The organism is Neoroseomonas soli (assembly GCF_018129065.1).
GTDB lineage: Bacteria > Pseudomonadota > Alphaproteobacteria > Acetobacterales > Acetobacteraceae > Neoroseomonas > Neoroseomonas soli.
In genome coordinates this window covers 1-87,666 of the sequence record NZ_JAAEDM010000013.1, presented here as the reverse complement: position 1 = coordinate 87,666, position 87,666 = coordinate 1, and the positions used below count along the sequence as shown (strand labels likewise).

The following is an 87,666-nucleotide window of genomic DNA, read 5'->3' as shown; positions in this document are numbered from 1 at the left end:
AGCGCGCCGATGGCCGCGCCGCGGCCACCGCCGGCGATGCCGCCGATCGCCGCGCCGCTGCCGGCGCCGATCAGCCCGCCCCCCACCGCGCGCTGCGTGGGGTCGTAAGGATTGGTGCAGGCCGCCGCGGACATCGCCAGCAGCCCGACCGTGACGAGTCGTGCGGTTCTCTTCATGACTGCATCCTTAACGGGCGGCGCGCCCATGCAACTGCAATCTGCGGTGGTGCCATGGCGGGGATGTGGCGATGTGTCCACCCCGGCCTCATCGGCGCCATGGCCGCTCGAGGCCCCGCTCGAGGCCCCGCTGCGGCTCCGGCGGGGCGGAGGGCGGGCGCCCGATATAGGTGCCGGGCGGCTGGGGCGGTTCGTAATAGCCCCCGCGGGCCGCCGGCACCGAGACCGGCGGCAGCGGGCGCATGTGCCGCGGCGGATGAATGAACAAGGGCGGGGGGGCCCAGTAGCCCAGCGGCGGCACATAGGCCGGCCCCGATTCGTAGCGGAGGCTGGTCTCGGGCTGGGCGGGCGGCGGAGCGGGGCGCGCCTCGGCCGGGATCTCACGGGGAGGCGCCGGCGAGGAGGGGCCGTAGATGACGCTGGGCGCGGGCGCGCCGTAGACGACGCGCGGCAGTGGCGGCGTGGCGTCGGAACCCTGCGCCCCGGCAGGCGCCCAGGGCAGGGCCGCGAGGAAGACGGGAAGCAGGAGCGCAGACGCGGGTCGCATGGCGGAAGGTCCGTGGCGGCGCAGGGCCGCCAACCCGAAGAATAGCGCAGATTGCGGCGATTCTGCAGCCTTCCCGCGGCGCGATCAGACCGGCCGGTCCCCCTTCTCCACGCGCAGGGTGCGGTTGTCCACGCCGGGCAGCATGCGGGCGGGATCGCGCGTCACGATCACGTCGAGCACCGTGGGCGCGTCGGTGGCGGCCACGCTCTCGCGGATGACGCGGGAGAGGTCGGCGGGGTCCTCCACCCGGATGCCGCGGCAGCCGAAGGCGCGGGCGGCGGCGGCGTAGTCGGTCTCCGCGAGGTCCGAGGACTGGTATTTCCCCGGCCCATAGACCGCGTGCTGCAGCGCCTTCACGTAGCCCGAGGCGCCGTTGTTGAAGACGCAGAGCACGAAGTTCGCGCCGGCTCGGCGGGCGGTCTCGATCTCGCCGATCGTCATGTTGAAGCCGCCGTCGCCGGTCAGGCCGACCACGCGCCGCTTCGGGCCGGCGGCCATCTGCGCGCCCATGGCACCCGGCGCGCCGTAGCCGATGGAGGCGAAGCCACGGTCGGCGATGAAGTGGCGCCCGGACTTCTTGGTGTCGAACAGCAGCCCGCCCCAGTGGCCGGCGAAGCCGCCATCGGCGACCAGGATGTCCTCCTCGCCCATGGCGATGTTCAACTCGTTGATCAGGCGCCCGACATTGATCGGCGTCTCGCTGGATTCCAGCCGGTCGGCGGCGCCGACGCGCCAGGCGGCCATGCGCGGGGCGACGGCGGCGGCGAAGTCGGCGCGGCCATCGGGCAGGGGGCCTTTCGGCAGGGCGGCGAGCAGGTCCTCCAGCGCCAGCCGCGCATCGGCGGCGAGGGCGACATCGGCACGGGTGGTGCGGCCGATCTCCTCCGGCACGATCTCGATGTGGATCAGCGGCACGCCGGCGGGCATCAGGGAGAAGCGCTTGGTCGCGATCTCCCCGAGCTTGCAGCCGACGACGATCAGCAGGTCGGCCTCGGCGATGAAGTCGTTGGCGATGCGGCTGTAGCGCCCGAAGACGCCAAGCGAGAGCGGGTGCGTGCAGGCGATGGCACCCTTGCCCGACATGGTGTGCGCGACGGGGATGCGCCCGGCCTCCGCGAGCGCCAGCAGCGCGTCATGCGCGCCGCTGACATGGATGCCGCCGCCGACCAGCAGCAGCGGGCGCTTCGCCTTGGCCAGCAATGCCGCGGCGCGGTCCAGTTCGCTTCCGTCGGGCCGGGTGCGCCGCGCCTGGGCCTGCAGCGTGCCCGGATCGGCCCAGATCTCGTCGGCGCCGAAGGTATGTTCGCCGTGGCAGACATCCTCGGGCAGGTCGAGCACCACGGGGCCGGGGCGGCCGGAGGTGGCGACGGCGAAGGCGCGGCGGACCATCTCCGGGATGCGCTTCGTGCTCTCGATGCGGATGAGTTCCTTGCAGGCGGGGCGGAGGATCTCCACCTGCCGCGCCTCCTGCGTCATGTTCTTCCAGGCATGGTCGCGGTTGGCGTCGCCGGTGATCGCCACCAGCGGGATACCCGCGTTCAGCGATTCCACCAGGCCGGTGACGAGGTTCGTCGCGCCCGGCCCGAGCGTCGCATCGACCACGCCGGGGCGGTTCGTCACCCGCGCCCAGGCATCGGCGGCGAAGGTGCCGCAGCGTTCGTCGTTGATGAGATAGTGCTTCAGGCCGAGCGCGCGCACCGCCTCGTAGAAGGGCAGCAACTGGAAGCCGCCCATACCGAACATCGGGCCGACGTGGTGGGCCTCGAGCATGCGCGCCAGCGCCTCCCCGCCCGTGATCGTCAGTGTGGTGTTGGAGGCGGGGGCGTCGGTCACGCGCGATGGTCCTTCTCGATCGCTTCGGCAAGCAGGGTGACGGCGTCGCGCACCGTGCCGCCGGGCTTCAGCCCGAGCGACGCGGCGCGCCTGTTCACGGCGGAGACGATGCCGGTGGCCACGGCCGACCGTCCATCCCCGATGCGCGCCGTCCAGGCGGAATAGGTGGCCGCCGCGATGCCACGTGCATCGAGCGCCGGCAGCCGGGTGTAGCCCGCGCCGTCGATGCCGCCATCGGCATCGTTGTAGAGCGCGGCGAAGACGGCGGCGCGCGCGGCGCTTTCCGGTCTGCCGCCGAGCAGCCCGCCATGGCTGCCGGTGACGACGACGGTGCCGTCGTCATCGGGCGTCATCAGCGAATTGGAATCCATCGCGCAGGCGCGGGCGCGGTTCAGGCCCGGCAGGTCGATGGGAAAGCGGGATTCGACGCTGTCGGGGGCGTCCATCGCCGGCACGGGCGCGGCGGCGAGCCGACGCGCGGCTTCCCGGCACCACATGCCGGCTTCGATGCCGAGCGCGGCGGCGGCGCGGTTCACATGGCTGACGATACCGCGCCCGAGCAGGTCGAAGCCGTCCCCGATGCGTGCGCTGCGGTGGGAGCAGCAGGCGGCCGGAATGCCGAGCGGATCGAGATGGTCCAGACCCGCGATGCCCGCACGATCCAGGCCGAGCCCGGCATCGTTCAGCAGCACGCCGGCCACGCGCGCCTTGGCCGACAGGTAGGCCGCATAGATCCCGCCATGCGACCCGCCGACGATGACGCGGCCTTGCGCCTCCGGCCCCAGCCGGGTGACGCTGTCCACGACGATGAGCCGGTCCAGCATGGCGGCGTTCCTTCTCCCTCCTCGGGAGTAGAGCCCAGCGAAGGACGCGGCAAAAGGGGGGAGGGGGTTCGCATGGCGGGCGCGTCCAACGAGACGGCGCGGCGGATCGCGATGCTGCGCGACATGGCGCGCATCCGGGCCTTCGAGCGCGAGGCGGTGGCGGCAATGCGCGCCGGCGAGGCGCCGGGGGTGGTGCATCCCTCGATCGGGCAGGAGGGCGTGGCGGTCGGCGTCTGCGCCAACCTGCGGCGGGCGGACCGCATCACCAGCACCCATCGCGGGCACGGGCACGCGATCGCCAAGGGTGCGGATGCGGGGGCGATGATGCTCGAATTGCACGGCCGCGCCGGCGGCTGCTGCGGCGGCAAGGGCGGGTCCATGCACATCGCGGATTTCACGGTGGGGATGCTCGGGGCCAATGGCGTGGTCGGCGCGGGCATCCCGATCGCCTGCGGCGCGGCGCAGGCGATCCGCCTGAAGCAGGAGGAAGCGATCGTCGCCTGCTTCTTCGGCGACGGTGCGGTGAACCGCGGACCGTTCCTCGAAGGCATGAACTGGGCGGCGCTGTACCGCCTGCCGGTGCTCTTCGTCTGCGAGGACAACGGCTTCGCCGCCTTCACCCGCAACAGCGCGGTCACGGCGGGCGGCGGGCCGGCGGTGCGCGCCGAAGCCTGCGGCGTGCCGGCGACCGTGGTCGATGGGGAAGACGTGCTCGCCGTGGATGGCGCCGCGGCGGACCTCGTCGCGCGCATCCGCGCCGGGGGTGGGCCGCAGTTCCTGCACGCGAAATGCTACCGCTGGGAAGGCCACACCGGCACCGATGCCGCCGCCTATCGACCGGCGGAGGAGGCCGCCGCGGCACGCGACCGCGACTGCATCGGACGCCTTCGCGCCGCGCTGGAGGCGGCCGGCGTCGCGGCCACGGAAATCGCCGCCATCGAGGCGGACGCCGAGGCCGAGATGGCCAGCCACCGCGCTGCCGCCATGGCCGCAGCCTGGCCGGACCTCGGTGCCGCCTTCAGCGACGTGCAGGATTCAGGGGCGCCGGCATGGCCCGCATGACCTTCGCCGAGGCCGCCCGCCGCGCGCTGGCCGAGGAGATGCGCCGCGACCCGCTGGTCTGGGCGCTGGGCGAGGATCTCGTCCAGGGCGGCATCTTCGGCCAGTACAGGGGGCTGGCGCAGGAGTTCGGCGCGGAGCGCATCGTCTCCACCCCGATCAGCGAGAGCACGATCATGGGCGCTGGCCTCGGCGCCGCGCTGTGCGGCACGCGGCCGGTGGTCGAGATGCGCATCGCCGACTTCACCCTCTGCGCGATGGACGAGCTGGTGAGCCAGATCGCCAAGGTCCGCTACATGTTCGGCGGGCAGGGGCGCGCGGCGCTGGTGGTGCGGATGCCGCAGGGCATGTGGCGCAACTCGGCGGCGCAGCACAGCCAATGCCTGGAGGCCTGGCTCACGCACATCCCCGGGCTGGTCGTCGCCGCGCCCGGCACGCCGGCCGATGCCGCGGGTCTGCTCAAGGCCGCGATCCGCAGTGACGATCCGGTGGTGCTGCTCGAACCCAAGAACCTGTGGACCGCCGAGGGCGAGGTGCCCGACGACGTCGCGCCGCTGCCCTTCGGCGTGGCACGCCAGGCGGCGCAGGGTGACGCGGCGACCATCGTCACCTGGTCGGCCTGCGTGCCCGTCGTCGAGCAGGGCGTGCGCGAGAGCGGCATCGCCTGCGACGTCTTCGACCTGCGCAGCCTCTGGCCGTGGGACGAGGGAGCGGTGGTGGCCTCGGCGCGGCGGACCGGTCGGTTGCTGGTGGTGCATGAGGCCGTCACGGTGTCGGGCTTCGGGGCGGAGGTGCTTGCGCGGGTGGTGGAAGCGCTCGGGCCCGCTGGGTTGCGCGCGGCGGAGCGGCTCGGCGCCCCGCGCGCCCCGGTGCCCTTCAGCCCGCCGCTCGAGGATGCGATGCGGATCTCGCCCGCGCGCGTCGCCGACGCGGTCCGTCGCGTCGCCGCGCGCTGAGCGGACGATGTCTTGCTCCCGTATCGGATCGAGGTGCAATCTCCGCCCCCGGCGCGGGCGGCGCATGGCATAGCATGCTTCGGCTTGATGCGCCGTGCCGCGCATGCTCGCCTGCGCGCCACCAACCCCCAGGAGGCACATGCCATGAGCATCGCGATCGGCCAGACCGCACCGGACTTCGAAGCCGAGACCACCCAGGGCCGCATCCGCTTCCACGACTGGATCGGCAATTCGTGGGCCATCCTGTTCAGCCACCCGAAGGACTTCACCCCGGTCTGCACGACCGAGCTCGGCACCATGGCCGGGCTGAAGCCGGAATTCGACAAGCGCAACACCAAGATCATCGGCCTCAGCGTCGATCCGGTGGACAGCCACAAGCGCTGGGAAGGCGACATCGCGGAGGTGACGGGCCACACCGTGACCTACCCGATGATCGGTGATCCTTCCCTCGAAGTGTCCAAGCTCTACGGCATGCTGCCGTCGGATGCGGGGACCACCTCGGAAGGCCGCACGGCGGCGAACAACCAGACGGTGCGCGTCGTCGTCTTCATCGGGCCCGACAAGCAGGTGAAGGCGTATCTCGCCTACCCGATGACGGCCGGGCGCAACTTCGACGAGATCCTGCGCCTGCTCGACAGCCTTCAGCTCACCTCGAAGCACAAGGTGGCGACGCCGGCCAACTGGACGCATGGGCAGGACGTGATCATCGCCGGCTCGGTCAACAACGACGACGCGAAGAAGCTCTTCCCGGCGGGCTGGAAGGAACCGAAGCCCTACATCCGCATCGTGCCGCAGCCGCAGGGCTGAGGCACCGACAGGGGCGGGCGCGATGCCCGCCCCTTCTTCATCCGAGCCCCATCACGCGCGGCAGCCAGAGCGCGATGTCGGGGAAGACCACCACGAGGGACAGCGCGACGAACATCGCGAGGATCATCCACACCACCCATGGGATGGTGGATTCCATGCTGACCCCGGCAATGCGGCAGGAAACCATGAGGTTCACCGCCATGGGCGGGGTGAACTGGCCGATGGCGATCTTCATGGTCAGGATCACGCCGAACCAGGTCAGGTCCCAGTGGAAGTTGTTGGCGATCGGGATCAGCACAGGCAGCAGGATCAGGAAGGTCGAGACGCCGTCCAGGAACATGCCGATGACGATCAGCACCACCATCAGCAGGGCGATCGTCCCGTATTCCCCGAGGCCGAGGCCGACGATCCAGGTTGCGATCGGCTGCACGATGCCCAGCGTCGAGGTGGACCAGGCGAAGACGCTCGCCAGCGCGACCACGATCAGGATCACCGCGGAGAGCTCGCCCGCCTCGACCAGCATCTCGTAGACGTCGCGCAGGGTCAGCGACCGATAGACCACGAAGCCGACGAAGAGGCCATAGAAGACCGCCAGCACCGCCGCCTCGGTCGGCGTGACGAAGCCGGAGCGCATGGCGCCGAGTATGACCACCGGCGCCATCAGGCCCCAGATCGCCTCCTTGAAGGTGGTCCAGACGCGCAGGCGTTCCTCGGTGCGCGCCTTGCCGCCGAAATCCTTGATGATCGAGATGATGACGATGGGCACGATGATGGCGATGCCGGCGAGGATGCCCGGGAACATGCCGGCCATGAAGATCGCCGGCACCGAGACGCCGGGCACCAGCACGGCATAGATGATGAACGCGATGGAAGGCGGGATCAGGATGTCCGTCGCCGCCGCCGCGCCGACCGTGCTGGCGATGAAGGACCGCGGGTAGCCGTCCTTCACCATGCTGCGCGTCACCACCTGACCGACGGCGGCCGAGGTCGCAGGGCCTGAGCCGGATATCCCGCCGATCACCATCGCCACCAGCACCGCGACCGAGGCCAGCGCCCCGCGCCCGGCGCCGACGACGGCGGTGGCGAAGCGCACCAGGCGCAGCGCCACGCCCGTCCGGTCGAAGACGCTGCCGACCAGCACGAACATCGGGATGGCGATGAGCGGATACTTGGCGATGCCGGCATAGACGTTGGTCGGCATGGCGAAGATGGACTGGTCCGCGAGCACGATGGCCGTCGCGCCCGCGAGGCCGAGCGCCACGCCGATCGGCACCCCGCCCAGCAGCATGACGGTGAAGAGCGCGAAGAGCGTGGCGCCGATCATGCCTTCAGCCCTCCGCCCCGCGCAGCACCCGCACCAGCCGGCCGGCGGCGCGGCCGATGACGACGAGCGAGAGCAGCGGCAGCCAGCCCGTGTAGATCCAGTTCGGATGGCCGAGCCCGTTCGACAGCACCTCGAAGCGATACTCGTCGTAGGCGAGGCGCGTGCCGTACCAGGCGAGGATGCCGAAGCAGGCGATCGTCAGCACCATCGCGACCGCCTCGGCCTTGCGCCGGAAGGCCGGGGAGCGTTCGTCGATCAGCACGCCGATGCGGATGTGCCGTCCCGTCGCCGTGGCGAGCGCCGTGCCGAGCAGCGCGACCACCACCATCAGCGCGACCGAGTATTCCTCCGTGAAGGCGAAGGAGACGTTGGTCAGGTAGCGCGTGACGACGTTGGCCGCGGTGATCAGCGCCATCGCGGCCATGGCGGCCGCGATGAGCATTTCCTCGGCGCGGAGCGGGACCCGCGTGCGCGGGTTGACGCGTTCCGCGGTCGGGTCGGGCTCGGCGCTCACCCTCAGGCCGTCGCGGCGCGGATGGCGGCCTCGGCCTTGCGGACCAGGTCGGCGCCGACCGTCTGCGACCACTTTTCGTAGACCGGGCGCGTGGCGCGGGCGAAGGCGGCCTTCTCCTGCGTGGAGAGCACCGTCACCTCGACGCCGCGGTTGCGCAGTTCGCGCATCGAGGAATCGCCGCCGTCGAGGCCGAGGCCGTGCCGGGTCAGCGCGATCTGGTTGCGCCCCGCTTCCTCGGCGCATTCGCGCACGAGTTGCTTGTCGGCGTCGCTGAAGCTGTTCCAGACGGTGCGGGAGAGGGTGAAGATCAGCGGGTCGTTGACGTAGTTCCACACCGTCAGGTGCTTCTGCGCCAGCGTGTCCATGCGGAAGGCGAGGAAGAGGTTGATCGGGTTCTCCTGCCCGTCCACCGCGCCCGTGGACAGCGCCGGCTGAAGGTCCGCGAAGGACATCTGCACCGGGTTGGCGCCGAGGGCGTTGTAGATGTCGTTGAAGATGGCCCCTGCCGCGAAGCGGATCTTCATGCCGCGCAGATCCTCCGGCGTGCGGATGGCGCGCTTGGAGTTAGAGATCTCGCGGAAGCCGTTCTCGCCCCAGGCGAGGGGCACCACCTCGCGCCGTTCCATCACACCGAAGATGTCGCGGCCGACCTCGCCGCGGATCACCGCGTCGAAGGCTCGGTGGTCGGGCATCAGGAAGGGAAGCTGGAAGAGCCCGACCTCGCGCACCTGCGGGGCGATGTTGATGGTGCTGAAGACGGCGAAGTCGATCACGCCCTGGCGCATCGCCACCAGTTCGCGCGTCTGGTCGCCGCCGACGAGCTGGCTGCCGGGATAGACCTTCACGTTGATCCGGCCGCCGGAGCGCTGGGTCACTAGCTCGGCCCACTGGAAGGCGCCCTCGGCGAAGGGGATCGGGCGGTTGCCGACGACCGAGAGCTTGTATTCCGCCCGGTACTGCCCCTGGGCGCGGACGAGGCGGGGCAGGGCAAGCCCGGCCCCGGCCGTGCCCAGCAGGAGGCTGCGGCGGCTGGCGCCGGTGATGGTCCTGGTCATCTGGCGGTGCTCCCTGGATGTTCCTCTGGTGCGCCCGTGCGGGCGCTTGGCGGCAAGACTGGCCCGGCTGGGCCTTGCGCCGCAAGCGGGGTGCGCTTGCCGTGCGCGGTGTGGCGCGGCAGATCAGGTGGCTGGAGGACCGACCGAATGATCCCGACCTCGAACCTGGCGAGCCTGTTGCTCCAGACGGCGCGACGCCTGCCGGACCGGCCGGCGCTCGTCTGGCGCGACCGGGAATGGAACTGGAGCGGGCTCGCGGCGCGGGTCATGGCGGCGGCCGCGGCGCTGCGGGCACGGGGGATCGCCAAGGGCGACCGGGTCCTGGTCCATGCCCGCAACGGCAATGCCATCTTCGAATCCGGCTGGGCCTGCTGGCTGATCGGCGCGGTCTGGGTGCCGACCAATTTCCGGCTGAGCCCGCCGGAGGTCGCCTACCTCGCCGGAAATGCCGGCTGCCGGGCGCATGTCTTCGACACCGGCTTCCCCGAGCACCGCACCGCCGCGCGGGAGGGCAACCCGGCCTGCATGCTGGACGTGGCGATCGGGGAGGGGGCGGGCCTCTCCTGGGACGATCTCGTGGCCGAGGGCAGCGCCGCGCCGGTGATGCGGACGGAATCGGTCGATCGCGACCATCCGGCCTGGCTGTTCTACACGTCCGGCACCACGGGGCGGCCGAAGGGCGGAACGCTGACGCATGGGCAACTCGCCTTCGTGGTGACCAACCACATCGCGGACCTGATGCCGGGGCTGACGCATCGCGATGCCTCGCTGGTGGTGGCGCCGCTCTCCCACGGGGCCGGCATCCATGCCATGGCACAGGTGGCGCGCGGGGCGGTTTCCGTGCTGCTGCCGGGGGAACGGCTCGACGTGCCGGAGGCGTGGCGGCTGGTGGAGAAGCACCGCGTCAGCAACATGTTCACCGTGCCGACGATCCTGAACGCGCTTTGCCGCGACGCGAGCGTCGATGCGTTCGACCATGCCAGCCTGCGCCACGTCATCTACGCCGGCGCGCCGATGTACCGGGAGGACCAGAAGCACGCGCTGCGCAAGCTCGGGCCATGCCTGGTGCAGTATTTCGGGCTCGGCGAGGTGACCGGGAACATCACCGTCCTGCCGCCCGAGTGGCACAGCCTGGAGGATGATCCGGCCTTCCCGATCGGGTCCTGCGGCTATCCGCGGACGGGGATCGAGATCGCCATCCTGGACGGGGCCAACCGGCCGCTGTCGGCCGGCGAGACGGGCGAGATCTGCGTGCGCGGCCCCGCCGTCATGGCAGGCTATTTCGGCAATGAGGAGGCGACGGCGAAGGCCTTCGCGGCCGGGTGGTTCCACACCGGGGATATCGGGCACCTCGATGCGCGCGGCTTCCTGCACATCACCGGGCGGCAGTCGGACATGTACATCTCCGGCGGGTCGAACGTGTACCCGCGGGAAGTGGAGGAGGCGCTGCTGACGCATCCCACGGTCGCCGAGGCCTGCGTCGTCGGCGTGCCGCACGAGAAATGGGGCGAGACGGGGGTTGCGGTGCTCGTTCCCGCGGATGGCGCGACGATCGACCCGGCGGCGGTGATGGCGCATCTCGACGGGCGCCTCGGGCGCTACAAGTGGCCGTCGCGGATCGTGGTGTGGGATGCGCTGCCGCGCTCGGGCTACGGGAAGGTGCCGAAGAACGAGGTGAAGCGACTGCTGGCGGAGCGGGGGGAAGGGTAGAAGGCGGGGGGAGAAGGGAACTTCTCCCCCCGAAACCCCCCTCAACCTTCTTTGGCTCTTGGGAACTGACAGCGGCGGCGGCGCCAAGTGACCAAAGAAGGGAGGGGGATCGGGGGAGGTTCTCCTCCCCCGACCTTCCTCTCAGCCGCGCCCTTCGAACGGCATCTTCGTCGCCTTGATTGTCATGGTGAAGATGTTGGTCTCGAGCGGCAGGTTGGCCATGTGCAGGATCGCCTGGCCGACATGATTCACGTCCATGGTCGGCTCCACCGCGACCGAGCCATCGCCCTGCTTCACGCCCTGCGACATGCGGCGCGTCATCGGCGTCGCGGCGTTGCCGATGTCGATCTGCCCGGCGCAGATGTCGTACTTGCGCCCGTCTAGCATCAGCGACTTGGTCAGGCCCGTGATGGAATGCTTCGTCGCCGTGTAGGGCGCGCTGTCCGGCCGCGGCGTATGCGCGCTGATCGATCCGTTGTTGATGATGCGACCGCCCTGCGGCGACTGGTCCTTCATGATGCGGAAGGCGGCCTGCGCGCAGAGGAAGGAACCCGTCAGGTTCACAGCGACGACGCGCGACCAGTCCTCGTAGGTCAGGTCCTCGAAGGGCGTGCCGGGCACGTTCTGGCCGGCGTTGTTGAACAGCAGGTCGAGCCGGCCGGATTTCTGCTTCACCTGCACGAAGAGCGCGGCGACCGAGGCGGGGTCGGCGACGTCGGTGGCGACGGGGATGGCGCGCCCCGCATCGGGTCCGGCCAGGGTGGCGGTCTCCTGCAATGCCTCCATCCGCCGGCCGGCGAGGAAGACCGTCCAGCCGCCACCCAGCAGCGCGAGCGCGGCGGCGCGGCCGACGCCGGTGCCCGCGCCGGTGACGACGGCGATCTTGCTGGTGCTGCTCATGCGCGTTTCCTCTCCGAAAATCCTGGGATCGGCGGGAGATTGCGCGGGGCGGGCGCCGCTGGCAACGGGCGGTGGCCGCAGGGCGGCTATCCGATCGCGATGATGTGGGTCATGAAATCGAAGGGGAAATAGCGCCGCTCCGGCAGCGCGTTCTGCGTCAGGTCGAGACGCCCGCCCCAGTTCAGCAATTCGCCGCGCCTGTTCACATAGACCCAGTGCTTCAGGTAGCCGTAGTCGTCCGGAGGCTCGTGGCTGCCGACGCCGACGACGCAGTTCCTGCAACTGCCGAGCGCAGCCGTGGACAGCCGGTACGACCCGGGCATCAGCCTCGCGTTCAGCCCGGCGCGCGACAGGAAATCGAGGATGCCATGCGGCGGCATGGCGACGGTGATCCCGTCCCAAACGATGGCGAGCTTCGGCGTTCCGTGCGCGGCCAGCACGTAGATCCCTGATCTTCCGGCAGAGGGCGCCGATGCTGTCCGCATCGCCGCCGAGCTTCCGGCTGAAGGAGATGATCTCGGCGGCGAGGTCCGGCTTCTCCTGCTCGATGATCTTCAGATAGGTGATCACCTCGGCGCCGAGACGCACGTGGATCTCACCGAGGCTGAGTTCACGGCCGAATTCCTCGATCTGGCCGTCTTCATGCAGCGAGTTCAGGACGCTGACGAAGCCGCAGATGCCCCACCTGTCCTGGTCGATGACGCCGCTCATCTGCACCTCCCCGTCGGCATTCGCGCGATTGGCGATCCGGCGGGTGGCGAGGCTAGGCCCGTGGAACCCTGGGCGTCATCCAGATTTCTGCCGGCGGTCAGGGAACGGTTCAGTACACCGCGCGGCCGCCTGAGATGTCGAAGACGCCGCCGGTCGAGAAGGAGCAGTCCTCCGAGGCGAGCCAGCAGGCCATCGCGGCGATCTCCTCGACCTTCACGAAGCGGTCCATCGGGATCTTGGAGCGCATCCAGGCGACCTGCTCAGGTGTCATCTGCCGGAACAGGTCGGTCTCCGCCGCGGCGGGCGTGATGCAGTTGGCGAGCACGCCGGTCTTCGCCAGTTCCTTGCCGAGCGACTTGGTGAAGCCGATCAGCCCGGCCTTCGATGCGCTGTAGTGGGAGGCGTTCGGATTGCCTTCCTTCCCGGCGATCGACGCGATGTTCACGATGCGCCCGTAGCCGGCGGCGATCATGCCCGGCACCACCGCGCGGGTGACGAGGTAGGGGGCGACCAGGTTCACCTCCACCACCCGCTTCCACTCCGCCACCGGCAATTCCCAGGATGGCGCGTTGCCGCCCGTGATGCCGGCGTTGTTGACCAGGATGTCGATCCGGCCATGCGCGGCGAGCGTCGCCGCCAGCCCGGCCCCGATCGCCGCTTCGTCGGTCAGGTCCAGCACATGCGCCGAGGCACGGCCGAGGGAGGCGGCGGCCTCGGCGGCGGCCCTGGCGTCCATGTCCCAGATGGCGACCGTCGCGCCCGAGGTGACGGCACGCTGCGCGATGGCCAGTCCGATGCCGCGCGCTGCACCGGTGACGATCGCCACGCGTCCGGCCAGGTCCAGTCGGTTCATGCTGCTTCCCCCGCAATGCCGCGCGCAGTCTCCGCCAGAGCGCGCCCAGCGGGAAGGGGGAGGTAACCGGACGGTTCCCATGTCCGGCCTTCCACCCCTATAGTTCGCGCACAGCCGGCACCAAGCCGGCGGAACGATGGGGAGTGAGGGTTCATGAAGCGTAGGGACCTGGTGCGCGGCCTCGCGGCTGGCACGGCCCTGCTGGCGGCTCCGCACGTCGCGCGGGCCCAGCAGGGGATCACCTTGAACGGCGCCTCGCAGTTCAACGACGACCATGTCTTTACCCGCGCCCTGGTGCGGTTCGAGGAACTGGTGAAGCAGTACTACACCGCCCAGCCGGTGAACTTCGTGCTGCACAAGAATTCCAGCCTCGGCCTCGAGAAGCAGTATTTCGAATACATGTCGGCCGGCCGCGGCGCGGTGGACTACGGCATCGTCTCGCCGGCCCACATGTCCACCTTCAGCCGGGCCGCGCCCTTCGTGGACGCGCCCTTCCTGTTCCGTGACCTCGCGCACTGGAACACGGTGCTGGACCAGGACCTCTTCGCCCCGGTGGCGCAGGAGATCGAGCGCCGCGCCCGCGTCGCGCTGATCGGCTATGCCGGCGGCGGCGTGCGCAACATCTTCGCCAACAAGCGCATCACCAACATGGCGGAGCTGCGCGGCCTCAAGGTCCGCGTGCAGGGCGCGCCGATCTGGTCGCGCACCTTCCAGGCGGCCGGGATGTCGCCCTCGGTCATCGCCTACAACGAGGTCTACAACGGCATCCAGAACAACGTCATCGAGGCCGGCGAGAACGAGGCCGCGGGCGTCGAGGCGATGCGCTTCTTCGAGGTGGCGCCGAACCTCATCATGACGCAGCACGCCATCACCATCCGGCCGCTGTGCTTCTCGACGCAGTCGCTCGCGCGGCTGCCGGCGCCGCTGCAGGAGGCGATCCGCCGCGCCGGCAAGGAAGCCGGCACCTTCGGCCGCCAGGCCGAAAGCAGCGAGGACGGCCAGAAGATCGAGGCGCTGGAACGCGCCGGCCGCCTGCGCCGCATCGAGTTCACCGAGCGCGACGCGCTGAAGCGCGCGGTGGACCCGGTGATGGCCGCCTATGCCCGCGAAGTGGACGCGGAGAGCATCTTCACCCGCATCAACGCGATCTCCTCGTGACCTTCCGCCGGCCGAGGGAGCACCGACTCCCCCGGTCGTGCCCTTCCGATATCCGGAGCGTTCCATGTCCCAGCCCGGCCTGCGCGGCCTGGTGCGGCGCGCGTCCTGGCTCTATGCCCGGCTGCTCTCCGCGCTGCTTGCGATTTCCGTCCTGATCCTCGTCGTCCCGGTGACGCTGCAGGTTGTCTCGCGCCAGACGCATTACCTGCCGCACTACATCTGGACGGAGGAGATGGCGCGTTTCCTGCTCGTCTGGACCGTCATGATCGGCGCCATGGTCGGCCAGAAGGAAGGCATCCATTTCATCGTCGATCTCTGGCCGCGCCTGACCGGGCGGAGGCGCGCCTTCATGGACATAGTCTCGGGCCTCTTCGTGCTGCTGTTTGGCGCGGTCTTCCTCTGGTACGGGATCGAGTTCGTGGATTTCGCGTGGTTCCGCATCAGCGAACTGGCGGAACTGCCGCTGTGGCTGATCCACCTGGCCTGGCCGATCCTCGGCTTTTCCTGGCTGCTCTTCAGCGGGGAGAAGTTCGTCGACGACCTCTGCGTGCTGGTCCGGGGGGAACGGGCCTGATGGGCGGCAATACGCTGGCCGCGGGGGAGGCGGCCTGGATCCTCTTCGGTGTCTTCTTCACGCTGCTGGCGCTGCGGGTGCCGGTCGCGGTCGCGCTCGGCCTGGCCTGCCTGCCGGTGCTGGCGCTGGAACCGCGGCTCGGGCCGATGGTGCTGATGCAGGAGACGTTCAACGCCTACAACTCCTTCATCCTGCTCGCCGTGCCCTTCTTCCTGCTGACGGCGAACCTGATGAACGTGGGCGGCATCACCGACCGGCTGATGCGGCTGTCGCGCGCCATGGTCGGGCATTTCCCGGGCGGGCTGGCGCAGATCAACGTGGTGCTGTCGATCTTCTTCGCCGGCATCTCGGGATCCTCGACCGCCGATGCGGCCTCGCAGTCCAAGATCTTCATCGATGCCCAGCGGAAGGAGGGCTACGACGACAGCTTCTCCGTCGCCATCACCGCGGTCTCGGCGGTGCTCGCCGTCATCATCCCGCCGTCCATCCTGATGATCGTCTGGGGCGGCGTGCTGACGGTGTCGATCGGCGCGCTGTTCCTCGCCGGCATCATCCCGGGCCTGCTGATCGGGCTGGTGCAGATGGCGACCGTGCATGCCTATGCGAAGGCGCGCGGCTATCCGACCTATCCGCGGTCGGGCTGGGGGGAGTTGCTGCGCGCGACGGCGGTCTCGATCCCGGCGCTGATGACGCCGGCCATCATCATCGGCGGCAAGGTCTTCGGCTGGTTCACCGCGACCGAGAGCGCCTGCATCGCCGTGCTCTACGCCGGCGGGCTGTCGCTGCTCTACTACCGCGAGATGGGGATGAAGGAACTGTGGGAGGCGCTGGGCGAGACCGGCCGCCTCGCCGCGGTGGCGCTGTTCTGCGTGGGCACCGCATCCGCCTTCGGCTGGCTGCTGGCCTATTACGAGATTCCGAAGGCGATCCTCGAGGGCGTCACCGCCTGGGGGATGGGGAAGATCGCGACGGGCTTCTTCATCGCCGCCGTATTCCTGGTGGTGGGCTGCTTCCTCGATGCGATCCCGGCCATCATCATCGTCGGGGCCATCCTGCAGCCGCTCGCGGCCGGTGTCGGCATGGACCCGGTTCATTTCGCCATGGTCGGCATCGTCAGCCTGGCCTTCGGGCTGGTCACGCCGCCCTACGGGCTCTGCCTGATGATCGCCTGCCACGTGGCCGGGATGCGCATGGCCGATGCGATCAAGGACACCATGATCATGCTGCTGCCGATGCTCGGCGTGCTGATGCTGGTGATCCTGTGGCCGGAGGTCGTGCTGTTCCTGCCGCGGCTGGTGTCGCCCGAATTCCTCGACTGACCGGGCGGGGCTGAATGCTTGACCTTGGCCGGACCCCGCCTCAGCCTGTAGGAGCATAGGGCCGCGGGCGGGGCCGGCGAATCCGCCGGGAACGTGCCGTGTCCACCGCGCCCTTGCATGGAACTGCCCATGTCCGCCAAGCGCCAGCCGCGCATCTTCATCGACGGATACAACCTCTCGCTCGAACAGGGCACGGGCGTGGCCACCTATGCCCGCAACCTCTCCTTCTGCCTGCGTGACATCGGGGCCGAGGTCGGCGTGCTCTACGGCACGACCACCTCGACCATCAGCACGAGTTCGCTGATCCGGGAGATCGCCTTCTTCGATCCGCGCGTGGGCAAGCCATCCAAGGCCGCGCAGGTGGCGCATTTCGCGCAGCGCGCCTTCACCACCCCCTTCGGGGAATTCGCCACCCAGGTGCCGATCACGGGGCGCGTGGTGCGCGACACCTTCCGCAGCCGCCTGCCGCACTTCGACCATGTCTGGAACGTGCAGAACCTGTTCGAGGCGCAACGCCAGCACTTCAAGCTCTACCGCACGCGGATGAACGTGCATTTCCGCCACCCGCCGGAAGTGATGCACTGGACCTACCCGCTGGCCCTGCAGATCCGCGGCGCCCGCAACATCTACACCATGCACGACCTCGTGCCGCTGCGGCTGCCCTACACGACGCTGGACAACAAGCGGCAATACTATCGGCTGAGCCGGCTGCTCGCGCGCCGCGCCGACCACATCATCACGGTCAGCGAGGCTTCCCGCCGCGACATCGTCAGCCTGCTCGGCGTGCCGGAGGAGCGTGTCACCAACACATACCAGGCGGTGGACATCCCCTCGCGCTTCACCGACAAGCCGATCGCCGACGTCAGGACCGAGATCGAGGGCACCTTCGGCCTCGGTTTCCAGCGCTATTTCCTGTTCTTCGGCGCGATCGAGCCGAAGAAGAACGTCGGCCGCATGATCGAGGCCTACCTCGCATCCGGCGTGCAGGACCCGCTGGTCATCGTCGGCAAGAAGGCCTGGAAGTCGGAGGAGGAGCTGCGCCTGCTGTTCGAGAACGAGCATGTGCGCTACCTGCTGACGGAGAATGGCCGCACCCGGCGGCACTACCGCGTGCAGCACGTGGACTATGCGTCCTTCCCGCTGCTCGTCAGCCTGATCCGCGGGGCGAAGGCGGTGCTGTTCCCCTCGCTGTATGAGGGCTTCGGCCTGCCGGCACTGGAGGCGATGCTGCTCGGCACGCCCGTGATGACTTCGAACACCTCCTCGATGCCGGAGGTCGTGGGGGATGCCGCGATCAAGGTCGATCCCTACGATGTGCGGGCGATGGTCGACGCGATCCGCGCCCTCGACACCGATGCCGACCTGCGCGGCCGGCTTGCCCAGGCCGGGCCCGGCCAGGCCGCGCTGTACTCCATGGAGCGCTACCGGATGCGGCTCCGCGAGGCCTATGGCAAGATCGGCGTGAACTGGGGCTGACCCCGCGGCCCGGCGACGCCGGGCACCCGCGGCAGGGGATGAGGACCACGCATGGATCGTGACGAGAAGGACGCCGCCCTGGCGTCCGCGGGCGACAGGCTGCGGCAGGCGGATTCGCTCCGCGACCAGCGGCTGTGGGATGCAGCCATCCTCGCCTATCGCGCCCATCTCGAGGAACGGCCGGCGGACTGGCGGGCGCAGATCCAGCTCGGCCACTGCCTCAAGGAATCGGGCGACCCCTCCGACGCGCTCTTGGCCTACCGGGCGGCGGAGGCGCTGGCGCCGAACATCGCCGACGTTCATATCCAGATCGGCCATGCGCTCAAGCTGATGGGCGACACCTCCCAGGCCTGGCGGGCCTATGCCCGCGCGCGGGAGATCGACCCGTCGAACGAGGAGGCGGCGCGCGAGGCCTCGGCCCTGGCGCGGCTGGCCTCGCCGCTCGTGCGGAGCGCGCCGGTGCCGGGCCAGGCGGTGCAGGTCGTCTTCGACACCTCGGACCTGGTCGCCTTCCTGGCGGACAACCGCACGCCCACCGGCATCCAGCGGGTGCAATTGAACATCACGGCGCGGGCCCTGCTCGATCCGATGGACGGCGTGGCGACCGCCGCCGTGGCCTTCGATGCCGTCGGCGGCGCATGGCGCGAGATCGGGCGGGAGCTCTTCCTGCGGCTCTGGCGCCTGTCGCGCAGCGGTGGCGACCCGCGGGCGGCGGACTGGCTCGAGGCGCTGGCGGACCTCAAGGCGGCGCTGCTCTCGGGCCCGGACTTCGTCTTCGCGCCGGGGGCGAGCCTCGTGAACCTCGGCACCTCCTGGTGGATCAAGGACTACTTCCTGCATGTGCGGCATGTCGCGCGGCAGTATGGCGTCCGCTACGTGCCGATGATCCACGACTGCATCCCGCTCGTGACGCCCGAACATTGCCCCCCGCCACTGGTCGAGGAATTCGCCCAGTGGTTCTCCGGCATGGTGGCGCTGGCGGATTCCGCGCTCACCAATTCCGAGTGGTCCGCCTCCGATGCCCGGCGCATCGCCGGGGCCATCCTCCCGGGTGTGGACCTGCCTGTCGCGGTGGTGCGCCTGGATGCGGACCTGAAGAAGGAACTCGGCGCCACCACCGGGCTCACCTGGGCTGAGCGGTCCGACCTGCCGGAGCCGGGCGAGCCCTTCGTGCTCTGCGTCGGCACGATCGAGAGCCGCAAGAACCACCTGATGCTGTTCCACGCCTGGCTGACGCTGGTGCGCAAGCACGGCGCGGAGCGGGTGCCGCGGCTGGTCTGCATCGGCAAGCCGGGCTGGCTCGCCGAGGCTGCGATGACGCTGTGGCGCAACTCCCCGGTGCTGCAGGACCGCGTCACCATCGCGCACGGGGTGCCGGACGTGACGCTCGCGGCGCTCTACGGGGCGGCGCTGTTCACCGTCACCAACAGCCACTACGAGGGCTGGGGCCTGCCGGTCACCGAGAGCCTGTCCTTCGGCCGCGTGCCGCTGGTCGCGCGCAACACCTCGCTCGTCGAGGCCGGGGGCGAGGCCGCCGTCTATTACGAGCCGCGGAACGAGCCGGACCTCGTGGCGAAGCTCGAGGCACTGATCTTCGACACCGAGGAACGCGCCCGCCGCGAGGCCGAGATCCTGGCCACAACGCGCCTGCGCAGCTGGGGCGACATCGCCGACCAGGTCATGCGTGCGGTCGCCGCACGGCGTGACGCGCCGGCGGTCGAAGCCGGGGCGCGGCTGCCGGTCCTGCCCGGCGTGACTTATCCGCTGCACCTCCTCGGCGGCGGCCAGGTGGACCGCGCCAGGGCGGTGGCCGACATCGTGCGGGAAGGGCTGAACTGGTATCCGCTCGACCGCTGGGGCGTCTGGACGCGCCCGGGCCTCGCGCGCATGCGCCTGTCGCTGCCGGCCGGCGCGGCCGAGGGGCCGTTGCGCCTCTATCTGGGCTGCGTCCCGCCGGGCAAGGAGACCAGCGTGCGCCTGCGGGCCTTCGGCGCGGGCGCCACGCCGCCGCGCTTCACGACCGTCACGGCGCAGGGCGACAGCCGCTTCACCTGCGTCGTGGAGGTCGAGGCGTCATCGTCGGAGGTGATCGTCGAGATCGACAGCGGCGCAGGCACGCCGCTCGGCACGGAGGCAAAGCCGGATCCGCGGCGCGTCGGCCTCGGCCTCACTTCCTTCATGATCTGCGCGGCGGACGACCTCGCCGGCCGGCTGGATTTCCTGGAGCGCCACGCCTTCCGCATGCTGCGCGGCGATTGAGGCGGGTGCGCGGCTGCGGCGCATCGCTCGTTGACGTCGCGCCGCGCCCCCCTTTGACCGATCCGCCGCGCCGGTCGATGCTGGCGGCTCCGGAGGAGACCGCCGCATGGCCAATTACCCTTTCACCGCCGCCGACCTCGAGGCGCTGCGCCAGTGGGACACCCCCACGATCTGCAACGCACTCGAACTCGTCGCGCCGCACCGTCGCGGACATGGATTCACTGTGCGTCCGATGACGGCGGTGGACCCGAAGCTGCCGCCGATCTGCGGCTTGGCGCGCACCGGCACGCAGCGCGCGGCCTTCCCCTCCGGCCGCAGCAAGGAAGCGGACCGGGCCATGCGCGTCGCCTGGTACGAATACGTCGCCGATGCGGCCCTGCCGACCGTGGTCTGCCTGCAGGACCTCGATGACACACCCGGCGTCGGCGCCTTCTGGGGCGAGGTGAACAGCGCCGTGCACCAGGGCCTCGGTGCGCAGGGCGTGGTGACCAACGGATCGGTGCGCGACCTCGACATGTTCGCGCCGGGCTTCCAGGGTATCGCCGGCGTGGTGAACCCGTCCCATGCCTATGTTCACATCGTGGCGCTGAACCTCGACGTCACCATTCACGGCATGTCAGTGCGGCACGACGATGTCGTGCACGCGGACCGCCACGGCGCCGTGGTCATTCCGCATGACGTCGTCACCAAGATCCCGGCCGCGATCGAACTCGGCGCTCGGCGGGAGAAGGTGATCCTCGACATGGTGAAGACGCCCGGCTTCAACGTGGCGAAGCTCAGGGATGCGCTCTCGAAGGCGGACGACATCCACTGAAGCCGATGCGCGCGCCGCTCTGTCACGTGAAGCCCGAGTGGGTGGACCACTACGGGCACATGAACCTCGCCTTCTACCTGGTGGCCTTCGATATCGCGACGGACGCGCTGTGGCCGTCGCTGGGGCTGGGGCCGGAATTCCGCGACAGGGGCCTCGGCACCTTCGCCGCGGAATCCTGGCAGGCCTACACGCGCGAGGTGACGGAGGGCGCGCCGCTCGCCTTCGACAGCGAGGTGCTGGCCTTCGATTCGAAGCGCCTGCTCTGCCGCCACGTGATGTTCCACGCGGCGGAAGGGTGGCAGGCGGCGGAGAACGAGGTGCTGTATCTCTGCATCGACCTGGGCGCGCGCCGCGTCGGCTCCTGGCCGGAGGACGTGCTCGCACGCTTCGCCGCGCACGCGACCGGCGGCGCGGCGAAGCGGCTGGCGCTGAAGCGCTAGCGCAGATCCCGATCAGGTGGAATCACCTGATCGGGTGAAGATGCTCGCGAATGTAAACGCCGAGCCGGCGCGAACCGGGCAGCGCTAGTTCAGCCGCTCGCGGATGCGGGCGATGCCGGCCTCGGCGCACTGGTCGTCGAGATGCCCGCCCGGCGCGCCGCCCACGCCGATCGCGCCCACGACCTCGTCCCCCGCGCGGATCGGCAGCCCGCCGCCGAGGACGAGGAAGCCCTCGATGTCCGGCAACCGCGCCGCGCCGGGATTGGTGCGGACCGTCTCGAGGATCTGGCTGGTGTTGGTCCGCATGCTGGCGGCCGTATAGGCCTTGGCCTGTGCGGAGGAGACGGTGTGCGGCCCGGCGCCGTCGGCGCGCAGCAGGGCGCGCAGCACGCCCGCGCGATCGACCACTGCGGCCGCCACCCGGTAGCCGCGGCCGGCGCAGGCCTCGACCGCCGCGGCGACGGCCTCGGCCGCCAGGGTCGCGCCGATGTTGCGCTCGACCACCAGGTTCTGCGCGGCGGCCGGCAGGGGGGCGAGCATGAGGGCGGCGAACAGGGCGATGGGGCGCATGGCGCTACCTCGGGCGGGATTCGGCGAGGCGCCAGAGTCTCACAGCCGCGCGGCGGCCGGAAGGGGGGACTCCGGAATCCGACGCGGCCGGACTACGCGTGGAACCGCTCCATCCCGCCCACCACCGTCGCTATCACGCCGGTGCCACGGATCGCGGACGGATCACAGGTGAGAATGTCGGTGTCGAGCACAGCGAGGTCCGCCAGCTTGCCGACTTCGAGCGAGCCCTTGTCTGCTTCTTCCCGCTGCGCCCAGGCGCCGAGGGTGGTGTAGGCGGCCAGGGCCTGCGCGGGCGTCACGGCCTCGGCGGCGTCGAGGTCGGCGCCGGTCTGGCTGCGCCGCGTGACCATGGCGCCGATGGCGGTGAATGGGTTCACCCGGCAGACGGCGAAGTCGGAATGGCCCGGGGCAGGGATGCCCGCGGCGATCAGGCTGCGGTGCGGCCACATGTGACGCATCGCAGAATGGCCGCGATTGGCGACATAGGCCTCGCCGAGTTCGTCCATGAAGCCGGTGGCCGAGGAATCGACGAAGCCGCCGCGCTTCAGCCGCGCGAGGATGGGCGGCGTGACGTAGCAGCAGTGTTCCACCCGCATGCGGTGGTCCGCCACCGGATGCGCGGCGAGGGCGGCTTCCATGACATCGAGGGCGAAGTCGATGCCGCGGTCGCCGACGCCTTCGATCATCACCTGCAGCCCGGCCTTGTGCGCCGCGGTGGCGCGTTCGGTCAGGTCGTCCTTCTCGTAGAGCAGCATGCCGGTATTGGGCACCGGCTCGCCCGGCACCGGCGTGCCGAGGTAGGGTTCCCAGTAGGCGGCGGTTCGGCCGGAGGTCGAGCAATCCGGGCACCACTCCACGCCGATCAACCGCAGCCAGTCGTCGCCGAAGCCCGAGCGGATGCCGGCGCCGATCAGGTGCGGGATCAGGGGCTCGTCGCGCCCGGACGCGATGATGCCCATGCGCATCCGCCAGCGGCCCTCGCGGCGCATCGTCTGGTAGGCCCGGATGGCCTTGGCAGGCGTCAGGGAATTGGCGACCGAGGTGATGCCGTGGCGCAGGCATTCGTCCTGCACCGTCTCCATGCCCTCGGCGATGTCGGATTCGCTGTCCGAGCCGTGGACGGCGTTGAGGAAGATGTGCGCCGCCGTCTCCCGCACCAGGCCTGTGAAGGCGCCGGTGCGCGGATCCCGGTCGAAGGCGCCGAAGGGCGGGTCCTGCACCGCCGGCCCGATGGCGCAGGCGGCGAAGGCGGCGCGGTTCGCGAGGCCGAGATGCCCGTCCGTGCGCAGGATGAAGACGGGGCGCCCGCCGCTCGCCGCATCGAGCTCGTCGAGCGTCGGATAGCCGCCGGAGGCGCGCTCGTTCAGCCGGTAGAAGGCGCCCCAGCGGCCGGGCGGGAGGCTTTCGCACACGCGCCGGATGGTGCCGAGCAGCCCGTCGCGCGTCGTCACGCGGTCGGGCGAGACCAGCGTCCAGGTGCGCAGCCGCACCGCATAGGCATCCGGGTGCGCGTGGCTGTCCACGATACCGGGGATGACGCGGCGGCCTTCGGCATCCAGCACGCGCGTGCCGGGACCGATGTGGCCGCGGACGGCGTCGTCCGGGCCGATGGCGACGATGCGGCCGCCATGAGCGGCGAGCGCCTGCGCCTCGCTGCCCGCCGCATCCATGGTGGCGATGCGGCCGTTCAGCAGGACGAAGTCGGCGTTCACGCCGCCACCCGGTCGATATGGTCGCGCAGCCGATACCAGCCGCCGATGATGGGCATGAACCAGTTCGGGTTGCCGGTGTAGAAGGGCAATGTCGGGAAGGTGAGGCCGTCCAGCGCGAAGGGCGCGTTCTCCGCCCCCGCGATCTTCAGCGCCGCCTTGTGGCCGAGCCAGGTCGCCATCGCCACGCCGGAACCCTGGCAGCCCGCCGCGTAGTGGACGCCGTCCTGCACGCCGATATGGGGCAGGAAGTCGAAGGTGAAGGCGACGTTGCCGGTCCAGGCATGGGTGATCTGCACGGTCTTCAGTTCGGGGAAGACCTCCGTCATGAAGCGGTGCAGCACCGGGGCGGCGGTGGCGGGATCGGTCGGCCCGAAGCTGGCGCGCCCGCCCCAGAGGATGCGGTTCCCGTAGGGGGAGGGGCGGAAGTAGTTCAGCACCCGCTTGGTGTCGCTGATCATCCGCCGCCCGGGAAACAGGTGGTCGATCGCGTAGTGCGGCAGTTCCTCGGTGGCGATGATGTAGGAGCCGACCGGGACCATGCGCCGCGCCAGCCAGGGCATGGCCGAACGGCCGTGGCTGTCGCGCGAATAGCCGTTGGTCGCGACCAGCACCGCGTCGGCGCGCATCTGGCCGCGGTCGGTGGCCAGGCGAAAGCCCTCGCCATCCCGCTGGATGCCCGCGACGCGCACGGCGTCGACCAGGTGTGCGCCGGCCTTCTCCGCTGCCTGGGAAAGGCCGCGGGCGTATTTGCCCGGGTGGAGGCTGCCCGAGGCGTCGGCGATCATGCCGCCATGGTAGTGGTCGCTGCCCAGTGCCTCCCGCTGCTGCTCGCGCGGGACCATGCGGGTCGGCAGGCCGGTCACGTCCGCGATGAAATCCGCCTTGGCGGCGAGGGCGTCGTAGTGCTTGCGCGTCCAGGCCGGGACGAAGCGACCGCAGCGGACGTAGTCGCAGTCGATGCCCTCGCGCGCGATGGTTTCCTCGATGAAGGGGAAGGAGGCCGCGGCGGACTCGGCGATGGCGCGCGCCTTCTCCTTGCCATGCGCCTGTTCGAGCGCACCCGAGGCGACCTTCAGCCCGCCCGAGACCATGCCGCCATTGCGGGAGGAAGCACCCCAGCCGATGCGTTCCGCATCCAGCACCGCGACGTCGTGGCCGAGCCGGCGCAGCGTGAGCGCCGCGGAGAGCCCCGCATAGCCGCCGCCGACGACCGCGACCCCGGCGTGGTCGGGCAGCACGCTGTCGCGCTTGGGCGGTTCGGCGGCTTCCCACCACCAGGGGCTCGTCTTGAAGCCCGGTGCGAAGAGGGGGTTCGCGAGGGTCATTGCCGGATGCACTCGCCCATGGTGAAGTTTCGACGGGAGAGTTCACGCCAGCACTTCGGCAACCGCAAGTGGCAACGCACGGCCACGAGTGATCGGGGACACGCGTCCGCGACATCCGGGCCAGGTGAGGAGAGACGGCGATGCAGAGCTTCCAGCAGGATTGCGTGGCCCTGGCCTTGCGCCGCTATCGGCGCGGGGAGGTCAGCCGGAGGACGCTTCTGGCCGGCCTTGCCGCACTCGGCGTCGCACCCTTCGCGACCGATGAAGCCCGTGCCCAGGCGGCGCGGCAACTCGTGATGGTCAACTGGGGCGGCATCGCCAACCAGGGCTTCGGGCGCTTCTACGGCGAGCCCTTCATGGCGGCGAACACCGGCTGGACGGTGGTCCAGGACAGCACCGGACCGTCCGCGGGGCGCATCCGGTCGATGGTCGAGAGCGGCCGCGTCACCTGGGACATGTGCGATTCCTCGGCTTCGTCCTCGAACCTGCTCGGGCGGCAGAACCTGGTGACGAAGATCGACTATTCGATCGTCAACCGGGAGAACGTGATCGGCCCGGGCTTCGCGCTGGAATACGGCGCCGCGCCCTATTCCTTCAGCAGCGTGCTCGCCTACGACAGCGCGAAGTTCCCGCAGGGCGGGCCGACCTCCTGGGCGGATTTCTGGGACCTGCGGAAGTTCCCGGGCACGCGCCTGCTGCGGCGGGATGCGATCGGCGCCCTGGATGCGGCGCAGATGGCGCTCGGCAAGGATCCGGCCAATCTCTACCCGCTCGATCTGCGGGCCTGCCTGCGCAAGGTGGCGGAACTGCGCCGCAACGCCGTCTACTGGAACAGCGGCAGCGAGAGCGAGCAGTTCATGCGCACAGGCGAGGCGGTGATGGGCCAGATCTGGCACACGCGCGCCACCGTGCTGGAAGCCGAGACCAATGGCCGCATCAAGTTCATCTGGCCGCAGGCGCTGCTGCAGGCGGGCATCTTCGTCATCCCGCGCGGCAACCCGGGCGGCGAGATGGCGCAGCGGCTGATGGCCTCGATGCTGGCCAATGTCGAACCGCAGGTCGGCCTGCTGCAACTGCTTGGCAACGGCCCGACCAACCCGCGCGCGGCGGCGCTGGTGCCGCAGGAACTCCGCCGCAAGAACCCGACGGATCCGGAGAACGCACGTGTGCAGGTTGTTTTGGACGGCAACTGGTGGGGGGAGAACTACCAGCAGGCCAATGCCGACTTCATCGACACCATCACGGGCTGACCGCGGGCCGTGATCCTGGTTGTAAAGTCGGGAGGCGAGGCAGCCCTCCCGGAATGGCAGGACTGCTTCGCGAAGGCCGCGCCGGGCCTCGAATTGCGCTGGTGGGACGATCCGTCGCTCGACCCGGCGCGGGTGGGGTACGCGCTGGTGTGGGACCCCGAGCCCGGGCGGCTCGCTCGCATGACCGGGCTGCGGGCGATCTTCGGGTCCGGCGCCGGCGTGGACCTGATCACCGCCGACCCGTTGCTGCCGCGGCACCTGCCGCTGGTGCGCTGCGTGCCGCCCGAGGCGACGCAACGCATGGGCGAGTTCGTCTGCTGGGCGGTGCTGTCGCTGGCCAAGGATGCGCGCCGGATGGCGATGGCACAGGCGCGCCGCGAGTGGGACTATTTCGAGGCGCCCTTCGCCGCCTCGGCCCGCACGGTCGGCGTGATGGGCCTCGGCGCCATGGGGATGCGCTCGGTCGAGATGCTGCGCGGCCTCAGTATTCCCGTGGTCGGGTGGTCACGTACACCGAAGGCGTTGCCCGGCGTCGAGACCTTCGCCGGCGCGGACGGGCTGCCGGCCTTCCTCGCGCGCAGCGAGGTGCTGGTCTGCCTGCTGCCGGCGACGCCGGAGACGAAGGGCATCGTCGCCGCGCCGCTGCTCTCCCGCCTGCCGCGCGGGGCGGGGCTGGTGCAGGTCGGCCGCGGCGTGCAGCAGGTGCTGCCCGACATCATCGCGGCGCTGGACGAGGGACGATTGTCCGCCGCGGTGATCGACGTGTTCGAACCCGAACCGCTCTCGCCCGACAGCCCCGCCTGGACGCATCCGCGCCTGACCGTGACGCCGCATGTCGCAAGCCTGCCCAGCCGCATGGAGCGTGCGCGCTACGTCGCCGGCTGCATCGCCCGCCTCGAGCGCGGCGAGGCGCTTCCCAACCTCTACGATCACGCACGAGGGTACTGATGTCGCTGCCGCCCCCGCCGGCGAAGCCGGACCCGAACCAGGTGCCGACCGAACAGGCGGTGCGCGAGGATCTCGCCGCCGCCTATCGGCTGATCGCGATCTTCGGCATGACCGACCTGGTCTTCACCCATCTCTCGGCGCGCCTGCCGGGGGAGGGGCATCGTTTCCTGGTGAACCCCTACGGGTTGCTGTTCGAGGAGATCACGGCCTCAAGCCTGGTCGTCGTCGATGCGGATGGCGAGCCGATGCAGGACACCTCCTGGCCGGTGAACCCTGCGGGCTTCGTCATCCATTCCGCGGTGCACCGCGCGCGGGCCGACGCGATGTGCGTGATGCACACGCATACGCTGGCCGGCATGGCGGTGGCGGCGCAATCGGGCGGGCTGCTGCCTCTGAACCAGATGAGCATGGAGTTCGACGGCCGCGTCGCACTGCACGACTACGAGGGCATCGCGGCCGACGACAACCTCTCGGAGCGGGACCGGCTGGTCCGCGACCTCGGCGACATGCCGTGCATGATCCTGCGGCACCACGGGCTGCTGACGGTGGGGCACACCGTCGCCGAGGCCTTCTACTGGATGTATTACCTGGAACAGGCTTGCCGCATCCAACTGGCGGCGCAGTCATCGGGCGCGCCGCTGGCGGTGCCACCGGCCCCGGTGGTGGGCCGCGCGCGCGACCAGTTCGGCACGGGGCCGACCAAGGGCTGGCTGCCCTGGCAGGCGCTGAAGCGGAAGCTCGATCGAGAGCAGCCGGATTACCGCGCGTGAACGAGGCCAAGGGCCATGCCCTCTCGCTGCGCGGGCTGAGCAAGAAATATGGCGAGTTCGTCGCGGTGAGCGACGTCTCGCTGGAGGTCGGGCGGGGGGAGTTCCTGACGCTCCTTGGCCCCAGCGGGTCGGGCAAGACGACGATCCTGATGGCGGTGGCAGGCTTCGTGGCGCCTTCGGCCGGCGCGATCCTGCTGGACGGGCGCGACATCACGCCGCTGCCGCCGGAAAAGCGCGACTTCGGCATGGTCTTCCAGGGCTATGCGCTGTTCCCGCACATGACAGTGGCGGAGAACGTCACCTTTCCGCTGCGGGTGCGTGGGATGTCGCGTGCCGAGCGCGATGCGAAGGTGCGCGGCGCGCTGGACCTGGTGCAGCTCGGCGCCTTCGCGGACAGGTTGCCGAAGCAACTCTCCGGCGGGCAGCAGCAGCGCGTGGCGCTGGCCCGCGCCCTGGTCTTCGACCCCGCGCTGCTGCTGCTGGACGAGCCGCTCTCGGCACTCGACAAGAAGCTGCGCGCCGAGTTGCAGGAGGAACTGAAGGCGCTGCACCAGCGGGTCGGCCGCACCTTCGTGAACGTCACGCATGACCAGGAGGAGGCGCTGTCGCTCTCCGACCGCATCGCCATCCTGAACCACGGACGGCTCGTGCAGGCGGGAGCGCCGGGGGAACTCTACGAAAGGCCGCGCACCCGCTTCGTGGCGGACTTCCTGGGCAAGTCGAACTTCCTGGACGGCATGGTGCACGGCGCGACGGCGTCCGGCTTCGCGCTGGAAGCGGGCGCGGTTCGTGTCGCGGTGCGGTTGCCGGATGGCGCCGCGGCACCGCCGGAGGGTGCGCGCACCCTGCTCTCGCTGCGCCCGGAGAAGGTGGCGCTGCTTGCGGAGGACGAGGGGGCGGAGAACATCGCCGAAGGCCGCATCCTGTCCTTCGCGTATCTTGGCGCGGGCTTCTCGCTGCGCGTCGCGACGGAACATCTCGGCGAGATCCGCGCCGTGCTGCCCGCCTGGAAGGCACCCATCGCGCCGGCCGAGGGGCTTCCCGTGCGCCTGGGCTGGGCGGCGGACGCCGCCGTGCCGGTGCTGGAGGATGCGGCATGAGCGCCGCGGGGCGGCCCGGTGTCGGCTGGTGGCTGCTGATCCTGCCGGCCTTCCTGCTGCTGGTCGCCTTCTACATCGCGCCCATCGTGCAGGTGCTGGCCATCAGCGTGACCGAGCCGGAACCCGGCTTCGGCAACTACGAGCGCATCCTGACATCGTCCGCCGTGCAGCGCGTGATCTTCACCACGCTGCGCATCTGCATCATCACCACGGCGCTGGCGCTGCTCCTGGGCTATGCCATCGCCTATGCCATCACGCTCGCCAGGCCCGTCGCGCGCGGCTGGTGGATCCTCGCGGTGCTGGTGCCGCTGTGGATCTCCGTGCTGGTGCGCGCCTTCGCCTGGGTCACGCTGCTGCGCCGGCAGGGGCTGGTGAACAACGCGCTGATCGGCGCCGGCCTGATCGAGGAACCGCTGCCGCTGGTCTGGAACGAGTTCGGCATCGTCGTCGGCATGGTGCATTACATGGTGCCCTTCGCCGTGCTGCCGATGCTGGCGAGCATGCGGGAGATCGACCCGCGGCTGCTCGCCGCCGCGCGCGGCCTCGGCGCCTCGCGCGGGGAGGTCTTCCGCCGCGTCTTCCTGCCGCTGTCGATGCCGGGCGTTATCGCCTCGGGCGTGCTGGTCTTCATCTTCTCGCTCGGCTTCTACATCACGCCGGCCATCCTGGGCGGCGGCAAGACGCTGATGGTGGCGGAGTGGATCAGCCTGCAGATCCTGGATCTGATCCGCTGGGGGCTCGGCACGATGATGGCGACGATGCTCGTCGTGGCGATCCTGGTCACGCTCGCGATCTTCTCGCGCGTCGTGGACCTGCGGCGCATCTTCGGGGCGGGGGCCTGACCGCATGGACGGCGCCTACCGGACGGGCCCCTTCGGCCGGAGCCTCGCCTGGGTCACCGCGCTCTACCTGGTGCTGCCGATCCTGATCGTGGTGCCGGTGGCGCTGACCGACCAGCGTTTCCTGTCGCTGCCGCAGGAGGGGATCTCCTTCCGGCATTTCGGCACGGTGCTCGGTTCCGCGGAGTGGCTGGGTTCGATCTGGCAGTCCTTCACCATTGCGGTTGCCGCGACGGTGCTTTCGGTGACGGCGGGGACGCTCTGCGCCATCGGCTGCTGGCGCATCTCCCGCCGCGCGACCGAGCTGGTGCGCGTGCTGATGCTGCTGCCGCTGATCATCCCGTCGATCGTCTATGCGATCGGGCTCTATCGCTACTTCGGCCCGCTCGGACTGTTGGACCGTTTCCTCGGCGTGGCGATCGCACATGGCGTCACCGGCATTCCCTATGTGGTGATCACCGTCTCGACGGCGCTTGCGGCCTTCGACCCGCGGCTCGAGCAGGCGGCGCGCGGCATGGGGGCCTCGCTCTCACAGACGCTGCGCTGGGTGATCCTGCCGCGCATCGCGCCGGGCATCTTCTCCGGTGCGATCTTCGCCTTCATCCATTCCTGGGACGAGCTGGTGATGGTGCTGTTCATCGCCTCCCGCCAGGTCTTCACCCTGCCGCGGCGCATCTGGGACGGGATCAACGAGAACCTCGATCCCGCCATGGCCGCCGTCGCGGTGCTGCTGATCCTGTTCACGCTGCTGCTGTTGATGGCCGACCGCGCATTGCGGCGGCGTTCCGAGGGAGGCTGACGCCCATGGCCCAGGCAATGAGCGAGTTCGACCATCGCTACAACATGCTGATCGAGCGCTTCGCCAGCGAGGCGGAGCCGCCTTTCAACAGCGCCTCCGAACAGGAATTCGGCTGGGGCCGCCGCTGGGGCTGCAATTCCGACATAGGACGCCTGCGCGTGGTGCTGATGCACCGCCCCGGCGAGGAGATGAAGGTCCTCGACGGCCTGCCGCTGATCACGGAACTTGGCGCCTTTGGCGACCCGAAGACCGGAGCCTATTGGCGCGGGGAATTCATCCCGCCGCTCGCCGAACAGCAGGCGCAGCATGACGCGCTGGCCGCCGCGCTGCGCGAGGAGGGCGTCGAGGTGGTGATGCTGACGCGCGTTGCCGCCGGCCGCCACAAATCGATCTACACGCGCGATTCCTGCATCGCGATCGACGGCGGCGCGGTCGTCACCCGCATGGGCCCACGCATCCGGCGTGGCGAGGAACGCCCGGTGACGGAAACGCTCGCCACCATCGGCATGCCCATCCTGCGCACCATCGCCGGCAACGGGCTGATGGAAGGCGGTTCCTTCGCCTATGTCCGGCCGGATGTGGCCGTGATCGGCGTTTCCTCCCGCGTCAACGAGGAAGGCGCGCGGCAGATGGAGGAAGTGCTGGCGCTCCAGGGCACGCGCCTCGTCCGCGTGCAGATCCCCGGCTACCGCCTGCACATCGATGGCGCCTTCGTGATGCTGGATCACGATGTCGCGCTGGTGAACCCGGTGATCCTGCCCTTCGTCTTCATGGAGGAACTGAAGCGCCTCGGCATCCGCATGATCCCGCTGAATCACGAGGACCCGTCCTGGGCGATCAACTGCCTCGCCGTCGCGCCCGGCCGCGTGCTGATGAGCGACCAGGTCGGCCCCCGCACGCAGGAAGCGCTGGACAAGGCCGGCATCAGCGTGCGGCTGGTGGCGTACGACAAGGTTTATCTCGGCGGCGGGGGGATCCACTGCTCCACCTCGCCGCTGGTGCGGGACCCGATCTAATGTCCTGATTCCGAAATCCTGCGGACTTCGTTCTCAGGCCATTGGCCCTTGTTTTCAGTGGCCTGCTTGTCCGCTTCGTTCGCTGGAAATCCAGCGAACTTCGCGGGCAGGACACTAGCGGGGAAGCATGCGCTCCATCGCAATGCCGCGGCAGTCCATCTCGTAGTCCAGGCCCTCGACCGGCGGGCGGCAATCCTGCCAGGTGAGGCCGTGCCGCGCCGCGCCTCGGGCGACGATCTCCGCGGTCAGCGTCGGCGGCAGCGAATGCACGGTGTAAGCCTGCACGCCGGTCGTGCCCGCCCAGCCATGGCCGAGCAGGCCCATCCGCCGTTCCATCTCCCCGAGCACCCAGAGGCCCTTCTTCAGCATCCCCCCGGGCGAGGTATCCCCGTAGGCGACGGTATTGTCGCGATAGGTCCCCTTGCCCTCGACCGACTCCCCGCTGCCCGCGACGGCGAAGGACGGCTCGGCACCATCCTCCGGCACCGTGTAGCAGAAGGCGTGGAAGCAGGGCTCGGCGGGCGGCGCGTGGCGCGGGCAGACATTGCTGCGCGCAACCGGGTTGCGCCCGTCCCGCAGCACGCCCCATTCGGCGAGCACGCCGGCATAGGCCTTGTTGAAGGTCGCGAATCCGTCCTCGGTGAAGGGTGCCGGGGAGCGCAACTCGCAGGCGGCGAAGGCGATGCGGGGGCGGCCGATGGCATCCAGGAACGCCGCGATGCGCCGCCAGCCTTCGGCCAGCGGCACGGGATCGGCGAAACGCGCGCGTTCGAGCCGGAAGCCGGGCAGGGCGGCGACGCCGCCCGAATACTGCATCACCGCAGGGATGAAGCGGTATCCGGCCTCCGGGATCGCGATGGTGGTCACCGCTTGCTCACGCCCCAGAAGACCGGGATCGTGGTCGGGCGGAGGCCTTCGACATTGGCGCGATAGGCCGCGAGCACGCGGAACTGCCCACCGTTGATGTAGGGCAGCACCTCATAGGCGCGGGCGTGCACGCGCTCAAGGATCTCGCGCCGCTTCGCGGGGTCCGATTCCTCCCACCAGGAGGCGCGCAGGCGCTCGAGTTCCGCATCGCAGGGCCAACCCGCCGGCGCGGTCTCGCAGGGCGCGCCGAGGTAGAGGTTTACCAGCGGGTTCTGTGCATCGAGCACGTTCGCGATCGTGACGAAGAGGTTCCAGCCGCCCTGTTCCACCGGCTCGCGCCGGTTCCGCCGCTGGGTCAGCGTCGCCCAGTCCATCGCGACGACATCCATGTTGAGCCCGGCGCGCCGCATGTTCTCCGCCATGGTCAGCGTCACGGCGTTGTTGATGGGCGTATCCGTCGCGTTCAGGAACACCACGCGCTGGCCGTTGTAGCCGGCCTCCCGCAGCAGGGCGCGGGCGCGCTCGACGTTGATCTCCCGCAGCCCTTCCGCGCCGGCCGCGCTCTCGAGCGGCGTGCCGCAGAGGAAGTAAGCCGGGCAATAGGGCACCTGCTCCGACGGCGCGATGCCGATCGCCTGCAGGTTCTCGTGCTGGTTCACCAGGTACAGCAGCGCCCGCCGCGCGCGCGGGTCGTTGAAGGGCGGGACGGCATGGTTCGGCCGCAGCCAGACCACCGAGCCCACCGGGTTCAGCGCGAAGGTGCGGATGTTGCGGTTGCGCGCGAGCGTCGGCAGCACGTCCGGCGAGGGCTGCTCGATGAAGTCGATCTCGCCCGATTGCAGCGCTGCCGCCGCCGTGGCGGGGTCGGAGATGCCGAGCCATTCGACGCGCTCGACCTGCACCACCTTGCCGCCGGCGAGCCCGTCCGCGGGCTCCGGCCGCGGGCGATACGCGGGATTGCGGACATAGACGGCGCGCTCACCGGGCAGGAATTCCTGCGCGCGGAAGATGAAGGGACCGGAACCCGTGGCATCGGTGAAGGCGACATTGGCCGGCGTGTTCGCGATCCGCTCGGGCATCACGAAAAGCGCGCTCGCCGTCGAACGCGCCAGCGCCTCGGTCACCAGGCCGAAGGGGCGGGAGAGGCGCAGGGTGAAGGTGCGGTCGTCCACCACCTCCAGCGCGGCCGTCGCGGCCAGCAGCGCGCGGCCGGCGATGTCCCGCTGGCCCCAGCGGCGGATCGAGGCGACCGCATCGGCCGCGCGCACCGGCTGGCCGTCATGGAAGGCGAGGCCTTCGCGCAGCGTGAAGCGGTAGGTCATGCCGTCGGCCGAGACTTCGTGCCGTTCGACCATCTGCGGCCGCGCCTCGCCCCGGCTGTCGAGGCCAAAGAGCTGATCGTAGACGAAGAAGCCGTGGTTCCGGACGAATGCCGCGGTGGAGATGACGGGATCGACGCTCGCCAGCGGGTTGACGAGCACGACCCGCAAGGTGCCCGAGGGTGCAGGCGCCTGTTGCGCGGGGGCGGGGCTGGCAATTCCCGATACGGCAAGCGCGACAGCCGCCGCGAAGGTGGTGAAACTGCGCCGAATCATGGCTGCCTCCGGAACGTCTGATGGAGCCATCATGGCAGGGCTTGGGGGCTTGTCCATCGAGCGTTGCGGGGCCTTGAATGCGGCTCCATCGCCGAAGGGGCCGGCATGACCTTCTCGCTTCTCGGGCGCTGCGCACGGACAGGGCAGTTCGGTGCGGCGGTGACGACGTCGTCGATCGCGGTCGGCACGCGGGTGCCGTTCCTCGCGGCGGGGCTAGGGGGCGTGCTGACGCAGCACCGCACCGATCCGCGGCTGGGGCCGCGCGGGCTCGACCTGCTGCGGTCCGGATGCACGGCGGATCAGGCGGTCGCGGCGCTCGTGGCCTCGACCCCGGATCACCGCTGGCGCCAGATCGCGGTGATGGACCGCGAGGGGCGCACCGCGCATTTCCACGGCGAGCGCGTGAAGCCCGCCTTCGGCGTCAGCCATGGGCAGGACGTGGTCGCGATCGGCAATATCCTCGCCAATGACCGCGTGCCGGCGGCGATGGCCGAGGCGTTCCTCGCCGCTGCCGGCCAGCCGCTCGCGGAACGCCTGGTCCGCGCGCTTGAGGCCGGCGAAGCGGCGGGCGGAGAGCATGGCGAGGTCACGTCGGCCAGCCTGCTCGTCGTGCATCGGGAGTGCTTTCCTTATGTCGATCTGCGCGTGGACAAGGCGGTGGGACCGATCCCGGCGCTGCGCGCGCTGTGGGAGGAATACGCGCCGCTTGCCGATGGCTTCGTCGCGCGCGCCGTCGCGCCCGAAGACGCACCGATCATCTGAGGCCCTCACGTGACCCTGGCACCGCTCTTCGATCCCGCCGATTTCCGCATCCCGCCCGGCATCGCGCATGTCTGCGCGGCGGGGGAGACGCCCTTCCTGCGCCGGCATGACGCCGCCTTTTCTGCCTATGCGGATGACAAGTCGGCCGGTTCCCCGGGGCGCACGCGGCAGGAAGCGCGGTTGGCCGCCGCGCGCGCCGGCGCGGCGCGGCTGTTCGGCGTCGAAGCGGGCGACATCGGCTTCGTCTCCAGCGTCGCCGAGGGTGTCTCCATGGTGGTGGAAAGCCTCGACTGGCGTCCCGGCGACAACGTCGTGGTGGACCCGGACGAGTATCCTTCCGTCGTCGCCCCGATCACCTTGCAGAGCCGACCGGAGGTGACGCTGCGCTTCGCGCGCATGGCCGAACCGGCCGCCGTTGCCGCGGCAGTGGACGAGCGCACGCGCATGATCGCGGTCAGCGCAGTGTCCTTCCTGACTGCCGCGCGGCACGATCTCACGGCGCTGCGGGCGACTGCCGATCGCGCCGGCGCGCTGCTGGTGGTGGACTTCACCCAGGCCGCCGGATGGATGCCGATCCGGGCCGATGTCGCCGATTTCGCCTTCTCCTCCTGCTACAAATGGGTGCTGGGCTGCACCGGCGTCGCCATCGGATACTGGAACCGCGAGCGCCAGGCGGGCTGGGCGCCGAGCACGGCGGGCTGGCATTCCATCGCGTCGATGGCGCGGCCGGACTGGTCTCAGCGCCCGGCGCTGCTGCCCGACGCGGCGCGCTTCACGCGGGGGAATCCTGCGCATCTCGGGCTCTACATCCTGGATGGGGCGCTCGATTACCTCGCGGGTCACGGCATCGAGGCGATCCAGCGCCACGTGCAGACGCTGACGGTCGCGATGCTGGAGCGGCTGCGCGAGGCCGACATCCCATCCACCACGCCGCCTGACCCACGACACCACGGCGCGAGCGTCTGCGTGCAGAGCCCGCACGCCTCGGCCATCGTCGCCGGAATGGAGCGGCGCGGTGTCTTCGCCTGGAACGGCCGGGGGCGTGTCCGCGTCTCCTTCCACGGCTACAACGGCGCCGAGGACATGAACCGCGCGACGGATGCGCTCATCGCCGAATGGCGTGCTGCATCCACCCAGGAGGAAACGACGACATGCGCATGAAGGCCGCCATCCTCTTCGAGCAGGGGCTTCCCCGACCCTATGCGAAGTCCCGCCCGATGGTGGTGGAGGAAGTGGAGATCGACCCGCCCGGCCCCGGCGAGATCATGATCGAGGTCGCGGCTGCCGGGCTTTGTCACTCCGATCTCTCGACCATCGAGAACCAGCGGCCGCGCCCGCTGCCGATCGTCATCGGGCATGAGGGCGCGGGCATCGTGCGGGAGGTCGGGCCCGGGATCACGGACCTGAAGCCGGACGACCACGTCATCACGGTGTTCGCGTCGTCCTGCGGCAATTGCCGCTACTGCGTGCGCGGGCGGCCGAACATCTGTCCCTCGGGGAATTCCGCGCGGGCGGCCGGCACGCTGGTGACGGGAACGAAGAAGTTGCGGCGGCTCGACGGCACGCCGATCAACCACAACAGCGGGCTTTCGCTCTACGCGCAGTATGCGGTGGTCGCGCGGCGCTCGGCAGTGAAGATCGGGCAGGACATTCCGCTCGACGACGCGGCGATCTTCGGCTGCGCGGTGATGACCGGGGCGGGCGCGGTCCTGAATACGGCGCGGCTGGAAGCGGGTGAGGCCATCGCCGTGGTTGGTCTTGGCGGCGTCGGGATGAATGCGCTGTTCGCCGCCGTCGCGGCCGGCGCCGAACGCATCATCGCGATCGACACCAATCCGAAGAAGCTCGAGCTCGCGAAGCAGTGGGGTGCGACCGACGTCTTCCTCGCCGGCAACGAGGATTGCGCCGCGCAGGTGCGCGAGGCGACCGACGGCGGGCTCGACACCGTGATCGAGACGGCCGGGTCGGTGCCGGCGATGCAACTCGCCATCGCCATCACGGCGCGCGGGGGCAGCACGATCAGCGCGGGCCTGCCCAACATCAACGCGCAGGTTTCCTACCTGCACGCGAACATGGTCAGCGAGGAACGCAGCATCCGCGGGTCCTACATGGGGTCCTGCGTGCCGGAACGCGACCTGCCGCGGCTGCTTGGGCTCTATCGGCGCGGCAAGCTGCCGGTGGACAAGCTGAAGACCAGCCACATCACCTTCGACCAGATCAACGAGGGCTTCGACCTGCTCTCGGACGGCGCGGTGCTGCGACAGATGCTGCGGCCGAACGCCTGACGCGTGGAATGCCTGCGGCGCGGGCGATGCGTGCCCGCGTCGTGGGCAAGGCGGGCGCGCTTGCAACATCGCGGGCGCGTGGCAGGGTGAGGCGATGCCGCGCCGCGCCGACGCCCCGCCGACCCACCAGCGTTCGCGCGGCGGTGCGGCCTTGCGCTTCGCGCTCGCGCGCGGCGAGACGCGGCTTGCGGACCTGCACCAGGCCTCGCCGATGCGCATCCTGTTTCCCACGCCGGAACCCGGGGAGCCGCCGCTCGCGGCGCTGGTGAACACGGCGGGCGGCCTCGCCGGCGGGGATGAGGTGGCCGTGTCGATCGAGGCGGGACCCGGCACCCACGCCGTCATCAGCACGCCGGCGGCGGAGAAGGTCTATCGCAGCCTCGGCGCCGAGACGCGCATCGAGGCGCGGCTCCAGGTCGGCGCGGGCGCGATGCTCGAATGGTTGCCGCAGGAGACGATCCTCTTCGACGGCGCGCGCCTGGCGCGACGGCTGGAGGTCGATCTCGCGCCTGGCGCGACGTTGCTACTGGCCGAGATGCTCGTCTTCGGCCGCCACGCGCGGGGGGAGGTCCTGCGGGAGGGCAGTCTGCTCGACACCTGGCGCGTCCGCCGGGGCGGGGCGCTGCTCTGGGCGGATGGGCTGGCCTTGGGTGAGGGGATGCGGGAGCGCCTCGACGACCCCTTCGGCTTCGCCGGCGCCGAGGCCTGCGCGACGCTGCTGGCGGCCAGCGAGACGCCGCTCCAGGCCGCCCGCGACGCGGCGCGGGGAGCCGGCGCCGCCGCGACCCTGCCGAGGCCCGGGCTATTGCTGCTGCGCTGGCTGGGTGCGGCGGCTGCCGTGCGGGAGGGCCTCGGCGCGACGATCCGGTTGCTGCGCGGGCAGGTGCTCGGCTCCGCGCCCGTCCTGCCGCGCCTGTGGACGTGCTGAGGCGCGGATGGCCATGATGGCGCGCGGCTTGCTGCGCGGCGCGGGGAATGTGCCGGAACGGCGGAGGAGCGGTGGCGGATGAACCTGACGCCTCGTGAGAAGGACAAGCTGCTGGTGGCGATGGCGGCCATCGTGGCGCGCCGCCGGCTGGATCGCGGATTGCGGCTGAACTACCCCGAGGCGGTGGCGCTGATCACCGACTTCGTGGTGGAAGGCGCGCGCGACGGCCGCAGCGTCGCAGACCTGATGCGTGACGGGGCGAAGGTGCTGACGCGCGACCAGGTGATGGACGGCATCGCCGAGATGATCCACGAGATCCAGGTCGAGGCGACCTTCCCCGATGGCACCAAGCTGGTGACGGTGCACCAGCCGATCCGCGATGCGGACGCCGCCGACAGGCTGACGAAGGCGCAGGCCAGGTCGCAGACCAAGAAGCCCGCGAAGCCCACGGCCAAACCGAAGGCCAAGCGCATTTCGACGAAGCCCGGCGCAAAGCCGAAGGCCAGGGCCGCGGCGAAGCGCAAGCCCGCCGGCAAGCCGAAGGGAGCGCGCCGATGATTCCGGGTGAGATCCTGATCGCCGCCGGCGAGATCGAACTCAATGCCGGCCGCGACGCCATCGAGATCGAGGTGGCGAACAGCGGCGACCGCCCGGTGCAGGTCGGCAGCCACTACCACTTCGCCGAGACCAACCCGCAGCTTCGCTTCGATCGTAGCGCCGCACGCGGCAAGCGGTTGGACATCGCGGCGGGAACCGCCGTGCGCTTCGAACCTGGCCAGACCCGCAAGGTCCGGCTGATCTCCTTCGCCGGTGCGCGCATCGTGCACGGCTTCCGCGGCGAGACGGAAGGAGCGCTCTGAGCATGGCGACCAGGATCTCCCGCGCCGCCTATACCGGCATGTATGGGCCCACGGTCGGCGACCGCGTGCGCCTTGCGGACACCGACATCGTCATCGAAGTCGAGAAGGACTTCACCACCTATGGCGAGGAGGTGAAGTTCGGCGGCGGCAAGGTCATCCGCGATGGCATGGGACAGTCGCAGGCGACGCGCGCGCAGGGCGCGATGGACACCGTCATCACCAATGCGCTGATCCTCGATGCGGTGACGGGCATCGTGAAAGCCGATGTCGGGCTGAAGGACGGGCGCATCGCCGCCATCGGCAAGGCGGGCAATCCGGATACGCAGCCCGGCGTGACGATCGTCATCGGCCCGGGGACCGAGATCATCGCCGGCGAGGGCCGCATCCTGACCGCCGGCGGCATCGACCCGCACATCCACTTCATCTGCCCACAGCAGATCGAGGAGGCGCTCGCTGCCGGCGTGACATCGATGTTCGGCGGCGGCACCGGGCCGGCGCATGGCACCTTGGCCACCACCTGCACGCCGGGACCGTGGCACATGGCGCGGATGCTGCAGGCGGCCGAAGCTTTCCCGATGAATCTTGGCTTTCTCGGCAAGGGGAACGCCGCGCTGCCGGCGGCGCTGGAGGAACAAGTCCGCGCCGGCGCCTGCGGGCTGAAGCTGCACGAGGATTGGGGCACCACACCCAAGGCGATCGACACCTGCCTGTCCGTCGCCGATGCGATGGACATCCAGGTCGCGATCCACTCCGACACGCTGAATGAATCCGGCTTCGTCGAGGAGACGATCAAGGCCATCCGCGGCCGCACCATCCAGGCCTTCCACACGGAAGGCGCGGGCGGCGGCCATGCGCCGGATATCCTGCGGCTGGTGGGGGAGGCGGGCGTGCTGCCGTCCTCGACCAACCCGACCATGCCCTACACGGTGAACACGGTGGACGAGCATCTCGACATGCTCATGGTGTGCCATCACCTCGACCCGCGCATCGCCGAGGACGTCGCCTTCGCCGAATCCCGCATCCGCAAGGAGACGATCGCGGCGGAGGACATCCTGCATGACATCGGCGCGATCAGCATGATGTCCTCGGACAGCCAGGCCATGGGCCGCGTCGGTGAGGTCATCATCCGCACCTGGCAGACCGCACATAAGATGAAGGTCCAGCGCGGCCGTCTGCCGGAGGAGCGCGGCGACAACGACAACCGCCGCGCGCTGCGCTACATCGCCAAGTACACGATCAACCCCGCGATCTCACAGGGCGTCGCGGAGCATGTCGGCAGCATCGAGGTCGGCAAGCTCGCGGATCTCGTGCTCTGGAGCCCGGCCTTCTTCGGCGTGAAGCCAGAGATGGTGCTGAAGGGCGGCGCCATCGCCATGTCGCTGATGGGCGACCCGAATGCCTCCATCCCGACGCCGCAGCCGGTGCATTACCGCCCTATGTTCGGCGCGTTCGGGGGCGCGCGGCTGGCCACCTCGCTGACCTTCGTGTCCCAGGCGGCGATGGAGGGGGACATCGCCGGGAGCCTCGGTCTGACTCGCCCGCTGGCCGCGGTGCGAAACTGTCGCGGCGGGATCGGCAAGCGCTCCATGCTGCACAACGACGCGCTGCCGCGCATCGAGGTGGATGCCGAAACCTACGAGGTGCACGCGGATGGTGTGCTGCTCGTTTGCGAACCCGCGAAGGTGCTGCCCTTGGCGCAACGATATTTCCTGTTCTGAGGCTCCGGATGGACGACGAAAGCATTCCCCGCGCGACCGAGGTGAAGCGCGCGGGCACTTGGCCGGACGCCGAGGCGCGCGACACCGTGCTGGTGGATTTCGACGACCGCTATCGGCGCCGGCGGCTCTACACGGGGGAGGCGGGGCTTGCCTTCCTGCTCGACCTGCCGGAAGCGACGGTGCTGCGCGACGGCGATGGGCTCGCGCTCCCCGGCGGCGGCTTCGTGCGCGTGAAGGCGGCGCCGGAACCGCTGGTCGAGATCACCGCGTCGTCGCGCGAGCATCTCGCGCGCCTCGCCTGGCATCTCGGGAACCGGCACCTGCCAACGCAGATTGAGGGTGACCGCCTGCTGATCCGCGACGATCATGTCATCGTCGCCATGCTGGAGGGCCTTGGTGCGTCGCTGCGCAAGGTGGACGCACCCTTCGATCCCGAGGGCGGCGCCTATGGCGAGCACAACCACAGCCCGACGCAACACCACCACCACGATCACGGCGATCACCACCATCACCACGACCACTGCGACCACGAGCACTGAGGCGCTCTACCGGCTGCTCACCTGGCTTTCGCCGGCCTACCCGGTCGGGGCCTACACCTACAGCCATGGGCTCGAGGCAGCGGTGGAGGCAGGCGCGGTGGCGAACCGGAAGGACCTCATTCGCTATGTGACGACGGCCTTGCGTGACGGCACCGGGCGCGTGGACGGCGCGCTGCTCGCCGCGGCGCATCGCGCCATGGTCGTGGGCGATGACGCGGCGCTGGATACCGTGGCGGAACTCGGCGCCGCATGGCGTGGGACGGCAGAGACAGCGCTGGAGGCGGAGGGGCAGGGCACTGCGTTCCTCTCCGTCACCCTGGCGGCGTGGCACGACGAACGTCTTGCCGGCTTCGCCGCGCGGCATCCTCGGCGGATCGTGCATGCGGTCGCCTTCGGGGCCGCCGCTGCGGCGCAAGGCCTGCCGCTGCGCGATGCGGCCTTTGGCTATCTCTCTGCCTTCGCGGCGAACCTGGTGTCGGTGGGCGTGCGGCTTGTGCCGCTCGGCCAGACCGACGGGCAGGTCGCGACCGCCGCGCTGCTGCCGGTCGTCACTGCCGCGGCGGAGGCGGCGCTGGTTGCCGACCTCGACCGCCTCGGCACGGCCAGCCCGGCGCTCGACCTCTTTTCCATCCGCCACGAGACGCAGTACACGAGGCTCTTCAGATCATGAGAAACGGCCCTTTCCGCGTCGGCATCGGCGGCCCTGTGGGTTCCGGCAAGACGGCGCTGACCGAACGGCTCTGCAAGCACCTGCGCGACCGCCACGACATCGCGGTCATCACCAACGACATCTACACCAAGGAAGATGCCGAGTTCCTCACCCGCGCCGGCGCGCTGGAGCCCGAGCGCATCGCCGGCGTCGAGACCGGGGGCTGCCCGCATACCGCGATCCGCGAGGATGCCTCGATCAACCTCGCCGCCGTGCACGACATGGTGGAGAAGTTCCCCTCGCTGGAAGTGCTGTTCATCGAGAGCGGCGGCGACAACCTGGCCGCGACCTTCAGCCCGGAACTGGCGGACCTGACGATCTACGTCATCGACGTTTCGGCCGGCGACAAGATCCCGCGCAAGGGCGGGCCGGGCATCACGCGATCCGACCTGCTGGTGATCAACAAGATCGACCTCGCGCCGCTGGTCGGCGCGGACCTTTCCGTGATGGACCGCGACGCGCGCAGGATGCGCGGCGCGCGGCCGTTCTTCTTCACCAATCTCAAGGACAACAAGGGCGTGGCAGAGATCGCCGACTTCATCCTGCGCGCCGGGGGGATAGCGAGACCATGACCGATACGCCACGCCGCCATGCCGTGATCCTGGGCATGGGGCTGATGGGGTGTGACATCGCCGCGATCTTCCTCGCTGGCGGATGGCGCGTGACGGCGGTGGAGACCGCGCAAGCGCGCTGGCCGGAGGCGACGGCGCGGGTGCGGTCCTCGATCGGGCAACTCGACGGGAACCCGGACAGCGCGGCACACCTGACGCTTGTCGCGAGCATGGAGGAACCCGACTACGCCTCCGCGGAGATCGTGGTGGAAGCAGTGCCGGAACGCCTCGCGCTGAAGCAGGAGGTGTTCGGGCGGCTCGACACCCTGGTGCCGCCAGGCATCCCGGTCGTATCCAATGCATCGGGCTATCGCATCACCGACATCGCCGGGCACATCGCCACGCGGGCGCGCTGCGCCAACCTGCACTTCTTCCTGCCCGCGCATCTCGTGCCCGGCGTCGAAGTGGTGCGCGGCGAGCACACCGATCCCGCGATCTGCGATGCCGTCGCCGCGATCATGGCGGGCCTCGGCCGCAAGGTGATCCGGGTGGCGAAGGACGTGCCGGGGTTCCTCGCCAACCGCATCCAGCATGCGCTGATGCGGGAAGCCTTCGCGGTGATCGACCAAGGCCTCGCGACGGCCGAGGACGTGGACAACGCCGTCCGCTACTGCTTCGGCTTCCGCTACGTCGCCGCGGGTCCGATCACGCAGAAGGAACTCGCGGGGCTGGAGACGCAGCTCGAAGCCGGGCGGACCATCTATCCCTCGCTCTGCAACAGTCCGGACCCCAGCCCGACCCTGGCCCGGCTGGTCGCCGAGAACCGCCTCGGCCCCAAGACCGGCCGCGGCTTCCGCGACTGGCCGGCGGACGTCACCGCGAAGGAGCGGGCGCGCTACGAGAAGGCGCTGCTCGCCGCCGTCCGCATCCTGCGCGAGGAAGACTGACGCCGCGCTTGACGGCCGGGCCTGCCGCCATCAACGCTCCGCCTCCGACGAGGGAGGCAAGGACATGGCAGACCCGGTCCCGTATCGGCCGATCGCGGAAGGTTCGCAGCCGCCGCTCGACCTGCCCTCCTACGGCAGCACCCATGCGCGCCACCCCAAGGCGGCGCCGGTGCGCATCCCGCACACGCTCACCGAGGTCTCGGCGCCGCGCTTCGATCCCGCCTGGTATGCACCGCACGAGGATATCTCGACCGTCGACGGCAAGGCGGCGCTGGGCGAGCGCATCATCGTCGCCGGCCGTGTGCTGGACGAGAACGGCCGCCCCGTCCCCAACGCCATGGTCGAGATCTGGCAGGCCAATGCCTCCGGCCGCTACCATCATCCGCGCGACCAGCACGACGCGCCGCTGGACCCGAACTTCCTCGGCCGCGGGCGTGTCTTCACGGATGCCGAGGGCAATTACGGCTTCACCAGCGTGAAGCCCGGCGCCTATCCGTGGCGCAACCACTGGAACGCCTGGCGGCCGATCCACATCCATTTCGGCCTGCATGGCGCCGGCTTCGCCCAGCGCCTCGTCACGCAGATGTACTTTCCGGGCGATCCCTTGCTCGAGCTCGATCCGATCTTCCAGGGCAGCGGGGATGCTGCAGCGCGGGAGAGGCTGGTCGCGAAGTTCGACCTGCATGTCACGAAGCCCGAATGGGCGCTCGGCTACCGTTTCGACATCGTGCTGCGCGGCCGCGACGCCACGCCCTTCGAGAACGCCTGACATGACCCACGCCACCGCCAGCCAGACCGCCGGCCCCTACTGGCACATGATCGACTTCCCGGAATGGGCCGACCTGCTGCGCGCGGATGGGCCCAATGCGGGCATTGCGGGTGAGCGCGTCGTGCTCACCGGTCGTATCACCGACGGCACCGGCGCGGCCGTCGCGGACGCGATGGTCGAGGTCTGGCAGGCTGACCCCGAGGGCCGTTACGATTCCGACTTCCACGGATTCGGGCGCTGCGCCACGGATGGGGAAGGGCGCTTCCGCTTCGTCACGGTGAAGCCCGGCCCCGTGCCCGGCCCCGGCAACAGCACCCAGGCACCGCACATCGTCGTCTCGATCTTCGCCCGCGGCCTGATGCGTGGCCTGGTGACGCGCGCCTACTTCGCCGGCGATGCGGGCCTTGCCGAGGACCCTGTCCTCGCCCTGGTGCCGGAGGCACGGCGCAGCACGCTCATCGCACAACCTGCGGATGCAGGGGCGTGGCGGCTCGACATACGGTTGCAGGGGGAGGGGGAAACCGTCTTCCTCGACATCTGACCACGCTGCAGCGCAGCACGATTCAGCGCATTGCCGTTGCCCGCGCCTTGGTGCAGCATCCTCCAAGCCGTTGAACGGCGGGGAGTGGACGACCAGGAATGACGACGGCGCTTGTTTGGCGACCGATCCCTGACCACATGGAGCACCTGGCGGAATGATGCCGGGTGCGTGCCTCTCCCTTCGGGAATCATGGTCATGGAGGCCGGGCGCGTGAAGCCGACGGACACATCGTCCACGGAGTATTTCCACAAGGTCGTCGATTGCCAGTGGGCCTGTCCGGCCCATACGCCCGTTCCGGAGTACATCCGGATGATCGCGGCGGGCCGCTACGCCGACGCCTACATGGTCAACTGGCATTCCAACGTCTTCCCGGGGATCCTCGGCCGCACCTGCGACCGGCCCTGCGAGCCCGCCTGCCGGCGTGGCCGCGTCGAGGAAGAGCCGGTCGCCATCTGCCGCCTCAAGCGCGTCGCAGCCGACAACAAGGGCGACGTCTCGGCGCGCATGCCGGAGATCCCGCGCGAGCGGAACGGCAAGCGCATCGCCTGCATCGGCGCGGGACCGGCAAGCCTGACGGTCGCGCGCGACCTTACGCCGCTCGGCTACGAGATCCACGTCTTCGACGGCGAGGCCAAGGCCGGCGGCTTCATCCGCCAGCAGATCCCGCGCTTCCGCCTGCCCGAGGAAGTGATCGACGAGGAATGCGGCTACATCCTCGATCGCGGGGGCGTGGTCAGCCACATGAACCGCCGCGTCGACAGCCTGAAGGGGCTGCTCGCGGAAGGCTATGACGCGGTCTTCGTCGGCTCCGGCGCGCCGCGCGGGCGTGAGCTGGACGTGCCGGGCCGCAAGGAAGCGGCGGCGAACATCCAACTCGGCATCGACTGGCTGGCCTCGGTGTCCTTCGGGCATGTGACGTCGATCGGCAAGCGCGTGATCGTGCTCGGCGGCGGCAACACGGCGATGGATTGCTGCCGTTCCGCCCGCCGCCTGGGTGGCGAGGACGTCAAGGTTGTCGTCCGCTCCGGCTTCGACGAAATGAAGGCGTCCCCCTGGGAGAAGGAGGACGCGATGAACGAGGGCATCCCGATCCTCAACTTCCTGGTGCCGAAGGAAGTGCTGCACGACAACGGCCGCCTGACCGGCATGGTGTTCGAGAAGGTCGCGGCGCAATACGACGACAAGGGCCGCCGTTCGCTGCGGCCGACCGGCGAGCCGGACGTCACCATCGAATGCGACGACGTGCTGGTCGCTATCGGCCAGGAGAACGCCTTCCCCTGGATCGAGCGCGATGCCGGCATCGAGTTCGACCGCTGGGGCCTGCCGAAGCTCGACGCGGACACGCTACAGTCCACCGAGCCGCGCGTCTTCTTCGGCGGCGATGCCGCCTTCGGCCCGAAGAACATCATCTGGGCCGTGGCCCATGGGCATGAGGCGGCGGTCTCGATCGACCTCTTCTGCAAGGGGGAGGACGTGAAGGCGCGGCCCGCGCCGGATGTCCGCATCGCCAGCCAGAAGATGGGCATCCACGAATGGGCCTATGACAACGAGGTCTCGCTCGACCTTCGCTACAAGGTGCCGCACATGCCCGCCGAGAAGGCGCTGCGCGACATCACCGCGGAAGTCGAACTCGGCTACGACCGGGAGATGGCCTACCGAGAGACTCAGCGCTGCCTGAACTGCGACGTGCAGACGGTGTTCACGGCGAAGCTCTGCATCGAATGCGATGCCTGCGTGGACATCTGCCCGACCGACTGCATCACCTTCACCGAGAACGGCGAGGAGGAGGAACTCCGCACGCGCCTCAAGGCGCCGGCGGTGAACACCTACCAGGATCTCTACGTCCAGGATGGCCTGAAGACGGGCCGTGTGATGGTCAAGGACGAGGACGTCTGCCTGCACTGCGGCATGTGCGCCGAGCGCTGCCCGACCGGTGCCTGGGACATGCAGAAGTTCCTGCTCGAGACCGCCAAGCCGAAGGCGCACGCATGCCACAGCCGATAACCGCGACGAACGACTTCGTCGTCAAGTTCGCCAACGTCAACGGGTCCGGTTCCGCTTCCGCCAACGGGCTCTTCGCGAAGTCGATCCTGCGGATGGGCGTGCCCATCGCATCGCGCAACATCTTCCCCTCGAACATCCAGGGGCTGCCGACCTGGTTCGAGGTCCGCGTCTGCGAGGCCGGCCACATGGGCCGGCGTGGCGGCGTGGACATGATGGTCGCGATGAACCCGCAGACCTGGGACCGCGACGTCGCCGAGATCGAGCCGGGCGGATACCTGTTCTACGACTCGACGCGGCCCATGCCGAAGTCGAAGTTCCGCGACGACATCACCGTCATCGGCTGCCCGCTGACGGAGATCACGAACAACGCCTATTCGGACCCGCGGCAGCGGCAGCTGTTCAAGAACATCGTCTATCTCGGCGCGCTGTCGGCGCTGCTCGACATGGACGTGGAGGCGGTCAAGGCCTGCATCGCTGCCCAGTTCAAGGGCAAGGAGAAGCTGGTTCCCGCCAACTTCGCCGCGCTGGAGATGGGCCGCGACTGGGCGCAGCAGAACCTGTCCTGTCCGATCGGGCTGCAGCTCAAGCGCGCGGACGCGGTGGGCGACCGCATCTTCGTGGACGGCAACCAGGCTGCGGCGCTCGGCGCGGTCTATGGCGGCGCGACGGTCTGCGCCTGGTATCCGATCACGCCCTCCACCTCGCTCGCCGAGGCCTTCGAGAAGCACTGCGGCCGCCTGCGCAAGGACCCCGGGACGGGGGCGAAGCGCTACGGGATCGTGCAGGCGGAGGACGAACTCGCCTCCATCGGCATGGTGATCGGCGCGGGCTGGAACGGCGCGCGCGCCTTCACCGCGACCTCCGGGCCGGGCGTCTCGCTGATGCAGGAGTTCCTGGGCCTCGCATACTTCGCCGAGATCCCGGCGGTGCTCTTCGACGTGCAGCGCGCCGGGCCGTCCACCGGCATGCCGACGCGCACGCAGCAATCGGACCTGCTCTCCGCGGCCTATGCCAGCCACGGCGACACCAAGCACGTGATGCTGCTGCCCGAGGACCCGGCCGAGTGCTTCACCTTCGGCGCGGATGCCTTCGACCTCGCGGACCGGCTGCAGACGCCGGTCTTCGTCATGCTCGACCTCGACATCGGCATGAACGACTGGCTCTGCGAGCCGTTCAAGTGGGACCCGAACCGGAAGATGGACCGCGGCAAGGTGCTGACCGCGGCGGACCTCGACATGGTGGCGGGCTTCGGACGGTACCGCGACGTGGATGGGGACGGCATTCCCTACCGCACCTGGCCGGGCACGCATCCGGAGAAGGGCGCCTTCTTCACGCGCGGCACCTCGCGCGACAGGGAAGCACGCTACACCGAGGATGGCGGCCCCTACGTCGACAACATGCAGCGCCTGCTGAGGAAGTTCCACACGGCGCGTTCGCTGGTGCCGCGGCCGATCGCCATGCCGGCGAAGGACAAGGCGCGCGACGGGGTGATCTTCTACGGCTCCACCTCCGCCGCGATGCGGGAGGCGCTGGCGGCGCTCGAGGCGCAGGGCATCCACCTCGACGCCATGCGCATCCGTGCCTTCCCCTTCCACGACGATGTCGCCGCCTTCATCGCGGCGCATGACCGCGTCTTCGTGGTGGAGCAGAACCGCGACGCCCAACTTCGCACTCTCCTCGTCAACGAGGAGGAGATCGACCCCGCGAAGCTGGTCCCGGTGCTGCACTACGACGGCACGCCGATCACCGCGCGCTTCATCCAGTCCGCCATCGCCGACCGGGCGGCGGCGGCCAATGTCCTGCCCTTCCGCAAGGCCACGCCATGAGCTACCTGCCGAAGCCGAAGCTCCACCACCCGAAGCTGCCGACCAACGCGATCGGGCTGACGCGGCGCGACTACGAAGGCGCAATCAGCACGCTCTGCGCCGGCTGTGGGCATGATTCGATCAGCGCGGCGATCATCCAGGCCTGCTTCAACCTCGCCATCCCGCCGCATCGCGTGGCGAAGCTGTCGGGCATCGGGTGCTCATCCAAGACGCCGACCTACTTCCTCGGCGCGGCACACGGATTCAATTCCGTGCACGGGCGCATGCCGTCGGTGCTGACGGGTGCCTATCTGGCGAACCGGGAGCTGATCTATCTCGGCGTCTCGGGCGACGGCGACAGCGCCTCGATTGGCTTCGGCCAGTTCGCGCACAGCATCCGCCGCGGCGTGAACATGACCTACATCGTTGAGAACAACGGCGTGTACGGGCTGACCAAGGGGCAGTTCTCCGCGACCTCCGACCTCGGCTCGGTGGCGAAGAAGGGCACGGTCAACACCGACCAGCCGATCGACCTCGCCGCCATCGCGGTGCAGCTCGGCGCCACCTTCGTCGCGCGCTCCTTCTCGGGCGACAAGGATCAGCTCGTGCCGCTGATCGAGGCCGCGCTGCTGCATGAGGGCGCCGCGTTCCTCGATGTCATCAGCCCCTGCGTGGCGTTCAACAACCATCCCGGCAGCACCAAGTCCTACGACTACGTGCGCGAGCACAACGACGCGCTGAACCGGCTCGACATCATGCTGCCGCGGCAGGAGATCACCGCCTCCTACGCGCCGGGCGAGATGACGGAGGTGATGCAGCACGACGGGTCCGTGCTTCGCCTGCGCAAGATGCATGCGGACCATGACCCGACCGACCGCGCTTCCGCCATGCACCAGATCATGGACCGCAAGGCGGCGGGCGAGATCCTGACCGGCCTGATCTTCGTGGACCCCAACCCGACCGCGCTGCACGAGAACCTCGGCACGGTCCCGGCGCCGCTCAATGCGCTGGGCGATGCGGAGCTCTGCCCGGGCGCCGAGGCACTGGAGCGGGTCAACGCCTCATTGCGGTGAGCGCATGGCCAGGCGCTGGGGCGATGCGATGTTCCGCGACCGGCAGGGGGCCGGGGAGCAGCTGGTGCCTCTGCTCCGCGCGCTGGGGCTGGAACAGCCCATCGTCTATGCGTTGCTGCGCGGCGGCGCGGCCGTCGCGGCGCCGATCGCCGCAGCCCTCGGCGCGCCGCTGGAACCCTTCCTGGTCCGCAAGCTCGGCGTGCCCTGGCATGCCGAGCTCGCCTTCGGCGCACTGGCGGAAGGTGCTACGGAGCCGGTGCTGAACCCCGACATCGTCGCCGCCTGCGGCCTGACGCAGACCGACATGGCGCGCGTGCAGGCCGAGCAGGCGCGTGAACTCGCCCGCCGGCAAGCGATCTATCTGCGCGGCCGCGAGCGTCCCGACCCGCGCGGCCGCGCCGCCATCCTGGTGGATGACGGGCTGGCCACGGGCGCTTCGGCCCGCGCGGCGCTGCGCGCGCTGCGGGCACAGGGCGCGACGCCGCTGGTCCTCGCCGTGCCGGTCGCGCCGCGGGAGAGCATCGATGCGATCTCGTCCGAGGCCGACCGCGTCGTCTGCGCCGAGGTCTCCGACATCCCCTTCGGCATCGGCGGCTGCTACGGCGATTTCCACCAGCTCGAGGACGAGGAGGTGCTCGCCCTTCTCGCCGCCGGGGGTAAGGCCGGGCCCTGAAGGCGATCGCCGCCAGGGTCGTCGCCGGCTCCCGTCGGCGCGAATGAAGGCTGCGCTGGCCGCTACAGGAACTTGCCGACGATGTCGGTGGACGACCTCTCGCCGATGGCATCGAAATGCGTGGCGAGGAAGTGCTCCGCTCGCTCCACGCCCAGCGCGCGCAGGTGGCGCAGGAAGCCGCGGCTTGCGTTCAGCTTCGAGGAGGCGTTGAGCGCCGCCAGTTCCACCTCCGCGTCGATGGTGTGGATGAAGCAGCGCAGGTGCTTCTCCTTCGGCAATTGTCCCTGGTCGATCAGGTCGGTCACGAAGCGGATCATGCGCATCTCGCGCATCAGCGAGGAATTGAACGCCAGCGTGTTCATCCGATCGACGATGGAACGGATGTCGCGCGGCACCTCCGGGATGTTGATCGGGTTGAGCTGGACGATGACGATATCCGGCGTGCCGCCCATGTAGATCACCGGGAAGATCGGCGGATTGCCGCAATAGCCGCCGTCCCAGTAGTGCTGGCCTTCCACCTCGACGGCGTGGTGCAGCAGCGGCACGCAGGCGGAGGCCATGACGGCGGCGGCGCTCATCTCGCTCCGCTCGAAGACGCGCAGGCGCCCTGTCAGCACGTTGGTCGCGCAGACGAAAAGCGAAGGACCCGGCGCGCTGCGCAGCCGCGTGAAATCCACCACGCGCCCAATCAGGTCGAGCAGCGGGTTCAGGTTCGTCGGGTTCAGCTCATAGGGCGAGAACTGCCGCTGCAGCACGTCAGCGACGCGCCAGGCCGGCGAGAAATCCATATTGCCCGGGCTGAACATCAGGTCGAACGGCGTCGGCTGCACCGGGGACATGGTGAAGGTGTCCGCCACGCCTTCCCAGAAGGCGTCGAGCATCCGCCGGGCCGCGGCAGGCCCGCCGGCGATCATCCCGTCGGCGACGATCGCCGCATTCATCGCGCCGGCGCTGGTGCCGACGAGCGCCTCGACCTCCAGCCGGTCATCGGCCAGCAGGCGGTCGAGCACCCCCCAGGTGAAGGCCCCGTGCGAGCCGCCGCCCTGCAGCGCGAGCTTGATCTTCCTGCGGTTGCCCTTCGCCATGCGGGTCCTACTTGCTGTCCAGTCGCGTCACGGGGGACCAGCCCGGCGGCGGCCCTTCGGGGAAGCGCGCGAGCCGCGCGGCGTAGGCCGCGACGAGCGAGTCCTTCACGGGGTCGCCGGCCTCGCGCAGCGCCTCCGACGCGCGATCGAACTGCCCGGCGCGGAACAGGCGGATCGCCTCCCGCCAGGCGGGCAGCCGCGCGACCAGCGCCGGGTCGGCCAGCAGCGGCGCATCCTTCGGGTCGGGGGCGATCGCCAGCCCGACCAGTTCGTGCACTTCCAGCGGGTCCTGCGAGCCCTTCGCCAGCACCACGTCCACCGGGCGGAAGACGAAGGCATTGCCGGCGCCGATCCTGGTCTGCTCCGAAACCAGGATCTGCGTGCCGTACATCTTGTTCATGCCCTCGAGCCGCGAGGCGATGTTCACCATCGACCCGATCGCAGTGTACGCCATGCGGTCGGAGGAGCCGACATTGCCGACAACGGCTTCGCCGCTGTGCAGCCCGAAGCGTGTATGCAGCCGCGGCCAGCCGCGCGCGGCGAAGTCTTCCTCCAGCCGCAGTGTCAGGTGGCGCGCGTGCAGCGCGGCGTGGCAGCCATGCATGGCGTGCGTCAGGTCGCGTTTCGGCGCGTTCCAGATCGCCATCACCGCGTCGCCGATATACTTGTCGATGGTCGCGTGGTGCTCGAGCAGATCGTCCGTCAGCGCCTGGAAATAGGTGGAGGTGAGGTGCATCAACTCCTCCGGGTCCATGCGCTCGGCGATGGTGGTGAAGCCCTGCACGTCGCTGAACATCACCGTCAGGCGCCGCCGCTCGCCGCCGAGCTTCGCCTCCGCGCCCTCGGCCATCAGCTTGCGCACCAGGTCGCGCGGCACATAGACGCTGAACAGCCGCAGCGCGCCCTTGGTGCCGCCCAGCGCGTCGCCGAGCGCATGCACTTCCGCCGCACCGCCCACCGCCGGAGGCGGGTGGTCGAGGTCGAGCCGCCGGATTGCCTCCACCTCCCGCGTCAGCGCGCGCAGGCCGCCGGAGAGGCGTTGCGCCACCAGCGCGGCGCCGCCCAGCCCGACGAGCACGCCGAGCACCGCGAGCAGCAGGGCCGTCAGCGGCAGCCCCGCCGGCGAGGCCAGGGCAGTGATTGCCACGGCGCCGAGCAGCAGCGCAGCCGCCACCCCCAGAACCGCGGTGAAGACGAGGAACAGCCCCGGGCCGCGTGCCGATCCACTCACTTGGCCGTCCCTGCCCAGGCGAGCAACGCCTCGGCGTCGCCCGCATCCATGGTGTCGAGCGCCGCGGCACCGGCATCCGGCGTCGGCGGTTCGATCCGCAACCGCGCCGCGGTGGCGCCGTAGGCGGCGATCTGCGCTGCCCGCGCAGCTTCCAGCCCCAGGACGCGCGCCGCCGGTGTCGGCGGCGGCAGCAGCCGCAGCAGCGCGAGCCGTGCAGCGTGGCCGGCCACCGTCTCCGCGGCGGGCTGCCCCGCGGTGGCGAGTTCCAGCGCCAGCAGCCGGCTCAACCGCATGCCAAGGGTGGGCAGGGAACTGCCGAAGAGGTCCGCCTCGCGCGCCAGGCGACAGAGCAGGTCGGGCGCCTCCGACTCGACCCAGGGCCAGGTCGTGGCAAGGATGGTGCGACGCAGCGCCGCGATCATCTCCGGCGCCACGCCGTGTTGCGCGGCGATGGCGGCGGCGGCCTCGGCCGAGCGGCGCTCGAGCAGTCCACGCTCGGCATGCGGCTGCCCGTCATGCAGAAGGTCGTGCGCGGCCATGGCGGCGACGGCGACCTCCGCCTCCTCATGGGAGAGCAGGCCGAGCCTGCGCGCCGCCCCGGCGAGCCAGCCCATGGCGAGAACGGCTTCGGCCTGGTGGTGCCGGTCGTGATAGGCGGGCTCGGCGCCGGGCGGGAAGGCGGCGCCATGGCGCTCGACGATATCCGCGATGGCGAGCGCGGCGCGGGTGACGGGGGAGGGCGCGGGCCGCCCACCCGCGAGATCCTCCAGGGCCTGGATCACGGCAGCCGGCACGCGCGGCGGGCCGCCGCGGCGGGCGATGAGATACCGCTCGGCACTGGCGAGCGCAGCCATGGGTCGGGCCTCGCGGAAGGCGAGGTCCAGCACGTCGTCAGTGATATCGGCCGGAGCGGCCATGGGCCTCGTCGGAGGTGTTCCGGCCGCATCCTAGACCCGGTGGGGGCGCCGCTGGGAAGCCCCGCGTCGCGTCAGGCCACCGCGGCCTTCGGGCCGAGCCCCAGCGCCTGCCGCATGCGCCCGAGCATCTCGCGCGCCTTGTCGCCGAGCTCGTCCTCCGGCCCCGCCACGTGCTCGACCGCGGCGAGCGCCTTGCGGCGCTCCGCCGCGACTGGCAGCAGGCTGGGCAGGGTGGCGAGCGCCTCCTCCCGCAGCAGGGTCACGATGACCGTCTGCTCGCGGATGATGGCCTGGCGCGCGGAAGGGGGCATGCCGACGAAGGGAGCCTCGGTCGTCAGCAGCGCGTTGGAGCGGGCGAGGCGCGAACGCCGCACGCCGCCGCGCGCATCCGCGAGCAGGATCATCATGCGGATGACGGCCTCGGCGTACCCGCCCTCGGCGACCTTCGCGCGCGCATCGGCAAGCTGTGCCGGCTCGGCGGCGATGGAGCGGCGCGCGACCTCGGCCTCGGCCGCCGCGTCGTCGCCGGTCACGCCGACGGCGGCGAGGCCGCCATAGACCGCGTGGAAGGCGGTCTCGATCCAGGCGTCGCGCATGTCGCGCCAGGTGTCGATGCTCTTCTCGACGCCGTCGGCCCAGGCCTTCTCCAGCGCCAGGAAGGGGTTTTCCGCGGCGGCCGGGGCGCGGTGCTGCCGCACCATCCCGGCCATGGCGCGCACCGGCATCATGAAGGGATTGAGGTCGCTGAGCATGTAGCGCCGCGTCCGCATCGGGCTGGCCTGCCGGCGCGCCTCCGCGCTCGCCTCCGTGGCCAACTGGCGCACGACGGGAGACGCCAGCACGTCATAGAGGTGCTGGTTCATCTCCGAGATCTTGGCGACGGCGGGGAAGGCCTCGTTGCTCGCCTCGCCCGAGAGGGTGCGGATGTCGGCGATCTTCCGCTCGACCAGCTCGACCTGCCATTCCTCGTTGCTGCCCGAGCCTTCGTGGCCGGTGATCTTCATCTCGTAGAGGCCGGGCGCGACGGCCTCGATCATCTCGAGCGTCGTCGCGATCTCGGTGTGTTCCTTCTTGGCGACGGCGCCGGAGACGAAGATGCCGAGATGGCCGATCTGGTCGTGCAGCAGGTAGACGATGGTCTGGCCGAGCGACTTGATCTCCTGCTCGTCGCGATACACGTCCGCGATCCAGCGCAGCGCCTGCCCGACCGGCGTGATGTTGTCGCCGGAGGAGGCGAAGACGATGACCGGCGCCTTCACCTCCCGCATGTTGAAGGTCTCGCCGCCGCCCTGGGAGATCTGGCCCGAGGAGAAGCGGTTGCCGATGAAGAGGTTGTCGACGATCCAGCGGATCTCGTCCGTCGTCATCAGGAAGTAGCCGCCCCACCAGCGCTCGAATTCGAGGAAGCGGTCGGCCTCGGTGTCCACGCCGGCATAGAGGTCGAAATACTTGCGGAACCAGGTGTTGCCGGGGGAAAGGCTCTCGAAGTTCGCCACCAGCGAGGCGCCGTCGAACTTGCCGTTGCCGAGGTCCGCCATCAGCGAGGCCGGCCAGCCGCCGCCCGCGAGGCCGCCCAGGTAGCGCATCGGGTTGCGCCCCTTCTCGCCCGCCCAGTAGGAGAGCGGCGCCCCGTTCAGCACCAGCGCGCCGACCGCATCGGGTGCCGCGGCGCCGAGCATCATCGTCGCCCAGCCGCCCTGGCAGTTGCCGATCACGACCGGCTTCGGCGCCTTGGGGTGGTCCAGCGCGATGCGGGTGAGGAAGGTGGCCTCGGCCGCCGTCACGTCGAGGATGGTCTGCCCCTTCTCCGGCTCGCGGTAGAAGACGACGAAATAGACCGGGTGGCCGCGGCGCAGCGCGACGCCCACCTGGCTGTCGGACTTGAAGCCGCCGATGCCGGCGCCGTGGCCGGCGCGCGGGTCGATGATGACGAAGGGGCGCAGCGCCGGGTCGGTCGGCTTGTAGCCCTCGGGTGGGGTGATGCGGACCAGGGCATAGTTGACCGGCCGGGCCAGGTTGCGGCCGTCCACCACCGTCTCGTAGTCGAAGAACAGGACCGGCGGGCAGCCGGCGCGCTCGTGCTCGACGAAGTTGTTCCCCGCCTCGCGCATCACGTCCCAGAAGAGCAGCCAGCGCTGCGCCGCGTCGGTGGCGTAGGCCTGCGCGTCCTGGGCCAGCGCCGCCGGGGTGCGGGCGAAGCGGGCGGCCAGGTCCCTGAGTTCCGGCGCGACCGAGGCCCCCGGCACCGGCGGCAGCAGGGCCGCCCCGTGCCGACCCATCACGTCCGTCAGCGTGCGGACCTGATCCAGCACGCGCGTCGTCGTCTCGGTCGCCTTGTCGAGGAGTTCGCGCGTGGGCAGGTTCGGGATGGCGGTCATGGGTGGGACTCTCCCTGGTTCAGGCGGTTTCTGCGCTGCCGGGCGGGCCGGTTCAAGCGTTTTGGCTGCGCTGCAACAAAGCCAGGACGTGCCGGGCGATCATGCCTTCCTCGTCGGTCGGCCGGACCAGCACCCGCGTCCGCGCCCCGGGAGACGAGATTTCCGGGGCATTGGCGGCGTTTCGCTCCGGGTCCACGGCGATGCCGAGGAAGTCGAGTCCGTCGCAGATCCGCGCCCGGAGGTTGCGGGCGTTCTCCCCGATCCCGGCAGTGAAGACGAGGGCGTCGATTCCGCCCAGGGCGGCGGCCAGCGCGCCGATCTCCCGCCGCACGCGCCAGACGTAGTAGGCGAGGGCGCCGGCCGCGCGCGGCTCGCCGCTGGCCTCCAGGTCCCGCACGTCCTGGCTGATGCCGGACATGCCCTTCAGCCCCGCATTGCCGTAGAGCAGCTTCTGCAGCGCGGCGGCGTCCATGCCCTCGGCCTGCATCAGGTGCAGCAGCACGCCCGGATCGATCTGCCCGCAGCGCGTGCCCATCGGCACACCGTCCAGCGCGGTGAAGCCCATGGTGCTGTCCACGCTGCGCCCGTTGCGGATGGCGCAGAGCGAGGACCCGTTGCCGAGATGCGCCACCACCACGCGCCCGGCCGCCAGGGCAGGCTCCTCCTCGGCAAGGTTCGCGGCGATGTATTCGTAGGACAGGCCGTGGAAGCCGTAGCGCCGGATGCCGCGGTCGTAGAATTCCGGCGGCAGGGCGAAGGTGTCCGCTTCCCAGGCATGGGTGCGGTGGAAGGACGTGTCGAAGCAGGCGACCTGCGGCACGCCGGGCAGTGCCGCGCGCGCGGCGGCGATGCCGGCCAGGTTGTGCGGCTGGTGCAGCGGGGCCAGCGGCGCGAGGGCGCGCAGCCTGTCCATCATCCCGTCGTCCACGATGACGGGGGCGGCGAAATCCGGCCCGCCATGGACCACGCGGTGCCCGACCGCGACGATCCTGTAGCCCTCGACGGCCGGGGCGAGTTCCTGCCCCATCACCCGCAGCGCCGTCGCATGGTCCGCGACATCCGGACCGGCCCAGCGATGGTCAGCCAGAACCTGACGCCGCGCGTCGCGCGCGATCAGGCGGGGCGAGGCGCCGATGCCCTCCATCTGGCCTTCGAGCCGCGATTCGGGATCGTCGCCGTTGACCGAGAAGAGCTCGAACTTGATGGAGGAGGAACCGGCGTTGAGGACGAGGATCGCGTCGGTCATCATGCGCCGAGCTCCGGCACCAGGCACTTCCCGGTGCGCCGCCAGTGCCCGTAGAGCACGGCCAGCGCCGCCGACATCAGCCGCGCATGCTCGTCGTCGGCGCGGCTGGTCAGCATCACCGGCACCTTGGCGCCCGTCACGATCCCGCCCGTATCCGCCTGCGAGAGGAAGACGAGCTGCTTCGCCAGCATGTTCCCCGCTTCCAGGTTCGGCGCCACCAGCACGTCCGCGCGGCCGGCGACCGTCGAATGGATGCCCTTGGTCCGCGCCGCCTCCAGGTCGACCGCGTTGTCCATGGCGAGCGGGCCGTCCACCAGCCCGCCCGTTATCTGCCCCCGCTCGGCCATCTTGGCGAGCGCGGCGGCGTCGATGGTGGAAGGGATGGCCGGATTGATCGTCTCGACCGCCGAGAGGATGCCGACGCGCGGTTCCCGGATGCCGATCGCCCGCGCGAGGTCGATCGCGTTCTGCACGATGTCGGCCTTGGTCGCCAGGTCGGGCAGGATGTTGATCGCCGCGTCGGTGATGATCATCAGCCCTTCGTGCCCGGGGATGTCGAGCACGAAGCAGTGGCTGATGCGCCGCCCCGCGCGCAGGCCGCCGTCGGATTTGGTGACGTGGCGCAGCACCTCGTCCGAGTGGATGTTGCCCTTCATCACCGCCTCGGCCTTGCCTTCGTGGACCAGGCAGACGGCGCGGGCGGGCGCATCGTGGACCTCGGCGACGTTCTCGATCGCGACGCCGGCGAGATCCCAGCCGAGCTTCTCCGCCTCGGCGCGGATCATCGCCTCGGGGCCGACGAGGATGGGCTCGATCAGCCCTTCCTTCGTCGCCTCCCAGGCGCCGCCGAGGGAATTCTCGTCGGTCGGCGCGGCGATGGCGGTCGGCATCGGCGGGATGCCGCGGCAGGCGGCTAGCAGGCGGGAGAACTTGCCGCGCCGGACGAGGGTGAGTTCCGGGATGATGACGCCATCGGTCACGAGGCGCGTCAGCGGCGGGCTGATCTCCGCCGTGCCGGTGCAGACCACGGTGCCGTCCGCCTTCTCCAGCCGGCAGTCCATGATCAGCAGGTTGCCCGGCAGCTTCTCGCGCACCCGCACCGTCGCCACCACCGCGTCCCCGGCCTCGACGCGCGCATGGAAGCGCAGGTCCTGGTAGCGATAGACCGTGCCCGGACCCGGCAGCCTGTTGCCGAACACGGCGGAGAAGAGCGAGCCGCACCACATGGCCGGCGCGACCGGCGCGCGGCCGGTTTCCTGCTCAGCCTCGCCTGGCAGGTGGACGGGGTTCAGGTTGCCCGAGGCATGGGCGAAGACGACCAGGTCGTTCGGCGTGCAGACGCGGGTGATGCTCGCGCTCTCGCCTTCCTTGATGTCGTCCCAGGAGCGCCCGACGAGGGCAGGGGCGGTGATCGTCACGGTTTCGTCTCCGGCGCGGTGTCGGGAATGGTCAGGGTGGTGGCGGTGGCCGCGAGGATCTGCCCGACCGTCGCGCCATCGGGCACGCGTTCGGCTGCCTCGGCCGTGGACAGGGGCTTGCGCATCGCGGTCACGCCACGTTGTGCAGGCCGGCGTCCACGTAGATCGTGTCGCCGGTCATGCCGGAGGAGGCGCCGCCCACCAGGAAGGAGACGACGCGCCCGACCTCCGCGATGTCCACCAGGCGATGCTGCGGCGCGCGTTCCTGCGCCATCTGCACCAGCTCGTCGAACTGGGCGATGCCGCTTGCGGCGCGGGTCCTGAGCGGGCCGGGCGAGACGGCGAAGACGCGGATGCCCTTCTCTCCCAGCTCATCCGCCATGTAGCGCACCGAAGCCTCGAGAGCCGCCTTGACCGGCCCCATGACGTTGTAGTTCCCGACGACCTTGTCCGCGCCATAGTAGGACATGGCTGCCAGCACGCCGCCCTGGGTCATCAGCGGCTCCGCGAGCTTCGCCATGCGCAGGAAGGACCAGCAGGAGACGTGCATGGCCTGGGCGAAGCCCTCGGCCGAGCAGTCCACCACGCGGCCGTGCAGGTCTTCCCGCGGGGCGAAGGCGATGGAGTGGATGAGGAAGTCGAGCCGCCCCCATTCCGTCGCGATGCGCTCGAACAGCGCTTCGATCTGGCCGGGCTGCTGCACGTCGAGCGGGGCGACGATCTGCGCCTGGAGTTGCTCCGCGAGCGGGCGGACGTGCTTTTCCGCCCTCTCGTTCAGGTAGGTCATGGCGAGCTCGGCGCCGAAGGCGCGCAGCTTCACCGCGCAGCCATAGGCGATCGAATCGGCGTTCGCGACGCCGACGACCAAGCCGCGCTTGCCCTTGAGCATGTCGCCGACGCGGCTGTCGGGGTCCCAGACGATGGGCAGCGGGTCACGCGGGCGGGTGTCGGGGGTCAAGCGGCTGCTCCCTGCTTCCATGTCCGCCGCATGGTGCGGATCCTGGAATATGCTTGACCTAGGGCAGATCGCGCGTGTTGCGCCAAGTCAATTCCGTTGCAATGCAGCAAAAAAATCGATCCCTGGACCACCTGCCGGCCCGGTGCTTCGCTCCGAACCAAGGAGGAACGCACATGAAGGGTGTCGTCTTTACCGGGGACCGGAAGCTCGAACTGATGGATTTCCCCGACCCGACGCCGGGTCCGGGGGAGGTGGTGCTGGAGATCCGCGCCTCCGGCATGTGTGGCAGCGACCTCAAGTTCTACCGCGCTCCGGGCGGGCCGGGGCGGACCGCGGCGCTTGGCCTCGGCGCCACCTCCGGGCCGATCATCGCCGGGCACGAGCCCTGCGGCGTGGTCGTCGCCGTCGGGCAGGGCGTCGCGTCCAACCAGGCCTGGATCGGCATGCGGGCGATGCAGCACCACTACCGCGGCTGCGGCGTCTGCCCCCACTGCAACACCGGTTGGATGCAGCTTTGCGTCGAGGGCGTGAAGGAGGTCTATGGCGTCACCGGCCATGGCGGCCATGCCCGCTACCTGAAATGCCCGGCGCGCACGCTGGTGGAACTGCCGGAGGAACTCTCGTTCGAGACCGGCGCGGCGATCTCCTGCGGCACGGGCACGGCCTGGGGCGCGCTGCAACGGCTCGGCCTCACCGGCGACCAGACCATCGCCGTGTTCGGGCAGGGGCCGGTGGGGCTGTCGGCGACGCTGCTCGCGGCGAGGATGGGCGCGAGGGTGATCGCACTGGACACCTCGCCCGAACGCCTGGAGCGCGCGAAGGAATTCGGCGCCGACCTGCTGATCAACCCGGCCGAGACCAATGACGTGCTCGGCGCGATCAAGGCGGCGACGCACGGCCTCGGCGCGCATGCCTCGATCGACGCGTCGTCGAACCCGCTCGCGCGTCGCCAGGCGGTGCAGTGCGTGCGCACCTGGGGCAAGGCCTGCTTCGTGGGGGAGGGTGGCGACGTCACCCTCGACGTCAGCCCCGACCTGTTGCGCCGGCAGGTGACGCTGATCGGGTCCTGGACCTTCTCCACCGTCGGGCAGCTCGAATGCGCGCGCTACGTCGCGGAGCGCAACATCCCGGTGGACAGGCTGTTCACGCATCGCTGGCGGCTCGACCAGGCGGAGGAGGCCTATCGCCTCTTTGACCAGCAGACCACGGGGAAGGGCGTGATCCTGCCCGCCGCCTGACCCCCCGTTGCGCCGTGGCGCCGCACGGCCGAAGGTGCGGCGCCCGCGATTCAAAGGAAACGCCATGTACATCGAACACCGGCAGTACACCTTTCACCCCGGCAAGCTGCCGGTCTGGCTCGAGGCCTACAAGGAACTCGGCGGCCCTGCCTCGGCCCGCACCACAGGGGCGGTTTCGCTCGGCGCTTTCCTCGCCGAGGTCGGCACCATCAACCGCTTCGTCTTCATGCGTGGCTGGGACGACATCGACGCGCGCGAGGCCGGGCTGGCCGCGCGGGAAGCCGATCCGGAATGGCAGGAGTTCCGCAAGCGTTCCGCCGCCTCGGGCGCGCTGGCGAGCCAGGAGGTGAAGTTCCTCAAGCCGACTTCCTTTTCACCCATCACCTCGGCGAAGGGTTTTTCGTTCAAGCGCGAGATCGGCGGCACCGGCATGGTCGTCGATCACCGCACCTATGATTTCCATCCGGGCAAGATGCACCTCTGGCTCAAGGCCTATGAGGAGATCGGCCTGGCGGTGCAGAAGCGGCTGCTCGGCCAGCTGCTGATGTTCGGCGTGACCGAGATCGGGCCGATCAACCAGGTCGTCTTCTGCTGGCTCTACGAGGGCTTCGGCGATCGCGACCGCCGCCGCTCGGCGATGGCGAACGACCCGCAGTGGCAGGACTTCATGAAGACGGTCGGCGGGCTCGGCGCGCTGAAGCAGCAGACCGTCATGGCGCTGAAGCCGGCGCCGTTCTCCGTGGTGAAGTGACGGCGACGGGCACGAACATCCACACGACTCCGCGGGGGAGGGGCGACGCTCTGTCCTTCCCCCCGGGCATCTCTTCCGCAGCCCCATCGTCAGGTCACGGATGAAGGCGGTGGGGCTGCCGCCGGGGCCGTGTCCCGGCCGATGATCGGTCCCGCGGGCCGGAGCACCGGGCGAAGGGCCGCGGGATCTCCCTGTAGCCAGGCCTGGATGCGAAGCACGGTTGGCGCCTGCGGCACGACCCGGCCGTGATCGGACTGCCGGTCGTGATCCGGCCGGCCTGCCCGAGCAGCCGGCACGCCGCTCCTTGCCGAACCGGCGCTTTCGAGGGTGCACCGGCAATGTCCCGGCGGCCTTGCGGAGCATATGTCGAGACGTCCGCGACGGTGCGGCACGCGCCCGACAAGAAGACTTGGACAATCGGGCCGGATTGTTTCGAAATCAGCCGCCGTAGGACGGTTCGGACCCGCGCAATGCGGTTGTGGAAGAGGCGAGGCGATATCGATGTCGGCGCGGAGCGCGGGTATCCGGGAGCGAGGGGATGCGACGCCGTCGGGTGGCCCGCTTGCTTCCGGCATGTCGGCGCGGACGGCCTGGGCGCTTGCCGGCGGGGTATTTCTGCTTGCGCTGCTGATCCGGCTGATCGGCATCTCCTTATTCAGCCTGGATGGTGACGAGGTCTTCAGCGTTCTTGCAGCCAATGACAGCTGGGTGCACCTGATCCGCACCGCCGCCGAGGACAAGTCACATCCGCCGGGATACTATGCGTTGCTGCATGTTTATCTTGGCGTGGCGCCCGAGGACGATATCCACCCCAGGATCATCTCGGCCCTGGCGGGTGCGGCGCTCCCGGCCGTCGCGGTTTTCCTGGGGCGCGCGATCGGCCTCCGGATGGCGGATCTGGGCCTGCTGCTGTTGCTGATCACGGTGAACGACGCGCTGATCTTCCATTCCCAGTATGCGCGGATGTTTTCGCTCTTCCATGTCCTGTCGGCACTGAACACGCTGTTCTTCGTGAGACTCTGCATGGAGCCGGGATCCCGGCGGGAGGCGCTGGCCTACGCGGCTTCGGGCGTGGCGATGGTGCATGTTCATTATTGGGGCTTCCTGGTGCTGGTGACCCAACTCGCAATCCGGACGCTTGGCGGAGCAAGGGGGTTGCGCACCCTGCTCATCGCCCAGGTCGGGATCGGCATCGCGTTCCTCCCTTGGGTCGGGATCGTTGCGGCGGGAATTCTCAAGGATGGTGGTGCGGCAACGACGCAGATCGCCTGGATGGGCACCTCGCCACCTGGCCTGCAGGACTACGCGTGGCTCTTCGCGCGGCTCGATGGCGTGATCGACATCCCGCGTGCGACGACGCTCGGCATCGCACTCTTTCTTCTTGCTCCGGCCGTGGCCGCGCTGCATGCGATCCGGGTCGGGAAGCCCGGGATCGCCAGTCCGGACAGCGTCTTCTTCTGGATGGGCATGGTGGCGGTGCCGCTCGCGCTGACATCGGGGCTCAGCGTCGTCGCGAAGCAGAACCTGTGGGGTGAGCGGCACCTGCTGATGGTCGCGCTTCCCTATTTCGCGCTGGTCGCGCTCTCGCTGTCGCGTCTGGCCGGCTTCGCACCGCCGGTAGCGATTGCAGCATTGCGCCTGGCGATCGCCGGCTGGGCGGTCCTGGCCTACGCCGGCGCAGCGCAGGGCACCGACACCAGGCTGCAATGGCGCGACATCGCAGCCGCGATCCAGGGGGCGGCAGCGGAAGGGGGCGCTGCGCCGGAGGTTGTCGCCCTCGAGCCCTTCATCGCCCTTCCGCTGCAATACTACCTCCGCCGTCAGGACCCGGCCGCGCGCGTGGTCGTCGACCCGGACTTCGCGACCGATCCCCCGCAGCGCGATGCCTGGCTCGTCTACAGGGTCTTCACCCGGCCGGGGCCGACCGCTATTGCCCCGCCGGTCATTCCCGAGGGCATGATGGATCGCCGCGTCGAAACAGCCACGCCGAGCCAGCGCATCATCGCCGTGCTGCTCCGGCAACGAGGTTCCTAGTGCCAGCCTGCCCCACCTCATTCGCGAGCGAGTTCCTGTTGCCGCCAGATCAGACCCCGTGCCATCAGGTGGCACGGCACCGGAGGCGAGGGCCCTGATGAGCCGATCGGAGGCGCGCCCGCCGCTGCCACGGCTTGCCGTGGTCATTCCCTGCTACAACGAGGCCCCGAACGTCGCCCCCATGGTGGCGAAGCTGGATGCGGCGCTCGCCGGCATCCCGTGGGAAGCGATCTTCGTCGATGACGACAGCCCGGACGGCACCGCCGCGAAGGCCAAGGCGATCGCGGCGACCGACCCGCGCATCCGCTGCATCCGCCGCATAGGCCGGCGCGGCCTCGCATCCGCCTGCGTCGAGGGCATCCTTTCCACCGCCGCGCCCTATGTCGCGGTGATCGACGGCGACCTGCAGCACGACGAGACCATCCTGCCGCGCATGCTCGCCGCGCTCGAAAGCGGCGAGGCCGAGGTCGCCATCGGCAGCCGCAACGTCGATGGCGGCGCGATGGGGGAGGGACTCTCGCCCATCCGCCGGATGGTGTCGGATGGCGGCGCGGCGCTCGCCAATGCCGCCCTGCCGGTGAAGGTCGGCGACCCGATGAGCGGCTTCTTCGCCTTGCCGCGCGCGCTGTTCGAGGAACTCGCGCCGCGCCTCACCGCGACCGGTTTCAAGATCCTGCTCGACATCCTGCTCTCGGCCGGGCGGCCGCTGCGCGTCGCCGAGATCCCCTACACCTTCCGCGCGCGGGAGGCGGGCGAGAGCAAGCTCGATGCCGGCGTGCTGCTGGAATTCGGCGGGCTGCTGGCGGACAAGGCGCTGGGCGGCATCGTGCCGCTGCGCTTCATGGCCTTCGCACTGGTGGGCGGCATCGGCGTGCTGGTGCATCTCGTGGTGCTCGGGCTGCTGCACGGCCTCGGGCCGTTGGAATTCGGCCCGGCGCAGTGGACCGCGACGCTGGTCGCCATGACGGCGAACTTCCTGCTCAACAACCGCATCACCTACCGCGACCGCCGGCTGCGCGGTCCACGGCTGCTGAACGGCCTGCTGATCTTCTACGTCGTCTGCGGCATCGGGGCCGTGGCCAATGTCGGCATCGCCGGGCTGCTGCTGCGCGACGGCCTGGTGAACTGGGGAATCGCCGGCGGGGCCGGCGCGCTGCTGACGGTGGTGTGGAACTACGCGGTCTCCTCCACCCTGGTCTGGCGCGCGCGCTGATGCCATGGGTCGCGGCCCTCGCCGCGCTCACGGCGCTGCGCCTCGTCATCGCCGCCGTCGCGCCGCTGGCGCCGGACGAAGCCTATTACTGGGTGTGGTCGCGCGACCTGCAGGGCGGCTATCTCGACCATCCGCCGATGGTCGCGGTGTTCATCCGCGCGGGCACGCTGCTGGTAGGGGAGAACGCGCTCGGCGTGCGGCTGATGGGGCCGCTTGCCCTTGCGCTCGGCTCGGTGCTGCTGGCGCGCGCGGCGGAGGACCTGCTGCCGGGCCGCCGCGCCGGGCCATGGGCTGCGGCGCTGTTCAACGCGACGCTGCTCGCCGGCGTCGGCGCCGTGACCATGACGCCGGACACGCCGCTGCTGGTCTTCTGGACCTGCGCGCTCTGGGCGCTGGCGCGGGTGCAGCGGACGGGGGATGGCCGCTGGTGGCTGGCCGTCGGCCTTTTCGCGGGGCTGGCGCTGGCGAGCAAGTACACTGCCGTGCTGTTCGGCGCCGGCGTGGTCGTCTGGCTGCTGCTGGATTCGTCGGCGCGGCGCTGGTTCGCGCGCTGGCACCTCTGGGCGGGCGGGGCGGTGGCGGTGCTCGCCTTCGCGCCGGTCATCGCCTGGAACGCGGCGCATGGCTGGGCCTCCTTCGCCAAGCAGGGTGGGCGGGCGGGTTCGGGCGATGTGGGGCAGGCGCTGCGCTTCCTGGGCGAGTTGATCGGAGGCCAAGTGGCGCTGGCGACGCCGCTTGTGTTCCTGTTCTGCGCTGCCGGCGCGGCCGCTGCGGCCTGGGCGTGGTGGCGGACCCGCGATGATGGGGCCCTGCTGCTGGCCGCGCTGGTGCTGCCTGGCGCGGCGCTGTTCCTCTGGCAGGCGACTGGCAGCCGGGTGCAGGGGAATTGGCCGGCGGTGCTCTATCCGGCGGCCGCCATCGCCGGTGCGGGCCTGCTGCAGGGGCGGGCCTGGCTGCGGCTGCGCGTGCCGGCGCTGGCGCTGGGGGGGGCGATGACCGCGGCGGTCTATATCCAGGCCATCGCCGCGCCACTGCCGCTGCCGCGGCGCAGCGACCCGACGCTGGCGCGGCTCGGAGGCTGGGATGCCTTCGCCGCCGAGGTCGCCGCGGCGGCCGATCGCAATGGCGCCGCCTTCGTTGCGGCGGAGGAATACGGCCTCGCCTCCGTCCTCGCCTTCCGCATGCCGGCTGGCCGGGTGGTGGTGGCAATGGACCCGCGCTGGCGTCTTTTCACGCTTCCGGCCCCCGCGCCGGGCGTAACCGGCCTGCTGGTCCGCAGCGAAAGGCGAGGGGAGGGACCGCCCCTCTGGCCCGGCGCCGAGCCGCTGACCGGACTGGAAGGGCGCCTCGTCCGCAGCCGGCGCGGGGTGGAGGCGGAGGCCTATCGCCTTCATCGTGTCACCCCCGCACTGGGACAGCCGCCCGCCGTCGTGCTGCCGCGGCCGGGCGCCTGACGCGACGGCTTGAACTCCGCCGCGGAGGGCCGACTTCTCTCGTGGGAACGGAGGACAGGACATGCCGATCCGCATTCCGCGCGGCTGGGAGATTCCCGAAGCGCAGGTGACACCCGAAGCCCTGGTCGCCGGGCGCCGCAAGGCCCTGGGGCTGGGCGCCGGGCTGCTCGCCGCGCCGGGGCTTGCCGCCGCGCAAGGGGCGCCGGTCCTGCCGCCGGCCATGCGCAACACCCGCTACGTGCCGGGCCGCGACATCACGGCCGAGCGCGAGGCGACGACCTTCAACAACTACTACGAATTCGGCAGCCACAAGACGATCAGCCAGGCCGCCCAGCGCCTTCCCCAGCGCCCCTGGACCGTGAAGGTCGAGGGCATGGTCGAGGCGCCCCGCGAATTCGGCATCGACGACCTGCTGCGCACCATGCCGATCGAAGAGCGCGTCTATCGCCTGCGCTGCGTCGAGGCCTGGTCGATGGTGGTGCCCTGGACGGGATTCCCGCTCTCGGCGTTGCTGGAGCAGGTGAAGCCGCTCGCCTCGGCGCGCTTCGTGGTGTTCGAGACGGCGGCGGTCCCTTCCGTCATGCCGGGGCTGCGGCAATCCTGGTATCCCTGGCCCTACATCGAGGGCTGCACCATCGCCGAGGCGGGCAACGACCTCTCGTTCATGGTGGTCGGCGCCTACGGCAAGCCGCTGCCGGCGCAGAACGGCGGCCCGATTCGCATCCACCAGCCGTGGAAATACGGCTTCAAGGGCGGGAAGAGCATCGTCCGCATCACGCTGACGGACCGGCGCCCGGTCTCCTTCTGGGAGCGCATCCAGCCACAGGAATACGGCTTCTGGGCCAATGTGAACCCCGAGGTGCCGCACCCGCGCTGGAGCCAGGCGAGCGAACGCGTGCTCGGCTCGAACGAGCGGATTCCGACCCGACTCTTCAATGGCTACGGCGAATTCGTTGCGGGGCTCTATACTGGTCTCCAGAACGAACGACTCTGGGCATGACATGATCCTGCGCACCATCGCCCTGCTATTCTTCGGCCTTGCCGTGGCGCTCGGCTTCGCGCTGGGCTGGGGCTACGAACTCGGCACGGCGATGTACAAGGTGAACCCGGCGGCGCTGAATTCGCTGCAGGTGGGGGTGCAGCGCTACCTGGCGCCGGTCATCTGGGACGGCCTGTTCGTGCCGTTCCTGACCATGCCCGTGTGGCTGCTGCCGACGCTGTTCGGGCTGGGCTTCATGATCGCCAGCTCGATGAGGCCGGGCCGGGGCTGACGCACCGCGCCGGCCGGGCCGGTGGCGTGCGCGCTCGCCCTCGCCATCCTCCGTCGCGAAGGCCTTGCCGGGGTCGGCCCCTTGTCCCTCCACCGCATGAGCCGCCCGGCCAACCGGATTCTGCCGAACCTTCCCGACGACTTCGCCACGGCGAAGGCGGAGGGGATCGCGCGCAGGATCGACATGGAGGCCGCGCGCGATGGCCGGGCTTTCGTGCCGGACCGGCCCGGAATGGCCGGTCGGCGCGAAGATCAGTCCGGCGTGCCCCAGCGGTTGACGCTCATCGCCTCCGCGCGGTGGCCGGATTCGTCGAAGCGCACCACCTTGAGCCGCGCCGCGAAGGGATTCCCGAGATCCATCCACACGCCGGCGGTGCTGTTGCTGCCGAATGAGAGCGTGAAGTTCGTCACCGTGCTTGCGCCCGCCGTGCCGCCCTTGCCGCGAAAGGCGGCGAGGCCGAACTCGTCGAGGAAGACGTCGCCCTCTTTCCCCTCGCCGAGATTGCAGCCGTAGAACAGCACGCGCGCCTTCGGGCGCAGCAGGTCGTTCGGCAGCAGTCGCAGCAGGTCGAAATCCATCCCGTCCACATGGCCGTGGTCGGCGAGGGAGAGCTTGCCCGGCACGCCATGCGTATCGAAGACGAGGAAGCGCACAAGCGAATAGGACGCCAGCGCCGTGCGCAGGGTGTCGAGGCAGGAGACGGGGTGGATGGCCGTGTCGCCGCCCACATCGTCCTTGAAGGCGCGGGCGCCGGCCTCGAACTGCGGGTCATGGAGGTAGAGGGTGTCGACGGCCGTTTTCATGGCTGCTCCGATAATTCGATGATGGCAGCGGCCTTGCCCCAAGGGCCTCTTGCCGGGATCATCCTGCGTCAAATGCCGTCCGCGCGCGGTGAACCGTTTCGGAGGATCAGGAATGAAGCCACGCATCGCCATCGTGGGGGCCGGCGCCGTCGGCGGCTATGCCGGCGCCTACATGGCCCAGGCCGGGCATGACGTGACCTTCGTCGATCCCTGGCCCGAGCATGTCGAGGCGATGCGCGCGCGCGGCCTGACCATTAGCCACCTCAAGGACGTGCCGGAGTTCACGGTGCCGGTGCGCGCGCTGCACCTCACGGAATTGCAGGGGCTGGCGAAGGAACACCCCATCGACATCGCCTTCGTCTGCATGAAGTCCTACGACACCGCCTGGGCGACGGCGATGATCGCACAGTATCTCTCGCCCGGCGGCTACGTCGTCTCGCTGCAGAACTGCATCAACGAGGAAGTCATCGCCGGCATCGTCGGCTGGGGCCGCGTGCTCGGCGCCATCGCCTCGCTGATCACGGTGGAACTGACCGGCCCCGCGCATGTGAAGCGTGCGGCGGGGAAGTCGGGCGCCTCGCACACCGTCTATCGCGTCGGCGAGCCGCATGGGCGCATCTCCCCGCGCGCGGAGTTCATCACCTCGCTGGTCGCGCTCTCGGACAGCGCGCTGACGACGACGAATCTCTGGGGCGAGCGCTGGTCGAAGCTGGTGGCGAATGTCATGGGCAACGGCATCGCCGCCGCGACCGGGATGCTGGCGAAGGACGCCACCGCCGACGACGCCGTCCGCGCCTTCGCCGCGCGGCTCGGTTCCGAGGCGATCCGCGTCGGCCAGGCGCTCGGCTACGACCTCGAGGAGGTCCTGCACCTGGACCCCGAGGTCATCGCGAGGGCCGGCGAGGGCGACGAGCAAGCGCGCCGCGCCTACGACGCCCAGCGCCTGGCCGACACGCAGAAGCCCGGCGGCGGCGCGCACCGCGCCTCGATGGGCCAGGACATGGTCAAGGGGCGGCGGACGGAGATCGAGTTCCTCAACGGCTTCGTCGTCGCCAGGGGCGCGGAGATCGGCATCGCCGCCCCCGCCAACGCCGCGCTGACCGAGATCGTCAAGCGCGTCGAGCGCGGCGAGGCGAAGCCGTCACCCGACCTGATCCGCGGCCTTCGCCTGAACTGACCTTGCGGCCGGGGGCGCTTGGCGCGACCCTTCGCCCAACAACGGCAGGGGAAGGAAACGCCATGCGCAACCCGATGGAACTGACGGGCCGCACCGTCGTCGTCACCGGCACGGGGCAGGGGATCGGGCGGGCGATCTCCGAGCTCGTGCTCGATCTTGGCGGCAACCTCGTCATGGTCGAGCGCAACCCGGAGACCATCGCCGAGGTCTCGGCGGCGCTCGCCGGCGATCGCACGCTGCCCATCCGCGGCGACGTGACGGACGAGGCCTTCTGCGCCTCCGTCGTCGAGCAGGCGGCGGACCGCTTCGGCGCCGTGCACGGGCTGGTCAACAACGCCGGCATCACCCGCCCGGCGATGATCGAGAAGATGACGCTGCCGCAGTGGCAGGCCGTGATCGACGTGAACCTGACCGCCTGCCACCTGATGCAGCAGGCCGTGGGCCGGCACATGATCGCCCGCGCCAAGGCCGGCGAGGCCTCGCCCGGTGCGATCGTCAACATCTCCTCGACGGCGGGCAAGCGCGGGTCCATCGGGCAGGTGAACTACTCGGCGGCGAAGTCGGGGCTCTACGGCATCACCATGACGGCGGCGCTGGAATGGGCGCGCTACGGCATCCGGGTGAACAGCGTCGGCTTCGGCACGGTGGAAACGCCGATGACCGAGACCATCCGCTCCGACCGCTTCCGCGAGCGGACGCTGGCGCGCATCCCCCTCGGCCGCGTGGCGCTGCCGAGGGAGGTCGCGCCGCTGATCTGCTTCCTGCTGTCGGAGGCCGCCTCCTTCATCACCGGCCAGAACTGGATCGAGGACGGCGGCAGCCACATGCAGCCGTGACCCTGGCCGGTCAGGCCTTCTCGACGTTCCAGTAGAACAGCGCCGGTCCCGGCAGCACGCCGCGCAGGGACCGGCGATAGGCGATGACGCTGCGGTACTGCCCGAGCGGGATCAGTGTCGCCACCTCGACATGCACGCGCTCGAGTTGCTTGAGGATGTTGCGCCGCTTCGTGGGATCGCCCTCGAAGGTCCAGGCGCGCATCAGTTCGGCCACCCGCCGGTCGCAGGGCCAGCCGAACCAGGCTTCCTCGCAATGCCGCGCGAAGGTGTTGAGCAGCGGATTGGCGATGCCGGTCAGCGTCGCATTGGTGACGAAGATGTTCCAGCCGCCCTGGCCTGGCGCGCCGCGATTGGCGCGGCGCTGCACCAGCGTGCTCCAGTCCATCGCCTGAAGGTCGACATTGGCGCCGAGGCGCTGCAGCACGTCCGCCATCAGCAGGGCGGAAGGATGCAGCGTGGCGTTGTCCGCGGGATCCATGACCACCACGGGGCGGCCGTCATAGCCGGACTCGCGCAGCATGCGTTGGGCCGTGGCCAGATCGTAGGTCGGCCAGCCGAGCGCATCGTTCTGCACCCCGTCCTCCAGCGCGCAGCCGAAGATCGCGGCACATTCGCGCCAGGGCGTACGGTCGCCGACCGTGGCCTGCATGAAGTCGGACTGCCGCACCGCGGACATCAGGGCACGCCGCGCCTCCACCTTGTCGAAGGGCGGGTGCAGCTGGTTCATCACGGCAAACATCTGGTAGCCGAGCGGGTCGTTCGGCGTGACGACGATGTCGCGTGCGCGGGACAGGCGCTCCACCAGGTCGGGCGCCGGGCTTTCGAGCAGGTCGAGCTCGCCGGCCAGCAACCCGTTCATCGCCGTCGCCGCATCGGGCGTATAGAGCAGTTCCACCCGGTCCACCTTGGCGACCTTGCCGCCGGCCGCCTGGCTCGGCGGTTCCGCGCGCGGCAGGTAGCGGGCGAATTTCCCGTAGGCGACCTTGGCGCCCGGCACCCATTCCCCGCGCAGGAAGCGGAAGGGGCCGGAGCCGACCATCTCGGTGACCTGCGTGTTCGGGTCGGTCGCCGCCAGCCGCTCCGGCATCATGAAGGGCACGTTGCTGTCGATCTTGCCCAGCGCGTCGAGCACGAAGCCGACGCGCTGCTTCAGCGTCAGGGTGAAGGTGCGATCGTCGCGTGCCGCCATGGCCTCGGTCACCGCGGCGAGCGCGCGGCCCATGCCGTCCTTCGCGCTCCAGCGTCGGATCGAGGCGACGCAGTCGGCCGCCCGGACCGGCGTGTCATCGTGCCAGAGCAATCCCTCGCGCAGCCGGAAGGACCAGGTCAGGCCGTCGCCGCTGGTCTCCCACGCCTCGATCATCTGCGGCCGCGGCGTGTTCTCCGCATCGAGCGCGAAAAGCGTGTCGAAGACCAGGTAGCCGTGGTTGCGCGTGATGTAGGCGGTGGTCCAGATCGGGTCGAGCACGCGCAGGTCCCCGATCGGCACGGCACGGATGACGCGCTGCGCATCCTGCGCCGTCGCGGCCCGCGAACCGCCCCCGAGCAGGGCCGGTGCGCCGAGCCCCGCGGCAAGGAGGCTCCGACGCGATGCAGTCATGGCCCGACCTCCCGTGCTGCAGCGTGAATCCTAGGGTCACGCCGGACGGCACGCCATCGGAATCAGGCCGGTGCCGTGGATCAGGTTGGCCGCGGCACTGCTACCCGACATCCCCGGAAGGTTCGCGCCGGTCGCCTTGCTATCCCGCCGGGAGCATCCGCAGCACGGCCTCCGCCGCCGCCTCGGAGGGCATGCCCTCGGGCGCGCGCAGGTGCGCCAGCGCTTCCGCGAAGCCTGCACGCTGCGCGGCCGCGGCGGCGGGATCCCGCAGGGGCGTCAGCAAGGCCTCGGCCAGGGCCTCGGGCGTGCAATCCTGCTGCAGCCGCTCGGGCACGACTTCGCGCTCGGCGAGCAGGTTCACGAGCGAGGCATGGGGCACCTTGACGAGCCGCCGCACGATCGCCGCCGTCACCGGATTCACGCGATAGGCGACGACGTGCGGGATGCCGGCGACGGCCATCTCCAGCGAGGAGGTGCCGGACTTGATCAGCCCGGCGCCGCCGGACTGCGCGACCGCGGCGAAGGCGTCGTGCTTGGCGTCGTTGCCTTCCACGAGGATGGGCGGCACCGGCCAGTCGGCCGTCGCGCGGCGCACCGCCTCGGCGACGATCGGCGCGACCGGCACGACCGGGCGCAGCCCCGGCATGGCCCCGGCGGCCAGGCGCAGCGCCGCGCCGAAGATCGGCAGCAGGCGGGAGACCTCCGTGCGCCGGCTGCCGGGCATGACGATGACCGGGCGCTCGGCCTCGCCCAGCGCATGGGCCGCGCGGAAGCGCGCCGCGTCGCCGCGGTCGGCCCCGCTCTCGAGCACCGGATGGCCGACGAAGGTCACCGGGATGCCGGCGGCCTCGAAGAAGACGGGCTCGAAGGGCAGCAGGCAGAGGATGCGGTCCACCCGCCGCGCCAGCTTCACCACCCGGCCGGGGCGCCAGGCCCAGACCTGCGGCGCGACGTAGTGCACCACGGGGATGCCCGCCGGCTTCACCCGTTCGGCGAGCCGCAGGGTGAAGCCGGGGCTGTCGATCGTGACCAGCACGGCCGGCCGCCTCGCCAGGACGTCGGCGGTGGCGTCGGCGAGCAGGCGCTTGAGCCGGAAGATGCGCGGCAGCACCTCGAGCAGCCCCATCAGCGCGAGTTCACCGTAGGGGAAGAGGCTCGGCACGCCCTGCTCGGCCATGCGCGGCCCGCCGATGCCGGCGAATTCCAGGTCCGGCCGCCGCGCGCGCAGCGCCGCGATCAGCCGCCCGCCAAGCACGTCGCCCGAGGCCTCGCCGGCGACGACATAGACCAGCGTCATGCGAAGGCCGCCGGCATCGGCCGGGCGAACGGCGCGCGGGGCCAGTCGCGGTGGTTGCGCACCTGGCCGTCCTGCCGGACCTCCGCGATGCGGGCGGGGTCGAGGGTGCAGAAGACCCACTGGTCCGCATCCAGGGCGCCGCGCGCCAGCACGCCGTCCTCGGGGAAGCCGCGATCCACCGGCCCGAACACCGCCGCATGCCCGCGGTTCACGTCGAGCGCCGCCGACCACGGTGCCTGGCCCACGGTCGGCGTGATGGCGACGTAGCACTGGTTCTCCATCGCCCGTGCCGCCGCGCCGATGCGCACGCGATTGAAGCCCGCCACGGTGTCCGTGCAGGAGGGCGCGAGCACCAGCCAGGCCCCTTCCTGCACCTGCACCCGCACATGCTTGGGGAATTCCACGTCGTAGCAGACGGAGATGCCGATCCGCCCCCAGGGCGTGTCGAAGACGCCCGGGTCCGAGCCCTGGCTGACGCCCCACCGTTCCGTCTCGAAGCGCGTCATCGCGCGCTTGTCCTGGAAGGCGAGGCGGCCGTCCGGCGTGATCAGCGGCGCGCGGTTCACCACGCGGCCATCCTCGCAGCGCATGGGCAGGGTGCCAGGCAGCAACCAGACGCGTTGGCTCCGTGCGGCCTCGCGCATCGCGGCGAGGATCTCCGGCGCGGCCGCGACCATGGCGGCGAGCTCGGTCTGCTCATCGGTCACGTCGCCGCCGACGAGGGCCGCGCCGAGTTCGACGCAGGCATATTCGGGCAGCACCAGCAGGTCGGCGCGCGCGCGACCTTCCTCGAGCCGCGCTTCCAGGGCGCGGCCGAATTCCGCGACCGATCCCGGACGGCCCACGCCGTATTGCAGCAGGCCGAGGCGTAGCGGCTTCGCTTCCGGCGCGCTCACAGCGGATCCTTCACCCAGAAGCCGAGGGCATGGGGCGTCTCGCGGTCGTCGCCGACCTCCTGCCAGTCGAAGACCACGGAGATGTCGGCCCGCGGCGTATAGCCGCGCTTGCGCCAGAAGGCGTCGAGCGGGACGTGGCCCTGCGGCCTGCGCGGATCGTTGTCGTTGCGCGTCACCGCGCAGAAGGCCGCCGCCTGCAGGCCGAGGGAGCGCGCATGCGCCTCCCGCATCTCGAAGAAGCGCACGCCGGCGCCCTGGCCGCGGTATTCGGGCAGCAGCACGCTCTCGCCGAAGTAGCACCAGCGCGCGGGGTCCAGGCCGCGGGCGCGGAAGGCGTCCTGCACGCGGGCGGTCGCCTCGGTCATGGGCTGGCAGGTGGCGCAGCCGACGGCGCGTTCCCCGTCGATCGCGACGATCACCGCGGCACCCGGGCTCTCGGCATAGGCTGCGAGGTAGCGTTCCTCATACGCGGCCTCGCCCTCGTAGAGGTAGGGCCAGTCGCGGAACACTGCGATGCGCAGCCCGGCGAGGCGCGGCAGCCAGGCGCGCAATGCCTCGCCGCGCAGGGTTTCGAAGCGGAGGGGGGTGGGAGCCATGCCCGATGCATAGGGGCGGCCCCGCCGGGGGGGAAGGGGGCTAGCGGTCCCGCACCACCCGGATGCCGCCGAAGACGAAGCGGTCCACCGTCGTGCCGCGCACGCGGTTGCCGGCGCGCACGTACCAGGGCAGGTGGCTCCAGGAGCCCCCGCGCATGGAGCGCGTCAGGCAGTCCCCGGTGGTGCGCGCGACACCGTCGGCGCGCTGCCCTTCGAGGTTCGGGTTCAGGCAGTCCGCCGTCCACTGCCAGACATTGCCGAGCATGTCGTAGAGACCGAAGCCGTTCGGCCGGAAGCTGCCCACCGGCGCGGTGAAGACGTAGCGGTCATTGCAGCGGAAGGTGAATTGCGGCCGGCGGTCGAGGTTCAGCGCGCTCGCCAGCGTGAGGTCCGCGACATTGGCGTACTGGCAGGCACTGGCCGTCACGTCCCCCCAGAAGCGGGCGGTGGTGGTGCCGGCCCGCGCCGCATATTCCCATTCCGCCTCGCTCGGCAGGCGATAGGGCTTGCCGGTGCGGTGGGCGAGCCAGGTGGCATAGGCCGTCGCATCCTCCCAGTTCACGCAGACCACCGGATGGTCGTCACCCTGCGGGAAGCCGGGCTCGCGCCAGTTCAACCCCTGGCGCTCGACATATTCGTAGGTCGTGCCGCTGTTGACGAAGGTCCAGCAGCTCTGGCCGGGCTCGAACCCCGTCTCGTTGACGAAGACGGCGAATTGCCGGCGCGTGACCGTGCGCGTCGCCATGGCGAGGCCCGGCGCGATCGTGACGCGCACCGTGGGCACCGAGCGGCCGCGCAGGTTCTCGGGCACGCCCTCGCGCTCTTCTTCGCCGGGCGGGACGCCCATGGTGAACGCGCCGCCCGGCAGCGTGACCATCTCGGGGCAGTCACCGCAGTCGCGGAAGGGCTGCGGCGTGGAGGCCTGGACCTGGGCCTGGCCGCGCTGCGGCGCCTGCGCCTGGGCCGTGGCGCCCGGCAGGACGGCGACGAGGACGCCGAGGATGATCTTGGCTGCTTGCATCGATTGCTCCGGTTCCCCCGAGGGAGGGTAACGCAGCCTGCTGCCGGGGCGGTAGCGCGGAGCGCGCTCAGCCGGTGCCGATCCTCGCCTTTTCCGCCGCGGCGGAGAGGAAAGCGGCCATCCCTTCCTCCACCACCGCGCGAGGCAGGTTGCGGAGCACGAAGGTGATCCTCGACCTGCGGTCGTGGCCCTCGGGCCAGGCTGCAAGCCGGACGGGAGGATGGAAGACGTGCTGCACGCCATGCACGACGACGGGTCGGTCCTCACCCGCGATGTTCAGCAGACCCTTCACGCGCAGCACGCTGTCGCCGCGCGTCAGCGCCAGCATCTCAAGCCAGGTCGCGATGCCGTCCCAGGCGAGTGGCGAATCGAAGACGAGGCCGAAGGCGTGGATGCCGGCATCATGCCGGTTGGGGTCGTGGTGGTGGCCATGATGGTGATGGCCGTGGTGCGCCTCGGCCGCCAGCCAGGCGGCGACCTCGGGGATGCGGCCCGCAGTGTCGAAGCCGCCGGCGCCAAGCAGGGCCGCGGGCGGGATCGCCCCGCCGACGGCGCGCAGCAGCGGCGCGACGGGGTTGAGGGCGCGCAGCCGGGCCGCCAGCGCCTCGGCTTCCTCCGCCGTGGCGAGGTCGGTCTTGGTCAGCACGATCCGGTCGGCCATCGCCGCCTGCTTCACCGCCTCGACCTGCGTGTCGAGCGTGTGCCGCCCGGCGACGGCATCGACCAGCGTCACCACGCCGTCGAGAACATAGGCGGACAGCACCACCGGGTCCGACATCAGCGTCTGCAGGATCGGCGCGGGGTCCGCGAGGCCGGTCGTCTCGACCACGACGCGCCGGATCTCCTGGCCCGCTTCCGCCCGCACCGCGAGGTCGCGCAGCGCGCGCACCAGGTCGCCGCGCACCGTGCAGCAGAGGCACCCGGCGTTGAGCAGCACCGTGTCCTCGTCGAGCCTTTCGACCAGCAGGTGGTCGAGGCCGATCTCGCCGAACTCGTTGATGAGCACGGCGGTGCCGGCCATCTCCGGCGCCTTGAGCAGCCGGTTGAGCAGCGTGGTCTTGCCCGCGCCGAGAAAGCCGGTCAGCACCGTGACCGGGATCTTCGCGCGGCTCATGCGCCGTAGAGTTCCTTGGGATCGACCAGCGGCGCGGCGATGTTCGCCAACTCGCCGTCGCGGATGGCGCGGAAGAAGCAGTTGCGCCGGCCGGTGTGGCAGGCGACGCCGGTCTGGTCCACCAGCGCGAGCAGCGTATCCCCGTCGCAATCGAGCCGCAGGTCCTTCAGCACCTGCTGCTGGCCGGATGTCTCGCCCTTCCGCCACAGCGCATTGCGCGAGCGGGAGAAGTAGCAGACGCGGCCCGTGGTCAGCGTCTCGGCCACGGCCTCGGCGTTCATCCAGGCCATCATCAGCACCTCTCCGGTGTCGTGCTGCTGCGCGATGCAGGGCACGAGGCCGTTGGCATCGAAGCGCACGGCATCGAGGAAGCGGGCGACGGCGTCGCGGGCGGTGCTGGGCATCGCCCGATGATATAGTGTTCCATCCGATTGGCGAGGAGTGGTCATGTTGGAAGCGGCGGCGCGCGAGAAGGCCCTGCATGAGGCCGAGCAGGCCTGTGCCCGGCGTGGCGCGCAGCTGACGCCGCTGCGGCGGCAGGTGCTGGGGCTGGTGCTCGAAGCCGAATCCCCGGTCGGTGCCTATGCGCTGCTCGACCGGCTGAAGGCGGCGCGGCCCGGCGCGGCGCCGCCCACGGTATATCGCGCGCTCGACTTCCTGCTCGAGCACGGGTTGATCCACAAGGTCGAACGGCTGAACGCCTATATCGGCTGCAGCGATGCGGGCCATGGCCATGCGCACGACCACGGCCACCCGCACCAGTTCCTGATCTGCCGGCGCTGCGGCGCGACGGCGGAGATCATCGACCACGCGGTCGCCCATGCGATCGCCGCGGCGGCCGAACGCGCCGGATTCGTCGTGTCCGAGGCAACGGTCGAGATCGAGGGCCTCTGCGCGCGCTGCGCCGCCGCCTGAATTGGCAGGGCGTCCCGCGAACGGGGCGCGCAGTGTTCAATATTGCGGCAGATCATTGTGCCTGTTGTGCTTGATCGCTACCCGGCCTTCATTAACCTCGTAACGTCCGTCGGCCATGACGGGCCCGCAAGGAGGAAGTAGGCCACCATGCTCTCCCGTACCATCACTCGGGCGCTCCGGCGCTCCGGCCTCGCGGTGGCCGTCGCAGGCGCCTTCGCAGCCGCCCCGGCCTTCGCGCAGGGCCAGCCGGCCGCGGGCATGCCCGCCGCCACGGTCCATTTCACCACCGCCGAACTGGCCCGCCTCTGCGGTCCGGCGGCGGACGATGCCAATGCGGTCGCCTCGCGCGGGGCCTGCTACGGCGTGCTCGTCGCGGTCGGCCAGATGCACGCGATGTACACCTCGGGCCGCCAGGCCGCGCGGCCGGTCTTCTGCATGCCGGAGACACCGCCGACCCTCGAGCGCGTCTCGGCGGACTTCGTGTCCTGGGCCGCGGCCAACCAGCAATATGCCGGCGCCCGGGCCGCCGAGGGCGTGCTCCGCTTCGGCGCCGCGACCTATCCCTGCCAGCGGCCGGCCGCCGCCCGCCGGCGCTGATCGGAAGGATCTCGACATGACCATGACCAAGACTCTCCGCCTTGGCGCCGTGCTGGTGGCGGGCCTCGGCCTCGCGGGCTGCGAGGGCATGACGCACACGCAGCGGTCCACGGCGACGGGCGCGGGCATCGGCGCGCTCGGCGGCGCCGCGCTGGGCTCGCTCTCGGGCAATGCGGGCTGGGGCGCGCTGATCGGCGCCGGCGTCGGCGCGGCCGGCGGCTACGCGGTCGGCCGGTCCACCGACAACCGCTGAGACGTCACCGGCCCGGGCCTTGGCGCCCGGGCCGGTTGCTCCGCGCGATCAGCGCGGCAGGGTCGCGAGGCCCTTTTCCAGGTCGGCGATCAGGTCGGCCACATCCTCCAGCCCGATATGGATGCGGGCGGTGAAGCCGCCGAGGTCGGGGCTGGTCGCCGTGCGGGTGATGAAGCCGGTGGTCGGCAGGGCCAGGCTCTCGAAGCCGCCCCAGGAGGCACCGATGCCGAACAGCGCCAGGCTATCGATGAAGCGAAAGATTTCCTCTTCCGTGTAGCGCGGCTGGAAGACCACGCCGAACAGGCTGCAGGAACCCGTGAAGTCGCGCTTGAACAGCGCATGCTGCGGGTGGGACGGCAGGCCGGGATGCAGCACGCGCTGCACCTCGGGGCGGTTCTCGAACCAGCGCGCGACGGTGAGGCCGCTTTCCTCCTGGTGCTTCAGGCGCACCGGCATGGTGCGCGCACCGCGCAGCGCCAGCCAGCAATCATCCGGCGCGGCGAAATGGCCCATCTGCGACGCGGCGGAGCGCACGGTGACGTAGTCCTCCTCCGTGTTCGTCGTGATCGAGCCGAGCAGCACGTCGGAATGACCGCCGACATACTTCGTCAGCGCCTGGATCGAGACGTCCACGCCGTGCTTGAACGGCATGAAGTTGTGGATGCCCCAGGTGTTGTCCATCATCACCTTGCAGCCGCGCGCATGCGCGGCGCGGGCGATGGCCGGGACGTCCTGCAGCTCGAAGGTGTGGGAGCCGGGGCTCTCGGTGTAGACGACCTTGGTGTTCGGCCGGATCAGCGCGGCCATGGCCGCCTCGTCCACGGTCGGGTCGTAGAAAGTGGTCTCGATGCCGTAGTTCGCCAGCAGCCCGTTGGCGATGTTGCGCCCCGGGCCGTAGACGCTGTCCGGCATCAGGCAGTGGTCGCCCGCCTTGAGGTAGGCCATCAGCGGCACGGTCACCGCGGCGAGGCCGGTGCCCACGAGGACGCAATGCGTGCCGCCCTCGATCTCGCAGATCACGTCCTCGAGCGCGTATTGCGTCGGCCCGCCCGCGGTGCCGTAGGTCATCACGCGGTGGAAGCGGTCCTTGGCGAAGGTCCGGCGGCTCTCGCAATCCGGGTGCAGCACGGTGGAACCGCGATGCACCGCCGGGTTGACGAAGCCATGCGCGCGCGTGCCGGCCCGGCCGGCATGGGACATCCGGGTGGCGAAGCCGCGGGCGGCGTGCGGGGAGGGCGTGTTGTGGGCGTCGTCGGGCATGGTCAGGCGGTCTTTTCCTTGGTGGTTTCCGGGCGGGACGCCCATTCGGTCCAGGAGCCGTCATAGACGGCGGGTTCGGGCAGGCCGGCGCGCGCCATGCCGAAGGCGAGCACGCAGGCCGTCACGCCGGACCCGCAGGAGGTCACGACCGGCTTCCCGCCCGTTGCCCCCGCTGCGGCGAAGATGGCCCGCAGCGTCGCCGGGTCCTTCATCCTGCCGCCCGGCCCGGCCATTTCGGTGGCCGGCACGTTGGCCGCGCCCGGCATGTGGCCCGATGGCATGCCCGCGCGCGGTTCGGGCGCCGTGCCATCGAAGCGGCCCTTCGCGCGGGCGTCGATGATCAGCGCCGAACCATCGGCGACGATGCGCTTGATGTCGCCGATCCCCTTCAGGCGGTCGGCGCGGAAATCCGGCACGAAGGTCGCCGGTGCCGGGGCAGGGGCGTCGCCGGTCTCGACCGGGCGGCCTTCCTGCTTCCAAGCCGGCAGCCCGCCGTCCAGCACCGCCACCTTGTCGTGGCCGAACAGGCGCATCATCCACCAGCCGCGCGGCGAGGACCGCAGCCCGTGCTGGTCGTAGAACACCACCCGCGACGCGTTGGAGACGCCGAGCGCGCCGATCATGCGCGCGAACCTCGCCGGCGTCGGCACCATGTGCGGCAGGTCGGTCTCGTCGTCGGCGATGGCGTCGATGTCGAACATCCGCGCGCCGGGGATGTGCGCGGCGCGGAAGCCGTCATGCTTGTTGCCCGGCTCGCCCGGCAGGTAGGTCGAGCAGTCGAAGACGACCAGGTCCGGCTTGCCCAGTTCCGCGGCCAGCCATTCGGTCGAAACCAGCATTTCCATCGGCGTCACTCCCCGGCGAGGACCAGCGTCACGCGCCGGTTCGCCTTGCCCTTGTTCTCGATCTTCGCGACCTCGACGCGGCCGATCTCGCCGGTGCGGCGCACATGCGTGCCGCCGCAGGGCTGCAGGTCCACCGGCGCGTCCTCACCGCCGATGCGCACGAGGCGAATGCGCCCCGACCCGCGCGGCGGCTGCACCGACAGCGTGCGCACCAGGCCGGGATTGGCGTCGAGTTCCTCCTCGCTGATCCAGAGTTCGCCCACCGGATGGTCGGCGGCGACCAGGGCGTTCAGGGCCTCGGTGAGGCTTTCCTTGGTCGGCGGGTCCGGCAGGTCGAAGTCGAGCCGCGACTTGTCCGCGCCGACCTGCCCGCCGGTCACGCCCGCGCCCGGGATCAGGCTGCACAGCAGGTGCATCGAGGTGTGCATCCGCATCAGCCGGTGCCGCCGCGCCCAGTCGAGCGCCGCCGTCACCTCGGCACTGATGGGCGGCAGGGCGGCGCCGGGGGCGGGGACATGCAGCACCGTGTCGTCCGCCCCCTTCAGCGTGTCGGCCACCGCCATCTCGCCGCCCGCCCAGCGCAACACGCCGGCATCGCCCGGCTGCCCGCCGGCGCGTGCGTAGAAATTGGTGCGGTCGAGCACGACGCCCTCCGGCGCTGCGGCGACGACGCGGGCCGTCACCTCCTGCGCGTAGGCATCGTCGCGGAATACGAGTTCGGTCGGCATTCAGGTCGTCCAGTCCGGCAGCAGGGAAGCCCGCCGTCGCGCGAACCAGCCGAGGCTGATCGCGGCGGTGGCATTGTCGATGCGGTTGTCGTCGAGCATGGCGATGGCCTCGGCCGCGTCCATCACCGTCACGCGGATGTCCTCGTGCTCGTGGTCGAGGCCGTGGTTGCCGCCATGACCGGGCTCAGGCAGGCGCGTGCGGCCGAGGAAGAGGGTGATGACCTCGTCGCAGCCACCCTGGGTCAGGATGTAGCGGCCCATCGGCGCGAAGCGGTCGGCGGCCAGGCCGGTCTCCTCGGCGAGTTCCCGCCGCGCCGCATCCTCGGGATCCTCGCCCTGCTCGAGCAGGCCGGCCGGGCATTCGGCCATGACGGGCTCGAGGCCCGCGGCGAGGGCGGGAAGGCGGAATTGCTCGATCAGCGCGACGCGGTCGGTCCAGGGATCCCAGGGCAGCACCGCCACGGCGCCGCCCCGGCGCCAGAGTTCCCAGGTCTGCACCCCGCCCTCGGTGCCGTCGAAGCGGCGGCGGCGGAAACGGATGCGTTGCAGCGGGAAGCGCCCGTCCCAGACCACCTCGTCCGAGAGAACCGTGAGGCCGGGATGGGCGGGGAGCGGTTTCGCCTTTGGCGGTCTGGCGTTCATGGGCGCCCGACCCTAACCTTGGCCGCCGGAACCGTCCATGACCCCTGATCCCATCGCGCCGCCCGACCCGGCTGCCCGGGCGCGCGCCCGGCGGCGGGGCATCATCCTCGTGCTGCTGGCCTCGGCCACCTTCGCGATCGCGGCCGCCTGCGCCAAGGGCGTCGGCCCGGCCATACCGGTCGCGGAAGTGATCCTGTTCCGCAACCTCTTCGCGCTGCCCGCGCTGCTGCCGGTGGTGCTGGCGGCGGGCGGGACAGAGGCGCTCGTCACCCGCAACCCGATGAGCCACGCGGCCCGCACCCTGTTCGGCATGATGGGCATGGTCGGCGCCTTCTACGGCTACGTGCACCTGCCGCTGGCGACGGTCACGGCGCTCGGCTTCACCATGCCGCTCTTTCTCACCGTGCTCTCCGTGCCGCTGCTGGGGGAGACGGTGGGCTGGCGGCGCGGCATCGCGGTCGTGATCGGCTTCCTCGGCGTGCTGATGATGGTCCGCCCGGGTTCGGACGGCATGCAGGGGGAGGGGCTGGCCGTGCTGCTCTGCCTGCTGGGCGCGGTCGGCTGGGCGCTGGCGATGATCACCATCCGGCGCATGGGCGAGGCGGGGGAGAATTCCGTCGCCATCGTCTTCTGGTTCGCCGCCGGCTCGGCCGTGCTGGCCGGGATCGCGGCGGTGCCGGTCTGGGTCTGGCCGAACGGCTGGCAATGGGCGCTGCTGATCGGGATCGGCCTGGTCTCGGCGCTGGCCCAGGTGCTGATGACGGACGCCTATCGCAGCGGGGAGACGACGCTCCTCGCGCCCTTCGAATATGCGGGGATCGTCTGGACCACGGCGCTCGGCGCCTTCGTCTGGGCGGAACTGCCGGATGGGTGGGACTTTGCCGGGATCGCGGTGCTGGTCGGGGCGGGGCTCTACATCTGGTACCGCGAGGTCCGGCTCGGCGTGAAGCGGTGAGGCCGGCCTATTCGGTTTCCGCCGCCGAGACGTGGATCAGCGTCAGCCCGATGAAGGTCAGGAAGATCGCCGCGCTCGCCTGCCCGTTCCACTCCCGCGACTGCCACATGGAAAACCACTCCCCGGCGACGACCAGGAAGCCGAGCCCGTAGAGCAGCGCCCCCGCTGTCAGCCCGAGGATCGCCGGTCCGCGCGCCGCATTCCACGCCGCCGCGGTGCCGCCCCGCGCGCTCCAGAGTCGCATCACGCCGGCCCAGAGCAGCACCGCCGTCGCTGCCTCCCAGGCGATGATCAGAATATAGGCGGCATGATGCAGGGTCGGATCCGTGATGGCCCGCCACATCACGCCCGGCGAACGGAACGTCGTGTCCATCGCCAGCACGTGCTGCACGAAGGCGAAGTTGGTGCCGTAGTCGGTGAGGTTGCCGAAGGCGATCAAGGTGAACAGGAGCGCGACCGACTTGGTCAGCGCGATGCGCGACAGGCGCAGTGCGATCACGGCCGGGCCACCGCCGCTACAGCGCCTTCCTGAACCACACCCGCGCATGCCCCGCCGGCATGCCGTCCAGCCGCCCGAACTCCACATAGCCGTTTCGCTGCCAGAAGCCCGGCGCCTGGAAGGAGAAGGTGTCGGTATAGGCGTTGGTGCAGCCGCGCTCCCGCGCGATCGCCTCGGCGCGCGTCAGCAGTTCGGCGCCGTAGCCCTTGCCGCGCAGTTCCGGGCTCAGCCACAGCCAGTCGATGAACAGCCAGCCCCAGAAGGTCAGGCCGAGCAGGCCGCCGAAGGTGTGCCCGTCGGAATCCTGGACCAGGAGCGTCACCGGCTCGCGGTCGTAGGGGCCGCCCATGGCCTGGTTGAACTCGTGCAGGCCGCGCTGGATCGCGCCCACCGCCTCGAATTCCGGGGCGGCGTCCTCGACGATCTCGAAGCGTTTGATTTCTGCCGCGCTCATCCGCCGAAGCGCCCCCAGGCCGCGATGGCCACCGTCAGCAGGCCCAGCGCCAGGTTGAGCGCGACGCCCTTGCGGATCCTGTCGAGTGCCGCCGCCGCCTTCGCCCGGTCGCCCGCGGCGAGGGCAGCGCGCATCGCGCGGAACGGTCCCAGCGCCACGGCGACGAAGATGCCCGCCATGAGGAGGCCCGTGCCATGCATGACGTGCACATGCCAGATGCTGGCGCCGAAACCCCAATACCAGAAGCCCAGCATCGTCCAGCCGGTCAGCAGGATGATCGGCACGACATGCCAGAGCACCCGGAAGAAGCGACGGAACACGCCCAGCATCAGCGCCAGGCGCTGCGGCGCCTCCAGCGCCTCATGCGCCGCCGGCCGCAGCGCGAAGAGGGCGAAGGCCATGCCCCCCACCCAGAGCACTGCCCCGAGGACGTGCAGCACATAGAGCAACGTAGCCATGTCAGCGTCCCTCGAGCCTGCGGAGCGCCTCGGCGAGGGCTCGCGTCTCCTGCGCCGCCACGCCCTTCGGCGCCGCCTCCACCGCGCCGAGCCCGGCCATGAAGGCCTGGGCGAAGGCGGCGCGGTTGCCGAGCGCCGCAGCGGTGAGCGGCAGCCCGCGTTCCTGGATCGCGGCCTTCACCTGGTCGAGCAACCGGCCCGAGGCGGGCGCGCGGTTCAGCACCAGCGAAACGGGCCGCCCTTCCTTCTTGGCGAGGTCGAGCGTCGCATCCATCGACCACAGGTCGACGGCCGAAGGCTGCAGCGGCACCAGCACGAGGTCGGCGGCGCGGATCGCCGTGCGCGCGTCGCTGTCGTCATGCGGCGCGGTGTCGAGCAGCACGACGTCGGCCTCCTGCCGCAGCCGGTCGAGGATCGACGGCACGCGCCAGCCCGAAGGCGCCTCGAAATGCAGGGGGCGCGCCTTGGGGCTGCGCCCGCGCAACTCGTCCCAGCGGGCGAGGCTGCGCTGCGGGTCCATGTCGAGCAGCGCCACGCGGTCCCCGCTCTCGGCGAAGGCGGCGGCGAGGTTGGCGGCGATGGTGGACTTGCCCGCACCGCCCTTGCGCTGCGCGACAGCGATGACGAAGGCCATGCGCGACTCCGATTGCAAGTGACAGGATAGCAGAGGTTGCGGAATAGGCGGGGGGCGGGGAGAGGGGAACTCCCCGCCGGGCGCCGGCCGGTCAGTCCAGGAAGGGATTGCCGCCGCGCGGGCCGCGCTGCCGCGGTCCGTAATGAGTCGCCAGGTAGTCGACGATGGCCTGCCGGAATTCGCCTTCCAGCGGGTTCATGCCGTGCTTTTCCGCCATCCAGTCCATCAACTCGTCCCATCGGTCGCGGGTGAAGGCGCTGCGGCGGATCAGCGCCGTGTTGTGGCAAACGGTGCAATAGGCGAAGACCTCCGAGCGGCCTTCGCCCTCGGCGAGGACCGTCTCCTCCTCCGCGCGCCCGGCGATCGCCGCCGCTGCCTCGGCCTGGCGCCGGGCGAGGTCGGGGTCCTGCGCCAGCACGGCGGAGGCCGCGAGCAGAACGCCCGCGGCCGCCAGAAGCGCGCCCCGCATCAGCCCACCAGGATCGCCGCGCGGCTGATCGGGTTCGCCCCGTAGCCCTGCGGGTTCCAGTTCGCAGCCACATGTGGCTGCATCCGCCCGTTGCTGTCGGTGGCGCGGTACCACACCTCGAAATACCCGTCGGAGGGCAGGGCGACCCGTCCCGTCCAGCGCTGCCAGGCATGGCGGTTCGGGGGCGGGTTGACCGTCATCGCTTGCCAGGTGGCGCCGAAATCGACCGAGACATGCACGGCGGAAACCGTCAGGTCGCCCGCCCAGGCCTGGCCGCGCAGGTCGAGAGCCCGGGTGCCCGTCGGCAGGCGCGCGCCGTGCGCGTGGCTCGTCAGCACGCAGCGGACCGGCATGCTCTCCAGGTCCGCGAAGTCGGCGCCGTTGTTGCGGCTGCCGGGCACGATCGGCCGCACCGGCACGCGATAGGAGGTGCCGCCCATCCCCCGCCCGCTATGCGGCGAGGCGCGCAACTCGATCCGCGTGAACCACTTCTGGCTGAGCGAACCCGGCCAGCCCGGCACCATCAGCCGCGTCGGCGCGCCGTGCATCTGGGGGATGGGCGCGCCGTTCATGCGGATGGCGATGATCGTGTCCTCGTCCATCGCCTTTTCGATGCGCATGCCGCGACTGATCGCCGGGCCCTGGGCCGAGAGGTGGCTGTCCGCCCCGTGATGGCCGGTGAACTTCGCGCTGTCCTTGGCGCCCGCGGCGCGCAGCACGTCGCGCAAACGCACGCCGGTCCACTCCGCGCAGGAGATGGCACCGTTGCCCCACTGGTTGCCGGCCGCCTGCGGTGAGAAGCCGGAACGGCCATTGCCGCCGCATTCCATCTGCAATCGGCGCGTGACGAGTTCGAAGCGGCGCTCGAGGTCGCCAAGCGTCAGCTCGATCGGCGTATTCACCTCGCCGTCGATGGTGATCTTCCAGGTACGCGGATCGGCGACCGCCTCGGGCACGCTGCCGTTGTTGCGGATGAAGAACTTGTCCGCCGGGGTCACGTCGTCATCGAGCAGATGCTCCGGCGTCTCCGCATTGAGCGGACGCTCGCCCTGCAGGATCAGGCGTGCCTTGCCTTCCATCTCCAGGAATTGCGGCCCGCCCTGGCCCTGGGCGAGCGCCGCCGGCAAAAGCCCTGCCGGCATCTGGCGGGCGAAGGGGATCGTGCCGCCGAGAGCAGTCCCCATGGCGGCGAGCGCCGCGCCCTTCAGAACGCCGCGACGCCCCCAGGCGAGCGCATCGGCACGTTCCGGGTCATCGCGGTAGAGTTCATGGACCGATCGTTCGGGGCCACCCTGCTGGGTCATTTCTGCCTCCCTTGTTTGGTTCTTCGTCCATGGAGTGTTCGGCGACATGAGCCTTGCCGCAAGTCCCCTCGCGCTGCTGACACCGGAGGAGATGGGGCGCGCCGACGCCCTCGCCATCGCCGGGGGCATTCCCGGGGAGAGGCTGATGGAGGCCGCCGGGCGCGCCGTGGCCCGCGCCGCCATGCGCCACTTCCGCCCCTGCCGGACCCTCGTACTGGCCGGGCCGGGGAACAATGGCGGGGATGGTTATGTCGCGGCACGGTTGCTCGAACAGGCGGGATGGCCCGTGGCGGTCGCAGCCCTGGCGCCGCCGCAGGAGGGCAGTGACGCCGCCCTCGCCGCCGCCCGCTGGCGCGGCCCCATGGTCCGCTTCGCGGCGGAGGAGGCGGCGCGCGCCGCCCTGGTCATCGACGCCGTCTTCGGTGCCGGCCTGGCCCGCCCGGTCGAGGGGGTGGTGGCAGGGGCGCTGGCCGCCGCGCGCGGCCCCGTGCTCGCGGTGGATGTCCCTTCCGGCCTCGACGGGGCGACCGGCCAGGTGCGCGGCTTCGCCCCGCGCGCGGCGGTGACCGTGACCTTCTTCCGGCTCAAGCCCGGCCACCTGCTGCTGCCGGGGCGGGAACTCTGCGGCGAGACGATGCTGGCCGAGATCGGCCTTCCAGGCACGGTTCTGGACCAGGTCGCGCCGCGCGCCTGGCGCAATGCCCCCGGCCTGTGGCGGCTGCCGGAACCGGGCATCGCGGCACACAAATATACGCGCGGGCATGTGACCATCCTCGCCGGCGCCGGGATGACCGGGGCGGCACGGCTCGCGGCGGCGGGGGCGCGGCGGGCGGGGGCGGGGCTGGTCACCCTGGC

General features: G+C 70.4%; 88 protein-coding genes and 1 pseudogene. 49 read left to right on the top strand and 40 right to left on the bottom strand.

Annotated elements, in window-relative coordinates:
* Positions 1–264: 264 nt before the first annotated feature.
* The 3 genes from GXW76_RS07610 to GXW76_RS07600 all read right to left on the bottom strand — a co-directional run bounded on the left by GXW76_RS07610 (position 265) and on the right by GXW76_RS07600 (position 3,380).
* Positions 265–723 (bottom strand): hypothetical protein, encoded by a 459-nt coding sequence (locus GXW76_RS07610; protein ID WP_211861400.1) that lies wholly within the window; start codon positions 721–723, stop codon positions 265–267.
* Positions 724–807: 84 nt separating this feature from the next.
* Positions 808–2,556, bottom strand: coding sequence for a thiamine pyrophosphate-binding protein (locus GXW76_RS07605; protein ID WP_211861399.1), 1,749 nt, complete (start codon positions 2,554–2,556; stop codon positions 808–810).
* Complete coding sequence (locus GXW76_RS07600; RefSeq protein ID WP_211861398.1) at positions 2,553–3,380, bottom strand: hypothetical protein; 828 nt, start codon at positions 3,378–3,380, stop codon at positions 2,553–2,555. Before GXW76_RS07600 ends, GXW76_RS07605 begins: the two co-directional genes overlap by 4 nt.
* Positions 3,381–3,452: 72 nt before the next feature.
* Here GXW76_RS07600 and GXW76_RS07595 point away from each other — a divergent pair, with 72 nt between their 5' ends.
* The 3 genes from GXW76_RS07595 (at position 3,453) to GXW76_RS07585 (ending at position 6,202) form a co-directional block, all read left to right on the top strand.
* Positions 3,453–4,442: a thiamine pyrophosphate-dependent dehydrogenase E1 component subunit alpha gene (locus GXW76_RS07595; protein ID WP_211861397.1), complete on the top strand. Its 990-nt coding sequence runs from the start codon at positions 3,453–3,455 to the stop codon at positions 4,440–4,442.
* Positions 4,430–5,395 carry an alpha-ketoacid dehydrogenase subunit beta gene (locus GXW76_RS07590; protein WP_211861396.1) on the top strand — a complete coding sequence of 322 codons (966 nt, stop codon included), beginning with the start codon at positions 4,430–4,432 and terminating at the stop codon, positions 5,393–5,395. Before GXW76_RS07595 ends, GXW76_RS07590 begins: the two co-directional genes overlap by 13 nt.
* A 144-nt stretch (positions 5,396–5,539) precedes the next feature.
* A complete protein-coding gene (locus tag GXW76_RS07585; protein ID WP_211861395.1) occupies positions 5,540–6,202 on the top strand; it encodes a peroxiredoxin in 663 nt (220 codons plus the stop codon).
* A gap of 37 nt (positions 6,203–6,239) precedes the next feature.
* Here GXW76_RS07585 and GXW76_RS07580 read toward each other — a convergent pair whose 3' ends face one another.
* The 3 genes from GXW76_RS07580 to GXW76_RS07570 are packed head-to-tail and all read right to left on the bottom strand — an operon-like array spanning position 6,240 to position 9,095.
* Complete coding sequence (locus tag GXW76_RS07580) at positions 6,240–7,526, bottom strand: TRAP transporter large permease (protein ID WP_211861394.1); 1,287 nt, start codon at positions 7,524–7,526, stop codon at positions 6,240–6,242.
* 4 nt (positions 7,527–7,530) lie between these two features.
* Positions 7,531–8,040: a TRAP transporter small permease gene (locus GXW76_RS07575; RefSeq protein ID WP_338150910.1), complete on the bottom strand. Its 510-nt coding sequence runs from the start codon at positions 8,038–8,040 to the stop codon at positions 7,531–7,533.
* A gap of 2 nt (positions 8,041–8,042) precedes the next feature.
* Entirely contained in the window at positions 8,043–9,095 is a 1,053-nt protein-coding gene (locus GXW76_RS07570) for a DctP family TRAP transporter solute-binding subunit (RefSeq protein WP_211861393.1), read from the bottom strand.
* A gap of 147 nt (positions 9,096–9,242) precedes the next feature.
* Here GXW76_RS07570 and GXW76_RS07565 point away from each other — a divergent pair, with 147 nt between their 5' ends.
* Positions 9,243–10,805: an acyl-CoA synthetase gene (locus GXW76_RS07565; protein ID WP_211861392.1), complete on the top strand. Its 1,563-nt coding sequence runs from the start codon at positions 9,243–9,245 to the stop codon at positions 10,803–10,805.
* 141 nt (positions 10,806–10,946) lie between these two features.
* Here GXW76_RS07565 and GXW76_RS07560 read toward each other — a convergent pair whose 3' ends face one another.
* The 3 genes from GXW76_RS07560 to GXW76_RS07550 all read right to left on the bottom strand — a co-directional run bounded on the left by GXW76_RS07560 (position 10,947) and on the right by GXW76_RS07550 (position 13,269).
* Complete coding sequence (locus GXW76_RS07560; RefSeq protein ID WP_211861391.1) at positions 10,947–11,705, bottom strand: SDR family oxidoreductase; 759 nt, start codon at positions 11,703–11,705, stop codon at positions 10,947–10,949.
* 86 nt (positions 11,706–11,791) lie between these two features.
* The gene (locus GXW76_RS07555) at positions 11,792–12,190 is read right to left on the bottom strand and encodes a hypothetical protein (RefSeq protein WP_211861390.1); all 399 of its coding nucleotides are present in this window, start codon (positions 12,188–12,190) and stop codon (positions 11,792–11,794) included.
* A gap of 335 nt (positions 12,191–12,525) precedes the next feature.
* Positions 12,526–13,269, bottom strand: a complete 744-nt coding sequence (locus GXW76_RS07550; protein WP_211861389.1) for an SDR family NAD(P)-dependent oxidoreductase — start codon at positions 13,267–13,269, stop codon at positions 12,526–12,528.
* A gap of 153 nt (positions 13,270–13,422) precedes the next feature.
* Between GXW76_RS07550 and GXW76_RS07545 the strand changes: the two genes are divergently transcribed.
* From GXW76_RS07545 to GXW76_RS07515, 7 genes are all read left to right on the top strand, one after another.
* A complete protein-coding gene (locus GXW76_RS07545) occupies positions 13,423–14,427 on the top strand; it encodes a TRAP transporter substrate-binding protein (protein ID WP_211861388.1) in 1,005 nt (334 codons plus the stop codon).
* 64 nt (positions 14,428–14,491) lie between these two features.
* Entirely contained in the window at positions 14,492–15,001 is a 510-nt protein-coding gene (locus GXW76_RS07540; RefSeq protein WP_211861387.1) for a TRAP transporter small permease, read from the top strand.
* Positions 15,001–16,320, top strand: a complete 1,320-nt coding sequence (locus GXW76_RS07535) for a TRAP transporter large permease (protein ID WP_211861386.1) — start codon at positions 15,001–15,003, stop codon at positions 16,318–16,320. The genes GXW76_RS07540 and GXW76_RS07535 overlap by 1 nt, the downstream gene beginning before the upstream one ends.
* A gap of 129 nt (positions 16,321–16,449) precedes the next feature.
* The gene (locus GXW76_RS07530; RefSeq protein WP_211861385.1) at positions 16,450–17,796 is read left to right on the top strand and encodes a glycosyltransferase family 4 protein; all 1,347 of its coding nucleotides are present in this window, start codon (positions 16,450–16,452) and stop codon (positions 17,794–17,796) included.
* Positions 17,797–17,847: 51 nt separating this feature from the next.
* A complete protein-coding gene (locus tag GXW76_RS07525; RefSeq protein WP_211861384.1) occupies positions 17,848–20,055 on the top strand; it encodes a glycosyltransferase family 4 protein in 2,208 nt (735 codons plus the stop codon).
* Between the two features lie 106 nt (positions 20,056–20,161).
* Positions 20,162–20,869, top strand: a complete 708-nt coding sequence (locus GXW76_RS07520) for an RraA family protein (protein WP_211861383.1) — start codon at positions 20,162–20,164, stop codon at positions 20,867–20,869.
* Positions 20,870–20,874: 5 nt separating this feature from the next.
* Complete coding sequence (locus GXW76_RS07515) at positions 20,875–21,309, top strand: acyl-CoA thioesterase (RefSeq protein ID WP_211861382.1); 435 nt, start codon at positions 20,875–20,877, stop codon at positions 21,307–21,309.
* An 84-nt stretch (positions 21,310–21,393) separates the two neighbouring features.
* Here the strand turns inward: GXW76_RS07515 and GXW76_RS07510 are convergent, their stop codons facing one another.
* The 3 genes from GXW76_RS07510 to GXW76_RS07500 all read right to left on the bottom strand — a co-directional run bounded on the left by GXW76_RS07510 (position 21,394) and on the right by GXW76_RS07500 (position 24,916).
* On the bottom strand, positions 21,394–21,879 hold the full coding sequence (locus GXW76_RS07510; protein ID WP_211861381.1) for a GlcG/HbpS family heme-binding protein: 486 nt from the start codon (positions 21,877–21,879) through the stop codon (positions 21,394–21,396).
* A 92-nt stretch (positions 21,880–21,971) separates the two neighbouring features.
* Positions 21,972–23,591: an amidohydrolase gene (locus GXW76_RS07505; protein WP_338150909.1), complete on the bottom strand. Its 1,620-nt coding sequence runs from the start codon at positions 23,589–23,591 to the stop codon at positions 21,972–21,974.
* Complete coding sequence (locus tag GXW76_RS07500) at positions 23,588–24,916, bottom strand: NAD(P)/FAD-dependent oxidoreductase (protein ID WP_211861380.1); 1,329 nt, start codon at positions 24,914–24,916, stop codon at positions 23,588–23,590. The genes GXW76_RS07505 and GXW76_RS07500 overlap by 4 nt, the downstream gene beginning before the upstream one ends.
* Positions 24,917–25,056: 140 nt before the next feature.
* Between GXW76_RS07500 and GXW76_RS07495 the strand changes: the two genes are divergently transcribed.
* The 7 genes from GXW76_RS07495 to GXW76_RS07465 are packed head-to-tail and all read left to right on the top strand — an operon-like array spanning position 25,057 to position 31,638.
* The gene (locus GXW76_RS07495; protein ID WP_211861379.1) at positions 25,057–26,166 is read left to right on the top strand and encodes an extracellular solute-binding protein; all 1,110 of its coding nucleotides are present in this window, start codon (positions 25,057–25,059) and stop codon (positions 26,164–26,166) included.
* 9 nt (positions 26,167–26,175) lie between these two features.
* A complete protein-coding gene (locus GXW76_RS07490) occupies positions 26,176–27,114 on the top strand; it encodes a 2-hydroxyacid dehydrogenase (RefSeq protein ID WP_211861378.1) in 939 nt (312 codons plus the stop codon).
* A complete protein-coding gene (locus tag GXW76_RS07485) occupies positions 27,114–27,884 on the top strand; it encodes a class II aldolase/adducin family protein (RefSeq protein WP_211861377.1) in 771 nt (256 codons plus the stop codon). The genes GXW76_RS07490 and GXW76_RS07485 overlap by 1 nt, the downstream gene beginning before the upstream one ends.
* On the top strand, positions 27,881–28,984 hold the full coding sequence (locus GXW76_RS07480; protein ID WP_211861376.1) for an ABC transporter ATP-binding protein: 1,104 nt from the start codon (positions 27,881–27,883) through the stop codon (positions 28,982–28,984). The genes GXW76_RS07485 and GXW76_RS07480 overlap by 4 nt, the downstream gene beginning before the upstream one ends.
* Positions 28,981–29,826 (top strand): ABC transporter permease, encoded by an 846-nt coding sequence (locus GXW76_RS07475; RefSeq protein ID WP_211861375.1) that lies wholly within the window; start codon positions 28,981–28,983, stop codon positions 29,824–29,826. Before GXW76_RS07480 ends, GXW76_RS07475 begins: the two co-directional genes overlap by 4 nt.
* A 4-nt stretch (positions 29,827–29,830) precedes the next feature.
* A complete protein-coding gene (locus GXW76_RS07470; protein WP_211861374.1) occupies positions 29,831–30,622 on the top strand; it encodes an ABC transporter permease in 792 nt (263 codons plus the stop codon).
* Between the two features lie 5 nt (positions 30,623–30,627).
* On the top strand, positions 30,628–31,638 hold the full coding sequence (locus GXW76_RS07465) for a dimethylarginine dimethylaminohydrolase family protein (RefSeq protein ID WP_211861373.1): 1,011 nt from the start codon (positions 30,628–30,630) through the stop codon (positions 31,636–31,638).
* A 114-nt stretch (positions 31,639–31,752) separates the two neighbouring features.
* Here the strand turns inward: GXW76_RS07465 and cnbZ are convergent, their stop codons facing one another.
* Together cnbZ and GXW76_RS07455 are read right to left on the bottom strand one after the other, a co-directional pair.
* Complete coding sequence (cnbZ, locus tag GXW76_RS07460) at positions 31,753–32,505, bottom strand: 2-amino-5-chloromuconate deaminase CnbZ (protein ID WP_338150908.1); 753 nt, start codon at positions 32,503–32,505, stop codon at positions 31,753–31,755.
* Positions 32,502–34,100, bottom strand: coding sequence for an ABC transporter substrate-binding protein (locus GXW76_RS07455; RefSeq protein WP_211861372.1), 1,599 nt, complete (start codon positions 34,098–34,100; stop codon positions 32,502–32,504). The genes cnbZ and GXW76_RS07455 overlap by 4 nt, the downstream gene beginning before the upstream one ends.
* A 105-nt stretch (positions 34,101–34,205) precedes the next feature.
* Between GXW76_RS07455 and GXW76_RS07450 the strand changes: the two genes are divergently transcribed.
* The 17 genes and pseudogenes from GXW76_RS07450 (at position 34,206) to GXW76_RS07370 (ending at position 50,264) form a co-directional block, all read left to right on the top strand.
* Positions 34,206–34,862: a DUF1028 domain-containing protein gene (locus GXW76_RS07450; protein ID WP_211861371.1), complete on the top strand. Its 657-nt coding sequence runs from the start codon at positions 34,206–34,208 to the stop codon at positions 34,860–34,862.
* A gap of 9 nt (positions 34,863–34,871) precedes the next feature.
* The gene (locus GXW76_RS07445; protein ID WP_211861370.1) at positions 34,872–36,023 is read left to right on the top strand and encodes an aminotransferase class V-fold PLP-dependent enzyme; all 1,152 of its coding nucleotides are present in this window, start codon (positions 34,872–34,874) and stop codon (positions 36,021–36,023) included.
* Positions 36,014–37,147, top strand: a complete 1,134-nt coding sequence (locus tag GXW76_RS07440) for a zinc-dependent alcohol dehydrogenase family protein (protein ID WP_211861369.1) — start codon at positions 36,014–36,016, stop codon at positions 37,145–37,147. The genes GXW76_RS07445 and GXW76_RS07440 overlap by 10 nt, the downstream gene beginning before the upstream one ends.
* Before the next feature lie 94 nt (positions 37,148–37,241).
* On the top strand, positions 37,242–38,075 hold the full coding sequence (locus tag GXW76_RS07435) for an urease accessory protein UreD (protein ID WP_211861368.1): 834 nt from the start codon (positions 37,242–37,244) through the stop codon (positions 38,073–38,075).
* A 78-nt stretch (positions 38,076–38,153) separates the two neighbouring features.
* A pseudogene (locus GXW76_RS25665) lies at positions 38,154–38,453 on the top strand (urease subunit gamma); the annotation flags it as partial.
* 176 nt (positions 38,454–38,629) lie between these two features.
* Complete coding sequence (locus GXW76_RS07425) at positions 38,630–38,935, top strand: urease subunit beta (RefSeq protein ID WP_211861366.1); 306 nt, start codon at positions 38,630–38,632, stop codon at positions 38,933–38,935.
* A 2-nt stretch (positions 38,936–38,937) separates the two neighbouring features.
* On the top strand, positions 38,938–40,653 hold the full coding sequence (gene ureC, locus GXW76_RS07420; RefSeq protein WP_211861365.1) for an urease subunit alpha: 1,716 nt from the start codon (positions 38,938–38,940) through the stop codon (positions 40,651–40,653).
* A gap of 8 nt (positions 40,654–40,661) precedes the next feature.
* Entirely contained in the window at positions 40,662–41,192 is a 531-nt protein-coding gene (locus GXW76_RS07415) for an urease accessory protein UreE (RefSeq protein ID WP_211861364.1), read from the top strand.
* Positions 41,101–41,862: an urease accessory protein UreF gene (locus GXW76_RS07410; RefSeq protein WP_211861363.1), complete on the top strand. Its 762-nt coding sequence runs from the start codon at positions 41,101–41,103 to the stop codon at positions 41,860–41,862. The genes GXW76_RS07415 and GXW76_RS07410 overlap by 92 nt, the downstream gene beginning before the upstream one ends.
* Complete coding sequence (ureG, locus tag GXW76_RS07405) at positions 41,859–42,473, top strand: urease accessory protein UreG (RefSeq protein WP_211861362.1); 615 nt, start codon at positions 41,859–41,861, stop codon at positions 42,471–42,473. Before GXW76_RS07410 ends, ureG begins: the two co-directional genes overlap by 4 nt.
* Positions 42,470–43,399, top strand: a complete 930-nt coding sequence (locus GXW76_RS07400; protein WP_211861361.1) for a 3-hydroxyacyl-CoA dehydrogenase NAD-binding domain-containing protein — start codon at positions 42,470–42,472, stop codon at positions 43,397–43,399. The genes ureG and GXW76_RS07400 overlap by 4 nt, the downstream gene beginning before the upstream one ends.
* A 64-nt stretch (positions 43,400–43,463) precedes the next feature.
* Positions 43,464–44,168 carry a protocatechuate 3,4-dioxygenase subunit beta gene (gene pcaH / locus GXW76_RS07395; protein ID WP_211861360.1) on the top strand — a complete coding sequence of 235 codons (705 nt, stop codon included), beginning with the start codon at positions 43,464–43,466 and terminating at the stop codon, positions 44,166–44,168.
* 1 nt (position 44,169) lies between these two features.
* Positions 44,170–44,709, top strand: coding sequence for a protocatechuate 3,4-dioxygenase subunit alpha (gene pcaG / locus GXW76_RS07390; RefSeq protein WP_211861359.1), 540 nt, complete (start codon positions 44,170–44,172; stop codon positions 44,707–44,709).
* Positions 44,710–44,919: 210 nt separating this feature from the next.
* The gene (locus GXW76_RS07385) at positions 44,920–46,713 is read left to right on the top strand and encodes an FAD-dependent oxidoreductase (protein WP_211861358.1); all 1,794 of its coding nucleotides are present in this window, start codon (positions 44,920–44,922) and stop codon (positions 46,711–46,713) included.
* Positions 46,698–48,539 (top strand): 2-oxoacid:acceptor oxidoreductase subunit alpha, encoded by a 1,842-nt coding sequence (locus GXW76_RS07380; RefSeq protein ID WP_211861357.1) that lies wholly within the window; start codon positions 46,698–46,700, stop codon positions 48,537–48,539. The genes GXW76_RS07385 and GXW76_RS07380 overlap by 16 nt, the downstream gene beginning before the upstream one ends.
* Complete coding sequence (locus GXW76_RS07375; protein ID WP_211861356.1) at positions 48,536–49,591, top strand: 2-oxoacid:ferredoxin oxidoreductase subunit beta; 1,056 nt, start codon at positions 48,536–48,538, stop codon at positions 49,589–49,591. Before GXW76_RS07380 ends, GXW76_RS07375 begins: the two co-directional genes overlap by 4 nt.
* Before the next feature lie 4 nt (positions 49,592–49,595).
* Complete coding sequence (locus GXW76_RS07370) at positions 49,596–50,264, top strand: phosphoribosyltransferase (RefSeq protein WP_211861355.1); 669 nt, start codon at positions 49,596–49,598, stop codon at positions 50,262–50,264.
* A 62-nt stretch (positions 50,265–50,326) separates the two neighbouring features.
* Here the strand turns inward: GXW76_RS07370 and GXW76_RS07365 are convergent, their stop codons facing one another.
* From GXW76_RS07365 to fabI, 8 genes are all read right to left on the bottom strand, one after another.
* Positions 50,327–51,349: a patatin-like phospholipase family protein gene (locus GXW76_RS07365; RefSeq protein WP_211861354.1), complete on the bottom strand. Its 1,023-nt coding sequence runs from the start codon at positions 51,347–51,349 to the stop codon at positions 50,327–50,329.
* A gap of 7 nt (positions 51,350–51,356) precedes the next feature.
* Positions 51,357–52,580, bottom strand: coding sequence for an adenylate/guanylate cyclase domain-containing protein (locus tag GXW76_RS26135; protein ID WP_211861353.1), 1,224 nt, complete (start codon positions 52,578–52,580; stop codon positions 51,357–51,359).
* On the bottom strand, positions 52,577–53,497 hold the full coding sequence (locus GXW76_RS07355) for a hypothetical protein (RefSeq protein ID WP_211861352.1): 921 nt from the start codon (positions 53,495–53,497) through the stop codon (positions 52,577–52,579). The genes GXW76_RS26135 and GXW76_RS07355 overlap by 4 nt, the downstream gene beginning before the upstream one ends.
* A gap of 71 nt (positions 53,498–53,568) precedes the next feature.
* Entirely contained in the window at positions 53,569–55,875 is a 2,307-nt protein-coding gene (locus GXW76_RS07350; protein WP_211861351.1) for a DUF3141 domain-containing protein, read from the bottom strand.
* A 52-nt stretch (positions 55,876–55,927) separates the two neighbouring features.
* The gene (locus tag GXW76_RS07345) at positions 55,928–57,124 is read right to left on the bottom strand and encodes an acetate/propionate family kinase (RefSeq protein ID WP_338150907.1); all 1,197 of its coding nucleotides are present in this window, start codon (positions 57,122–57,124) and stop codon (positions 55,928–55,930) included.
* Complete coding sequence (locus GXW76_RS07340; RefSeq protein ID WP_211861350.1) at positions 57,121–58,539, bottom strand: bifunctional enoyl-CoA hydratase/phosphate acetyltransferase; 1,419 nt, start codon at positions 58,537–58,539, stop codon at positions 57,121–57,123. Before GXW76_RS07340 ends, GXW76_RS07345 begins: the two co-directional genes overlap by 4 nt.
* Positions 58,536–58,664 carry a hypothetical protein gene (locus tag GXW76_RS25975; RefSeq protein WP_272876030.1) on the bottom strand — a complete coding sequence of 43 codons (129 nt, stop codon included), beginning with the start codon at positions 58,662–58,664 and terminating at the stop codon, positions 58,536–58,538. Before GXW76_RS25975 ends, GXW76_RS07340 begins: the two co-directional genes overlap by 4 nt.
* Positions 58,665–58,669: 5 nt before the next feature.
* On the bottom strand, positions 58,670–59,497 hold the full coding sequence (gene fabI / locus GXW76_RS07335) for an enoyl-ACP reductase FabI (RefSeq protein WP_456307101.1): 828 nt from the start codon (positions 59,495–59,497) through the stop codon (positions 58,670–58,672).
* Between the two features lie 173 nt (positions 59,498–59,670).
* Here fabI and GXW76_RS07330 point away from each other — a divergent pair, with 173 nt between their 5' ends.
* From GXW76_RS07330 to GXW76_RS07300, 7 genes are all read left to right on the top strand, one after another.
* Positions 59,671–60,735: a zinc-dependent alcohol dehydrogenase family protein gene (locus GXW76_RS07330; protein ID WP_211861349.1), complete on the top strand. Its 1,065-nt coding sequence runs from the start codon at positions 59,671–59,673 to the stop codon at positions 60,733–60,735.
* A gap of 64 nt (positions 60,736–60,799) precedes the next feature.
* Complete coding sequence (locus tag GXW76_RS07325; protein ID WP_211861348.1) at positions 60,800–61,486, top strand: NIPSNAP family protein; 687 nt, start codon at positions 60,800–60,802, stop codon at positions 61,484–61,486.
* Positions 61,487–61,987: 501 nt separating this feature from the next.
* On the top strand, positions 61,988–63,520 hold the full coding sequence (locus GXW76_RS07320; RefSeq protein ID WP_211861347.1) for a glycosyltransferase family 39 protein: 1,533 nt from the start codon (positions 61,988–61,990) through the stop codon (positions 63,518–63,520).
* Between the two features lie 97 nt (positions 63,521–63,617).
* The gene (locus GXW76_RS07315; RefSeq protein ID WP_211861346.1) at positions 63,618–64,733 is read left to right on the top strand and encodes a glycosyltransferase; all 1,116 of its coding nucleotides are present in this window, start codon (positions 63,618–63,620) and stop codon (positions 64,731–64,733) included.
* Positions 64,733–66,187, top strand: coding sequence for a glycosyltransferase family 39 protein (locus GXW76_RS07310; protein WP_211861345.1), 1,455 nt, complete (start codon positions 64,733–64,735; stop codon positions 66,185–66,187). The genes GXW76_RS07315 and GXW76_RS07310 overlap by 1 nt, the downstream gene beginning before the upstream one ends.
* 61 nt (positions 66,188–66,248) lie before the next feature.
* The gene (msrP, locus tag GXW76_RS07305) at positions 66,249–67,187 is read left to right on the top strand and encodes a protein-methionine-sulfoxide reductase catalytic subunit MsrP (protein ID WP_211861344.1); all 939 of its coding nucleotides are present in this window, start codon (positions 66,249–66,251) and stop codon (positions 67,185–67,187) included.
* A 1-nt stretch (position 67,188) separates the two neighbouring features.
* Entirely contained in the window at positions 67,189–67,458 is a 270-nt protein-coding gene (locus tag GXW76_RS07300) for a hypothetical protein (protein WP_211861343.1), read from the top strand.
* Between the two features lie 251 nt (positions 67,459–67,709).
* Here the strand turns inward: GXW76_RS07300 and GXW76_RS07295 are convergent, their stop codons facing one another.
* Positions 67,710–68,261, bottom strand: a complete 552-nt coding sequence (locus GXW76_RS07295) for a hypothetical protein (RefSeq protein WP_211861342.1) — start codon at positions 68,259–68,261, stop codon at positions 67,710–67,712.
* 112 nt (positions 68,262–68,373) lie between these two features.
* Here GXW76_RS07295 and GXW76_RS07290 point away from each other — a divergent pair, with 112 nt between their 5' ends.
* Together GXW76_RS07290 and GXW76_RS07285 are read left to right on the top strand one after the other, a co-directional pair.
* Entirely contained in the window at positions 68,374–69,438 is a 1,065-nt protein-coding gene (locus GXW76_RS07290) for a ketopantoate reductase family protein (protein ID WP_211861341.1), read from the top strand.
* A 62-nt stretch (positions 69,439–69,500) separates the two neighbouring features.
* On the top strand, positions 69,501–70,274 hold the full coding sequence (locus GXW76_RS07285) for an SDR family NAD(P)-dependent oxidoreductase (protein WP_211861340.1): 774 nt from the start codon (positions 69,501–69,503) through the stop codon (positions 70,272–70,274).
* Positions 70,275–70,284: 10 nt separating this feature from the next.
* Here the strand turns inward: GXW76_RS07285 and GXW76_RS07280 are convergent, their stop codons facing one another.
* From GXW76_RS07280 to hisI, 7 genes are all read right to left on the bottom strand, one after another.
* On the bottom strand, positions 70,285–71,874 hold the full coding sequence (locus tag GXW76_RS07280) for an ABC transporter substrate-binding protein (protein ID WP_211861339.1): 1,590 nt from the start codon (positions 71,872–71,874) through the stop codon (positions 70,285–70,287).
* A gap of 139 nt (positions 71,875–72,013) precedes the next feature.
* Positions 72,014–73,171 (bottom strand): lipid-A-disaccharide synthase, encoded by a 1,158-nt coding sequence (gene lpxB, locus GXW76_RS07275; protein ID WP_211861338.1) that lies wholly within the window; start codon positions 73,169–73,171, stop codon positions 72,014–72,016.
* Positions 73,168–74,067: a carbon-nitrogen hydrolase family protein gene (locus GXW76_RS07270; protein WP_211861337.1), complete on the bottom strand. Its 900-nt coding sequence runs from the start codon at positions 74,065–74,067 to the stop codon at positions 73,168–73,170. The genes lpxB and GXW76_RS07270 overlap by 4 nt, the downstream gene beginning before the upstream one ends.
* Complete coding sequence (locus tag GXW76_RS07265; RefSeq protein WP_211861336.1) at positions 74,064–74,663, bottom strand: GNAT family N-acetyltransferase; 600 nt, start codon at positions 74,661–74,663, stop codon at positions 74,064–74,066. The genes GXW76_RS07270 and GXW76_RS07265 overlap by 4 nt, the downstream gene beginning before the upstream one ends.
* Positions 74,664–74,703: 40 nt before the next feature.
* Positions 74,704–75,684, bottom strand: a complete 981-nt coding sequence (locus GXW76_RS07260; RefSeq protein WP_211861335.1) for a formylglycine-generating enzyme family protein — start codon at positions 75,682–75,684, stop codon at positions 74,704–74,706.
* Between the two features lie 67 nt (positions 75,685–75,751).
* The gene (locus GXW76_RS07255; RefSeq protein ID WP_211861334.1) at positions 75,752–76,798 is read right to left on the bottom strand and encodes a CobW family GTP-binding protein; all 1,047 of its coding nucleotides are present in this window, start codon (positions 76,796–76,798) and stop codon (positions 75,752–75,754) included.
* A complete protein-coding gene (gene hisI / locus GXW76_RS07250; protein WP_211861333.1) occupies positions 76,795–77,202 on the bottom strand; it encodes a phosphoribosyl-AMP cyclohydrolase in 408 nt (135 codons plus the stop codon). Before hisI ends, GXW76_RS07255 begins: the two co-directional genes overlap by 4 nt.
* 43 nt (positions 77,203–77,245) lie before the next feature.
* Between hisI and GXW76_RS07245 the strand changes: the two genes are divergently transcribed.
* The 3 genes from GXW76_RS07245 (at position 77,246) to GXW76_RS07235 (ending at position 78,563) form a co-directional block, all read left to right on the top strand.
* A complete protein-coding gene (locus GXW76_RS07245; protein ID WP_211861332.1) occupies positions 77,246–77,713 on the top strand; it encodes a Fur family transcriptional regulator in 468 nt (155 codons plus the stop codon).
* Positions 77,714–77,860: 147 nt separating this feature from the next.
* Positions 77,861–78,310 carry a Rap1a/Tai family immunity protein gene (locus tag GXW76_RS07240; RefSeq protein WP_211861331.1) on the top strand — a complete coding sequence of 150 codons (450 nt, stop codon included), beginning with the start codon at positions 77,861–77,863 and terminating at the stop codon, positions 78,308–78,310.
* A 16-nt stretch (positions 78,311–78,326) separates the two neighbouring features.
* Positions 78,327–78,563 carry a glycine zipper domain-containing protein gene (locus GXW76_RS07235; protein WP_246513997.1) on the top strand — a complete coding sequence of 79 codons (237 nt, stop codon included), beginning with the start codon at positions 78,327–78,329 and terminating at the stop codon, positions 78,561–78,563.
* A 48-nt stretch (positions 78,564–78,611) separates the two neighbouring features.
* Here GXW76_RS07235 and metC read toward each other — a convergent pair whose 3' ends face one another.
* The 4 genes from metC to GXW76_RS07215 are packed head-to-tail and all read right to left on the bottom strand — an operon-like array spanning position 78,612 to position 82,038.
* On the bottom strand, positions 78,612–79,823 hold the full coding sequence (gene metC, locus GXW76_RS07230; RefSeq protein WP_211861330.1) for a cystathionine beta-lyase: 1,212 nt from the start codon (positions 79,821–79,823) through the stop codon (positions 78,612–78,614).
* A 2-nt stretch (positions 79,824–79,825) separates the two neighbouring features.
* A complete protein-coding gene (locus GXW76_RS07225; protein WP_211861329.1) occupies positions 79,826–80,668 on the bottom strand; it encodes a sulfurtransferase in 843 nt (280 codons plus the stop codon).
* A 5-nt stretch (positions 80,669–80,673) separates the two neighbouring features.
* Entirely contained in the window at positions 80,674–81,396 is a 723-nt protein-coding gene (locus GXW76_RS07220; RefSeq protein WP_211861328.1) for an alanyl-tRNA editing protein, read from the bottom strand.
* A complete protein-coding gene (locus tag GXW76_RS07215; RefSeq protein WP_211861327.1) occupies positions 81,397–82,038 on the bottom strand; it encodes an NUDIX domain-containing protein in 642 nt (213 codons plus the stop codon).
* Between the two features lie 37 nt (positions 82,039–82,075).
* Here GXW76_RS07215 and GXW76_RS07210 point away from each other — a divergent pair, with 37 nt between their 5' ends.
* Positions 82,076–82,993: a DMT family transporter gene (locus GXW76_RS07210; protein ID WP_211861326.1), complete on the top strand. Its 918-nt coding sequence runs from the start codon at positions 82,076–82,078 to the stop codon at positions 82,991–82,993.
* A 7-nt stretch (positions 82,994–83,000) separates the two neighbouring features.
* Here the strand turns inward: GXW76_RS07210 and GXW76_RS07205 are convergent, their stop codons facing one another.
* The 6 genes from GXW76_RS07205 to GXW76_RS07180 form a co-directional block, all read right to left on the bottom strand.
* Positions 83,001–83,492, bottom strand: a complete 492-nt coding sequence (locus GXW76_RS07205; protein ID WP_338150906.1) for a DUF2165 family protein — start codon at positions 83,490–83,492, stop codon at positions 83,001–83,003.
* 16 nt (positions 83,493–83,508) lie between these two features.
* Positions 83,509–83,946, bottom strand: coding sequence for a GNAT family N-acetyltransferase (locus tag GXW76_RS07200; RefSeq protein ID WP_211861324.1), 438 nt, complete (start codon positions 83,944–83,946; stop codon positions 83,509–83,511).
* A complete protein-coding gene (locus GXW76_RS07195) occupies positions 83,943–84,404 on the bottom strand; it encodes a CopD family protein (RefSeq protein WP_211861323.1) in 462 nt (153 codons plus the stop codon). The genes GXW76_RS07200 and GXW76_RS07195 overlap by 4 nt, the downstream gene beginning before the upstream one ends.
* 1 nt (position 84,405) lies before the next feature.
* Positions 84,406–85,038, bottom strand: a complete 633-nt coding sequence (parA, locus tag GXW76_RS07190) for a ParA family partition ATPase (RefSeq protein ID WP_211861322.1) — start codon at positions 85,036–85,038, stop codon at positions 84,406–84,408.
* A 91-nt stretch (positions 85,039–85,129) separates the two neighbouring features.
* Entirely contained in the window at positions 85,130–85,507 is a 378-nt protein-coding gene (locus tag GXW76_RS07185) for a hypothetical protein (protein WP_211861321.1), read from the bottom strand.
* Positions 85,507–86,811 (bottom strand): sulfite oxidase, encoded by a 1,305-nt coding sequence (locus tag GXW76_RS07180; RefSeq protein WP_211861320.1) that lies wholly within the window; start codon positions 86,809–86,811, stop codon positions 85,507–85,509. Before GXW76_RS07180 ends, GXW76_RS07185 begins: the two co-directional genes overlap by 1 nt.
* A gap of 46 nt (positions 86,812–86,857) precedes the next feature.
* Between GXW76_RS07180 and GXW76_RS07175 the strand changes: the two genes are divergently transcribed.
* Positions 86,858–87,666, top strand: an 809-nt coding sequence (locus GXW76_RS07175) for an NAD(P)H-hydrate epimerase (RefSeq protein ID WP_211861319.1), incomplete at its 3' end; no start/stop codon positions are given.

What these genes read in the sequence shown, in the direction of transcription:
- GXW76_RS07610 (WP_211861400.1), bottom strand. Translation starts at nt 723, where the DNA reads ATGCGACCCGCGTCTGCGCTCCTGCTTCCCGTCTTCCTCGCGGCCCTG.
- GXW76_RS07600 (WP_211861398.1), bottom strand. Translation starts at nt 3,380, where the DNA reads ATGCTGGACCGGCTCATCGTCGTGGACAGCGTCACCCGGCTGGGGCCG.
- GXW76_RS07595 (WP_211861397.1), top strand. Translation starts at nt 3,453, where the DNA reads ATGGCGGGCGCGTCCAACGAGACGGCGCGGCGGATCGCGATGCTGCGC.
- GXW76_RS07590 (WP_211861396.1), top strand. Translation starts at nt 4,430, where the DNA reads ATGGCCCGCATGACCTTCGCCGAGGCCGCCCGCCGCGCGCTGGCCGAG.
- GXW76_RS07585 (WP_211861395.1), top strand. Translation starts at nt 5,540, where the DNA reads ATGAGCATCGCGATCGGCCAGACCGCACCGGACTTCGAAGCCGAGACC.
- GXW76_RS07580 (WP_211861394.1), bottom strand. Translation starts at nt 7,526, where the DNA reads ATGATCGGCGCCACGCTCTTCGCGCTCTTCACCGTCATGCTGCTGGGC.
- GXW76_RS07570 (WP_211861393.1), bottom strand. Translation starts at nt 9,095, where the DNA reads ATGACCAGGACCATCACCGGCGCCAGCCGCCGCAGCCTCCTGCTGGGC.
- GXW76_RS07565 (WP_211861392.1), top strand. Translation starts at nt 9,243, where the DNA reads ATGATCCCGACCTCGAACCTGGCGAGCCTGTTGCTCCAGACGGCGCGA.
- GXW76_RS07560 (WP_211861391.1), bottom strand. Translation starts at nt 11,705, where the DNA reads ATGAGCAGCACCAGCAAGATCGCCGTCGTCACCGGCGCGGGCACCGGC.
- GXW76_RS07555 (WP_211861390.1), bottom strand. Translation starts at nt 12,190, where the DNA reads ATGCGGACAGCATCGGCGCCCTCTGCCGGAAGATCAGGGATCTACGTG.
- GXW76_RS07550 (WP_211861389.1), bottom strand. Translation starts at nt 13,269, where the DNA reads ATGAACCGACTGGACCTGGCCGGACGCGTGGCGATCGTCACCGGTGCA.
- GXW76_RS07545 (WP_211861388.1), top strand. Translation starts at nt 13,423, where the DNA reads ATGAAGCGTAGGGACCTGGTGCGCGGCCTCGCGGCTGGCACGGCCCTG.
- GXW76_RS07540 (WP_211861387.1), top strand. Translation starts at nt 14,492, where the DNA reads ATGTCCCAGCCCGGCCTGCGCGGCCTGGTGCGGCGCGCGTCCTGGCTC.
- GXW76_RS07535 (WP_211861386.1), top strand. Translation starts at nt 15,001, where the DNA reads ATGGGCGGCAATACGCTGGCCGCGGGGGAGGCGGCCTGGATCCTCTTC.
- GXW76_RS07530 (WP_211861385.1), top strand. Translation starts at nt 16,450, where the DNA reads ATGTCCGCCAAGCGCCAGCCGCGCATCTTCATCGACGGATACAACCTC.
- GXW76_RS07525 (WP_211861384.1), top strand. Translation starts at nt 17,848, where the DNA reads ATGGATCGTGACGAGAAGGACGCCGCCCTGGCGTCCGCGGGCGACAGG.
- GXW76_RS07520 (WP_211861383.1), top strand. Translation starts at nt 20,162, where the DNA reads ATGGCCAATTACCCTTTCACCGCCGCCGACCTCGAGGCGCTGCGCCAG.
- GXW76_RS07515 (WP_211861382.1), top strand. Translation starts at nt 20,875, where the DNA reads ATGCGCGCGCCGCTCTGTCACGTGAAGCCCGAGTGGGTGGACCACTAC.
- GXW76_RS07510 (WP_211861381.1), bottom strand. Translation starts at nt 21,879, where the DNA reads ATGCGCCCCATCGCCCTGTTCGCCGCCCTCATGCTCGCCCCCCTGCCG.
- GXW76_RS07500 (WP_211861380.1), bottom strand. Translation starts at nt 24,916, where the DNA reads ATGACCCTCGCGAACCCCCTCTTCGCACCGGGCTTCAAGACGAGCCCC.
- GXW76_RS07495 (WP_211861379.1), top strand. Translation starts at nt 25,057, where the DNA reads ATGCAGAGCTTCCAGCAGGATTGCGTGGCCCTGGCCTTGCGCCGCTAT.
- GXW76_RS07485 (WP_211861377.1), top strand. Translation starts at nt 27,114, where the DNA reads ATGTCGCTGCCGCCCCCGCCGGCGAAGCCGGACCCGAACCAGGTGCCG.
- GXW76_RS07475 (WP_211861375.1), top strand. Translation starts at nt 28,981, where the DNA reads ATGAGCGCCGCGGGGCGGCCCGGTGTCGGCTGGTGGCTGCTGATCCTG.
- GXW76_RS07470 (WP_211861374.1), top strand. Translation starts at nt 29,831, where the DNA reads ATGGACGGCGCCTACCGGACGGGCCCCTTCGGCCGGAGCCTCGCCTGG.
- GXW76_RS07465 (WP_211861373.1), top strand. Translation starts at nt 30,628, where the DNA reads ATGGCCCAGGCAATGAGCGAGTTCGACCATCGCTACAACATGCTGATC.
- GXW76_RS07455 (WP_211861372.1), bottom strand. Translation starts at nt 34,100, where the DNA reads ATGATTCGGCGCAGTTTCACCACCTTCGCGGCGGCTGTCGCGCTTGCC.
- GXW76_RS07450 (WP_211861371.1), top strand. Translation starts at nt 34,206, where the DNA reads ATGACCTTCTCGCTTCTCGGGCGCTGCGCACGGACAGGGCAGTTCGGT.
- GXW76_RS07440 (WP_211861369.1), top strand. Translation starts at nt 36,014, where the DNA reads ATGCGCATGAAGGCCGCCATCCTCTTCGAGCAGGGGCTTCCCCGACCC.
- GXW76_RS07435 (WP_211861368.1), top strand. Translation starts at nt 37,242, where the DNA reads ATGCCGCGCCGCGCCGACGCCCCGCCGACCCACCAGCGTTCGCGCGGC.
- GXW76_RS07425 (WP_211861366.1), top strand. Translation starts at nt 38,630, where the DNA reads ATGATTCCGGGTGAGATCCTGATCGCCGCCGGCGAGATCGAACTCAAT.
- ureC (WP_211861365.1), top strand. Translation starts at nt 38,938, where the DNA reads ATGGCGACCAGGATCTCCCGCGCCGCCTATACCGGCATGTATGGGCCC.
- GXW76_RS07415 (WP_211861364.1), top strand. Translation starts at nt 40,662, where the DNA reads ATGGACGACGAAAGCATTCCCCGCGCGACCGAGGTGAAGCGCGCGGGC.
- GXW76_RS07410 (WP_211861363.1), top strand. Translation starts at nt 41,101, where the DNA reads ATGGCGAGCACAACCACAGCCCGACGCAACACCACCACCACGATCACG.
- ureG (WP_211861362.1), top strand. Translation starts at nt 41,859, where the DNA reads ATGAGAAACGGCCCTTTCCGCGTCGGCATCGGCGGCCCTGTGGGTTCC.
- GXW76_RS07400 (WP_211861361.1), top strand. Translation starts at nt 42,470, where the DNA reads ATGACCGATACGCCACGCCGCCATGCCGTGATCCTGGGCATGGGGCTG.
- pcaH (WP_211861360.1), top strand. Translation starts at nt 43,464, where the DNA reads ATGGCAGACCCGGTCCCGTATCGGCCGATCGCGGAAGGTTCGCAGCCG.
- pcaG (WP_211861359.1), top strand. Translation starts at nt 44,170, where the DNA reads ATGACCCACGCCACCGCCAGCCAGACCGCCGGCCCCTACTGGCACATG.
- GXW76_RS07380 (WP_211861357.1), top strand. Translation starts at nt 46,698, where the DNA reads ATGCCACAGCCGATAACCGCGACGAACGACTTCGTCGTCAAGTTCGCC.
- GXW76_RS07375 (WP_211861356.1), top strand. Translation starts at nt 48,536, where the DNA reads ATGAGCTACCTGCCGAAGCCGAAGCTCCACCACCCGAAGCTGCCGACC.
- GXW76_RS07370 (WP_211861355.1), top strand. Translation starts at nt 49,596, where the DNA reads ATGGCCAGGCGCTGGGGCGATGCGATGTTCCGCGACCGGCAGGGGGCC.
- GXW76_RS07365 (WP_211861354.1), bottom strand. Translation starts at nt 51,349, where the DNA reads ATGGCGAAGGGCAACCGCAGGAAGATCAAGCTCGCGCTGCAGGGCGGC.
- GXW76_RS07355 (WP_211861352.1), bottom strand. Translation starts at nt 53,497, where the DNA reads ATGGCCGCTCCGGCCGATATCACTGACGACGTGCTGGACCTCGCCTTC.
- GXW76_RS07350 (WP_211861351.1), bottom strand. Translation starts at nt 55,875, where the DNA reads ATGACCGCCATCCCGAACCTGCCCACGCGCGAACTCCTCGACAAGGCG.
- GXW76_RS07345 (WP_338150907.1), bottom strand. Translation starts at nt 57,124, where the DNA reads ATGATGACCGACGCGATCCTCGTCCTCAACGCCGGTTCCTCCTCCATC.
- GXW76_RS25975 (WP_272876030.1), bottom strand. Translation starts at nt 58,664, where the DNA reads ATGCGCAAGCCCCTGTCCACGGCCGAGGCAGCCGAACGCGTGCCCGAT.
- GXW76_RS07330 (WP_211861349.1), top strand. Translation starts at nt 59,671, where the DNA reads ATGAAGGGTGTCGTCTTTACCGGGGACCGGAAGCTCGAACTGATGGAT.
- GXW76_RS07325 (WP_211861348.1), top strand. Translation starts at nt 60,800, where the DNA reads ATGTACATCGAACACCGGCAGTACACCTTTCACCCCGGCAAGCTGCCG.
- GXW76_RS07320 (WP_211861347.1), top strand. Translation starts at nt 61,988, where the DNA reads ATGTCGGCGCGGAGCGCGGGTATCCGGGAGCGAGGGGATGCGACGCCG.
- GXW76_RS07315 (WP_211861346.1), top strand. Translation starts at nt 63,618, where the DNA reads ATGAGCCGATCGGAGGCGCGCCCGCCGCTGCCACGGCTTGCCGTGGTC.
- GXW76_RS07310 (WP_211861345.1), top strand. Translation starts at nt 64,733, where the DNA reads ATGCCATGGGTCGCGGCCCTCGCCGCGCTCACGGCGCTGCGCCTCGTC.
- msrP (WP_211861344.1), top strand. Translation starts at nt 66,249, where the DNA reads ATGCCGATCCGCATTCCGCGCGGCTGGGAGATTCCCGAAGCGCAGGTG.
- GXW76_RS07300 (WP_211861343.1), top strand. Translation starts at nt 67,189, where the DNA reads ATGATCCTGCGCACCATCGCCCTGCTATTCTTCGGCCTTGCCGTGGCG.
- GXW76_RS07295 (WP_211861342.1), bottom strand. Translation starts at nt 68,261, where the DNA reads ATGAAAACGGCCGTCGACACCCTCTACCTCCATGACCCGCAGTTCGAG.
- GXW76_RS07290 (WP_211861341.1), top strand. Translation starts at nt 68,374, where the DNA reads ATGAAGCCACGCATCGCCATCGTGGGGGCCGGCGCCGTCGGCGGCTAT.
- GXW76_RS07285 (WP_211861340.1), top strand. Translation starts at nt 69,501, where the DNA reads ATGCGCAACCCGATGGAACTGACGGGCCGCACCGTCGTCGTCACCGGC.
- GXW76_RS07280 (WP_211861339.1), bottom strand. Translation starts at nt 71,874, where the DNA reads ATGACTGCATCGCGTCGGAGCCTCCTTGCCGCGGGGCTCGGCGCACCG.
- lpxB (WP_211861338.1), bottom strand. Translation starts at nt 73,171, where the DNA reads ATGACGCTGGTCTATGTCGTCGCCGGCGAGGCCTCGGGCGACGTGCTT.
- GXW76_RS07265 (WP_211861336.1), bottom strand. Translation starts at nt 74,663, where the DNA reads ATGGCTCCCACCCCCCTCCGCTTCGAAACCCTGCGCGGCGAGGCATTG.
- GXW76_RS07260 (WP_211861335.1), bottom strand. Translation starts at nt 75,684, where the DNA reads ATGCAAGCAGCCAAGATCATCCTCGGCGTCCTCGTCGCCGTCCTGCCG.
- GXW76_RS07255 (WP_211861334.1), bottom strand. Translation starts at nt 76,798, where the DNA reads ATGAGCCGCGCGAAGATCCCGGTCACGGTGCTGACCGGCTTTCTCGGC.
- hisI (WP_211861333.1), bottom strand. Translation starts at nt 77,202, where the DNA reads ATGCCCAGCACCGCCCGCGACGCCGTCGCCCGCTTCCTCGATGCCGTG.
- GXW76_RS07245 (WP_211861332.1), top strand. Translation starts at nt 77,246, where the DNA reads ATGTTGGAAGCGGCGGCGCGCGAGAAGGCCCTGCATGAGGCCGAGCAG.
- GXW76_RS07240 (WP_211861331.1), top strand. Translation starts at nt 77,861, where the DNA reads ATGCTCTCCCGTACCATCACTCGGGCGCTCCGGCGCTCCGGCCTCGCG.
- GXW76_RS07235 (WP_246513997.1), top strand. Translation starts at nt 78,327, where the DNA reads ATGACCATGACCAAGACTCTCCGCCTTGGCGCCGTGCTGGTGGCGGGC.
- metC (WP_211861330.1), bottom strand. Translation starts at nt 79,823, where the DNA reads ATGCCCGACGACGCCCACAACACGCCCTCCCCGCACGCCGCCCGCGGC.
- GXW76_RS07225 (WP_211861329.1), bottom strand. Translation starts at nt 80,668, where the DNA reads ATGGAAATGCTGGTTTCGACCGAATGGCTGGCCGCGGAACTGGGCAAG.
- GXW76_RS07220 (WP_211861328.1), bottom strand. Translation starts at nt 81,396, where the DNA reads ATGCCGACCGAACTCGTATTCCGCGACGATGCCTACGCGCAGGAGGTG.
- GXW76_RS07215 (WP_211861327.1), bottom strand. Translation starts at nt 82,038, where the DNA reads ATGAACGCCAGACCGCCAAAGGCGAAACCGCTCCCCGCCCATCCCGGC.
- GXW76_RS07210 (WP_211861326.1), top strand. Translation starts at nt 82,076, where the DNA reads ATGACCCCTGATCCCATCGCGCCGCCCGACCCGGCTGCCCGGGCGCGC.
- GXW76_RS07200 (WP_211861324.1), bottom strand. Translation starts at nt 83,946, where the DNA reads ATGAGCGCGGCAGAAATCAAACGCTTCGAGATCGTCGAGGACGCCGCC.
- GXW76_RS07195 (WP_211861323.1), bottom strand. Translation starts at nt 84,404, where the DNA reads ATGGCTACGTTGCTCTATGTGCTGCACGTCCTCGGGGCAGTGCTCTGG.
- parA (WP_211861322.1), bottom strand. Translation starts at nt 85,038, where the DNA reads ATGGCCTTCGTCATCGCTGTCGCGCAGCGCAAGGGCGGTGCGGGCAAG.
- GXW76_RS07185 (WP_211861321.1), bottom strand. Translation starts at nt 85,507, where the DNA reads ATGCGGGGCGCGCTTCTGGCGGCCGCGGGCGTTCTGCTCGCGGCCTCC.
- GXW76_RS07180 (WP_211861320.1), bottom strand. Translation starts at nt 86,811, where the DNA reads ATGACCCAGCAGGGTGGCCCCGAACGATCGGTCCATGAACTCTACCGC.